Source organism: Arthrobacter sp. NicSoilB8 (assembly GCF_019977355.1).
GTDB lineage: Bacteria > Actinomycetota > Actinomycetes > Actinomycetales > Micrococcaceae > Arthrobacter.
This window is the reverse complement of sequence record NZ_AP024655.1, coordinates 3,149,862-3,263,560: the sequence shown is the minus strand read 5'-3', so window position 1 is coordinate 3,263,560 and position 113,699 is coordinate 3,149,862. Positions and strand designations below refer to the sequence as shown.

103 protein-coding genes, 4 tRNA genes and 1 pseudogene (2 of these 108 cut by a window edge) are annotated in these 113,699 nt (G+C 67.1%); 64 read left to right on the top strand and 44 right to left on the bottom strand.

The genetic code is table 11. The annotated features are described in order from the left end of the window. On the bottom strand, positions 1 to 573 hold the 5' portion of the coding sequence (locus LDO15_RS14710; protein WP_223987416.1) for a VTT domain-containing protein. The gene continues 195 nt to the left of window position 1, outside the view; only the first 573 of its 768 coding nucleotides appear in the window; it begins with the start codon at positions 571 to 573; its stop codon lies off the left edge, out of view. A gap of 179 nt (positions 574 to 752) precedes the next feature. Between LDO15_RS14710 and LDO15_RS14705 the strand changes: the two genes are divergently transcribed. Next, positions 753 to 1,778: an exonuclease domain-containing protein gene (locus tag LDO15_RS14705; RefSeq protein WP_223979755.1), complete on the top strand. Its 1,026-nt coding sequence runs from the start codon at positions 753 to 755 to the stop codon at positions 1,776 to 1,778. 126 nt (positions 1,779 to 1,904) lie between these two features. Next, the gene (locus LDO15_RS14700; protein WP_223979753.1) at positions 1,905 to 2,423 is read left to right on the top strand and encodes a DUF4395 domain-containing protein; all 519 of its coding nucleotides are present in this window, start codon (positions 1,905 to 1,907) and stop codon (positions 2,421 to 2,423) included. A 108-nt stretch (positions 2,424 to 2,531) separates the two neighbouring features. Here the strand turns inward: LDO15_RS14700 and LDO15_RS14695 are convergent, their stop codons facing one another. Beyond that, a complete protein-coding gene (locus tag LDO15_RS14695) occupies positions 2,532 to 3,701 on the bottom strand; it encodes an ADP-ribosylglycohydrolase family protein (protein ID WP_223979751.1) in 1,170 nt (389 codons plus the stop codon). A gap of 215 nt (positions 3,702 to 3,916) precedes the next feature. Between LDO15_RS14695 and LDO15_RS14690 the strand changes: the two genes are divergently transcribed. The 6 genes from LDO15_RS14690 to LDO15_RS14665 all read left to right on the top strand — a co-directional run bounded on the left by LDO15_RS14690 (position 3,917) and on the right by LDO15_RS14665 (position 11,924). Further along, on the top strand, positions 3,917 to 4,273 hold the full coding sequence (locus tag LDO15_RS14690) for a DUF202 domain-containing protein (RefSeq protein WP_223979750.1): 357 nt from the start codon (positions 3,917 to 3,919) through the stop codon (positions 4,271 to 4,273). Beyond that, positions 4,270 to 4,611: a DUF202 domain-containing protein gene (locus tag LDO15_RS14685; protein ID WP_223979748.1), complete on the top strand. Its 342-nt coding sequence runs from the start codon at positions 4,270 to 4,272 to the stop codon at positions 4,609 to 4,611. Before LDO15_RS14690 ends, LDO15_RS14685 begins: the two co-directional genes overlap by 4 nt. 276 nt (positions 4,612 to 4,887) lie before the next feature. Continuing rightward, positions 4,888 to 5,925, top strand: coding sequence for an aquaporin (locus LDO15_RS14680; RefSeq protein ID WP_223979746.1), 1,038 nt, complete (start codon positions 4,888 to 4,890; stop codon positions 5,923 to 5,925). Positions 5,926 to 5,987: 62 nt separating this feature from the next. Beyond that, on the top strand, positions 5,988 to 7,184 hold the full coding sequence (locus LDO15_RS14675) for an exonuclease SbcCD subunit D (protein ID WP_223979744.1): 1,197 nt from the start codon (positions 5,988 to 5,990) through the stop codon (positions 7,182 to 7,184). Continuing rightward, on the top strand, positions 7,181 to 10,282 hold the full coding sequence (locus LDO15_RS14670; protein WP_223979743.1) for an SMC family ATPase: 3,102 nt from the start codon (positions 7,181 to 7,183) through the stop codon (positions 10,280 to 10,282). Before LDO15_RS14675 ends, LDO15_RS14670 begins: the two co-directional genes overlap by 4 nt. A gap of 133 nt (positions 10,283 to 10,415) precedes the next feature. Further along, positions 10,416 to 11,924 carry an MFS transporter gene (locus tag LDO15_RS14665; protein WP_223979742.1) on the top strand — a complete coding sequence of 503 codons (1,509 nt, stop codon included), beginning with the start codon at positions 10,416 to 10,418 and terminating at the stop codon, positions 11,922 to 11,924. A gap of 110 nt (positions 11,925 to 12,034) precedes the next feature. On the opposite strand, the gene LDO15_RS14660 is transcribed toward LDO15_RS14665, so the two are convergent. Then, a complete protein-coding gene (locus LDO15_RS14660) occupies positions 12,035 to 12,751 on the bottom strand; it encodes an IclR family transcriptional regulator (protein WP_223979741.1) in 717 nt (238 codons plus the stop codon). A gap of 197 nt (positions 12,752 to 12,948) precedes the next feature. On the opposite strand from LDO15_RS14660, the gene LDO15_RS14655 reads away from it, so the two are divergent. The 3 genes from LDO15_RS14655 (at position 12,949) to LDO15_RS14645 (ending at position 16,507) form a co-directional block, all read left to right on the top strand. Further along, on the top strand, positions 12,949 to 13,482 hold the full coding sequence (locus LDO15_RS14655; protein ID WP_223979740.1) for a flavin reductase family protein: 534 nt from the start codon (positions 12,949 to 12,951) through the stop codon (positions 13,480 to 13,482). A gap of 75 nt (positions 13,483 to 13,557) precedes the next feature. Next, positions 13,558 to 15,012, top strand: coding sequence for a 4-hydroxyphenylacetate 3-monooxygenase, oxygenase component (gene hpaB / locus LDO15_RS14650; protein WP_223979739.1), 1,455 nt, complete (start codon positions 13,558 to 13,560; stop codon positions 15,010 to 15,012). 160 nt (positions 15,013 to 15,172) lie between these two features. Further along, positions 15,173 to 16,507, top strand: a complete 1,335-nt coding sequence (locus tag LDO15_RS14645; protein ID WP_223979738.1) for an MFS transporter — start codon at positions 15,173 to 15,175, stop codon at positions 16,505 to 16,507. Positions 16,508 to 16,598: 91 nt separating this feature from the next. Here the strand turns inward: LDO15_RS14645 and LDO15_RS14640 are convergent, their stop codons facing one another. From LDO15_RS14640 to LDO15_RS14620, 5 genes are all read right to left on the bottom strand, one after another. Next, entirely contained in the window at positions 16,599 to 17,426 is an 828-nt protein-coding gene (locus tag LDO15_RS14640) for an alpha/beta fold hydrolase (RefSeq protein ID WP_223979736.1), read from the bottom strand. Positions 17,427 to 17,430: 4 nt separating this feature from the next. Further along, positions 17,431 to 17,760 carry a biotin/lipoyl-containing protein gene (locus LDO15_RS14635; protein ID WP_223979734.1) on the bottom strand — a complete coding sequence of 110 codons (330 nt, stop codon included), beginning with the start codon at positions 17,758 to 17,760 and terminating at the stop codon, positions 17,431 to 17,433. Beyond that, entirely contained in the window at positions 17,753 to 18,808 is a 1,056-nt protein-coding gene (locus tag LDO15_RS14630; RefSeq protein WP_223979733.1) for an alpha-ketoacid dehydrogenase subunit beta, read from the bottom strand. The genes LDO15_RS14635 and LDO15_RS14630 overlap by 8 nt, the downstream gene beginning before the upstream one ends. Next, on the bottom strand, positions 18,801 to 19,838 hold the full coding sequence (locus LDO15_RS14625; protein ID WP_223979732.1) for a thiamine pyrophosphate-dependent enzyme: 1,038 nt from the start codon (positions 19,836 to 19,838) through the stop codon (positions 18,801 to 18,803). The genes LDO15_RS14630 and LDO15_RS14625 overlap by 8 nt, the downstream gene beginning before the upstream one ends. 198 nt (positions 19,839 to 20,036) lie before the next feature. Continuing rightward, positions 20,037 to 21,437 carry an amino acid permease gene (locus LDO15_RS14620; protein WP_223979731.1) on the bottom strand — a complete coding sequence of 467 codons (1,401 nt, stop codon included), beginning with the start codon at positions 21,435 to 21,437 and terminating at the stop codon, positions 20,037 to 20,039. Between the two features lie 187 nt (positions 21,438 to 21,624). Between LDO15_RS14620 and LDO15_RS14615 the strand changes: the two genes are divergently transcribed. Further along, the gene (locus tag LDO15_RS14615; protein ID WP_223979730.1) at positions 21,625 to 22,098 is read left to right on the top strand and encodes an Lrp/AsnC family transcriptional regulator; all 474 of its coding nucleotides are present in this window, start codon (positions 21,625 to 21,627) and stop codon (positions 22,096 to 22,098) included. Between the two features lie 38 nt (positions 22,099 to 22,136). On the opposite strand, the gene LDO15_RS14610 is transcribed toward LDO15_RS14615, so the two are convergent. Next, a complete protein-coding gene (locus LDO15_RS14610; protein ID WP_223979729.1) occupies positions 22,137 to 22,781 on the bottom strand; it encodes a maleylpyruvate isomerase N-terminal domain-containing protein in 645 nt (214 codons plus the stop codon). Positions 22,782 to 22,988: 207 nt separating this feature from the next. Here LDO15_RS14610 and LDO15_RS14605 point away from each other — a divergent pair, with 207 nt between their 5' ends. From LDO15_RS14605 to LDO15_RS14585, 5 genes are read left to right on the top strand one after another with little or no spacing between them, the layout of a single operon-like run. Further along, complete coding sequence (locus LDO15_RS14605; RefSeq protein WP_120954465.1) at positions 22,989 to 23,705, top strand: NUDIX domain-containing protein; 717 nt, start codon at positions 22,989 to 22,991, stop codon at positions 23,703 to 23,705. Then, positions 23,702 to 25,006 (top strand): quinolinate synthase NadA, encoded by a 1,305-nt coding sequence (gene nadA, locus LDO15_RS14600; protein ID WP_223979728.1) that lies wholly within the window; start codon positions 23,702 to 23,704, stop codon positions 25,004 to 25,006. Before LDO15_RS14605 ends, nadA begins: the two co-directional genes overlap by 4 nt. Then, the gene (locus tag LDO15_RS14595; RefSeq protein ID WP_223979727.1) at positions 25,003 to 26,925 is read left to right on the top strand and encodes an FAD-binding protein; all 1,923 of its coding nucleotides are present in this window, start codon (positions 25,003 to 25,005) and stop codon (positions 26,923 to 26,925) included. Before nadA ends, LDO15_RS14595 begins: the two co-directional genes overlap by 4 nt. Positions 26,926 to 26,927: 2 nt before the next feature. Next, positions 26,928 to 27,983 (top strand): carboxylating nicotinate-nucleotide diphosphorylase, encoded by a 1,056-nt coding sequence (gene nadC, locus LDO15_RS14590; protein WP_223979725.1) that lies wholly within the window; start codon positions 26,928 to 26,930, stop codon positions 27,981 to 27,983. A gap of 8 nt (positions 27,984 to 27,991) precedes the next feature. Continuing rightward, positions 27,992 to 29,209, top strand: coding sequence for a cysteine desulfurase family protein (locus tag LDO15_RS14585; RefSeq protein ID WP_223979723.1), 1,218 nt, complete (start codon positions 27,992 to 27,994; stop codon positions 29,207 to 29,209). Positions 29,210 to 29,291: 82 nt separating this feature from the next. Here LDO15_RS14585 and LDO15_RS14580 read toward each other — a convergent pair whose 3' ends face one another. Then, positions 29,292 to 29,777, bottom strand: coding sequence for a GtrA family protein (locus tag LDO15_RS14580; RefSeq protein WP_223979721.1), 486 nt, complete (start codon positions 29,775 to 29,777; stop codon positions 29,292 to 29,294). A gap of 4 nt (positions 29,778 to 29,781) precedes the next feature. After that, positions 29,782 to 30,456, bottom strand: coding sequence for a DUF1684 domain-containing protein (locus tag LDO15_RS14575; RefSeq protein WP_223979719.1), 675 nt, complete (start codon positions 30,454 to 30,456; stop codon positions 29,782 to 29,784). Between the two features lie 157 nt (positions 30,457 to 30,613). Here LDO15_RS14575 and LDO15_RS14570 point away from each other — a divergent pair, with 157 nt between their 5' ends. From LDO15_RS14570 to LDO15_RS14560, 3 genes are all read left to right on the top strand, one after another. Next, entirely contained in the window at positions 30,614 to 32,098 is a 1,485-nt protein-coding gene (locus LDO15_RS14570; protein WP_223979718.1) for a M20/M25/M40 family metallo-hydrolase, read from the top strand. Between the two features lie 30 nt (positions 32,099 to 32,128). After that, on the top strand, positions 32,129 to 33,013 hold the full coding sequence (locus LDO15_RS14565; RefSeq protein ID WP_223979717.1) for a hypothetical protein: 885 nt from the start codon (positions 32,129 to 32,131) through the stop codon (positions 33,011 to 33,013). Between the two features lie 72 nt (positions 33,014 to 33,085). After that, positions 33,086 to 33,889: a transglutaminase family protein gene (locus LDO15_RS14560; protein ID WP_223979716.1), complete on the top strand. Its 804-nt coding sequence runs from the start codon at positions 33,086 to 33,088 to the stop codon at positions 33,887 to 33,889. A 30-nt stretch (positions 33,890 to 33,919) separates the two neighbouring features. On the opposite strand, the gene LDO15_RS14555 is transcribed toward LDO15_RS14560, so the two are convergent. Beyond that, a complete protein-coding gene (locus tag LDO15_RS14555) occupies positions 33,920 to 34,381 on the bottom strand; it encodes a MarR family winged helix-turn-helix transcriptional regulator (protein WP_223987413.1) in 462 nt (153 codons plus the stop codon). Then, positions 34,381 to 35,505 carry an LLM class flavin-dependent oxidoreductase gene (locus LDO15_RS14550; RefSeq protein WP_223987410.1) on the bottom strand — a complete coding sequence of 375 codons (1,125 nt, stop codon included), beginning with the start codon at positions 35,503 to 35,505 and terminating at the stop codon, positions 34,381 to 34,383. Before LDO15_RS14550 ends, LDO15_RS14555 begins: the two co-directional genes overlap by 1 nt. Before the next feature lie 244 nt (positions 35,506 to 35,749). Here LDO15_RS14550 and LDO15_RS14545 point away from each other — a divergent pair, with 244 nt between their 5' ends. The 7 genes from LDO15_RS14545 (at position 35,750) to LDO15_RS14515 (ending at position 45,680) form a co-directional block, all read left to right on the top strand. Then, the gene (locus tag LDO15_RS14545; protein ID WP_223979715.1) at positions 35,750 to 36,085 is read left to right on the top strand and encodes a hypothetical protein; all 336 of its coding nucleotides are present in this window, start codon (positions 35,750 to 35,752) and stop codon (positions 36,083 to 36,085) included. A 5-nt stretch (positions 36,086 to 36,090) separates the two neighbouring features. Further along, a complete protein-coding gene (locus LDO15_RS14540; RefSeq protein WP_223979714.1) occupies positions 36,091 to 36,285 on the top strand; it encodes a hypothetical protein in 195 nt (64 codons plus the stop codon). 96 nt (positions 36,286 to 36,381) lie between these two features. Beyond that, positions 36,382 to 36,798, top strand: a complete 417-nt coding sequence (locus LDO15_RS14535) for a hypothetical protein (RefSeq protein ID WP_263428184.1) — start codon at positions 36,382 to 36,384, stop codon at positions 36,796 to 36,798. Between the two features lie 366 nt (positions 36,799 to 37,164). Continuing rightward, entirely contained in the window at positions 37,165 to 38,085 is a 921-nt protein-coding gene (locus tag LDO15_RS14530) for a M20/M25/M40 family metallo-hydrolase (RefSeq protein ID WP_223979713.1), read from the top strand. Between the two features lie 386 nt (positions 38,086 to 38,471). Next, complete coding sequence (ectB, locus tag LDO15_RS14525; protein ID WP_223979711.1) at positions 38,472 to 39,743, top strand: diaminobutyrate--2-oxoglutarate transaminase; 1,272 nt, start codon at positions 38,472 to 38,474, stop codon at positions 39,741 to 39,743. A gap of 84 nt (positions 39,744 to 39,827) precedes the next feature. Further along, positions 39,828 to 41,303 (top strand): aspartate kinase, encoded by a 1,476-nt coding sequence (locus LDO15_RS14520; protein WP_223979709.1) that lies wholly within the window; start codon positions 39,828 to 39,830, stop codon positions 41,301 to 41,303. Between the two features lie 15 nt (positions 41,304 to 41,318). Continuing rightward, entirely contained in the window at positions 41,319 to 45,680 is a 4,362-nt protein-coding gene (locus LDO15_RS14515) for a Pls/PosA family non-ribosomal peptide synthetase (protein WP_223979707.1), read from the top strand. Here the strand turns inward: LDO15_RS14515 and LDO15_RS14510 are convergent. The 6 genes from LDO15_RS14510 to bcp form a co-directional block, all read right to left on the bottom strand. Further along, the gene (locus LDO15_RS14510; protein WP_223979705.1) at positions 45,677 to 48,871 is read right to left on the bottom strand and encodes an efflux RND transporter permease subunit; all 3,195 of its coding nucleotides are present in this window, start codon (positions 48,869 to 48,871) and stop codon (positions 45,677 to 45,679) included. The genes LDO15_RS14515 and LDO15_RS14510 overlap by 4 nt on opposite strands. Positions 48,872 to 48,967: 96 nt before the next feature. Then, positions 48,968 to 50,470 carry a malate:quinone oxidoreductase gene (locus tag LDO15_RS14505; RefSeq protein ID WP_223979704.1) on the bottom strand — a complete coding sequence of 501 codons (1,503 nt, stop codon included), beginning with the start codon at positions 50,468 to 50,470 and terminating at the stop codon, positions 48,968 to 48,970. 78 nt (positions 50,471 to 50,548) lie between these two features. Further along, complete coding sequence (locus LDO15_RS14500) at positions 50,549 to 52,234, bottom strand: ABC transporter substrate-binding protein (protein WP_223979703.1); 1,686 nt, start codon at positions 52,232 to 52,234, stop codon at positions 50,549 to 50,551. A gap of 231 nt (positions 52,235 to 52,465) precedes the next feature. Beyond that, positions 52,466 to 53,140 (bottom strand): fasciclin domain-containing protein, encoded by a 675-nt coding sequence (locus LDO15_RS14495; RefSeq protein ID WP_223979702.1) that lies wholly within the window; start codon positions 53,138 to 53,140, stop codon positions 52,466 to 52,468. A gap of 228 nt (positions 53,141 to 53,368) precedes the next feature. Beyond that, positions 53,369 to 53,450: transfer RNA gene (locus LDO15_RS14490), tRNA-Leu, on the bottom strand. A 74-nt stretch (positions 53,451 to 53,524) separates the two neighbouring features. Then, positions 53,525 to 53,998: a thioredoxin-dependent thiol peroxidase gene (gene bcp, locus LDO15_RS14485; protein WP_223979701.1), complete on the bottom strand. Its 474-nt coding sequence runs from the start codon at positions 53,996 to 53,998 to the stop codon at positions 53,525 to 53,527. Positions 53,999 to 54,110: 112 nt separating this feature from the next. Between bcp and LDO15_RS14480 the strand changes: the two genes are divergently transcribed. Further along, complete coding sequence (locus LDO15_RS14480; protein ID WP_223979700.1) at positions 54,111 to 54,653, top strand: MarR family transcriptional regulator; 543 nt, start codon at positions 54,111 to 54,113, stop codon at positions 54,651 to 54,653. 20 nt (positions 54,654 to 54,673) lie between these two features. Here LDO15_RS14480 and LDO15_RS14475 read toward each other — a convergent pair whose 3' ends face one another. Then, a complete protein-coding gene (locus tag LDO15_RS14475) occupies positions 54,674 to 55,054 on the bottom strand; it encodes a hypothetical protein (protein WP_223979699.1) in 381 nt (126 codons plus the stop codon). A gap of 402 nt (positions 55,055 to 55,456) precedes the next feature. Here LDO15_RS14475 and LDO15_RS14470 point away from each other — a divergent pair, with 402 nt between their 5' ends. Further along, on the top strand, positions 55,457 to 55,906 hold the full coding sequence (locus LDO15_RS14470) for a universal stress protein (protein ID WP_223979697.1): 450 nt from the start codon (positions 55,457 to 55,459) through the stop codon (positions 55,904 to 55,906). Here LDO15_RS14470 and LDO15_RS14465 read toward each other — a convergent pair. Further along, the gene (locus tag LDO15_RS14465) at positions 55,903 to 56,532 is read right to left on the bottom strand and encodes a DUF2510 domain-containing protein (RefSeq protein WP_223979695.1); all 630 of its coding nucleotides are present in this window, start codon (positions 56,530 to 56,532) and stop codon (positions 55,903 to 55,905) included. The two genes, LDO15_RS14470 and LDO15_RS14465, sit on opposite strands and share 4 nt — an antisense overlap. Positions 56,533 to 56,687: 155 nt before the next feature. Here LDO15_RS14465 and LDO15_RS14460 point away from each other — a divergent pair, with 155 nt between their 5' ends. Next, positions 56,688 to 56,876 (top strand): hypothetical protein, encoded by a 189-nt coding sequence (locus LDO15_RS14460; protein WP_223979693.1) that lies wholly within the window; start codon positions 56,688 to 56,690, stop codon positions 56,874 to 56,876. 1,119 nt (positions 56,877 to 57,995) lie between these two features. Here the strand turns inward: LDO15_RS14460 and LDO15_RS14455 are convergent. The 7 genes and pseudogenes from LDO15_RS14455 to LDO15_RS14425 all read right to left on the bottom strand — a co-directional run bounded on the left by LDO15_RS14455 (position 57,996) and on the right by LDO15_RS14425 (position 62,606). Then, a pseudogene (locus LDO15_RS14455) lies at positions 57,996 to 58,634 on the bottom strand (ATP-dependent DNA ligase). A gap of 295 nt (positions 58,635 to 58,929) precedes the next feature. Continuing rightward, entirely contained in the window at positions 58,930 to 59,220 is a 291-nt protein-coding gene (locus LDO15_RS14450) for a hypothetical protein (RefSeq protein ID WP_223979691.1), read from the bottom strand. A gap of 69 nt (positions 59,221 to 59,289) precedes the next feature. Beyond that, positions 59,290 to 59,469: a hypothetical protein gene (locus LDO15_RS14445; protein ID WP_223979689.1), complete on the bottom strand. Its 180-nt coding sequence runs from the start codon at positions 59,467 to 59,469 to the stop codon at positions 59,290 to 59,292. Positions 59,470 to 59,512: 43 nt separating this feature from the next. After that, positions 59,513 to 60,082 (bottom strand): hypothetical protein, encoded by a 570-nt coding sequence (locus LDO15_RS14440; protein ID WP_223979687.1) that lies wholly within the window; start codon positions 60,080 to 60,082, stop codon positions 59,513 to 59,515. 2 nt (positions 60,083 to 60,084) lie between these two features. Further along, positions 60,085 to 60,741: a hypothetical protein gene (locus tag LDO15_RS14435; protein ID WP_223979685.1), complete on the bottom strand. Its 657-nt coding sequence runs from the start codon at positions 60,739 to 60,741 to the stop codon at positions 60,085 to 60,087. A 134-nt stretch (positions 60,742 to 60,875) separates the two neighbouring features. Further along, complete coding sequence (locus LDO15_RS14430) at positions 60,876 to 62,114, bottom strand: hypothetical protein (RefSeq protein ID WP_223979683.1); 1,239 nt, start codon at positions 62,112 to 62,114, stop codon at positions 60,876 to 60,878. A 267-nt stretch (positions 62,115 to 62,381) separates the two neighbouring features. Then, positions 62,382 to 62,606, bottom strand: coding sequence for a hypothetical protein (locus LDO15_RS14425; RefSeq protein ID WP_223979682.1), 225 nt, complete (start codon positions 62,604 to 62,606; stop codon positions 62,382 to 62,384). A 54-nt stretch (positions 62,607 to 62,660) separates the two neighbouring features. Here LDO15_RS14425 and LDO15_RS14420 point away from each other — a divergent pair, with 54 nt between their 5' ends. From LDO15_RS14420 to LDO15_RS14410, 3 genes are all read left to right on the top strand, one after another. After that, positions 62,661 to 62,903, top strand: a complete 243-nt coding sequence (locus tag LDO15_RS14420) for a hypothetical protein (RefSeq protein ID WP_223979681.1) — start codon at positions 62,661 to 62,663, stop codon at positions 62,901 to 62,903. A 288-nt stretch (positions 62,904 to 63,191) separates the two neighbouring features. Continuing rightward, positions 63,192 to 63,725: a hypothetical protein gene (locus tag LDO15_RS14415; protein ID WP_223979680.1), complete on the top strand. Its 534-nt coding sequence runs from the start codon at positions 63,192 to 63,194 to the stop codon at positions 63,723 to 63,725. After that, positions 63,725 to 64,243 carry a hypothetical protein gene (locus LDO15_RS14410; RefSeq protein ID WP_223979679.1) on the top strand — a complete coding sequence of 173 codons (519 nt, stop codon included), beginning with the start codon at positions 63,725 to 63,727 and terminating at the stop codon, positions 64,241 to 64,243. The genes LDO15_RS14415 and LDO15_RS14410 overlap by 1 nt, the downstream gene beginning before the upstream one ends. 125 nt (positions 64,244 to 64,368) lie before the next feature. Here the strand turns inward: LDO15_RS14410 and LDO15_RS14405 are convergent, their stop codons facing one another. The 4 genes from LDO15_RS14405 to LDO15_RS14390 form a co-directional block, all read right to left on the bottom strand. Then, on the bottom strand, positions 64,369 to 65,103 hold the full coding sequence (locus tag LDO15_RS14405; protein ID WP_223979678.1) for a hypothetical protein: 735 nt from the start codon (positions 65,101 to 65,103) through the stop codon (positions 64,369 to 64,371). A gap of 133 nt (positions 65,104 to 65,236) precedes the next feature. Then, a complete protein-coding gene (locus LDO15_RS14400; RefSeq protein ID WP_223979677.1) occupies positions 65,237 to 67,555 on the bottom strand; it encodes a PxKF domain-containing protein in 2,319 nt (772 codons plus the stop codon). A 187-nt stretch (positions 67,556 to 67,742) separates the two neighbouring features. Beyond that, positions 67,743 to 68,192, bottom strand: a complete 450-nt coding sequence (locus LDO15_RS14395) for a hypothetical protein (RefSeq protein WP_223979675.1) — start codon at positions 68,190 to 68,192, stop codon at positions 67,743 to 67,745. A gap of 476 nt (positions 68,193 to 68,668) precedes the next feature. Next, positions 68,669 to 68,944, bottom strand: a complete 276-nt coding sequence (locus LDO15_RS14390; RefSeq protein WP_223979673.1) for a hypothetical protein — start codon at positions 68,942 to 68,944, stop codon at positions 68,669 to 68,671. Between the two features lie 4 nt (positions 68,945 to 68,948). On the opposite strand from LDO15_RS14390, the gene LDO15_RS14385 reads away from it, so the two are divergent. Next, positions 68,949 to 69,677: a hypothetical protein gene (locus LDO15_RS14385; protein WP_223979671.1), complete on the top strand. Its 729-nt coding sequence runs from the start codon at positions 68,949 to 68,951 to the stop codon at positions 69,675 to 69,677. Positions 69,678 to 70,181: 504 nt separating this feature from the next. Here LDO15_RS14385 and LDO15_RS14380 read toward each other — a convergent pair. The 7 genes from LDO15_RS14380 to LDO15_RS14350 all read right to left on the bottom strand — a co-directional run bounded on the left by LDO15_RS14380 (position 70,182) and on the right by LDO15_RS14350 (position 74,818). After that, the gene (locus LDO15_RS14380) at positions 70,182 to 70,595 is read right to left on the bottom strand and encodes a hypothetical protein (protein ID WP_223979669.1); all 414 of its coding nucleotides are present in this window, start codon (positions 70,593 to 70,595) and stop codon (positions 70,182 to 70,184) included. A gap of 520 nt (positions 70,596 to 71,115) precedes the next feature. Further along, positions 71,116 to 71,517: a hypothetical protein gene (locus LDO15_RS14375; protein WP_223979667.1), complete on the bottom strand. Its 402-nt coding sequence runs from the start codon at positions 71,515 to 71,517 to the stop codon at positions 71,116 to 71,118. Continuing rightward, a complete protein-coding gene (locus tag LDO15_RS14370) occupies positions 71,514 to 71,795 on the bottom strand; it encodes a hypothetical protein (RefSeq protein WP_223979665.1) in 282 nt (93 codons plus the stop codon). The genes LDO15_RS14375 and LDO15_RS14370 overlap by 4 nt, the downstream gene beginning before the upstream one ends. Positions 71,796 to 71,811: 16 nt before the next feature. Then, a complete protein-coding gene (locus LDO15_RS14365) occupies positions 71,812 to 72,036 on the bottom strand; it encodes a helix-turn-helix transcriptional regulator (RefSeq protein ID WP_263428179.1) in 225 nt (74 codons plus the stop codon). Positions 72,037 to 72,410: 374 nt separating this feature from the next. Then, a tRNA-Lys gene (locus LDO15_RS14360) sits at positions 72,411 to 72,486 on the bottom strand. A gap of 115 nt (positions 72,487 to 72,601) precedes the next feature. Beyond that, positions 72,602 to 73,642 carry a PQQ-dependent sugar dehydrogenase gene (locus tag LDO15_RS14355; RefSeq protein WP_223979662.1) on the bottom strand — a complete coding sequence of 347 codons (1,041 nt, stop codon included), beginning with the start codon at positions 73,640 to 73,642 and terminating at the stop codon, positions 72,602 to 72,604. Positions 73,643 to 73,783: 141 nt separating this feature from the next. Beyond that, on the bottom strand, positions 73,784 to 74,818 hold the full coding sequence (locus tag LDO15_RS14350) for a hypothetical protein (protein ID WP_223979661.1): 1,035 nt from the start codon (positions 74,816 to 74,818) through the stop codon (positions 73,784 to 73,786). Between the two features lie 218 nt (positions 74,819 to 75,036). Here LDO15_RS14350 and LDO15_RS14345 point away from each other — a divergent pair, with 218 nt between their 5' ends. The 16 genes from LDO15_RS14345 to LDO15_RS14270 all read left to right on the top strand — a co-directional run bounded on the left by LDO15_RS14345 (position 75,037) and on the right by LDO15_RS14270 (position 96,124). Then, complete coding sequence (locus tag LDO15_RS14345; protein WP_223979660.1) at positions 75,037 to 75,975, top strand: LysR family transcriptional regulator; 939 nt, start codon at positions 75,037 to 75,039, stop codon at positions 75,973 to 75,975. A gap of 129 nt (positions 75,976 to 76,104) precedes the next feature. Further along, the gene (gene ilvD / locus LDO15_RS14340; protein ID WP_223979659.1) at positions 76,105 to 77,826 is read left to right on the top strand and encodes a dihydroxy-acid dehydratase; all 1,722 of its coding nucleotides are present in this window, start codon (positions 76,105 to 76,107) and stop codon (positions 77,824 to 77,826) included. A gap of 428 nt (positions 77,827 to 78,254) precedes the next feature. Then, positions 78,255 to 80,153 (top strand): acetolactate synthase large subunit, encoded by a 1,899-nt coding sequence (locus LDO15_RS14335; RefSeq protein WP_223979658.1) that lies wholly within the window; start codon positions 78,255 to 78,257, stop codon positions 80,151 to 80,153. Between the two features lie 2 nt (positions 80,154 to 80,155). Beyond that, positions 80,156 to 80,668, top strand: a complete 513-nt coding sequence (gene ilvN, locus LDO15_RS14330; RefSeq protein ID WP_223979657.1) for an acetolactate synthase small subunit — start codon at positions 80,156 to 80,158, stop codon at positions 80,666 to 80,668. Positions 80,669 to 80,733: 65 nt separating this feature from the next. Further along, positions 80,734 to 81,759, top strand: coding sequence for a ketol-acid reductoisomerase (gene ilvC / locus LDO15_RS14325; protein WP_223979656.1), 1,026 nt, complete (start codon positions 80,734 to 80,736; stop codon positions 81,757 to 81,759). 137 nt (positions 81,760 to 81,896) lie between these two features. Continuing rightward, positions 81,897 to 83,492, top strand: a complete 1,596-nt coding sequence (gene serA, locus LDO15_RS14320; protein ID WP_223979654.1) for a phosphoglycerate dehydrogenase — start codon at positions 81,897 to 81,899, stop codon at positions 83,490 to 83,492. Between the two features lie 205 nt (positions 83,493 to 83,697). Continuing rightward, positions 83,698 to 86,484 (top strand): FtsX-like permease family protein, encoded by a 2,787-nt coding sequence (locus LDO15_RS14315; protein WP_223979652.1) that lies wholly within the window; start codon positions 83,698 to 83,700, stop codon positions 86,482 to 86,484. A 38-nt stretch (positions 86,485 to 86,522) separates the two neighbouring features. After that, entirely contained in the window at positions 86,523 to 87,248 is a 726-nt protein-coding gene (locus tag LDO15_RS14310) for an ATP-binding cassette domain-containing protein (RefSeq protein ID WP_090581680.1), read from the top strand. 9 nt (positions 87,249 to 87,257) lie between these two features. Next, positions 87,258 to 88,817, top strand: a complete 1,560-nt coding sequence (metG, locus tag LDO15_RS14305; RefSeq protein WP_223979650.1) for a methionine--tRNA ligase — start codon at positions 87,258 to 87,260, stop codon at positions 88,815 to 88,817. A gap of 192 nt (positions 88,818 to 89,009) precedes the next feature. Further along, positions 89,010 to 90,062 (top strand): 3-isopropylmalate dehydrogenase, encoded by a 1,053-nt coding sequence (locus tag LDO15_RS14300; protein WP_223979648.1) that lies wholly within the window; start codon positions 89,010 to 89,012, stop codon positions 90,060 to 90,062. A 153-nt stretch (positions 90,063 to 90,215) separates the two neighbouring features. Continuing rightward, complete coding sequence (locus LDO15_RS14295) at positions 90,216 to 91,328, top strand: branched-chain amino acid aminotransferase (protein WP_223979646.1); 1,113 nt, start codon at positions 90,216 to 90,218, stop codon at positions 91,326 to 91,328. 208 nt (positions 91,329 to 91,536) lie between these two features. Beyond that, positions 91,537 to 91,911 (top strand): DUF1304 family protein, encoded by a 375-nt coding sequence (locus LDO15_RS14290; RefSeq protein WP_223979644.1) that lies wholly within the window; start codon positions 91,537 to 91,539, stop codon positions 91,909 to 91,911. A 65-nt stretch (positions 91,912 to 91,976) separates the two neighbouring features. Further along, a complete protein-coding gene (locus tag LDO15_RS14285; protein WP_223979643.1) occupies positions 91,977 to 92,771 on the top strand; it encodes an MBL fold metallo-hydrolase in 795 nt (264 codons plus the stop codon). Between the two features lie 139 nt (positions 92,772 to 92,910). Next, a complete protein-coding gene (locus tag LDO15_RS14280; RefSeq protein ID WP_223979642.1) occupies positions 92,911 to 93,687 on the top strand; it encodes a fumarylacetoacetate hydrolase family protein in 777 nt (258 codons plus the stop codon). 129 nt (positions 93,688 to 93,816) lie between these two features. Next, a complete protein-coding gene (gene gltX / locus LDO15_RS14275; protein ID WP_223979641.1) occupies positions 93,817 to 95,355 on the top strand; it encodes a glutamate--tRNA ligase in 1,539 nt (512 codons plus the stop codon). Positions 95,356 to 95,365: 10 nt separating this feature from the next. Continuing rightward, on the top strand, positions 95,366 to 96,124 hold the full coding sequence (locus LDO15_RS14270) for an HAD family hydrolase (protein WP_223979640.1): 759 nt from the start codon (positions 95,366 to 95,368) through the stop codon (positions 96,122 to 96,124). Positions 96,125 to 96,160: 36 nt separating this feature from the next. Here LDO15_RS14270 and LDO15_RS14265 read toward each other — a convergent pair whose 3' ends face one another. After that, positions 96,161 to 96,646 carry a hypothetical protein gene (locus tag LDO15_RS14265; protein WP_223979639.1) on the bottom strand — a complete coding sequence of 162 codons (486 nt, stop codon included), beginning with the start codon at positions 96,644 to 96,646 and terminating at the stop codon, positions 96,161 to 96,163. Positions 96,647 to 96,718: 72 nt separating this feature from the next. Next, positions 96,719 to 97,453, bottom strand: coding sequence for a hypothetical protein (locus LDO15_RS14260; RefSeq protein WP_223979638.1), 735 nt, complete (start codon positions 97,451 to 97,453; stop codon positions 96,719 to 96,721). Between the two features lie 347 nt (positions 97,454 to 97,800). On the opposite strand from LDO15_RS14260, the gene LDO15_RS14255 reads away from it, so the two are divergent. Both LDO15_RS14255 and LDO15_RS14250 read left to right on the top strand, forming a co-directional pair. Beyond that, positions 97,801 to 97,872, top strand: a tRNA-Gln gene (locus LDO15_RS14255). 130 nt (positions 97,873 to 98,002) lie between these two features. Further along, positions 98,003 to 98,075, top strand: a tRNA-Glu gene (locus LDO15_RS14250). A gap of 166 nt (positions 98,076 to 98,241) precedes the next feature. On the opposite strand, the gene LDO15_RS14245 is transcribed toward LDO15_RS14250, so the two are convergent. Next, positions 98,242 to 98,778: a DUF1697 domain-containing protein gene (locus LDO15_RS14245; protein ID WP_223979637.1), complete on the bottom strand. Its 537-nt coding sequence runs from the start codon at positions 98,776 to 98,778 to the stop codon at positions 98,242 to 98,244. 13 nt (positions 98,779 to 98,791) lie between these two features. After that, positions 98,792 to 99,511, bottom strand: coding sequence for an IclR family transcriptional regulator (locus LDO15_RS14240; protein WP_026266447.1), 720 nt, complete (start codon positions 99,509 to 99,511; stop codon positions 98,792 to 98,794). Positions 99,512 to 99,641: 130 nt separating this feature from the next. On the opposite strand from LDO15_RS14240, the gene leuC reads away from it, so the two are divergent. The 6 genes from leuC (at position 99,642) to LDO15_RS14210 (ending at position 106,366) form a co-directional block, all read left to right on the top strand. After that, positions 99,642 to 101,096, top strand: coding sequence for a 3-isopropylmalate dehydratase large subunit (gene leuC / locus LDO15_RS14235; protein ID WP_223979634.1), 1,455 nt, complete (start codon positions 99,642 to 99,644; stop codon positions 101,094 to 101,096). A gap of 93 nt (positions 101,097 to 101,189) precedes the next feature. After that, the gene (gene leuD, locus LDO15_RS14230) at positions 101,190 to 101,792 is read left to right on the top strand and encodes a 3-isopropylmalate dehydratase small subunit (protein ID WP_090953088.1); all 603 of its coding nucleotides are present in this window, start codon (positions 101,190 to 101,192) and stop codon (positions 101,790 to 101,792) included. Between the two features lie 264 nt (positions 101,793 to 102,056). Beyond that, positions 102,057 to 103,382 carry a UDP-N-acetylglucosamine 1-carboxyvinyltransferase gene (gene murA, locus LDO15_RS14225; RefSeq protein WP_223979632.1) on the top strand — a complete coding sequence of 442 codons (1,326 nt, stop codon included), beginning with the start codon at positions 102,057 to 102,059 and terminating at the stop codon, positions 103,380 to 103,382. 10 nt (positions 103,383 to 103,392) lie between these two features. After that, complete coding sequence (locus LDO15_RS14220) at positions 103,393 to 104,139, top strand: lysophospholipid acyltransferase family protein (protein WP_223979630.1); 747 nt, start codon at positions 103,393 to 103,395, stop codon at positions 104,137 to 104,139. After that, positions 104,136 to 105,218, top strand: coding sequence for an NAD(P)H-dependent glycerol-3-phosphate dehydrogenase (locus LDO15_RS14215; RefSeq protein ID WP_223979628.1), 1,083 nt, complete (start codon positions 104,136 to 104,138; stop codon positions 105,216 to 105,218). The genes LDO15_RS14220 and LDO15_RS14215 overlap by 4 nt, the downstream gene beginning before the upstream one ends. Before the next feature lie 17 nt (positions 105,219 to 105,235). Next, entirely contained in the window at positions 105,236 to 106,366 is a 1,131-nt protein-coding gene (locus LDO15_RS14210; protein WP_223979626.1) for a D-alanine--D-alanine ligase family protein, read from the top strand. Between the two features lie 6 nt (positions 106,367 to 106,372). Here LDO15_RS14210 and LDO15_RS14205 read toward each other — a convergent pair whose 3' ends face one another. Further along, a complete protein-coding gene (locus tag LDO15_RS14205) occupies positions 106,373 to 106,873 on the bottom strand; it encodes a DUF3515 family protein (RefSeq protein ID WP_223979625.1) in 501 nt (166 codons plus the stop codon). A 430-nt stretch (positions 106,874 to 107,303) separates the two neighbouring features. On the opposite strand from LDO15_RS14205, the gene LDO15_RS14200 reads away from it, so the two are divergent. From LDO15_RS14200 to LDO15_RS14175, 6 genes are all read left to right on the top strand, one after another. Then, positions 107,304 to 107,717, top strand: a complete 414-nt coding sequence (locus LDO15_RS14200) for a hypothetical protein (RefSeq protein ID WP_223979624.1) — start codon at positions 107,304 to 107,306, stop codon at positions 107,715 to 107,717. 5 nt (positions 107,718 to 107,722) lie between these two features. Then, entirely contained in the window at positions 107,723 to 108,982 is a 1,260-nt protein-coding gene (locus LDO15_RS14195; protein ID WP_223979623.1) for a glycosyltransferase family 4 protein, read from the top strand. Then, a complete protein-coding gene (locus LDO15_RS14190) occupies positions 108,979 to 110,718 on the top strand; it encodes a glycosyltransferase family 4 protein (RefSeq protein ID WP_223979622.1) in 1,740 nt (579 codons plus the stop codon). The genes LDO15_RS14195 and LDO15_RS14190 overlap by 4 nt, the downstream gene beginning before the upstream one ends. Before the next feature lie 71 nt (positions 110,719 to 110,789). Further along, positions 110,790 to 111,608 carry an ABC transporter permease gene (locus LDO15_RS14185; RefSeq protein WP_223979621.1) on the top strand — a complete coding sequence of 273 codons (819 nt, stop codon included), beginning with the start codon at positions 110,790 to 110,792 and terminating at the stop codon, positions 111,606 to 111,608. Then, positions 111,595 to 112,485: an ATP-binding cassette domain-containing protein gene (locus LDO15_RS14180; protein WP_223979620.1), complete on the top strand. Its 891-nt coding sequence runs from the start codon at positions 111,595 to 111,597 to the stop codon at positions 112,483 to 112,485. The genes LDO15_RS14185 and LDO15_RS14180 overlap by 14 nt, the downstream gene beginning before the upstream one ends. Before the next feature lie 3 nt (positions 112,486 to 112,488). Next, a protein-coding gene (locus LDO15_RS14175) for a glycosyltransferase (protein WP_223979619.1) crosses the window boundary here: on the top strand, positions 112,489 to 113,699 show its 5' portion. Its footprint extends 712 nt past the window's final position; only the first 1,211 of its 1,923 coding nucleotides appear in the window; its start codon is at positions 112,489 to 112,491; its stop codon lies off the right edge, out of view.

Sequence of the window (113,699 nt, the reverse complement as noted above, 5' to 3'; positions counted from 1 at the left end):
GAGCACGTAGCCGAGGAGGGTGACGCCGCCGCCCCACAGCACCGCGCCGATCACGTTGTAGGTGAAGAATTTGCGCTTGCTCATCTGCGCGACGCCCACGATCACCGGGACGAAGGTGCGGATGATCGGGACGAAACGGGCCAGGATCAGGGCCTTGCCACCGTGCTTTTCGAAGAAGGCGTGGGCGTTTTCCACGTTTTCACGCTTGAAGAGCTTCGAATTGGGCTTGTTGAACAGGGCAGGTCCCGCGGTGGACCCGATGAGGTACCCGACCTGGTTGCCGACAATCGCGGCGACGATGATCAGGGCGGTCAGGACCCAGATGTTGACCTGGATGGTGCCGGTGGCCACGAGCAGCCCGGCCGTGAACAGCATGGAATCGCCGGGCAGGAAGAAGCCGATCAGCAGCCCGGTCTCGGCGAAGATGATGCCGCAGACCAGCAGCACCACCCAGGGCGCGAAGGCCGGGTTCGCCAGGAAAACCTGCGGGTTGAGCCAGTCGGGCAGGAAGGAGGCCAGCTGCGGCTGCACGGGGCCGGCGCCGCCGAGGGCGGACACGGCGAGGTCGCTCATTGCTATTGGGTTCACCAGTTAAGGGTACTTGACAGCCGGCGGCCGCCCCCCGGCGGGGCTGCCGCTTTGCCGCAGCGGGGCGGCCGCGGTGGCCCCGTGTGCCCTCTGCGGTGACGCTGCGCGGCCGCCAGGCGACGCCGACGGCGGGACGTCCCGCCGTCGGGCGGTAAAGTTGAGCCGTGGGTTTGGACTTTACGGCGATCGACTTTGAGACCGCGAACGGCTTCCGCGGTTCACCGTGCGCCGTTGGCCTGAGCAAGGTCCGCGGCGGTGTCGTCGTCGAGGAGGCCTCCTGGCTGATGCGGCCGCCGGAAAACCATGACGCTTTCGATCACCACAACGTCCGGATCCACGGCATCCGCCCGGACCAGGTGGCAGGCCTGCCGCGCTTCGGGGAACTGTTCCCGGAGATCGGGGCGTTCATTGGCGGGGACGTGCTGGCGGCCCACAACGCGGCGTTCGATCTCGGCGTGATCCGCTCCGGCCTGGAAGTGTCCGGCCTGCCCGGACCCGCCTACGACTACGTCTGCACGGTGATGCTGTCCCGGCGCTGTTACTCGCTGGTGTCCAATTCTCTGCCCTACGCCGCCGAGGAAGCCGGCGTGCCGCTGGTCAACCACCACGATGCCGCCGAGGACGCGCGTGCCTGCGCCGGCATCCTGATCGACATCGCCGGCCGCAACGGGGCGGCGAGCATCGCGGAACTCCACCTGTCCCTGGGCCTGGCGTTGTCCCACCAGCCGGCCTTCGATCCCCGGCGCGACCCTTTGTCCAAGGCCACTCTGGCCGCCCTGGAGGCGCTCGCCGGCGGAAACGCCGGCGGAAATGTTGGCGCACCGGGCCGTTCCTTCCGGGCAGGATGGCCGGAGGAAGGCCCCAACCCTGTCCCCAATGCCGAGGCCAGCCCCGGCCACCCGCTGTTCGGCCAGACCGTGGTCTTCACCGGCGAACTGGCGATTCCCCGGCCCGAAGCCAAGATCCGCTCGGCCGAGCTCGGCGCCCGGCCCGAAAGCCGGGTCACGGCCCGCACCACCGTCCTGGTGGTGGGCGACGGCTTTGTGGCCGCGGACCTGCGCTCCGGCCGGCTCACCGGCAAGGCACGCCGCGTCCTGGAGCTGCACGAACGCGGGCAGCGGATCGAAGTCCTGTCGGAGGGAGAATTCCTCCAGATGGTCGGCGGCCACGTGGCCGCCACACCCGCCTGAAACACCCCCTTCTGAGCCTCCCCGGCCCTACCGGGCAGTCACATGGCGCAACAATCATTCCCGCCACGGCGCGCCCGCTCGTAGCCTTGACCGATGAGCAAACTGCCGGATGCACAGACTCCCGCCATGCCTTCAGCGTCAGTGGCGTCCAAGCGCGGCATTGACTGGCGCGCGGTGTTCGCTTTCCCGAACCCCGTGAACGAGTACGCCGCCCGCATCACCGCCGCGCTGGTCGTGGCGCTGTCCGCCGTGACCCTGCTGACCGGTTTCGGGTGGGGACTCGCCATCATCGCGGCCGGGTTCTGGCTGCGTGTGCTGTTCGGCCCGCGGATCTCGCCCCTGGCCCAGCTCTCGGTCAAGGTCCTGACGCCCCGGTTCGGACGGACCCGGCTTGTTCCCGGTCCGCCCAAGCGGTTTGCGCAGGGGATCGGCGCCGCCGTGTCCACCACTGCGGCGCTGCTGCTGGCGGCCGGCCTCGCGCCGGCGGCCTGGATCCTGCTTGCCGTGCTGATCGTGGCCGCGTCCCTGGAGGCGTTCGCCGGGTTCTGCCTCGGCTGCACCATCTTCGGCTTCCTGCAGCGCCGGGGGCTCATCCCCGAGGACGTCTGCGAAGCCTGCAACAACATCTCGCTCCGGCGCGCCTAGTACGCGCTCGCCTCTGACTCGCTCGCCTCTGACTCGCTCGCCTCAGACTGGCTCCGCGGCGTCACCGCGACCCGGTGCCGGTGCCCCCGGCGTCTATGAGCCGTGACTCTATGAGCCGGTGACGGCTGCCAGCCTCGACGCCATGCCCCGGATGACCTCCGGGGCCTCCAGCGCGGCCAGCCAGCCCGCCGGCAGGCACTGCTCGCCGTAGTATGCCCCCAGGATGTTCCCCGCGATCGACGCCGTCGAGTCGCTGTCCCCGCTGTGGTTCACCGCGACGGGGATCGCCGCGCGGAAGTGGGCCTCGCCGGCGCCTGCGCCTGCGGACGTGTCAGGTTCGGCTCCCGTTTCCGGAGCCGTCGCCAGCACGGCGTACAGCGCGACCGCGAGGGCTTCCTCGGCTACCCATCCCTCGCCGAGTTCGCTGACGAGGTTCTCCGGGCTCAGGATGCCGCCGGTGCCGGGCAGGTCTCCGGCGAGCCGCAGTGCCGCCTCCAGCCGTGCCACCACATCCGCATCAGGGTCCTCGCCCTTCCGCAGGACCCCGCCGTGCAGGTGCCCGAGGGCCGATTCCGCCGCTTCGCGGAGCCCCAGGCCGGCGGACAGGGCGTGGATGACCAGGCTGAAGACCCCGGCGCTCTGCCGTGCCGCAGGGTGGCCATGGGTCAGTGACGCGGCATCGGCACTGAACTTGTAGACCGTTTCGGGCTCGAGGTGGGGGATCAGGCCGAACGGTGCCGAGCGCATCACCGTGCCGCAGCCCTTCGAGCCGGGGTTGACCGGCCGCTGAACGGTTCCCATCTCGCCCGTGGCGAGTCCGCTCAGGCAGGCGTTGCCGGGTGCGCGGCGGTGCTTCAGGACCTCCTGGCCATCGATCCAGCGCGGCGGCTGGAAGGGGGCCGACGTCGGCACCGCGACGCCCTGGGTGCCCAGCCAGCGCAGGTACGCAAGCCACAGGCACGCGTTGAGGTCGGCCGCCACACCGTCGTTGGCCCATTCCAGCGCCTCGAGGAGGCCGTCCGCCGTGTACAGCGTCATTTGGGTGTCGTCCGAGAACGGGCTGCCGGCGTCGAGCGCGGAAAACTCCTGCAGGCCCGCGGGACCGAACCGGGCGCGGATCGCGGAAATGTCGTCGAATTCGACGGCGTAGCCGAGCGAATCGCCGAGTGCACCGCCCAGCAGGCAGCCGTGGATGCGCGAGCCGTGGGCGGGGGCCGCGGCGTCCGACGGGCCGGGTGCTGGGGCTGGGGCGGGCGTGGTCCCGGGCTCGATGCTCATACCTCAAATTTACCCGGCACGGCCCGTCACTACCGAATGCCGTCACTACCCCATGCCGCAGTAGGCAATCCCGCGGCACCCGCCGCTGGCGCCCATGCAGCGGGCAGCCGATGCGGAACGCCGGTAGGGTGCTGTTAGGGTCCGGCCGGCGGTCAGGTGAAGCAACCGCCGGCGGTGTCCCGGCCGGGCACAACAAGCCAAGTAAGAGGAATCGAATGCGTGAACCAGCGTGGCGGAAGACCGGAAACACGCCCGACTACAGGTTCTCCCTGGCCAACGAACGGACGTTCCTGGCCTGGATCCGCACGTCCCTGGCCCTGATTGCGGGGGCCCTGGCGATTGACCAGCTGGCCCCCGAGATTGCCCCCGGACCTGTCCGGATCGTGCTGTGCGTCATCCTCGCGTTCCTGGGCGCGGGCCTGGCCGTCCTGTCCTACCACCGGTGGGGACTCATGGAGGCCGCCATGCGGAACGACCGGGAGCTGCCGTTCTCCGCCGTGATGCTCGTGATGACGATCGGCGTCGCAGCCGCGGCGCTGGTGTTCGCAGTCCTGATCCTGGTGGCGCGGTGAGCCCCGAGGCGGCCCGGGATCCCGGGCTGCAGCCCGAACGGACCTCCCTGGCCTGGCGCCGGACCCTGCTGGCACTCGTCGTGGCGGACCTGCTGATCTGGCGCAGCTGGGCTCTCGCCGCTTCCCGGGGCGGCGCCCCGGGGCCCGTTGATTATCTTGGTGTCTGTGCGCTCGTCGCCGTGGCCGCGACCGTGGTCCTGGGCCTGTGCGTGCTCGTGCGCGGACACGAACTCCGGCGGTCCTCCGTCGCGCCGCCGGCAGCACTCCTGCGCTGGTCGGCCGCCGCCGTCGTCGGCCTTGCCTCCAGCGCCGTCGCTGCGGTGGCGCTGGGGCACTGAAATCGGGCACTGAAATGGGGCCCTGTGTGTGGGGCCTTGTGTGTGGGGCCCTGAATTGGGGCACTGCCCTGGAACTCCGTGCCGGTCCCGCAGCCGGGTGGCTATTCGCCAGCCGTGCAGCGGGAATCCAGCGAACATCCAGATTCCGCTGGCAGACTGCTGGCGAAGCTATTCTCCGGCGGGCCGATGCCGCCCCCGGACCACAACCCGGCGGCGGGCCGGCGCCGGCGCAACTGCACCCCGGGCGCGCCGCCTCCAGCAAAGGAACTTCTGACTATGACTCTGCTTGAGCCAGCCCCCGGGGCCATTGGCGTCCAGCCCGCCAGCGACGAAACAGTCCGGCCCGGACTCGTGGCCCGGCTGTCGGCCGAGGCATTCGGAACCCTGATCGTCGTGGTGGCAGGCCTGGGCGTGCCGCTGTTCACCATTCCGCAGTCGAACCCGCTGCCCGGCGCCCTGGCGGCTGGTCTGGCCCTGACGGCTGCAATGCTGGCCGTCGGCTACATCTCAGGCGGGCACTTCAACCCTGCCGTCACCCTGGGGAACGTCATTGCCGGACGGATCCGGCTGGCCGATGCAGCCGCGTACCTCGGCGCGCAGCTCGTGGGTGCCGTGCTCGGCGCCGTCGCCCTGTTCGGCGTCCTGCGCACCGTGCCGAAGATCGACGACTCCCAGGCCGCGTTCGCCACCGTGACGGCCGGGTTCGGAGAGCACTCGATCATCCAGGTGCCCATGGCCGGCGTCCTGCTCGTGGAGGTTCTCGGCACGGCACTGCTCGTGGCCGTCTTCCTCGCCACCACGGCCGCCAGGAACCCGGCGAGGGCGGCCGCCCCCTTCGCGGTCGGCCTGACGACGGCGATGCTCCTCCAGCTTGGGCAGGCGATCGGCAATGTTCCGTTCAACCCGGCCCGGGCAACGGCGTCGGCCATCTTCAGCGGCCCGGATGCGCTGGGGCAGCTGTGGCTGTTCTGGGTTGCACCCGTGGTGGGCGCGGCCATCGCCGGGCTGGTATTCCGCGGCTTCGCCCAGTCGACCGGGCGCACGGCTCCCGCGTCTGAGGCCCGGTCTGACGCCCGGTCCGGCGACCGGCGCGCGGGTGACACGGCAGCCGTCGCAGATCAGGACGACTCAGGCCTGGATGACGCAGAGTTGGCCGCGGAGGGCCTGGATGACGCAGTTCTGGACGACGCAGAGTTGGCCGCCGTCACTACCAACACCGACACCTACCTTGGCGCCGCCACCCGCAGGAGCGACGTCAAGGCCCCGGCCGAGGACGAGGCACGCAGTTTCTTCGACCGCAAGGGTGGCCAGTAACCGCCGTCACCCTTCCGGGGTGGTGGCGCAAGAGTGTCGGTGCCAGCCGATACCGTAGGAATATGCGGTTATTGCACACTTCCGACTGGCACCTGGGCCGTTCGTTCCACGGCGTTGGCATGCTGGACGCCCAGCGCGACTTCATTGACCAGCTCGTGACGTACGTCCGGGAAGAGGCCGTGGACGTCGTCCTCATCGCCGGAGACGTCTATGACCGCGCCCTGCCGGGAGTCGACGTCGTCCGCCTGCTGGACGACGCCCTGGTGCGCCTCACGGGCGCCGGTGCCCAAGTTGTCCTGACCAGCGGCAATCACGACTCCGCCATCAGGCTGGGGTTTGCCTCGCGGCTGCTCGAACGCGGGGGAGTGCACCTGCGCACGCGGCTCGACGAACTGGACCAGCCCGTGGTCCTTCCGCTCGGTGACAGCGCAGTGAACGAAACCGGCGTGGATGATACGGCGCCCGTGCTGGCCATTTACGGCATCCCCTGGCTGGAGCCCAGACTGGTCGCCGAGCAGTTGGGGGCCGGGGCCGCAAGCCACTTCGAGGTCACGCGCGCCGCCACCGAACGGATCCGGGCGGACGTGCGCCACCGGGGCGCAGCCCGGACCGTCCACTCAGTGGTCCTGGCGCACACGTTCGCCAGCGGAGGCATCAGCTCTGACAGCGAGCGGGACCTGAGCATCGGGGGCGTCGGCGCGGTCCCGCTGGATCTCTTCGACGGCTTTGGCTACACAGCCCTGGGTCACCTGCACGGCCGGCAGGAGCTCTCGCCGTCGGTGCGCTACTCGGGCTCGCCGCTGGCCTACTCGTTCTCCGAAGCAAAGCACCGGAAGGGCGGCTGGCTTGTGGAGGTCGACGCCGATGGCATCGGACAGGTGCGCGAGGTGCTGTGGGATGCGCCCCGGACGCTCGCCGTGCTGCGGGGGAAGCTGGAGCACCTCCTGGAATCGGAGGACTTTGCCTGGGCCGAGGGCGCCTATTGCCAGATCACGCTGACGGACGCCGCGCGCCCCGCCCAGGCCATGGACCGGCTGCGGGCACGATTCCCCGACACTTTGGTGCTCGGCTTCGATCCCGAGGGCGCCGGCGCGGCGCCGAAGGCCAGCTACAGCAGCCGGCTGGCCGAAGCTGATGACGACCTCTCCGTCTGCTGCGGCTTCCTGGAGCACGTCCGGGGCCGGCCCGCATCCGACGCCGAATCAGAGGTACTCGCCGAGGCCCTCGAAGCCGTGCGCCTGGCAGGGGTGTCACTGTGAGGATCCACCGCCTGGAGATTTCCGCCTTCGGCCCGTTCGCCGGCACGGAGCGGATCGACTTCGACCGGCTCAGCGCGCACGGATTGTTCCTGCTTAACGGCGCCACCGGTGCAGGCAAGACCAGCGTCCTGGACGCCATCTGTTTCGCCCTGTACGGGCAGGTTCCCGGGGCCAGGCAGGACGGCAAACGGCTCCGCAGCGACCACGCGGAAGCCGCCGCCGAGCCGCGCGTCACGTGCGAGTTCTCGGCCAAGGGCCGGCACTTCGAAGTCTCCCGCTCTCCCGCCTGGGACAAGCCGAGCGCCCGGGGCAAGAACGGCTTCACGCTCCAGCAGGCCAACACGCTGCTGCGCGAACGCATTGACGGTGTCTGGGTGGAAAAATCCGGCCGGAATGACGAGGCCGGAGCCGAAATTACCGATGTCCTGGGCATGAACCGGGAGCAGTTCACACGCGTGGTCATGCTGCCGCAGGGCGACTTCGCGGCGTTTCTGCGCTCCAAGGCATCCGACCGCCTGGAACTGCTGCAGAGTCTTTTCGGCACCCAGCGCTTTGAAGCAGTGGAACAGGAACTGACCCGGCAGGCCCAGGCCGCCAAGGCGGAGGTGGCAAGCCTGACCGCGAGGCTTGACCTGCTGCTGGCCCAGGCCGAGTCCGAAACCGCGGCGCTCGAACTCGACTCCGCGGATGCCCCCGGCAGGGACGCGCCCGATGCACTTCTGGCCTGGCTTAACGACGCCGCGGCAACCGCCGCAGCGGATCGCCGGGCCGCGGCCGCCGCAGCAGAGCGAGAGTCCGCTGAACAGGCCTCCCTGGTGGAGACCGCCAATGCGCGGGCAGGCCGCCACGCCAAACTTGCTGCCGCGGAACAGCGCCGGAACGCCGCCGACGCCGCCGTACCCGTCCTGACGGAAAAGGCCCTCACACTGGGACTTCACCGCAAAGCCGAAGTGCTCGGCGGCCAGTTGCGCGCCGTCGAAAGTGCCGCGGCAGCCGAGGCCCGGGCGCGAACGGCCCTGCTGGAGGCCGCGCGGCTCTTGCGGTCGGCCGCTGTCACGGACCCCGAGCTCGCCGGGCTGGAGCTCGCCGGGCTGGAGCTCGGCGGGTTGGAGCACGGCGGGTTGGAGCACGGCGGCGCCAGTGACGGCAGTGCCCCGTTCGACAGTGCAGCCCTCCGGAACGTCCTCGAGGAACTGCGGTCCCTACGCGCCGTGCTCACCGAACGCCTGCCCGACGAATCCCGGCTCACAGGGCTCACGGACCGGCGCCGCCGGCTGCGCCTCCAGTTGCAGGAGCTGGAAACCGGGCGGCAGGCGGGCGGTTCTGCGCTGGCTGCCCTGCGCTCTGAATCGGCGGCCCTGTCCGCCGGAACGGGCTCGCTTGAGGAGCTGGCCGCGGAAGTCCAGCTGCGCACCAAGGAGGCCACAGCGGCAGACGAACTCGTGGCCATCGTGGGCCGCTACCTCGCCGCCGCGGCCACGTGCTCGGCAGTCACCGAACGGCACGCCGCGGCCCGGTCCGAGCACCAGGACCTGAGGCAGCACTGGCTCGACCTCCGCGAACAACGGCTCACCAACGCCGCAGCCGAGCTCGCCGCCCAACTCCTCGCCGGAGTGCCATGCCCGGTCTGCGGCAGCCCGGACCACCCGGAGCCGGCCCCGGCCGCGGACTCCGCCCTGGCCGTCGCCGAGGCTGAGAAGGCCGCGCAGGAGGCCAGCGACACGGCGGAAGAGGCGCTCGCCGCCCTCGGCCGCGACCTCGCCGAGGCCCGGCAGAACGTTGCCGTCCTGGCCGCCCAGGGCGGCAGCACGCCTCCCGAAGAAGCCCGGGCCGATGCAGCCCTGGCCCGGGAGCGGGCGGACGATGCCAGCCGCGCGGCATCGGACCTTGCCGAACGCCGGGCCCGGCTGGCGGATCTCGAGACGGCGATCACCGCCGCCGACCGGGCCCAGGCCGAAGCCGCCTCGGGTATCGCCCAAACGCATTCGACCATCGCCGAAGTCGACGAACAGGCCGGGGCCCTCGAACACGCCCTGGACGCGCTGCGGGCCGGCCACTCGAGCCTGGATCAACGGATCGCGGCGATTGCCGGAACCACCGCGGTCGTGGAACGGGCCGACGCCGCCCAGTCGGCGCTGGAGCAGGCCGGCAGCCGCGCCGCGGAGGCGCACCGGCAGCTCGAACAGGCACTGCCCGCGGCCGGTTTCACCACAGAAGCCGCGGCCCGGGCAGCGCTGCTGCCGGGGACGGAGGCAGCCGGTCTTGAGGCAGCCGTCCGGGCCGGGCAGGACGAGGCCGCCAGGCTCCAGGAACTGTTCGCCGGAGAGGAGCTCTCTCTGGCAGCCGCCGAGCGGGCCGCCGGGGACCTCGTCAGCGATGCCGCCCTTGAACAGCTCCGCGCGGAGTCGGCCGCGGCGGAACGCCATGCCCGGGAAGCCGTGCTCGCGGCCGGGCTGGCCGAAAACACCGTCCGCACCCTCGGACGCCTCGCCGGTGATTACGCAGAACTCGCTGGGGCCGGCCGGGAACCGCGGGAACGGGCCGCGCTGCTCGCCGCCGTGGCCGACGCGGCCAAGGGCGGAGGCGACAACACCTACCGGATGAGCCTGAACAGCTATGTCCTCGCCGCCAGGCTTGAGCAGGTGGCCGTCGCCGCCTCGGAACGCCTGATCGGCATGAGCGACGGCCGGTACACCCTGCAGCACACCGACGCCAAGGCCGCGCGGGGCGCCAAATCCGGCCTCGGCCTGGAAGTGGTCGATGAGTGGACCGGCCAGCGCCGGGATACCGCCACCCTCTCCGGGGGCGAGTCCTTCATGGCCTCACTGGCCCTGGCCCTCGGCCTGGCCGACGTCGTGCAGCATGAGTCCGGCGGCGTGGACATCGAGACGCTCTTCGTGGACGAGGGGTTCGGGAGCCTCGACGAAGCGGCTCTGGAGCAGGTCATGGACGCCCTCGAGGGCCTCCGGGACGGCGGCAGGGTAGTGGGACTCGTGAGCCATGTTGCGGAGATGAAACAGCGCATCGGCACACAGCTCCAAGTCATTAAGGGCCGCAACGGCTCCACCCTGGACATCAGCGACGACACACCGGTCTGAGCCGGCTTTCAACCAGAGCCCGTCGGTCGCGGACCTGCGTCCGCCAGCCCGGCGTCCGCTATCATTGATCTGTTACCGGGTCGCGCGCATCGGGAGGAGGGACGATGCGCACTATTGAGCGAACCCGGAAACCATGAATCCTTCACCGTCTTCACTGGCGACTCCTCTTGACGTCCCAAATTCGGCCTCCGCGCCACCGCTGATCGCCGTTTCGGCCGTCGGCACCAGCCAGGCCGATGCCCGGCCCGTGCCGGCCCTTCAGGCGCCCGCACCCGCACCAACCCACACGGCAGCCCCCGCCGCACTGCCGGCACCGGCGCCCGGCAAGGGCGGCCGCTTCGCACGGTTGCCGCTGCTCGCCGGCCGCGGGTTCATCCCGCTGGGGCTCTTCGCCCGCCTGCCGCTGGCCATGCTCACCGTCGGCGCCCTGACGCTCGTCACCGCCGTCACCGGCTCCTATGCCATCGGCGGCGCCGCGGCGGGCGCCGTCGGCGTCGGCTCCGCGCTGGGTGCCCCCGTCCTGGGCATCCTCGCGGACCGGCTCGGCCAGCGCGGCGTGCTGCTGGTGTCCGCAATCGCCAATACCATCGCCATCGTTGCCCTGATCCTCACGGCGTACCTCATCGCCGGGGTGCAGGACCTGGCCGCCGCCGTCCCCGTACTCGCCGCCGCCTTCGTGGCCGGGGCCAGCTGCCCCCAGGTCGGCCCGCTGGCCCGGGTCCGTTGGATGGCGCTGACGTCCCGGGCCGCCGGGGCAGGACGGGGAGCCGGTGCTAACTCCGCGGACCTGGACACCGCCCTGTCCTACGAGAGCACGGCGGACGAACTGACCTTTGTGCTCGGCCCCGCACTCGTCGGTATCCTCGCGAGCCTGCTCGCGCCCTGGCTGCCGCTGGCCCTCGCCGCGGCACTGACGGTTGTCCTCGTGCCCGCCTTCGCGGTCCACCCCACGCACCACGCGGTGGTCCGCACGCCGCGGCGTCCGGCACCCGGATCGGCTGCCGGCCTGGCCGGCCACCCGACGGGGGAACGGCACTGCGGAACGGGCGCGTCGACGCGCGTCGGGACCCTGGCCGCCGTCGCCCTTCCCGTGCTGGCAATGGTGTGCATGGGAACGTTCTTCGGCTCCACCCAGACAGCGCTGAGTTCGTTCTCCGCCAGTTTCGCCACGTCCGAGGTCGCGGGCCTGCTCTACGCCGTCATGGGGCTGAGCTCGGCGGCCGCCGCCCTGTCGGTCGCGTACTGGCCCCGGCGCTTCCCGGTGAATGCCCGCTGGATTGCGTGCGCGGCACTCATGGCCGGCATGGCCCCGCTGTTGCTGCTGCCCTCAACGGCGCTGCCCATGATTCTCGTGCTGCTGGTCCTGGGCCTGCCCGTCGGGCCGCTTATGGTCACGGTTTTCGCGATCGGCGGCCTCGTGGCCCCGGCCGGAAAGCTTGGCACGGTCATGACGGCCCTGGCCAGCGGCATCGTCGCCGGCACCGCGCTCGGATCCTCCATTGCCGGACAGCTCGCCCAGAGCTTCGGGTATTCAACCGCATTCCTGGTCCCGGTGTGCGCCGCGACGGCGCTGTTCCTGCTGGGAACGGCAGCCGCCGTCGTGCTCCGGAAGCAAGGGCGGAAGACGGCACCGGCCGCCTAACCCCCAACTGACTCGCAGCAGGGGCCGTTTTGAGCCCTGAAAACGGCCCCTGCTGCTAGTTAGTTGGGCACACGAGGGGACAGCTGCGGCGCTCAGACCCGCGCAGGTGCTCAGCCCAGCTGCGCCTCGATGCGCCGTGCGGCCTCCCTGAGCGCGCCGGCGACCTCCTCCGGATCCTGTGCGGCGCGGATGTAGACGACCGCGAGGGCAGCGGGCCGGCCGCCCGGCACGCGCAGCGGAACCGCAATGGAGGACACCCCGGGGATGACCTCGTCATGGCTGGCGGCATAACCGCGGCGCCGGGCCTCGGCGGCTTCGGCCCGGTACGGGATACCCGGGGCCGCCGCCTGCCACTCGTGCTCCGGGAAGGCGGACTGGATGGCGATGCCCGGCGCCCCGGCGCTGATGGGATGACGGGACCCCGGGTGCTGCACCACGGCGGCGCCGCTGTGCCGCGGATCCACGGTCACCAGCGTCACACACTCCTCGCGGTCCCAGACCGCGACAAAAGCACTCATTGTCAGCGCGTTGGCCAGCTGGGTCAGCTCCGGCAGGGCCGCGGACTGCAGGTCGCGCGATACCCCGCGCGCCAGGACGGCCAGGCCCGGGCCGGGCTGGACCCGGCCGCCGTCGTCGCGCACCAGCAGCGAATGATCCTCGAGGGTGCGCAGGATCCGGTAGGCGACGGAGCGGTGCACGCCCATGGCGTCGGCGAGTTCGGCGATGGTGAGCGGCTGCTGCGCTTCGGCGAGGATTTCCAGCGCCCTGATGCCGCGCGAGAGCGTCTGTGACGGGGAGGCCTGGGCGGTGCCGGCGTTCGGGGTCATGAGGTCCATCCTAGGTGCGGGGTCGCTGGAAGCCGGTCGCACCGGACGGCTCTTGTGTTCCGGCCCACGGTCCGCTAGCGTTCTATATGGGAACTATAAGTTCGATTATAGAACACACCACCGAAGAGGCCTAGAGTCGGGCAGGCCTAGACTCACGTAGACCGAGAACCGCCGCCACTGAACGCAAGGGATCAAGGATGATTGCCAAGCCGCGGGACCACGCCGGAGACGTCCAGGGCCGGGCGGCTTCCCCGCGGGCGAGCCACTTCCGCGGCAGCCTTGGCAGGTTTGCCACCGGTGTCGCCATCGTGACCTTCGACGGGGTTACCAAGCGCCACGGCATCACGGTGAACTCCTTCACATCAGTCTCGATGGACCCGCCCCTGGTGCTCGTGAGCATCGCCCGCGCCGCCAGGGCCCACAATGAACTTGCCGGCCGGCCCTTCACCGTGAACATCCTCGGCGCCGAGCAGCAGCAGCTGGCCATGCACTTCGCCGGCCGCCCGGGCCCCGAGCCGCTGTGGGTGGAGGGGGACACTGCGCCACGGCTGTCCAACGTGCTCGCCTACTTCACGTGCCGGCCCTGGGCGGCGTACGACGGCGGCGACCACACCCTGTATATCGGCGAGGTAGTGGACTTCAACTACCGCAACGGCGATGCCCTGGCGTTCGCCAACGGCGCGTTCACCACCATCCCGGAAAGCCAGCTGGGCATGGAGGACCTGCTGTAGCCCCGCACCGCAACCATCCACAACAGTTCAGCTCAACATCAACGACCCATCAGCCTAGCGACTGGAGAAAGACCAATGGGCATCCGAACCGGACAGCAGTACCTGGACAAGCTCAACGCCATGTCCCCGCACGTGGTGATCGACGGCGAGGTGGTCAGCAAGAAGATCGCCGAACACCCCGCCTTCCGCAATGTGGCCCGCTCCTACGCCAGACTTTTCGACATGCAGCACGACCCGGAGTACCAGGAGGCGCTCACCTACACCTCGCCGAGCACCGGGGATCTTGTCAATGCGTCGTTCCTGGTGCCGAAGACCATCGAGGACCTCCAGCGCCGCCGCCGCGCCATCTCCACGTGGGCCGAGTCCTCCAACGGCTTCCTGGGACGCTCCGGCGACTACATGAACTCCTCGCTCACCGCGCTCAGCACGGCCGAGGAGTGGTTCTCGCAGGCGGATCCGAAGTTCGGCGAGAACATCCGCAACTACTACGAGTGGGCCAGGGAGAATGACGTCCTGGCCACGCACACCCTCATCCCGCCGCAGGTGAACCGCTCGGTCTCGGGTTCGGAGCAGCTCGGCGGCCAGCTCTCGGCCCGGATCGTGGAGGAGCGCGAGGACGGGATCGTCATTCAGGGCGCCCGGATGCTCGCCACCATCGCCCCGATCGCCGACGAGCTCCTCGTCTTCCCGTCCACTGTCCTCCGCGGCACCCCGGATGACGCGCCCTATTCCTACGCCTTCGCCATCCCCAACGACGCCCCGGGCCTGCGTTACCTCTGCCGCACCTCGCTCTACAACGGCGGCAGCACCCACGATGAGCCGCTGGCCTCCCGCTATGAGGAAATGGATGCCGTCGCGGTGTTCGACCACGTCTTCGTGCCTAACGAGCGCATCTTCATGCTCGGCCACCCGCAGCTGTGCAACAGCTTCTATTCCGAGACCGGTGCCGGGGCGCTCATGACCCACCAGGTGGTCACCCGCACCATCGCCAAGAGTGAGTTCTTCCTGGGCCTGGCGTCCGAACTCGCCGAATCGATCGGCATCGACGGCTTCCAGCACATCCAGGAGGACATCGCCGAGCTGATTATCGACGTCGAAATCGGCCGGGCGCTGGTCCGCGCCTCGGAGGCCGACGCCGAGCTCAACGACGCCGGAGTCATGCTGCCGAAGTGGTCCACGCTGAATGCTGCCCGCAACTGGTATCCGAAGATCGCGCAGCGTTTCCCGCAGATCATCCGCAAGTTCTCGGCGTCGGGCCTCATGGCGCTCCCGGGCGAGGCTGACCTCAACAGCGAGGCCCGGGCGGACATCGAGCTGTATCTGCAGGGCAAGACCCTGACCGGCCCCGAGCGGGTCCGGCTGTTCAAGCTGGCGTTCGATGCCTCGATTTCCGGGTTCTCCGGGCGCCAGTCGCTCTATGAGTACTTCTTCTTCGGGGATCCGGTCCGGATGGCCGGCGCCCTCGTCAACAGCTACGACCGCGGGCCGGTCCGGGCCAGGGTCCGCGAGCTGCTCAACCGCACGGACTGACAGCGGGAGACACTCCCCAAAAAATATGTGTGCCCTGTCACATGTTTCATAGTAGTATTCAGGATACTAACTGACCGTTCGATCAGTAATTCCAGAGGCATTCAGTTACCACTTCGCACCCACTTCGGGCAGTACCTCTGCCCCCAGCAACGGAGTTCCAATGACCGCAACTTCATCCGTAGATTCCCAGGCGGGTCCCAGCAGCAAGCACGAGGAACGCAAGGTCCTCGCCGGGACGTTAGTCGGCACCACGATCGAGTGGTACGACTTCTTTATTTTTGCCCAGCTGACAGCAACGCTGCTGTCGCCGCTGTTCCTCGCCCCGCTGAACGCGTCCAACCCGGGCCTGGCGCAGATCCTGTCCTTCGCCCTCATCGGCATCAGCTTCCTGTTCCGCCCGCTCGGCGCGATCGTTGCCGGCCACCTCGGCGACCGGCTCGGCCGCAAGGCCATGCTGGTCTTCACCCTGATCATGATGGGTGCCGCCACGGCGCTGATCGGCATGCTGCCCACCTACGCGCAGATCGGCGTCTGGGCCCCGATCCTGCTGATCCTGCTCCGTGTCATCCAGGGCTTCTCCGCCGGCGGTGAATGGGGCGGCGCGGCGCTGATGGCCGTTGAGCATGCTCCCCTGAAGCGGCGCGGCCTGTTCGGCGCCTACCCGCAGATCGGCGTTCCGGTCGGCATGATCCTCGCCACCGGCCTGCTGTACTTCCTCAACACCAGCATGTCCAAGGAAGACTTCGCTTCCTGGGGCTGGCGTGTGCCGTTCCTGCTCTCCATCGTGCTGATCGTCGTCGGCTACCTGATCCGCCGGGCGGTCGCCGAGAGCCCGGTCTTCAAGGAGATGCAAGAGCGCAAGGAAGAAAGCAAGGCGCCCCTGGGCGAACTGCTCCGCAAGCACAAGAAGGCGGTGCTGTACTCCACGATGATCTTCATCGGCAACAACGCCGCCGGCTACCTGCTGATCGCTTTCTTCATTTCCTACGCCACCAAGACGCTGAAAATGCCCACCCCGCAGATCCTGCTGGCCACCACGCTGGCTTCCTTCGGCTGGCTGATCTTCACGCTGGTCGGCGGCTGGCTCTCGGACAAGATCGGCCGCGTCAAGACCTTCCTGATCGGTTACGGCATTGTCTTCGCCTGGATGATCCCGATGTTCGCGCTTATCGACACCAAGGACATTGTGCTCTACGGCGTCGCCCTGTTCGTCCTGACGGTCGGCCTGGGCCTGTCCTACGGGCCCATGTCCGCCATGTACGCCGAGATGTTCCCGGCGAAGGTCCGCTACTCCGGCATCTCGATCGGTTACGCGTTCGGCGCCATCCTCGGCGGCGCGTTCGCGGCCACCATCGCGGAAGTCCTGCTGCAGGGAACCCACTGGACCGGCTCCATCGGCATCTACATCATGATCCTCTGCGTCATTTCCGCCGCGGGCGTCCTGCTGGCCGGGGAAACCAAGGGCCGCCCGCTGGGCGTCAGCGGCCACCACTAGCCCGCACCAAAGCAACGCGGGGTCACTTAGCGCCCATCCGGAGCCTCCGGACCGGCGCTAAGTGACCCCGCGTTGACCTTTTAAGCTGGGCCTAGACGGCCAGGAAGCTGATGGCCCCCTGCTTGAAGGCGCGGCTGGTGACGGCATTGTTGTGGTTCCGGCCGGGCAGGGTCAGCTGCTCCACCATCGCGCCGGCCTTGGTGCCGAGGGCGGCGAGGTCCGGCATGGAGGCGGCGCGGTCGTCGTTCTCCCCGGCCACCAACAGCATGGGCACGGTCGGGACGGCCTCGGCGGGATCGAAGGGTTCGCCCTTGATCGCCTCAACCAGAGAAAGCAGCGCGAAGATGTTGTTGCTGGGCAGCAGCATGGCCATCTTCAGCAGCCCGGCGGTCGATTCGTCCGCGATCGGCGTCCCGTCGGCCAGGTACCGCTGCGCGGCAACCAGGTCAAAGTCCGCCAGCGGATCTGCGGTGTTGGGCCCGCCCAGGACCAGCCGGTGCACGAGTTCATGCTGGGTGGCGCCGAACTCCCAGGCGAGCCGGGACCCCAGCGAATAGCCGATCACATCGAGACCGCTGGACGGGTCGCCGTCGCGCAGGGGGCGCGCGCCGGCGTCGAACGCTATCTGCAGCAGATCCGCCCGGATCCGGCTGGGGGAGTAGGAGTCCAGGTCCTCGGGGGCGCCGCTGCGGCCGTGGCCGGGCAGATCGACGGTGATGACGCGCCGGCCTGCGTCCAGGAGCGCGGTGAGCCAGCCGGTGTCCTCCCAGTTGAGCTTGGAGGAGGAGGAGAACCCATGCAGCAGCAGGACCGGACGGAGCCCGGCGTCGTTCTGGGGCTCATGCACCTCCACGTACAGTTGGGGGTCCGTGCCCTCCACGGTGTGGGAATGCTGTTCGCCGGTGTGTCTGCCGCTCATGGTGTCAGTCCTCATCAAGTACGGCGCTCAGGCGGACCCGGCGCTTCGGTGCCTCTTCCTTCGGGACCGTGCCCACGATGCCGGCGGTGTTGTCCGGCACCTCGAACACGATCAGGGGCTCGCCGACGTTGATTTTGTCACCGGGCCCGCCGTGGATACGCACTACCTTACCTGCCTGCGGGCTGGGCAATTCAACGGCCGACTTCGTGGTTTCGACCTCCACGAGCGGCTGGTTGCGCTCCACCTGCTCGCCCGGGGAAACCAGCCATTCCAGCACGGTCGCCTCGATGAGCCCTTCGCCCAGATCCGGGAGCGGGAAGGATATTTCAGCCACGTTTGTACTCCAATACTCGCTGGATCCCGAAGAGGATCCGGTCAATGTTCGGGATGTATTCGTCTTCCAGATCACCGGAGGGATACGGCACGTCGAAGCCGGTCACGCGCTCCACCGGCGCCCTGAGGATGTCAAAGCAGCTCTGCGTGATCAGCTGCGCCACCTCGGCGCCGAGACCGGAGGTCAGCGGGGCCTCGTGGACGACGACGGCGCGCCGCGTCTTGCGCACGGAGGCGGCCAGCGCCCCGGCGTCGATCGGCTTGAGCCAGCGCAGGTCCAGGACCTCGATCTCGATTCCATCCTCCGCGGCGAGTTCGGCCACCTGCAGGCAGCGCGAGACCATGGCTCCCCACGCGACGAGCGTGAGGTGGCGGCCCTCGCGCATGACCTTGGCGCCTTCGGGGGAGCCGCCGGCTGCGTCGCCCCGGGCGAGGTCGACCTCGCCCTTCTGCCAGTAGCGGGACTTCGGTTCCATGAAGATCACCGGGTCCGGTCGTGTGGCGGCGTACTTGAGCAGGTGGTAGGCCTCGTGCGGGTTCGACGGCGAGACCACCTTCAGGCCCGGCACGTGGGCGAACAGCGCCTCGAGGCTTTCGCCGTGGTGTTCGGGGGCGCGGATGCCGCCGAAGCTGGGCACGCGCAGGGTGATCGGCATGGGCACGGTGCCCCGGCTGCGGTAGTTCATCCGGGCGATCTGGCAGACGATCTGGTTGATGGCCGGGTAAGCGAAGCCGTCGAACTGGACCTCGGGGATGGGGTGGAACCCGGCCATTGCCAGCCCCACGGACATGCCGAGGATGCCGGATTCGGCCAGCGGGGTGTCGAAGACGCGCTGCGCGCCGTGCTTGGCCTGCAGCCCGTCGGTGATCCGGAAGACGCCGCCCAGCCGGCCGCAGTCCTCGCCGAAGATCAGGGTTTTCGGGTGTTCCGCGAGGACCTCGTCGAGGGCGCGGTTGAGGGCCTGCTGCATGGACATTACGGTGGTCGCAGCGGGGGTGCCTGCGCCCGTGCTTGCAGCGGCGTCGCTTTCGAGAATCGAGTTAGACATGTTCGGACTCCTCGCGCCAGTTGGCGGCCTGGGACTGCAGGGCAGGGGTGGTTTCCTGGAAGACCAGGTCAAACATTTCGGTACCGGGGCGCGGGCCGAGGGCCTGGATGCCGGTGCGGATCTGCTCCTCCTCGGCCTTGGCCGCGGCCAGGGCCCCCGCGAAGAATGACTCGTCGGCGATTCCTTCGGCGAGCAGCCGCTGCCGGAACCGTTCGAGCGGGTCGATGCCGGCGCCGTCGCGCTCCTCGTCGAGCGAGCGGTAGCGGCCCGGATCATCCGAGGTGGAGTGCGGGCCGCGGCGGTAGGTCATGGCCTCGATGAGCACGGGGCCGTTGCCGGTGCGGGCGTGGGCGAACGCCCGGCGGGTGGCCTCGACGACGGCGACGACGTCGTCGCCGTCGATCTGCAGCGCGGGCATGCCGTACCCGGCGGCGCGGGCGGCGACGGAGCCGCCGGCCACCTGGCGTTCGGTGGGGACCGAGATGGCCCAGCCGTTGTTCTGGACGAAGAACACCACGGGCGCCTTCATCACGGCGGCGAAGTTCATCGCCTCATGAACATCGCCCTGGGAGGAGGCGCCGTCGCCGAAATAGGTCAGGGCGACGCCGTCTTTCTTGTCCAGGGTCTGGCCGTGCGCCCAGCCGACGGCGTGCAGGACCGACCCGGCGACGACCGCCTGGATCGGGGCCAGCCGGGATTCCAACGGGTTGTACAGGCCGCCGTGCCACGTGGCTTTGTGGGTGGACATGTAGGCCACCATGTCCACACCCATGGTCCGGGCGACGCCCATTTCGCGGTAGGTGGGGAAGACGAAGTCGCGGGTAGTGTCCACGGCGTAACCGCTGCCCACCTGGGCCGCTTCCTGGCCGAATTCGGGCGCGTAGCCGGGGATGATGCCCTGCCGCTGCCAGGCGATCGCCGAGGTATCGAGGTGCCGGACGGCCACCATCAGCGAATACAGCTCGCGGAGTTCGTCGGCAGTGAGCGGCCCGGCAGCGCCGCCGGAAGCCGCGGGAAGAAGTGTGTCCATGCCTGTGACCCTAGTCACCGGCGGCGGGGTGGGCAATCAGCCTGGAAAAGGCTGCCCAGACTGCACAATGCTGCCAGCGGCTGCGGCTGCGGGCCTTGCAATTTGTCTAGCTCCGGTACGCGCGGCTACGGGTGAACCCACCCCAACTGACTCGCAGCAGGGGCCGTTATGAGCCCTCAAAACGGCCCCTGCTGCTAGCTAGTTGGGCTGGTGCGCGCGGTTGCGGGTGATCCGGGCGCCGATCCAGCACGCCGCGGCGATGCCGGCCACCAGGGCCAGGGTGCTGACCAGCTGCTTGCTGCTGTCCGGGCTGCTGAATCCGACGGCGAAGATCAGGGCCAGGAGCACCAGGCCGAAGACTGTCAGCCCGGGGAAACCCTTCATCCGCAGCGGCAGCGCCGTGCCGTCGCGGTCTGCCCGGCGGCGCAGGATCAGCTGGGACACGAGGGCCGAGCCCCAGACCACGAGGCAGGTGGAGCCCACGAGCTGGAACAGGGCCGGCAGGATCTGGTCCGGGAAGAGCAGTTCCAGCACGGCGGCCAGGAAACCGAAAGCCACGGAGACGCTGACGGCCAGCACCGGGACCCGCGCCGCGTTGAGCTTCGAGAGGAACCGCGGGGCTTCGCCGCGCTCAGAGAGCGAGTAGACCATGCGGGACGCCCCGTAGAGGTTGGCGTTCAGCGCGGAAAGCAGCGCGACGACGGCCACCAGGGTGATTGCGGCGCCGGCACCCGGGATGCGGGCGACGTCGAGCACGCCGGCGAAGGGGGACTTCAGGGCCGCAGAGGTTGAGGGAAGGACGGCGGCGATGACGAACACCGAGCCGATGTAGAACACCAGGATCCGCCAGACCACGGTGCGGATCGCCTGGCCGACGCTGTGCTCGGGGTTCTCCGTTTCGGCCGCGGCCACGCTGACAATCTCGGTGCCGCCAAAGGCGAAGATCACGACGAAGAGCGCGGTGGCGATGCCGCCCAGGCCCGCCGGGGCGAAGTCGGTGGTGAAGTTGCTCAGGCCCGGGGACGGGACGTCCGGCAGCCAGCCCAGCAGCAGGGCCGCGCCGATGGCCAGGAACATCAGGATGGCGGCCACCTTGAGGATGGCGAACCAGAATTCGAACTCGCCGAAGTTCTTCACGCCGGCGAGGTTGACCGCGGTGAAAAGGGCCATGAAGATCAGCGACAGCGCCCAGACGGGAATCACCGGCCAGACCGTGAACAGGAGTGCGGCCGCACCGAGGGCTTCGGCCGCGATGACCACCACGAGCTGCAGCCACCAGAGCCAGCCGACGGTCGCGCCGGCGGTCTTGCCCATGGCTTTTTGCGCGTAGACGGAGAAAGCCCCGCTGTTGGGGTTGGCGGCGGCCATCTCGCCAAGGGCCCACATGACCAGGATGATCAGGGTTCCGGCGACGAGGTAGGAGATCAGCACGGCCGGTCCCGCGGCCTGGATTCCGGCCCCTGAGCCGAGGAACAGGCCGGCGCCGATCGCGCTGCCCAGTCCCATCATGGTCAGCTGGCGCGGCTTCATGCTGTGCCCCAGCGTCGGGGCCGGGACCGGGCTTGTGGCGGGCATCTTCGCGGTGGACTTCGTTGTCATGCTTGCGAACCTTCGTGTGGTTATGGGTCTGTGCGTCCTTATGGGACCTTTTGAATTTACCGTCTTTGGGCGGGCCCTACCGGCCGCAGGGGCGCCGCGGCCGTGAGACCATGGTGGCAGTTTGCTAGCTGATGCGGGGAACCGGCGGCGGTTTGTCCGGTCGAGACCGCTAGGGAGGGAAAAATTCATGGACGTGGATTCGCTGGATGCAAAGATTGTCCGATTTTTCACGGATTCCCCACGGGCGTCGGTCCTGGAAGCCTCCCGGGTCCTGAAGGTTGCCCGCGCCACCGTGCAGTCACGGCTGGACCGGATGCAGAGCGGCGGCGTGATCGGCTCGTGGGTGCCGCAGCCGGACCCGGCTCACTTCGGCTTCCCGGTAGTGGCGTTCTGTTCCCTCACGATCAACCAGGATCTCGGGCACGACGCCGTCGTGGAGGCCCTCGCGCGGATTCCCGAATTGATAGAGATCCACACCGTCTCCGGCAGTTCGGACCTCATGGCCCGCATCGCCGCCCGCTCCAATTCGGACCTCCAGCGCGTCCTCGATGCCATGATCGCCACGCGGACGGTCCTGCGCTCCTCCTCGGTGATCGTCCTCAACACCCACTTCCAGGGGCGCACGTTGCCGCTGCTGGAAGCCGCCGCCGCCAACCGCTGAGCCGGGGCGCCGCCGGCCGGCGGTGAACGGATGGAGGGCTAAACGACGCTCAGGTTTTCAGGCAGGCCGGTCCGGCCGGTGATCAGGAGCAGCAGCTCACCGGCCGACGGCAGCCGGGCGCCGATGGCTCCGGCGAGTTTTAGGGACGCGGCCACCGCGGGGGCCAGGGAGGCGGGCGGCGGGAGCTCCAGGGCGCGCGCCAGGTCCAGGGTGTGCACGGCCAGCTCGAAGACGCGGGTCGGCAGGTAGTCAATGAGCGTCATCGCCCCGGCGGGGGTGGCCACCAAGGCATCGTCCGGTGTGTTCCTGAGAAGGGCCGTGACGCGTTGGACAATCTCCCGCACCGCTGCGGCCGGGTCCTCGCCCAGGGCGTCGCCGGTTTCCTTGCCGCGCTGCGCGATCGCCGAGGGCGAGGCCGCGCCCCGGACGGCCAGGAAGTATTCCACCGGACCCGCCACCCGCTTCCCGGCGGCCGGGGTGGCGAGGTAGGTCTCCACGGTTGTCAGGGCGCGGCTGGTGTGGCCGGTCAGTGCCCGGACATCCCATTCGCCCAGGGCCGGCCGTGACCAGTCGTGTTCGTGCACCTGCGCGGTCAGGTCCCGGAACGCCTGGGCCGCTCCCGCGTAACAGTCCCTGACTGCTTCTGCGTCCATACCCTCCGGGTCCATATCTTCTGCGTCCATAGCCTCGATTTATACCGGTGCCGGCTCCGGCGTACAAGCCTGGCCCCGCGCCCGGGCCCGCTCATGTGACCTGAAACATTTTGCGCCCGGACGGCACAGTCGTATCATTAGTTCTAGTCATTTTGACTATAACTAGTCCGGCGGTCAGGCCGGAGCCGTCCGGCCAGTCCCATCGCGGACCCCGGCCGGGGACCCAAGAAGGCGGGGATGACCGTTTACACCGCAGCAGCCAACGTCTCGGAGCGCCAGCTCGCGCCGCCATCGCTGGCCATCTCCACGGTGATCTTCGCGCTGCGTCCCAGCGAGCGTTCCGGCCGGCCCACGCTCTGGATCCCGCTGGTGCGCCGCATCCGCGAACCGTTCAAGGGGCTCTGGGCGCTGCCCGGGGGGCCGCTCACGCACGCCGAGTCCCTCCAGGACGCCGCGTCGCGGAACCTGCGCGAAACCACGGGCCTCGCCCCGAACTACCTCGAGCAGCTCTACGCCTTCGGCGGCCTGCACCGTTCACCCACCCAGCGCGTCGTCTCGATCGTCTACTGGGCGCTGGTCCAGCCCACGGAGGCCGCGCTCGCGGACGAATCGGAGAACGTGCGCTGGTTCCGCGCCGACCGGCTCGGCGAGCTCGCCTTCGACCACAACGCCATCATCGACTACGCCCTGTGGCGGCTGCGCAACAAGATGGCCTACGGGTCCATCGCCTACCACCTGCTGGGCGAGTACTTCACCCTCGCCCAGGTCCGGGAAGTCTACGAGGCCGTCCTGGACCGCGAACTGGATCCCGCCAACTTCCGCCGGCAGGTCAAGGCCACGCCGGAAATCGAAGAAACCGATCAATACCTGCAGGGCGGCAAACACCGCCCGCCCCGCCTCTACCGCTTTACCGGCCGCCCCGGCCTTGACCCAGACAACAGGAGCACACCATGAGCAGCGTCAACACGGCCATCCAGCTGATCACGCGCGAGCAGGCCGCCACCATGGCAAGCGCGGCAGCCAGCACCTGCAGCCCCGCCCTGGCCCGCGGGCCTTGGGACTTCGACCTCGCCGAGGCCCTCGCCGGAGTGCCCGCCTACGGCCCCGGCGCCTCCTCAGCCGACGTCGCCCCGGCGGCGACCCCTCGGCAGGGCCAGCTGCCGGAGGAGTACAAGCTGGCCAGCGACGCCGAACTCGACGCCCGGATCCGTGCCGCCAAAGCGGCGCTGGGGGACCGCGCCGTCGTGCTCGGGCACTTCTACCAGCGCGACGAAGTGATCGAATATGCCGACTTCGTGGGCGATTCCTTCCAGCTCGCCAATGCCGCGCTGACCCGGCCCGACGCCGAGGCCATCATCTTCTGCGGCGTGCACTTCATGGCCGAAACCGCTGACATCCTGTCCCGACCGGACCAGGCCGTGATCCTGCCCAACCTCGCAGCGGGCTGTTCCATGGCGGACATGGCGGACATCGACTCGGTCACCGAGTGCTGGGAGCAGCTGGAGGAGCTCTTCGGCACCGAGCCCGACGCCGACGGCCGGGTCCCCGTCATCCCGGTCACCTACATGAACTCCTCGGCCGCGCTCAAGGGCTTCTGCGGCGAGCACGGCGGCATCGTCTGCACGTCCTCGAACGCCGCCACGGTACTCGAATGGGCGTTCGAACGCGGCCAGCGTGTGCTGTTCTTCCCGGACCAGCACCTGGGCCGCAACACCGCGAAGGCCATGGGCGTGCCGCTGGAACAGATGCCCATGTGGAACCCGCGCAAGGACCTCGGCGGCAACAATGAGCAGGCGCTGCAGGACTCGCGCGTGATCCTCTGGCACGGTTTCTGCTCCGTCCACAAGCGCTTCAACGTCGGCCAGATCGAAAAGGCACGGGCCGAGTTCCCCGGCGTGCAGGTCATCGTGCACCCCGAATGCCCCATGGAGGTGGTCGACGCCGCAGACTCCGCCGGCTCCACCGACTTCATCCGCAAGGCCATCGCCGCCGCCACGGAGCCCACCACCTTCGCCGTCGGCACCGAGATCAACCTCGTCAACCGGCTGGCCGCGGAATACCCGCAGCACACCATCTTCTGCCTCGACCCGGTGATCTGCCCCTGCTCCACGATGTACCGCATCCACCCCGGCTACCTTGCCTGGGTCCTGGAAGCGCTCGTCCGGGGCGAAGTGGTCAACCGCATCACGGTGGATGAAGACGTCGCCGCACCGGCAAAGGTGGCACTCGAGCGCATGCTGGCGGCGCGGCCGTGACCAGGCGGCTCGTGATTGTCGGCAGCGGGATAGCCGGGCTCTACGCCGCGCTGCTCGCCTCCGACGCCGCCACCGACAGCGGCCGTGACATCGAGGTGGTCCTGCTCAGCAAGGGGACGCTGGAGCAGAGCAACACGTTCTACGCCCAGGGCGGCGTCTCCGCCGTCCTGGCGCCGAAGGATGCCGCCCCCGGGGACTCCGTGGCGGCCCACGTCGCCGACACCCTCGCTGCCGGCGCCGGGCTGAACGACGCCGAGGCCGTCCGGGTCCTGTGCACGGAGGCCGTCCGGGACATCGCCGGCCTGGCCCGCTACGGCGTGCACTTCGACGTGCGGCCCGACGGCGGACCGGCCCTGGGCCTCGAAGCCGCCCATTCCGCGCCGCGGATCCTCCACGCCGGCGGGGACGCGACCGGTGCCTGCATTGCCCGCGGCCTCGTCGCGGCCGTCCTGGAGCGCGCCGTCCTGGAACGCACGGTCCAGGGCCGGCTCCGGGTGGAGACCACCGCGTTCGTCACCGACCTCCTGACGGCACCCGAGGCAGGGCCCGAACCCGTTGCGCTGCCGGGCACCCTGTCACAGTCCGGCCTAACGCCGCCGACGCCGGCCCGGGTCACCGGTGTGGCGTATCTGGCCGGCGGCCGGCCCCAGGAGCTGGCTGCCGACGCCGTCCTCCTCGCCACCGGGGGTGCCGGCCGGCTTTTTGCCCGCACCAGCAATCCGGCCGTTGCCACCGCCGACGGCCTCGCCCTGGCCTGGCGCGCCGGCGCCGCGGTACGGGATCTCGAGTTCTTCCAGTTCCACCCCACCACCCTTGCCGCCGAGGAAATCCCGGGCGGCCCGCCTGCCCTGCTCATCTCCGAAGCTGTCCGCGGCGAGGGGGCGGTGCTCCTGGACTCCGCAGGCTACCGCTTCATGCCCGGCTACCACCCGGATGCCGAACTCGCCCCGCGCGACGTCGTCTCCCGCAGCATTGCCCTGCACCTGGCCGCCGCGGGGGCCGCACCGGACAGCCCGGTCTACCTGGATGCCCGGGGCATCGAGGCGGCCCGCGGCGCGGGCTTCCTTCTCCGGCGGTTCCCGACCATCACGGCGGCCACCCGGGCTGCCGGCTATGACTGGACCACCGAGCCGATCCCCGTGTCTCCGGCGGCCCACTACTGGATGGGCGGGGTGTGCACCGACCTGTGGGGCCGCACGTCCGTTCCGGGCCTGTATGCCGCCGGCGAGGTAGCCCGCACGGGCGCCCAGGGCGCCAACCGGCTGGCGAGCAACTCGCTGCTGGAGGGCCTCGTGTTCGGCCGTCGCGCCGTCGAGGACTTCCTGCACGCACCCGTACCGGACACGGCCTGGCTGACACCGGCTTGCGGGGACGTCCACCCGGGCAGCCTTGTCCTGCCCGTGGCAGTTTCTCCGGAAGCTGGCGCCGCGAGCGCACCGGGCGCACCCGGTGCATCGGCGGCGCCGTTCAGCCGAGCGGCCCTCGGCCGGCTCATGACCTCCGCGGCAGGAGTCACGCGCACCGGAACCGAGCTCGACGCCGCCGCGGCCCAGCTGGCGCAGTGGGCCACAGACCTTGAAACTGCAGACCTTGGAAACAGTGTCCGCGCCGGCCGCAGCGTCTGGCTCAGCCAGGATGCCCATGAGGACCGGAACCTGCTGCTGGCCGCTCGACTCCTCGTCACGGCGGCCCGGCAGCGCACGCAATCAGTCGGCGCCCACTACCGGGCAGATTCAGCCGTGATGGCCGGCACCGCCGGGCCTGCGGACACTGCCGTGTTGGCCGAGGCCGGTTATGCCGGCCCCGCCCATCCGAACCGCACGGCACAACCGGCCGGGACCGCAGGGCAGTCCGGTCCCGCATCATTGACCTCCGGCCGCCGGCATCCGGCCGCCGCCCGCTCCATGCAAAGGATCTAGCCATGACAGCAACCGCTGCCCCGGAAACCGCGACCTCCCGCACCGTGACCTCCCGCACCGTGACCTCCCGCACCGCGGCGCTCGACGGGAGCCTGCCCGAGGCCGCCGTCCTGGCCGTCCTGCGCGCGGCGCTGCAGGAGGACGCCCCGTACGGAGACATCACCTCGCAGACACTTATCCCCGCGAAGGCGCGCGCGACCGCGGTGCTGAACGCCCGCGTGCCCGGCGTGTTGAGCGGCGGGGAGGTGTTCGCCGCGGCGATGAAGCTGACCGACCCGGGCGCCGTCGTCGAACTGCTGGTCCGCGACGGCGAGACCTTTGTCGCCGGAACCGCCTTGGCCCGGGTGACCGGTAACGCCCGCGCGGTGCTGCTGGCCGAACGCGTCGGACTGAACCTGGTCCAGCGGATGAGTGCCATCGCCACCAGGACGGCCGAGTATGTGGCGCTCGTGGACGGCACCGCGGCACGGATCACGGACACGCGGAAGACGACGCCGGGACTGCGGGTCCTCGAACGCTACGCCGTGCGCTGCGGCGGGGGCGCCAACCACCGCTTCAGCCTCTCCGACGCCGTCCTGGCCAAGGACAACCACCTGGCCGTCCTCACCGGGGGCGACCCGGCGAAGCTGACCGCCGTGCTGCGCGGCGCGCGGGCGCAGCTCGGCCATACGACGCACTTCGAGGTGGAAGTGGACACCATGGAACAGATCGAGCCGGTGCTCGCCGCCGGAGTCGACACCATCATGCTGGACAACTTCTCCCTGGCCGAGCTGGCGGCCGGCGTCCGGCTGGTGGGCGGCCGGGCCCGCGTCGAAGCCAGCGGCAACGTCAATCTTGCCACCGTGGCGGACATCGCGGCCACGGGGGTGGATGTCATCTCGATCGGCGGCCTGACACACAGCGTGACGGCCCTGGACCTCGGGCTCGACATCGAACTGGCAGTTGAAACCGAAACCGGGCCCGATACCCTGCCGGACGACAGGCAGGGCGTCGAACCTGATGTTGAGGCCGGAGTTCCCGCCGACGGTCACCCCGGCGCCGATCCGGCGGCCGGCTGAGGCGCACCGTGATCTTCCTGGACGCCGCGGCCACCACCCCGGTCCGCCGCGAAGTGCTCGAGGCCATGTGGCCCTACCTCACGGGCGAGTTCGGCAACCCGTCCAGCCACCACTCCCTCGGGGACGCGGCCGCCACGGCGCTCGCCGGGGCCCGGGCAGCGACGGCCAAGGCCCTGGGCTGCCGGGCCGGGGAAATCGTCTTCACCTCCGGCGGCACCGAAGCGGACAACCTCGCCATCAAAGGCATCGCCCTGGCCAGGCGCGCCGCCGATCCTCGCCTGGACCGGGTGGCGATCAGCGCCGTCGAACATCCCGCGGTGGAGGAATCCGCCAGGTATCTCGAACGCGTCCATGGCTTCGCCGTCGATGTGATCCCGGTGGACCGCTTCGGTCAGGTCACGGAAGAGGCCCTGGCCGCCGTGCTGGGTCCCGGGACAGCGCTGGTCAGCGTCATGTACGCCAACAACGAGGTCGGCACGGTCCAGCCCATCGCCCGGCTCGCAGCACTGGCCCGCGCCCAAGGGATCCCTTTCCACACCGACGCCGTCCAGGCCGCCGGCTGGCTGCCGCTGGACACCGGCGCGCTCGGCGTGGACGCCCTGAGCATTTCCGGCCACAAGCTGGGCGCGCCCAAAGGCAGCGGCGCATTGTTCGTCCGCGGCCGGATCCGGATCGAACCGCTGGTTCACGGCGGCGGCCAGGAACGCGGCCGCCGCTCGGGCACGGAAAACGTCGCCGGGGCCGTGGCGCTGGCGACCGCGCTGACGCTGGCCCGGGAGACGGCATCACTCCCGGCATCAGTCCCGGCACCAGACCCGGCCTCTAACCCTGCACCGGACTCCGCACCGGACCCTGCACGGCGGGTCGCGGCCCTCCGTGACGGGTTCATTGCGGCCGTGCTGGCCGGTGTCCCCGGTGCGGTACTCACCGGCCACCCCACCGAGCGGCTGCCTTCGGTGGCTTCCTTCTGCTTCCCGGGCACCAGCGGCGAGTCCGTGCTGCTGGAACTCGAACGCCAGGGCGTGGTGTGCTCGAGCGGTTCCGCCTGCGCGGCGGGCTCGGATGCGCCCTCGCCCGTGCTGCTGGCCCTGGGCATCGAGCCCGAGGTCGCCCAGACGGCGGTGCGGTTCAGCTTCGACTCGACCATCACGGCAGCGGAGCTGCAGGAGGCGGCGGCCGCGGTCCGTACCGCCGTCGCCGGGGTCCGGGCGCTTCGGCCCAACTAACTGGCAGCAGGGGCCGTTTTGAGCCCCCAAAACGGCCCCTGCTGCCAGTCAGATGGGGAAGTGTGGCGGTTGGGCCGGCGAGTCAGCGGTGACGGGCGCGGCGGAAGATCCAGTGCCGCAGCATCGTGAAGCGTACTGCGGTGGCAGCAAAGCCGGAGAGGGTAGTGGTCCAGAGCTCGTCAGCCACTGTTGCCTCGGGCCGGAGCCAGTGCAGGATTGCCAGGCTGCCGCCGGTGATGAGCAGCGCCACGAGGATCACGATCAGGCCGTTGAGGTGGTCGCGCTTCATCCGGCGGCGTTCGGTGATCTTGAACGTCAGGCGCCGGTTGAGGGCGGTGTTCATGAAGGATGTCAGGATCAGGGCCGCGGCGTTGGCAGGCTGGGGCCCGAGCCACGGCCGGGACAGGGCGTACAGGGCCAGGGATGTCAGGGTGCAGACAATGCCCACGCCGGTGAACCGGATGAGCTGCCGTACCACGGGGTAGCGGAGGATTCCGCGGCGCCGCCGGAGGCTCGGCGTGCGGACGACGGCGGGGGCAGGGGCCTGCTGTGTGAGCTCGGACTCCATCCGCTCAGTACAGCTCGCCCACGGGGATGTCGACGGCCAGCCGGTTCGCCGGACCCGCAAGCGGACAGGCCCACGCTTCGTTGTAGGCGCAGGAGGGGTTGTAGGCGAAATTGAAGTCCAGGACGAATTCGGCGTTGGGCCCGGAGCCCCGCACACCGTGGAACGCCCCCTTGATCGTGTCCAGCAGGTAGCGACCCGCGCCGTAGCTGCCGCCGGGCTGGCCGGCGGTGGCGTCGCGGAACGGCACGAAAATGCCGCCGCCGTAGCCCCTGAGCTTCCAGACCGCGAGCTGCCCCATCTCGGGCAGGTCGAAGGTTCCCAGCCGGACGAACCGGACCAGACCGTCAGTGCCGGTCTCAACATTCATCTCGCGGCCGGCACCCTCGAGGGTCAGCGGCACGTAGAAGCGGTAGATCGGATCGTAGTCCGCGGTCTTCAGGCCGTCGAAGCTGGCCTTGGCCTCCGCGGTCAGCGCCGAGGCCGGGTGGGTGCCGAACATGCGGTCCCGCTCGTGGCGCCAATAGGAGTGGGCTTCCGCCGGGCTGTCGGCGGCAATCTTGCGCGTGGTGGCGTAGAGGGCAAAGGTCCGCAGCCGCCAGTCCGCGATATCGAGCGCCGACATGCCTGCCACGTCGCCCTGCTCCCCAAAATGCGATGCGTCAAAGTGCTGTTCGGCCATGCCCCCAGCGTATCCGCTTTCCAACGACCGATATTCTGCGCCGAATTTCTGCGGAGCCCGACGGCGGAGACCGCCGCCGGCTCCGGACCCGGGACGGTCAACCGGTCCCGGGACGGATAACGGGTCCTGCGCGCCGTCCGGCCTTAGACTTTCGCCCATGCGCAACCCCCTGCAGGACACCACCGCCGGCGCCGCCCATGACGAGACCCATCACGAGACCCACGACAAGACCGCCGACAACGCCACCGCCGGCGAGACCGCCACATCCGCCGCAGACGGCCCCGGCAGTGCGGGACGTGCGGCGGCCTCGCTGGCGGAGCTCGTGACGTATCGGACCGTGTCCTGCCGCCTGGAGAACGCCGGGGAGGGCGCGGGGCAGCAGAACGCGACGGAGCTGGCCGGGTTCGAGGCCTTCATCGCGGCACTGCCGAGGCTGTACCCGGCGGTCCATGAGGCACTGGACCTGGAGCGCGTCAACGGCCAGGCTCTGCTGTACCGCTGGCCCGGTACGGACCCGGGGGCCGGGGCGCGCGCGTCGGTACTGATGGCGCACTACGACGTCGTCCCGGCGGGAGACCCCGGGGAGTGGACGCACGAGCCGTTCTCCGGCCACAACGACGGCACCTTCCTTTGGGGCCGCGGGACGCTGGATGACAAGGGTCAGCTCGTGGCCATCCTGGAGGCCGCCGAGAGCCTGCTCCGGGCGGGCTACGCGCCGGCGCATGACCTCTACTTCTCCTTCGGTAACAACGAGGAGACGGCCGGCGACAGCGCGGCAGCCGCCGCGGACCTGCTGGGCGCGCGCGGCGTGACGCCCTGGCTCGTGCTGGATGAGGGAGGCGCAGTCGCCGGCGGCGCCTTTCCCGGGGTAAGCCGGCCGGCCGCCGTCGTCGGGGTGGCCGAAAAGGGGATCCTCGACGTCGAGCTGCTGACCCGGGACCCGGGCGGGCATGCCTCCACGCCGCCGCGGATGGGAGCCACGGCACGGCTGGCGCGCGCCATTACACGGATCGAGCGCAGCCCGTTCCCGCAGTCGCTGCCGGACGTGACCGCGGAGATGCTGCGCCGGTTCGGCCCGCATTCGCCGGCGCCGCTACGGGCCGCGTTCGCCAATGCGGCGCTGCTCCGGAGGCCGATCACCTGGTTGTTCGGCCGGCTCGGCAGCGAGACCAACGCCATGACCCGCACCACGGTCGCCATCACCACGCTCGAAGGCAGCGCCGGGGCGAACGTCCTCGCCGCCACGGCCAAGGCGAACGCCAACATCAGGATCGCGGTGGGGGAGAGCGTCGAGGGAACCGTGGCACGGCTGCGGAAGATCATCCGCGACCCGCAAGTGGAACTGCGGGTCGTGGAGGGCAACGACCCCTCGCCTGTGTCCCCGTCATCCGGAGCCCCGTGGGAACTGCTGGCGGACTGCATCGGCCAGGTCTTCCCCGAAGCGATCATCACCCCGTACATCATGATGGGCGGCACCGACTCCCGCCGCTTCACCGGGATCTGCGGCGCCGTGTACCGCTTCGCACCGTTTTTCATGGATGTCCCGGCGCGCGGCTCTATCCACGGCGTTGACGAGAAGATTGCGCTGGAGACGCTGGGCCACGGCGTCCGCTTCTACGAAACGCTGATGCGGGAGCTCTGAGCCGTGCGGCGCCACGGCTACGCTGGCACCATGACTGGGACGGCCACCACCAGCGGATCAGGCACCACCAGCGGTTCAGGTACTATCCGGATCCGTACAGCGAGGACCCGGGCAGCGTGGATTCGCGCCGCCGCGCTGCGCACCGGTGCCGCCCTCGTGGTCACGGCGGCAGCCCTGTCGGGCTGCAGCGGCGACGGCAAGGGGGCACCAGTTTGGACAGCGGGTAGCAGCACGGCGGGTAGCAGCACGGCGGGCAGCAGCACGGCGGAGAGTACGACGTCGGCCCCCGCCTCCGGCCCGACGCCCACCGTCAGCGCCTCCGCCCCGGGATCGAGCGCCGCCGACTGGAAAGTCTTCACCGATCCGGCGAAGACGGTCAGTTTCGAGGTGCCGCGGGACTGGATTGTCCAGTCCGTGGCCGTCGATCCGGGCGCGCTGCCGGGTGCACTGAAGATCGTTGTCAAAGACGCCAAGGGCGCGTACCTGGCCACCCTGCAGACGGGGCTCCCGCCGCAGCCGGCCGCGGCCTGCGCGGACGGCGACGCACGGGCCTACGTCGTGGTCAGCAGCGTCCCCGTGGACCTGCCGCACGCCGGCGGCGAGGGGACGATTGACCCGCACGTGGTGTTCCGGGTCATCCAGGGCTACAAGTATTTCGGCTCCTATGGCATCACCAACGTGGTGGGCGGCGCCGGCGGGAAGGCCTGCGCGCTGCAGAACGTGGTCCGTGGCCAGGAGGGCAAGGGCGATTATTCGTTTGGGGACCTGCCGGTGCTCAAACCTTTGGCTCCGGACCAGAAAGTTGCTCCCGCGAAGGCGTTCGACACCCTCGACCAGGCGGCCAAGTACGTCAACGAGGGATCCGAATTCGCCGACGTCCAGCGGATGCTAATGTCTCTGAAGATCAAAAACTAGTCCCGCCCACCCGCACATCCCCGGGCCGCTGACGGCGACTTTCCCTGCCACCACCTCACATCCCGGAGTTACATGGAACGCGCCGTAGCCGCCCGCCTGGCCTTCAAGACCGTTGCCGAGACCAAGGTGGCGCTCGCCGTGGCCGTGGCCCGGAACCCCGGTTACGGTTCACTGCAGGAGTCGCTCTCGGTGACGGCGGACGGCGGGGACGTGCCGCTGACCGAGCTCTCGGACCACCACGGAGGGCGCTTCCATTACATGGAATTCGCCGAACCCACCGAAGTGCTGGTGGAGTACTCCGCCAGCGTCAGCGGCTTGGCCCGGCCCGAGGAACCAGGGCTCATGGAACTCATCCGCTATGTGCGGCCCAGCCGCTACGCGGAGTCGGACCGGCTGCTGCCGACAGCCTATGCCGAATTCGGCGGGCTGCAGGGCGAGGAGCTGCTCCACGCCGTGCGCAACTGGGTCTTCAGCGAACTCCGCTACGTCAGCGGATCCTCACGGGGGACCGATGGAGCCGTCGAGACGCTGTTGCACCGCCGCGGGGTCTGCCGGGACTTCGCCCACCTTGCCATTGCCCTGCTGCGGTCCAAGAACGTCCCGGCCCGGCTGGCTGCCGTGTATGCCCCGGGCCTGGCCCCGATGGACTTCCACGCGGTGGCCGAAGCACACATCAACGGCGCCTGGCACGTCATCGACCCCACGGGGCTGGCACCGCGGGAGAGCATGCTGCGGATCACGGCCGGGCGTGATTCCTCGGACACCGCATTCCTGTCCACCGTGGGCGGCAGCCTGTCCCTGAAGGAAATCAGCGTCACCGCCGTTGTTGACGAACTGCCGGTGGAAGACCCGGCGAAGCTCGTCGCTATCCAGTAGGCAGGCTGCCGGGGCCGCCAGCCTGGAGCGTCAGCGTCCGGCCACCGCGGCGCGAAGCTTCTCGGTCAGCCGAAGCAGCTCCTGCTGTTCGGCGGCCGTGAGGGCCGGGCCCACGAGCGCGGCGATGTCGCGGACGTGTTCCCGGCCGATCTGCTTCTGCAGGTCCCTGCCGGTGTCGGTAAGCCGGATGAGGATCCCGCGGCCGTCCTCCGGGGCCGGTGTGCGCTCAACGAGCCCGCGCTTTTCGAGCCGCTCCACCAGCCGGCTCAGGCTCGACTGGCTGAGCAGGACGTTGTCGTTGAGCTCATTCAGGCGCAGCCACCCGGACGGGCAGCGTGAGAGCGTGAAGAGGACGTCGTACTCGTTCAGGGCAAGGGCTTTGAAGGCCGGCGCAGCCTGCAGCTTGCGCATCACCGCCACCTGGGCACGGAACAGTGACTCCCAGGTTTCCGCGGCCAGGCGCACCGGCGATTCTGTGGTCTTGGCCTGCATCATGAGCCCTGGCTGCTGGTCTCTGCCGCTGCGGCGTCACCGGTGCCGGCTGCCACTGCGGCGGCCACCCGGCCGGCATGCGTCGGCGGTTCGGGGACATGCGCGGGCTTGAGCGCGGCATATTCCTTGCGCAGCACCGGCAGCACCTCTTCGCCGAACAGGTCCAGCTGCTCCAGCACGGTCTTCAGCGGCAGGCCGGCATGGTCGATCAGGAACAGCTGGCGCTGGTAGTCACCGAAGTACTCGCGGAAGGTGAGGGTCTTTTCGATGACCTCCTGCGGGCTGCCCACCGTCAGGGGAGTCTGGGACGTGAAGTCCTCCAGCGACGGCCCGTGGCCGTACACCGGGGCGTTGTCGAAGTACGGGCGGAACTCCTTGACGGCGTCCTGCGAGTTCTTCCGCATGAAGAACTGACCGCCGAGGCCCACAATGGCCTGGTCTGCCTTGCCGTGGCCGTAGTGCTCGTAGCGCTCACGGTAGAGGCCGATCAGCTGCTGGTAGTGCTCCTTCGGCCAGAAGATGTTGTTGGCGAAGAATCCATCACCGTAGTACGCGGCCACTTCCGCGATCTGCGGCGTGCGGATGGAGCCATGCCACACGAAGGGGGCGACGCCGTCGAGCGGGCGGGGCGTGGACGTGAAGTTCTGCAGCGGGGTGCGGTGCTTGCCGGACCAGTTGACGGTGTCCTCATCCCAGAGGCGGCGCAGCAGGCTGTAGTTCTCGATCGCCAGCTCGATGCCGTCCTGGATGTTCTTGCCGAACCAGGGGTAGACGGGGGCGGTGTTGCCGCGGCCCAGCACCAGGTCCACGCGGCCGTCGGCCAGGTGCTGGAGCATCGCGAAGTCCTCGGCGATCTTCACCGGATCATTGGTGGTGATCAGCGTGGTGGCCGTGGAGAGGATGATGCGCTCCGTCTGGGCAGCAATGTAGGCCAGCGTGGTCGTGGGGGAGGAGGAGAAGAACGGCCGGTTGTGGTGCTCGCCGAGGGCATAGACATCCATGCCGATCTCTTCGACCTTCTTGGCGATCGCCACGGACGCCTTGATGCGCTCGTGCTCGGTGGGGGTGCGGCCCGTGGTGGGGTCGGTGGTGATGTCGCTGACGCTGAAGACGCCGATCTGCATGATGTGCCTTTCCATGGCCGGTCTGATCCGGGAACTGCTTCCACTATACGCGGTTTACATGCATTTGCATGTATCGACCGGTATAACACCCGCCACGGCCGAATATTCCCGGCCCTTCCTGTCCGATTTTCCCGCCCGGGTCTTCCGGCCCGGTCTTCCTGCCTGTGGCCGCCGCGCGGGCCTAGGATGCCGTCAGGTGCCCGCCCGCCCGGAAGGCCCCCATGCGACGTGTCGTAGCTTTTCTGTGTCTGGTCGAATTCACCAGCGGAGTCTTGCAGGGCTACTACATGCCCATCCTCGGCTGCCCGACGGCGCCGCCCGGACCCGGCGCGCGGCCGGCGTTCTCGTCGGGGCACTGGAGTTCGGTGTCATCGCCGGGGCGCTCGCCGCCGGTGCGTTGGTGGAGGCCTTCGCCGGGCAGCTGCAGATCGTGCTCCTGGTGCCGGCGCTGGCAGTGTCCGCATGCTGGTTCGCCATCCGGTTCGGCGTGCCGGAGTCCAGTGAGCGCAGTGGCAGACGCCTGGACACCGGCGGGTTCGCGCTGCTCGCCGTCGGGCTGTTGTTCATCACCTCCGGCTGACGTTCATGCGCCTCAACGGAGCCGCCGCGTGGTGGCCGTGGGCGCTCGTGGCGGCCGGGATCCTTGTGTTCGTTCCCTTCTCGCGGTTCGAACTGCGCCAGGCCGATCCTCTCGTGGACATCAGGATGCTGCGGGGCACATCAATGTGGCCGGTCCAGCTGACCGCCGGGCTCTTCGGAGTCTCGGTCCTGGGCGCGTAGGCCCCGCTGTCCACCTTCGCCCGGACCGATCCCGCGCTGCACGGCTACGGCCTCGGGCTGCGCGCCGGGCAGGTCTCCATCATCATCGGCGTCTACGTGCTGGCGCTGCTCGTGGGCGCGCTGCTGTACCCGGCGGTGACGCGCCGGCTCACCCCGCGCTGGACGCTCGTCGGCGCCGCGGTCCTCGTGGGCCTGGGGTATCTCTTGTTCCTGCCATTTCACGGAAGCCTCGCCGAGGCGCTGGCAAACATGGCGATCGCCGGGGTTGGCTCCGGGGCCCTGGTGGCGGCTCTGCCCTCGGCGGCGGCCGCTGCGGCACCCCTGGACCGCACCGCGATGGCCACCGGCCTGACCAACACCACGAAGACCATCGGCGGGGCCTTCGCGTCCGCGGTGTTCGGCATCGCCCTGCTCAGCCACGTCCTGACCGAAGCGGGGGGCGCCTGGGGATGCCGGTCGGGCCGCGGCGCCCCTCGCCGGGTACCTCACTGTGTGGACCAGCCTGCGGAGTGACCGGTCTGGCCGCAGCCGTCGCGCTTGTCCTGGTGCCGCGGCTGGCCTTCTCCGACCCGGCCCCGGCCGCCGCCGAGCCCCTTGGGGCTGGCTCGCTCTAGCCGACGTAGCCGGGTGCCAGCCCCAGTCCGGCAGGACAGGGCCGGCAGGACAGAGCGGGCAGGACAGGGCCGGGACGGAGCGGCGCATCGGCAGGGCCCGGGCCTTCCTCTGGAACACCCGACGAAGTATCTTCGTAGCGTGACGGGTGACCGATTGACCAGGCGGAGCAGGGCTGCGGCCGCGTCCGTGGCAGTCGTTGTCGCGGCAATCGTGGCGGCGATCAGCTTAGTCCTGTCCGGATGCACTGCCCCGCCGGTGGAGCCTGTGAGCACGGTGGATGCGCGCACGGTGCTGGCGGCTTTCAAGTCCCGGGGCATGGTGGATCATTTGAAGGCCCTGCAGCGTATTGCCGATGCCAACGGCGGGACCCGTGCCTCCGGCACGTCCGGGTATGAGGAGTCGGCCAGGTACGTCGAGGAGCAGCTGCGCGCGGCCGGGTACTCACCGGTCCGGCAGACCTTCTCCTTCAGGGGCGAGGGCCGGGGCAAGCCGAGGGTGGAGTCCTTCAACATCCTGGCCGATACCGGGGGCAGTCCCGGGCACACCGTGGTGGTCGGCGCGCACCTGGACTCCGTGAAGGAGGGCCCGGGCATCAACGACAACGGCAGCGGGGTCGCGGCGGTCCTGGAGACCGCGCGGTGGATGAAGGAGGCCGGGATCACCCCGGCCAACCGGGTCCGGTTCGCGTTCTGGGGCGGCGAGGAGGACGGCCTGTACGGCTCCCAGCACTACGTCGACGCGCTGAGCCAGGCCGAGATCGGCCAGACCGCGGCGAACCTGAACGTGGACATGGCGGCCTCGCCCAACGGGGTGCGGTCCGTCCACGACGGGGACGGCACGGATTTCGGCCACGCCGGACCGGCCGGGTCCAAGGCGATCGAGGACGTCCTCTTCCGCTTCTTCAAGGAGAACTCGCTCACGGCCGAGACCACGCCCTTTGACGGCGGCTCCGACTACGATGCCTTCCTCTCCGCGGGCATCCCCGGCGGCGGGCTGTTCACCGGGGATGAGAAGAAGAAGACCCAGGCCCAGGCCCAGTCCTTCGGCGGCGCGGCCGGAAAGGTCCTCGATCCCTGCTACCACGAGGCCTGCGACACCATCGCCAACACCAACGCGGAACTGCTCCAGGAAATGTCGGGCGCCCTGGCCTACGCCACCGTCGCCTACGCCATGGCCAAGGGCTAAGGCAATAGGCCATTCGCCGCAAAGTTGTAATCGGGGCAAACGCCGGCGTCGATTTCGAGTACACAAGCGGCGCCGGAGCCGCCGGACAGCCGCCAAGTCGGGTAGTGTAGCGGCCCCCTAAGTGAAAAAAACAGGTACCGGCTACTGAGGTGCTGTGAATTTCCTGAGACTACGATAAGAGCCGTCAGGTGGGGCAGGCATAGCTGTTCTGTCCAGTTCACGCATAGAAAACCTCTATAGGTGAAAAAAATACGGGCCTCGCGAGAGGAACGGCCAGCGCGCCACTGTTGCCACGCTGCGCTCCTTCTGTGCCCGTCATCCGGAATCCTGAGCTGTCTGAATGCTCGGGACATTTCACTCGTCTGAAGTACGGGGGACATCGACAGATGGATATCTTTGAAAGTTTGGAATCCGAGGTTCGTTCCTATTGCCGGGGCTGGGACACGGTGTTTGAGCGTGCCGCCGGCAGCACCCTCTGCAGCGAAGACGGCAGAGAATACTTGGACTTCTTCTCCGGCGCCGGTGCCTTGAACTACGGGCACAACAACCCGGTATTGCTGCGGCCGCTCGTCGACTACCTCCTCTCCGGTGCTATCGTCCATTCCCTGGACATGAAGACGGTTGCCAAGCGGCGCTTCCTCGAGACATTCCAGGAGTTGATCCTCAAACCACGGAAATTGGACTACAAGGTCATGTTCCCTGGGCCGACCGGAACAAACTCGGTGGAAGCGGCCCTGAAGCTGGCCCGTAAGGTCACCGGCCGGCAGCACATCATCAGCTTCACCAATGCCTTCCATGGAATGACCCTGGGCTCTTTGTCGGTCACGGGCAATTCAATGAAACGGCACGGGGCCGGGGTTCCGCTGACGAACGCATCGAGCATGCCCTATGACGGGTTCCTCGACGGCCAGACGCCTGACTTTCTCTGGTTCCGACGTGCCCTGGAAGACAGCGGCTCGGGGGTCGACAAGCCCGCCGCGGTGATCGTGGAGACTGTCCAGGGCGAGGGCGGGCTCCGGGCCGCCCGGGCATCCTGGCTACGTGAACTGTCGGACCTGTGCCGCCAGCACGACATCCTGCTCATCGTTGACGACGTACAGGCCGGATGTGGACGCACCGGGACGTTTTTCAGCTTTGAGGATGCGGGAATCAAGCCAGACATCGTCTGCCTTTCGAAGTCCATCTCAGGTTTCGGGTTGCCGTTGTCCCTGACGCTGTTCAAACCGGCGCTGGACATTTGGAAACCTGGAGAGCACAACGGAACGTTCCGCGGGCACAATCCGGCATTCGTCACGGGAACCGCAGCCTTGGAACACTACTGGCAGGACGGCAGGTTCGAACTGAAAGTCGCGGGGACTGTTTCGCAGCTGCACGAAGGGCTGGCCCGGATCGCGGCCGGCGTCGAAGGCGCTACTGTCCGTGGCAGGGGTCTGCTGGCGGGTGTCTACTACCCCAGTCCCGAGACGGCGGAGAAGATCGCGGCGGAATCATTCGCCCGCGGTCTGCTCGTGGAAACGTCCGGCCCGCAGGGTGAGGTTCTCAAGACGATGCCTGCGCTGACTATCAGTCCTGAAGATCTGCAGAGGGGACTCGATATTCTCGCCGAAGCCGCAGAGTTTGTGACCGGAGCACCGGTCCCCTTGGTGTCCACTGTTTGAGGATCCGCACGCAGAGGCCTGCTACCGACAGGCCCCTCGCGGAAACCTCCGCTCGCAAGAATAATGCAAATTTCGGGGAGAGAAATGGGTACCCGCAAAGCAACAGCGGCCAACGACCGTCATCTTGAGGAAACAGGCCAGGTGATTCCCCCGGGAAGTGTCATTGTGCAAAAGTTCGGTGGCTCGTCGCTGGCGGACGCCGCGGGCATCATCCGTGCGGCCGAGCGCATCGCCAAGACGCGGGCGAACGGATATCGGGTAGTGGCGGTGGTGTCCGCCATGGGGGACACCACCGACGAACTCTGCGACCTCGCCGCCGAGGTTTCCACCCGGCCGCTCCCGTCGGACCTCGATGCCCTCCTGAGCATCGGCGAACTTGTGTCCTCCGCACTGCTGGCGATCGCACTGGCAGATCTTGGCCAGGTGCCCCGCACCTTTACGGGCAGTGCGGCCGGCCTCATCACCGACAGCATTCACGGCAAAGCACACATTACCGATGTCAGGCCGGACCGGGTGCGCACCTGCCTGGCTCACGGCGAAATCCCGATCGTTGCCGGATTTCAGGGAAGGACCAAGAAACGGGGGAAGGTGACTACCCTCGGACGCGGCGGTTCAGATCTCACCGCGGTGGCGCTTGCCGCGGCACTTGGCGCCAGCGTCTGTGAAATATACACCGACGTCGACGGCGTCTACACGGCGGACCCCCGCGTGGTGCCGGCAGCGCGAAAGATCGATGTCCTCTCAAGTGAGGAAATGCTGGAGTTCGCGGCCTCCGGGAGCAAGGTACTGCATCTGCGGTGTGTTGAATATGCCCGCCGGTTCGGAATTCCGATCCACGTGAGATCCTCATTCGTGCCGGAGCCGGGGACGTTGATCCTGCCTGGCCTTGACCGCAGTTCACGCCGCCAGCCCGCACGGGAGCAAGCGCTGGTGACCGGAGTGGCCGGCGTCAACTCTTCTTCGAAAATCGTCGTACTTGGCATTCCGGACCAGCCGGACAGCATCGCGCGCATCTTTCATGTGCTGTCCCGTTCGGGGGCCAACGTCCAGACAATCGCCCAAAATGCGGCCGGCCCGGGCTCGAGTCGCTCCGACGTAGCCCTGATTCTGCCCGAAGGCCAGGCAGCTCCCGCACTTGCCGTGCTCAACGCGGCAAAAGGGACCATAGGTTTCCAGGGCTTGCAGCATCAAGGCCACGTGGGCCGGGTATCCATCACAGGCCTGGGCATGCGGTCCTCCCCGGAAATCTTCTGCACCTTCCTGAAGGCTCTTTCGGACGCCGACGTTGAACTGGATTTGGTCGACATTTCCGAGACGTGCATGGGGGCCGTCACCCACACCGACCGGCTCGCGGATGCCGAACGTGCTGTCCGCCGGGCATTCGGCGTGGCTCCGGCGGAAGAGGAAGCGAGGACGGGCCGCGTCGGCAACCTCACGGTCGCCGTAGGCGCCCCGGTCGGCACGTGGGCTGCGATTTCTGGCCACGAAACCGCGCATGTCCTGCGGGACGGCAGGCCGCATGTCCCGCAGGACAGCAGAACAGTGGCACGTCACTTCTAGCGAAGGAGCTAAAGGATGGGCAAGACCGCGAGGATCGGCAACAGCCTCACCACACCCCCTGAGTTGCGCGGAAAGATGTCCACGGTTGGCGGTTTGGAGGGGGGAACTGTCCTGACATCGGCCGCGCCGGATCAGGCCGCGCGCTGGCATCGGGGCGAGCGGCTGGACCAGCTTTTCGAGGACCGCTGTGATGACCTGCGGGACCAGGGGCTGGACGACCAGATTGCCGTGGATGCCGGGGACGTTGTCCTGACGTACAGGGAGCTGGACGAACGGGCGAATCAGCTGGCGCGTCATCTCCTGGTGTGCGGTGCCCGGCCGGGCGACCGCGTCGCGCTGCTGTTTGACCAGCCGTGGCGGTCGTACGTGGCGATGCTTGCCGTCTTGAAGATCCACGCGGCCTATGTTCCGCTGGATCCGGGATTCCCTCCGGACCGCCTCCAGTACATCGTTGAAGACGCCAATGTGGCCATGATCCTGTCACTGTCCCATCTGAAGGACCTGCTGCCTGAAGTGGCCGCCGTTACGGTGTGTGTTGATGATGTGCAGGCGCAGATCGAGGCGAAGGACCCGGCCCGCCTGAGCGGTGCGGACCATGGCGGGACGAAGGATGAACTGGCATACATCATCTACACCTCCGGTTCGACGGGCCGGCCAAAGGGCGTGGCGGTGGAACAGGCCAGTATCTGCAATTTCATCCGGGTGGCCTCCGACATTTACGGAATCGAGCCCACGGACCGCGTGTACCAAGGCATGACGATCGCCTTTGATTTTTCGGTGGAAGAAATCTGGGTCGCCTGGATGGTCGGGGCCACCCTGGTGCCTAAGCCCGGACGATCCAGCATGCTGGGCGCCGAGCTCGCGGAGTACCTGCAGGAGAAACGGATCACGGCTCTTTGCTGTGTTCCAACGCTGCTGGCGACGCTCGACGATGATCTGCCCGATTTGCGGTTCCTGCTGGTTTCCGGGGAGGCCTGCCCCAAGGATCTCGTCCTGCGCTGGCACCGCCCCGGGCGCCGCTTCCTGAATGTCTACGGCCCGACCGAAGCGACGGTAACTGCCACGTGGTCGGTCCTCGACCCGGACGTGCCCGTGTCCCTCGGCGTGCCCCTGCCCACGTACTCGGCGGTCATCCTTGACCCCGAGCAGAGCCGGGCGCTGCCCCGGGGTGAATCCGGTGAGATAGGCCTCGCCGGCGTGGGACTGGCGCGGGGATACGTGAACCGCCAGGACCTGACGGACCGGGCGTTCGTGCCGGACTTCCTGGGGATCGGGAACAATCCCTCCGGCCGGATCTATCGCACCGGGGATCTGGGCCGGGTCAACGACGACGGGGAACTCGAATACTTCGGCCGGATCGATACTCAGGTCAAGATTCGCGGCTACCGCATCGAGCTGAGCGAGATCGAATCCGTCCTCCTCCAGCTCCCCGGAATTGCCCAGGCGGTCGTCCAGACGTTTGAACCGGAACCCGGAACCGTGGAACTGGCCGCCTACTACACCATTCGCCAGGATGTCGCGGGCGTTGATGCCCATGACCTCCACCGGATGCTGCGCACCAGGCTTCCCGGGTACATGGTTCCTGCCTATTTTGAACAGCTGGACGCCATTCCCATGATGGCCAGCGACAAAGTGGACAGGAAACGGTTACCCCGTCCAGAGCACAGAATCAGCCAGGCGGCCGCCGGGTCGTTTACCGCCCCAACGACCGCCGCCGAAGAGGCCCTGGCGGCGCAGCTCGGCGCCGTGTTGAGCCTTGACAAGGTGTCAACCGATGCCCATTTCTTCAACGACCTGGGCGCGGATTCCTTGCTGATGGCCCGCTTCTGCGCCCGCATCAGAAAAGAAACCGCCCTGCCACCGGCCGCAATGCAGGACATCTACGAGAACCCGACGGTGCGGCAGCTTGCCGTATGCCTCGAGGCACGGCACAGTGAATCCGTTGACAGCGCCGCCGTGCCGGAGCCCGGCGCCGTACTCCCGGCACCGGTGCCTCCCGTGAGCTCGTTCCAGTACGCTCTTTGCGGTGTCGTCCAATTGCTGTTTTTCCTGGGTTACACCATGTACGCCGCATGGCTGCTGGTCTTTGGCTACGAATGGACGTTGGGGGGAACCACCCTCCTTGACATGTGGCTTCGCGCCGTCGGTTTCGGCGCCGCCATGTTCGTGGTCCTGTCCGTGACCCCGATCATCCTCAAATGGGTCCTCGTCGGGCGGTGGAAGCCGGGCACCATCAGAATTTGGAGTCTGGCTTATCTGCGATTTTGGGTGGTCAAGACGCTGATGCGGGCAAACCCGCTCGCTCTCTTCGTCGGCTCTCCGCTCTATGTGCTGTACTTGCGGCTCTTGGGCGCCAAGATTGGCAAGGGGGTGGCGATCTTCTCCCGGAAGCTGCCCGCCTGCCCGGACCTGCTCACCGTCGGCGACAACTCCGTGATCAATAAAGATTCATCGTTCGTTTGCTACCGGGCACATTCGGGACTCATCGAGATGGGCCCGGTGACGCTGGGAAGCAATGTCCTTGTCTCGGAGCGGACCACCCTCGACATCGGAACGACGATGGGCAACGACACCCAGCTTGGACATGCGTCATCGCTGCAGACCTCGCAGGTCGTGCCCGAGGGACAGGTGTGGCACGGTTCCCCCGCGGCGCGTGCCAGCGCCAACTACCGGCGAGTCCCGGCCGTGCCCTGCACCACCCGGCGGAGGGTCATCTTCAGCCTCCTCCAGTTGTTCAACCGGCTGGTCCTGGTCGTTCCGGCGGGCGTGCTCGGCCTGGCCGCGCTCCTGCCTCCCTACCTGGACACCGGGCACCTGCAGCTGGGCGCCTACACGTTCTTTGTTGATGTGGCGGTGATGACACTGGTCGTGTTCATTGGCGGCCTGATAGTCGGTCTGGTGGTTGTCCTCTGTGTTCCGCGGTTGCTGAACCATTTCCTCAAGCCCGATGTCGTCTATCCGCTTTACGGCTGGCATTATTCGATCCATCGGCTGATTGCCCGCACCTCCAACGCCAGGCTCTACAAGGACATCTTCGGCGACAGCTCCTACATCGTGCACTACCTGCGGGCGCTGGGCTGGGACCTGGGCAAGGTGCAGCAAACAGGGTCGAACTTCGGCCCCACGCTGGGCCACGAGTCGCCGTTCCTCAACTCCGTCGGGACAGGGACCATGGTTTCGGACGGTCTGAACATGATGAACGCCGACTACACCGGCTCGTCCTTCCGGCTCTCACGGGTCCGGATCGCCGGCCACAACTTCCTGGGAAACAACATCACGTTTCCGATTGGAGCCCGCGTCGGGGAGAACTGTCTCCTGGCCTCGAAAGTGATGATTCCGATTGACGGCCCGGTCCGGAGGGATGTGGGGCTGCTGGGATCACCCGCATTCGAGATTCCGCGGTCCGTTCAGCGTGACGCCGAGTTCGACGAGCTCAAGATCGCGGACGCCATGAACAGGCTTCTCCCGTCCAAGAACCGGCACAACATCGTGAGCATGGTGCTGTTCCTGGCCGTGCGCTGGGTCCTGTTGTTTGTTGCCACACTCGCCGGCGCCGTTGCCGTATCCGCGCACAGTTTCCTCGGTGCGCTGGCCGTCGCCGGGGCAATGCTCGGCCTGGTGGTGTTCCGCATTCTGTTTATGGCATTGGTGGAGCGTTCGGTTATGGGCTTCCGCCGCCTGAAGCCGCAGTACTGCTCGATCTACGACCGGTACTTCTGGCAGCACGAACGGCTCTGGAAGCTGCTGGCCGGGGCGCCGTTCAACGGAACCCCGTTCAAGCCCCTGACCTGGAGGCTGCTGGGGGTCAAGGTGGGCAAGCGGCTCTACGACGCCGGCCTGAACATGCCGGAAAAGACCCTCGTGACGATCGGGGATGACTGCACGTTCAACGAGGGAGTGCACGTTCAGGGCCACTCCATGGAAGACGGCGCCTTCAAATCTGACTACATCGCGATCGGCAACCGCTGCTCCCTGGGCGTGGATTCCTGGGTCAACTACGGGGTGACGATGCGCGATGGTTCGACTCTCGGGGCCGACGCCTTTCTGATGAAAGGCGAGGACGTCCCGGAAAATGCAATATATTCCGGCAACCCGGCGCGCGAGGTGATGAGCCCGGCGGCACCCAAAGCGCTCGCGGCCGTGTTTTCCGCCAGCCCCCGCCACGGCGGCCCCCGTCACAGGGAGGTAGCCGCTGCGCCCGGTGGGCTCCTCAGGCTCTCGAAGGGACCCTACGGAACCCACGCAACCCATGCGGCCCACGGAACCCACAAGGCGGCGAAGGCAACCCAGGTCCAGGCCAAGTCGAGCGTCGAGGCCAAGGCGAAGGCCAATGGCAATGCCAAGACCGACGCCGAGCTCCCGGGGTCCCGTTCCTAGTGCGACCCCGTCGGCACGGAAGCGTCTTCGGAGAAGTCATCGGGAAATTCCTCGGGGAAGTCCCCAGCCGCGGCCGGCCCGGAATGGCGTCCGCGGGGCAGGGACTTCTGTAGGGCCTTGCGCTCCCGGCGTCCTTCCACGAGCCGGTACAGGACCGGAACCAGGACGAGCGTGAGGGCGGTGGAGGAGATCAGCCCGCCGATCACCACGATCGCCAGGGGCTGGGAGATGAAGCCCCCGCCCCCGGTCAGTCCCAATGCCATGGGCGTCAGGGCGAAGACCGTGGCGAGGGCCGTCATGAGGATGGGGCGCAGACGCTGGCGGGCGCCGTGCGTGATGGCGTCCGCCACCGCCATCCCGGGTTCGCCGTTGCGCGGCTGGCGGTACTGGTTGATGAGGTCGATCAACACAATCGCATTGGTCACCACAATGCCCACAAGCATCAGCATGCCGATCAGCGACGGCAGGCCCAGCGGCACGCCTGTCACCACCAGCAGGGCGATGGCACCCGTCGCCGCGAACGGGATGGAGACCAGCAGGATCAGCGGCTGCACCAGGGACTTGAACGCAGCCACCATGATCACGTAGACGATCGCGACGGCGGCCAGCAGCGCGAGCCCCAGCTGGCGGAACGAATCGGCCTGCTGGGTCGTGGCGCCGCCGATCGTGGCGGTGACTCCCGGTGGCAGCTGGACTGCCTTGAGGCGGTTCTGCACTTCGGTGCTCACCGCGCCGAGGTTGGCCCCCGACGGCGTCACGGAGACCCGAGCGGTGCGCTGGCCGTTGCTGGCGGTAATGGAGACGGGGACGTCCACCTGCTCGACGGCGGCGATGCTGCCCAGCGGCACGGCGCCGGCCGGCGTCGGGAGCGGGATGTCCCGAACGGCGTCGATGCTTGTGAAGCGGGTGCCCTCACCGATCCGGACGGGGAAGTCGTTGGTCTCGATCCGCACCGTTCCGGCCGGAATCGGACTGATCGTTGCCGCCAGGACCCCGGCCACGCGCTCCTCGTTCAGGCCGGCCGCGACGGCCTTGGCCCGGTCCACCTTGACTTGGACCACAGGCTGGCTGGCGGCCAGGTTCGTTGCCACCTCGCTGCTGCCGGGTACGCCGTCCATGGCTTTGACCATCGAGTCACTGGCGGCCCGGAGATCGGCGGTACTGGCCGCTTTGAGGGTAATGTCCACCGTCGATGAGGTGCCGAAGCCGCCCTGCTGGGAACCGACAGTGATCTTGCCGGCGTCGCCGAGCTTGGCGAGCTCGTTGCGGACGGTGTCCTGCAGCTTCCCCTGGTTGGCTTTTTCGTCCGTGACCACCGTGAAGGTCGAATTCGACGCGCCGCTGGAGAGCAGGGCCGAGAACCCGGTCTGGGCGTTGCCTGTGGTGGACTGCACGTCCTTGATTCCGTCGATGCCGCGCAGGACGCCCTCGACCCGGATGGCTGACGCGCTGGCCTCGTCAAGGCTGGTTCCGGCCGGCAGGGCCTGCTTGACGGTCATGCTGTTCTCGCCGGAGCGGCCCAGCAGATCGGTGGCGAGCAGCGGGGACATCGCCACGGTGCCGCCGAGCACCAGGGCCGCGGCGATCAGGGTGAGGACGGGATGCCGCTGGGTGCCGGCAAGGACGGGCAGGTAGCCGCGCTGCAACAGCGTATGCTGCTCGGCCTCATGTGCCTTAGCGGCAATGCCGGCGGCAGAACCAGCAGGGGAGCCGGCGACGGCCGGCGTGCGCAGGAACCAGTACGCCAGCACGGGCACGATGGTCAGCGAGACCAGCAGCGAGGAGAGCAGGGCGATGGTCACGGTGAGGGCGAACGGCCGGAACAGTTCGCCGGCCAGGTCGCCGACGAACGCGATCGGCAGGAAGACGGCCACTGTCGTCAGTGTCGAGGCCGTGATGGCACCGGCGACTTCGCGGATGGCGGTCACAATGGCGGTGATCTTGTCCTCGCCATAGCTGAGGTGGCGCTTGATGTTCTCGATGACCACGATCGAGTCGTCCACCACGCGGCCGATCGCGATGGTGAGGGCGCCGAGGGTCAGGATGTTCAGGGAGTAGCCGGTGGCCGAAAGCCCGATGAACGTGATCAGCAGCGACAACGGGATGGACACGGCCGTCACCAGGGTGGCGCGCACGGACATCAGGAACACCAGGATCACCACGACGGCGAAGCCCAGGCCCAGCAGGCCCTCGGTGGTGAGGTCCTTGATCGACTTCTCGATGAACGGTGCCTGGTCGAAGACCGGGGTGAACTTGGCGTTGGAGCCCAGCTCAGCCTCGAGCTGCGGGATGGCGTCCTTCACCGCATGCGAAATCGCGACAGTGTCGCCTTCGGGCTTCTTGGTCACGGACAGGGCCAGGGTTTCCTTGCCGTTCGTGCGCGTGATGGACGTACGGGCGTCCTCGACCAGGCTGACGTCCGCCACACTGCCGATCGTGGCGGCATTGCGGGCCGCGCCCAGGGGGAGGGCCTTGATGGCGTCGAGGGAATCGACCGGGCTGCCGATCTGGAGCGAGAGGGTTTTGCCCTGCTCCTCCACCGTGCCGGCCGGAACCAGTGATCCGTTGTTCTTCAGGGCATCGCTGATGGACTGGATGCTCGCGCCAGACTCCGCCAGGTCCCCCGGCCGCGGCAGGATCTGGATGTGCTGGGTGGCGCCGCCGGTCACATCGGCGCCCCTGACGCCGTCGAGCTTCTGCAGCCGGGGGACACTGAGCCGGGCGAGATCGGCGTTGAGTTCGCTGAGCGGCTTGTCCGAGGACACGGCCAGGAACACGATCGGGAAGTCGCTGATGCTCCCGGCGATGGCCTGCGGCTGGACGTCCTTTGGCAGGGCCTGCCTGGCGTTGGAGATGGCACGGTCGATCTGGTTCCGGGCCCGGTCCAGGTTGGAGCCGTAGGTGAGCGCCAGCGTGATCTGCGAGACGCCGTTCCGGGAGGTCGACGACGTCGACTCCAGCCCCTCGACGCTGTTCAGCGCCGTTTCCAGCGGGGCGCTGATCTGCTTGTCCACGACTTCCGGCGACGCGCCGGGCATCGAGGTGATCACGGTGATCTGCGGGAACTCGATGGACGGGATGAGCTCCTGCTTCAGCGAGGACATCGTGATCACGCCAAAGACCGACGCGAACACCGTGATCAGCGCGATCAGGGCCCGGTTGGCGAGGGACAGCTTTGCGAGCCGGAACATCTCATGGTCTCCTGGCGGGTCGGGGACGTAGTGCACACGAGGACAGCCACTGCCCCCAAACCAGCAGTGTAGGCCAGCCGCGGCGCGTTCCGGGGATCAGTTGCGGGCGTCGACCTGTTCGAGCTGCAGCGTCTTGGCCGTCTCGGCCTCGAGCTGCGCGGCGAGCTCAGGGTTTTCGTTGAGTTTGACGCCGTAGCCGGGCATCATGTCCTTGAGCTTGGACTGCCAGCCCTTGAAGTTCTTGGGGAACGACTTCTGGAGCAGCTCGATCATGATCGGCACGGCCGTGGACGCGCCAGGGGAGGCACCGAGCAGTGCGCCGATGGTGCCATCGCGTCCGGCGATGACCTCGGTGCCGAACTGGAGCACGCCGCCCTTCTTCGGGTCCTTCTTGATGATCTGGACGCGCTGGCCGGCGGTGATGAGTTCCCAGTCGCCGCCCTTGGCCTCGGGGTAGTACTCCCGCAGGGCCTCGACCTTGTCATCGTGGCGCTTGGCGACTTCCTTGATCAGGTAGGCCGTGAGGTCCATGTTGTCCTTGGCCACGGCCAGCATCGGGATGATGTTGGAGGGGCGGATGGACAGCGGCAGGTCCAGGTAGGAGCCGTGCTTGAGGAAGTTCGTGGAGAAGCCGGCGTACGGGCCGAACAGCAGGGAGCGCTTGCCGTTGACGTAGCGCGTGTCCAGGTGCGGCACGGACATGGGCGGGGCGCCCACCGACGCCTGGCCGTAGACCTTGGCGCTGTGCTGGGCCGCGAGGCTCTCGTCGGTGCAGCGGAAGAACTGGCCGGAGACCGGGAAACCGCCAAATCCCTTGCTTTCCGGGATGCCGGAGGCCTGCAGCAGGTGCAGGGCACCCCCGCCCGCGCCGACGAACACGAATTTCGCACGGATCGAGCCGTGCTCGCCGCTCCTGGGGTGCTTCAGCGAGAGGTCCCAGCCGCCGTCGGACGCGCGCTTGATGTCGCTGACGTTGTGGCCGTAGTTGATCTCCACGCCGTTGTTCCCCAGGTACGCGGTCAGCTCCCGGGTCAGGGCGCCGAAGTCGACGTCGGTGCCCTCGGCGGCGCGGGTTGCCGCGACACGCTGCTTCGGGTCGCGGCCCTTGATGATCAGCGGGGCCCACTTGGCGATCTCGGCGTGGTCCTCGGAATACTGCATCGAGCGGAACAGCGGGTTCGGCTTGAGTGCCTCGTAGCGGGTGCGGAGGAATTTGGCGTGGTCCTCGCCGATCACGAAGCTCATGTGCGGAACGGTGTTGATGAAGCCCTTGGGGGAGCCGATCAGGGAGTTCGAGACGAGGTGGGACCAGAACTGTCGGGACAGCTGGAACTGTTCGTTGATGTTCAGGGCCTTGCCGGGGTCCACCGAGCCGTCTTTGGCTGCGGGGGAGTAATTAAGCTCACACAGCGCGGCGTGTCCGGTGCCGGCGTTGTTCCAGGGGCCGGAGCTTTCCAGTCCCGGCTCGTCGAGCCGCTCGAACATCGAGATGGTCCAGTTCGGCTCGAGCTGCTTGATGAATGCACCGAGCGTGGCGCTCATGATGCCGCCGCCGATCAGGACGACGTCGGCATGTTGGGTCTTGGAAATGAAAGTCACAATCAGTCTCCGATAGCAGCGGCTCTGGCTGTCACAGAATATCCCGCACCGCCCACTAACTGAAATTGGCCCCGGGCGTCAAGGCTTTAGCTCGACCTTTGTGAAAACTTCATTGAGCACCGGCGATGCCGGGTATTTCAGGACCCGGTCCGAAAGAGCCAGCGCCGAGATCGGGAAGGCAATGGGAACGGCGGGCACTGTGGCGGCAATCTGCGCGTTGATGGTCTGGTACTGCGCCGTGCGGTCCTTGCCGTCCGGCAATCCCCGGGCCCGGGCGATCTTGGAGAAGACCTGGGGATCCTGGTAGCCGAATTCGCCGGTGTTTTCCCCGAAGAGCGGACCCACGAAGTTGTCCGGGTCGGAGTACGAGCCGTTCCAGCCAAGCAGGTGCAGGGCATGGTCGCCCGGGGAAGTGACCTTCTGCAGGTAGCCGTCGGCCCAGTCCACAGGCACGGGTTTGATGTTGAGCCCGACGGCGGTCAGCTGCCGGCTGATCTCGGCGTACACCTTTTCCGGCGTCGGCAGGTAGGGCCGGGTGACGTTGAGCGGATAGTAGAACTTCAGTTCCTCGCCCTTGTAGCCGGCGTCGGCCAGGAGCTCCTTGGCCTTGTCCGGGTTGTACCCCAGCGCCGGGGCGTTGTTGTTGAACCCGCTAAGTTTCGGCGGGACGAACTGGGACGCCTGGGCGGTGTTGTCGATGAAGAACCGGCGGATCAGGGTGTCCTTGTCCAGCGCCATTTCAATCGCCTGGCGCACCTTGAGGTTCTGCAGGATGGGGACGTCCTGGTTCATGCCCAGGTACATGACGGAGAACGGGTCCCGCTGGATGATCTGCTTGCCGCTCTTGACCAGCTGATCGAAGTTGCCGACGGTGACGGCGTCGTAGGCGTCGATCTTGCCGTCCAGGAGGGCCTGCATCCGGGTCTGCGGGTGATCGTAGGTCACGAACTTGATCGTGCCGATCTGCCCCTTGTCCCCCCAGTAGTACTTGTTGCTGTTCAGGGTGACGCTGCCGGCGTCCCAGGAACCGAAGACATAGGGTCCGGTGCCCACGGGATGGAGCCCGTAAGCGGACATCGGCTGGCCGCCGCGGTTCTGGTCCAGGACGTCCGCGTGTTCGGCGGCGAGGGCCTGCGGGGAGGAGATCGCAAAAGCCGGGAGGGTGAGGGCCTGGAGGAAACCGGTGAAGGGCTGGGTGAGGTCGATCCGGACGTTGTCCGGCGCCACGGCGGTGCAACTCTTGTAGATCGACAGCGGCGCCTGGTCCGCGTGGGCTTTGAACACGCCCTTGAAGGTGGTGCCCGTAGCCTGCTGGCGGAGCGCAGCGGGGAAGTTGAACCAGCGGTTGAAGTTGGTGCAGACGGCTGCGGCGTTGAACGGGGTCCCGTCCTGGAACGTGACCTTCTCGCGCAGCTTGAAGGTATAGGCCCGCCCATCATCGCTCTGCGACCATTCGGTGGCCAGCAGCGGAGTGGGCTGGCCGGTGGTCTGGTCGACGCCCACGAGGCCTTCCAGCACCTGCCGGGTGATGCGGTAGGACTCGACGTCGGAGACCAAGGCCGGATCGAGCCCGAGCGGCTCCGAGCCGGTGCCGAAGGTGAAGAGCGCGGTGGGTGCCGCGCTGGCGGTGGAGGATCCCGTAGTCGAGCTAGGTGCCGGGCCAACGGTACCGGTGCAGGATGCGATCGGCAGCAGGAGCAGAGCGGCTCCGATGCTGGCGGCAATACGCCGCACTATCCTGCTGGGCAGTGTACTGCTGGGCACTGAAGGGATCACCTCTGGGAACTGGATGGTCCGCCGGCTGCGGAACAGCCCCAGTCTAGTTGACGGCGGAGTCCGCCATCTTGCGTGCCGCACCGCGGCCGGCCCCCGGCCGTAGGGGCCCGTGAGCCGAAAAAGCGAAGGCCCGCACCTCAGGGAGGGTGCAGGCCTTCGCTTCTCCTAGTGGCCCAGGGAGTCAGGCTGGAGCCGGCGCAGGAGTGCTTTTAGTGCTGCCTACTTGGGCATCAGGACCGAATCGACCATGTAGACAGTGGCATTGGCGGTCTGGACGCCGCCGCAGACCACGTTGGCGTCGTCTGCCTTCAGAGCGTCCTTGGTGCCGGTGACCGTGATGGAACCGCCCTCAACCGTCTTGTGCGTGCCGACGATCTGGTCCGGGGTGATCTTGCCGGGAACTACGTGGTAGGTCAGGATCTTGCTGAGCGTGGCATCGTCCGTCTTCAGTGCTTCAATCGTGGCCGGGTCGATCTTCTTGAAGGCGTCATCGGTCGGGGCGAAGACGGTGAATTCGCTGCCGTTGAGGGTGTCCACCAGGTTGACCTTGGAATTGAGCTTGCCGGAAACGGCGGCGGTCAGGGTGGTGAGGACGGGGTTGTTGGACGCCGCGGTGGCTACCGGGTCAAGCGCCATGCCGGAGACAGAGCCGGCACCGCTCGGAACCTGGGCGGCGTAGGCCGCGCAGCCGGGGCCGACAAGGTTGGCGGCCGGATCCATGGCTGCGGCGGAGGAGCTCATGGACGGGGACGGTGCCATGCTGGATGCCGACGGTGCGGAGCTGGCGGGGGCCGAGGAAGCAGTGGTGCTGGATCCGCCGCAGGCAGTGAGGCTGAGCATGGCGGCAGCTGCGATTCCTGCAACGGCGAACGTGGTGCGCTTGATGGTCTGCATTTCGGTTTCTCCTTTGTTGTGCCGATGGTTGCCTGCGGCGAACATTGCCGCTGTGGCCCTTTCCCGACTGTTGGGCACCGACCCTTGGTTGGTGTCTCAATGGGTATTCGGCTGCTCGGAGGAAACGGATGGGTGGGGGATTGAAATTCTTTTTAGCTCCCGGGATTCCCGGGGAATCCGCCGGAAACGCGGGAGAACCCCGGTCCGAAGACCGGGGTTCTCCCAGTGTGCGCAAGGGGGGACTTGAACCCCCACGCCCGAAGGCACAGGAACCTAAATCCTGCGTGTCTGCCAATTTCACCACTCGCGCGCGGCGCCGTCGTCGTCCGGGGAAGAACCCCGGCGGCGGACGCCAGGCTCCATTGTACCCACTGCCGCCCGGAACTACTGCCCGATTTCAAGGTCCCTGCGGAGTTTGGCGACATGCCCGGTGGCCCGGACGTTGTACTGCGCGACGGCGACCTTGCCTTCGGGATCGACGACGATTGTCGAGCGGATGAGCCCCTGGTAGGTCTTGCCGTAATTCTTCTTCTCGCCCCAGGCCGCATATGCCTCTGCGACAGCATGGTCTTCGTCGGAGAGCAGCGGGAAGGTCAGCCCCTCGGCGGCCGCGAACCTGGCAAGCTTCCCGACCGGATCGGGGGAGATTCCCACCACGTCATAACCTGCGTGCTGCAGGGAGGACAGGGAGTCCCGGAAATCGCAGGCCTGCTTGGTGCACCCGGGAGTGGAGGCCGCAGGGTAGAAATAGATGACGGTGTTCCGGCCCCGGAAATCGCGCAGGCTGACGTCTTGTCCTTCGGCATTCTTGAGGGTGAAATCCGGTGCCGTGGCACCGGCGGTGAGTCGTTCAGGCACGGTTAGCTCCTTGGTGAGGTCTGCGGCAAAGGGTGTCGCGAAACCGGGTGATCATCCAGCGTAATGAGCCCGGCGGCCCCCGACCAATCCGCTGCTCGCTATACTCTTGGGTATGCCTGATATGGATCGCTGGCCCACGGGCCGCCTATTGTCCACGGCAGCACGTCTTGTAGAACATTCCTGGAACGAAAAATTGGGGGCCATTGGCCTGACCCATGCCGGGGTGATCGCCATGGAGGTGCTCTCGGCGAATGGGCCAATGACACAAGCCCAACTGGCCCAGCTGGTAAGGGTCCAGGCCCAGACCATGGGCAAAACGCTGAGCCGTCTGGAGGCGCACGGGCACATTTCGCGGCAACGCAGCGATTCGGACCGGCGCAGCCACGTGGTGTCGCTGACTGATCAGGGCCGTGAGGCCGTCACCGCGGCCGCGGACATGGAACGCTCGGTGCTTGCCGCGACTCCGATTGACCCGGACGTGCTGCGCCAGGAACTCCAGGCTGTGGTCCGGGTGCTGGCCACCAGGACCTCGTCCGCGGAGGTCAAGGCGATCGTTACTGCCGCTGAGCCTGGACTTGCCGGCGGGACCGGCCTTGCCCCAGCAGCCCCTGCCGCCGAGCAGGGACTCGCGGCAAAGGCCACCCCGCTGAATTAGCCCCGTCAAGCGCCGCCCGGTCACCAGTGGTGGTGTTTGACGTTCTCGTGCCGGTGCCCGTTGTGGTCCCAGAATCCGTCTTTGTCGTGCCGGCATCCGTCCCGGCCCGTCCACCAGCCGTTGTGGTCGTTGTCGTCCCGCCAATTGCCGTGGTCGTCGCGCCATCCCCACCCGTCGGCGTTGTCATGCCACCTGCTCTCTCCGTCCCACCAGCCGTGCTGGGCATCATGCCGGTTGCCGTCCCGCAGGTGGTGCCGGTGCTCGAAGGGCGGTTGGTTCCAGGAGCTGCCGGAGGCAGTACCGGAAGTAGTAAGGGCGGCGCTGGCAGGCAGGGCCCCGGCGCCCAGGCCCAATGCCGCCGTCACGGCAGTTATTCCGATAATACGAATAGCCTTGTTCATGAACGTGATCCTTTGAGGGGGTCGACGTCCCCCACTCCTTCCGCCGATGCAAGGCGGTGCAGTCCGGCCCTGGTGACGGCGGAATCCCGCATTCCCGGACACGATTTCCGGACCGGACCCCTCAACAGGAGCCCGGGCAGGGTGGTGGGAAGCCGACCTGATAATCAGTGGAGTTGTCCGTCCGGGATCTTGTCCGGCGGTCATCGGTCCGGTCTACAGGACCGGCATTGTTCCGGGACGGTTGCCCGGGGCATCTTTCCAGTCAACGCCCGTGCCCGGTCTCGGGACAGGGACTAAAGCCCCGGGGTTCCTGCGGCATCATGCCGTTCGGGGGATGTCCGGGTGCTGCCCGCCGGAGGATGATGGGCCGCATACCGAGTCTCAACCGGTCGGAGGAGTGGCATGGCTAAGAGCAGCCCGTTCGTGATCGTGGTCGGCGTCGACGGCTCCCCGGAGTCACAGGCGGCCCTTGACTGGGGCGTGCAGGAGGCGAAGCTGAGGAATGGCCAAGTGGTTGTTCTCGCGTCGTGGCAGTATCCGTACGTTACCGATGCCGCCGGCCAGGCCTGGGACTACGCGGGGTTCGAGCGGGACGCGCAGCTGATCCTCGACGACGAACTGAAGCGTGTGGCCGACCAGGGGGTTCCCGTCACCGGACGCCTTGAGGAGGGAAATGCGGCGGCCGCACTGGTGGAGGCATCGCGCGAAGCGGACCTGCTGATTGTTGGTTCCCGTGGCCTGGGTGGATTTACGGGGATGTTGCTCGGTTCCGTGTCCTCCCAGCTTGCCCACCACGCCCGGTGCCCGCTCCTGATCATCCGCGCTGGGGCTGAAGGCCAGACGAGCCCCTAGATTGATGCGGCCTGGTTCGCCAAGGTGGCCACAAGAGAGGACATCTTGAAGCCGACAAGCACCACCGCGAGGATGGTGACGCCGATCGTGGCCCACACCGGGGCGAGTCCGCGCCGCGGGGCCACCTCGTGCACAATCACGGAGCGGCCAATGACGTAGACCTCCCGGCTGAGGAACACCCATGCCCAGTGAAAAGGCCGGACGACGCCGTCCTTGCGGAGCTTGTCCCAGTCCAAGTAGGCCAGGAGCGCGGAGACTCCGTAGACCAGGAAACCGCTGGCCACCAGGAGGAAGTACGGCACCGTGAAGATCGACGCCGGATCGATTGTCTGGACCTGCCGCGCCCCGACCGTCCGCACCCGGAGCACCGGGTTCCAGAGCATCAGCAGAATGAGCGGCACGAGCGGCAGCGCCACAATCGTCCAGACATACGCGTTATAGACCGGCGTCCGGTCGCTGATGCGCCTGCGGGGTTCCACCGGTCGCGGAGACGGCGGCGTCTGGAGCTGAGGGGCGCTGAACTGCCCGGTCCATGCCGTACCGTTCCACCACTGAAGCCGGCCCGAGCCGGCAGGGTCTGGATACCAGCCAGGGCCGGGGGCTGAAGTGCTGGGCGGGACGGTCATGGCTGTTCATCCTTTGCGGGGTTGGCCGATTGTTCAACGCGGTCAGAAGCTTCTGAGACAGAGCGTACATGGGGGCGGCTGCGGTAGCGAGAGTATCGACGCGGCAAGAGATCGGGGGGACCATTAAAGGGCAATCACCATGAAGGAGGTCAGTGATGTGCTATTCGAACTACAAGGATTTCGGGCGTGACACCAGGAAGGATGCCGCGCGGGAATCAGAGGAACGCCGGGAGCCCCGGGCGGAGGCAAAGGACTTCAAGTTCTGGGCCTTCCCCCGCCGCACCAAGGAGTTCACGGTCGAGGAGCCGGAGAAAGTCGCAGACCGGTCCCGCGAGAAGGTCTAAGTAGAAGGTCTAAGGACACGATATGACTCCAGCGGCCGCCGGATAACCACCGCTCACCGTGGTGGTTCGGCGGCCGTTTCACGGCCGGGCCGGCCGGCTAAGGCCAATCGCTGCGGAGAGGCCCAGGAGGACGCCACTAAGGGCCAGCAGGGACCCGCCGGCGAGGCTGCTGTGCCCGTCAGGCCCTGAAAAGTCCGGGCCGGTCCCGGCGCTGAGCGGCTCCCCGGTTGAAGCATCCCCGCCCTGGCCGGCATCCGGCGGTTGGGGCCCGGACGTGTCGGTTGGCTCCGGCCCGACTCCCGTGGCCGGTTGATCGTCGCCGCCTTGGCCCGCAGGCGAACCGGGGCCGGGCGCCGGGGCTGCCTGCATCTGGGCGGGCTGGGTGGTTTGCCCTTGTGCGGGTGACTGCGGCGGCGCTTGGGACGTCGTCGGTGACGGCGCAGCGCCTGGTGGCGGCGGTGCGGGGCTGCCGGGTGCCGGGTTAACCGGTGCGGGGGTGCCGGGCGTTGGCGATGCGGACGGCGGGCCCGGCGCCGGCGAGGCGGGGCAGATCTTCACCGGGACGAGTCCGGTCGGCGCGCAAGGGGCAGCGGCGGCGGGCAATGCCAGGACGAGCGGCGAGGCCGCCAGCACTAGAGCCGCGGCGGATGTGTAACAGGCCTTCCGGGTGGAGTTCATCCTCCCCATCGTATGGTTCAGCGGTCTGCCGACCGGGAATTCCGGCCCGGCGGGGCCCGGATTTCAAACCAAAAAAAGAAACCCCGTCCCGCTGGCTGCTAGGCCTGCAGGACGGGGTTTCCGTGGTGGTGCACCCCCCGGGACTCGAACCCGGAACCCATTGAAACGCTACCGCTTCTGCTCCTTGAGCCACTGAAAGTCGGCTACCCCGCCAGCTTCTTTTTGCAGGTTCGCGATGACCATATCCCAACCAGCCGAACCACATCCCCCGTGGTGCGGATCGTTCCCCTCGACGTGGCCGAGTGACGGAATGGAACCAAGAGAAATTGATCGGATGCCAGCGGACGAGTTGGGCGGCACATGCACGCCGCCTGCCCGTAAGGTTCATTGAGAGGATGGTAGCTCCAGGCGAGCACTCCTGCTGACGCTGATCCCATGGATCTAATTACGTTTGAGATCCCGGCGACCGATGACCGCGGCGCACACAACGTCGAGGTTGTCCCGGTGCTTGACCTTCAGCCATTGCCGGACCCCTCCCTCGTAGCGTTGGCCGGCGCCCTTGACGACAAGCCCTTCGATGCCGGTGGCCGGAAAGTCCTCGAACCATTCCCGGGCGGTGCCGTAATCGGCCGTGACGGGGGTGAGGTTCAGCGGCGGGGACCAGCCGGCCGCCAGCTCCTCAAGCAGCACTCGGCGGTCCTTCAGCGCCAGGTCCCGGGTGTCGTGGCCGGCGACTGCGAGGACGTCGAACGCCGCGAACGAAGCGGGCCGCTCCGGGATCAAAGCGGGCAGCAACTTCCTGCCGGTGACCATCCGCTGCTGGAGGGAGTTGAAGTCGAGACGGTCACCCGTCTAGATGAGCGCCTCGCCGTCAATGACACAGCCGGACGGGACCTGATCGGCCAGCGCGGCGACCAGATCCGGGAACCACCGGGTCAGGTCCTTGCCCTGCCGGGACCAGAGCGTCACACCGGTTTCGGTGACCGTGGCTGAGATCCTAAAACCGTCCCATTTGGGCTCGTACCAAGAGCCACCGGGCAGCACGTCCGGTCCGGGGACCCGGGAGACGGGCTTGGCCATCGCCAGGGACGGCGCGCGGAGGACCGCCGGCGGGATTTCGGACACGGTGTCACGATACCCGCGGCGGGCTGAGGATCAGAACGGGCTCGAGAAGACCGGTGCCTGCGCTGCGGCCAGCGAAGCATTGAGATCGCGCACAGCTGTGGCCTTCACTGCGTCGGGGTCCGAGAACACTACACGGAGGGATTCAGGTGATGCGGTTTGAGGCGGTTGGGCTTCGGTCGAGATTGTCATAGCCATCATTTGTACGGCATGGGTATGTAAGCGTGCCAGCCGACGCGCCAGTCGTGTGCTTCTATGTCCGTGGCGGGAGGGTGAAGAACGATTTCGGGTCATCCGAACCGAGCAGGTCACGGTGAAAAGCGATGGCATCAACCGGGGAGGAATTCACGAACAGCACGGCGACCGCGGTGGAATGCACCACTGTGTACCGGGCCGCCCCTTCAAGCCACGACAGGAGGCCGGTATAGTCCTCCACGACGAGCCCGCCGCCCAGGAGGCCACGCTTCGCAAGGAGATCTTCGACTGCAGCCCAGGACCAGTCCATGAGCTCATTGATCGCTGCTTCCACCGTTGGAATGCTCATAATCCGATGGTGGCACCAGCCCCTGACAATCCACTGGAAAGCGGCGCGCGTGTCTCGAAGCCTGGCATCCTACCGGTCGATCTTCTTCAGAATCAGGTCATTGACCTGCTTTAATTCATGGTCCACGACGGTCTTGTCGTAGCCCGTGATGTTGCCCAAGCCCATGTTGTGGTGGCCGGCCTTGACGATGTCCGCCTGGTAGCCATTCAGTTCCGTCACCGTCTTGCTCTCCAGTTCGGCGGAGGACATGTTGAGGACCTTCTCGAACGTCGCGCGCTTCTCTGCTTGGTCGTTACGCGACGCTGTAGTGGTAGCGCCAATCACAGCAACCAGCGCGGCTGCGGCAACAATGATGATGATGGCGATAATGATGTCGCGGTTTCGGCTGGTCGCACGGGCGGTTGTAATGGTCGTTTCGGTGCTCACGGTTTGTGCCTTTCGGTGATGGGGTTGGTTTGGGCCTTCTGGCGTGACGCCGGTCTTCGCGGGCGACACGGCGTGCCACCGGGGCGACCACGTTCACCGCAGGGATGACGTCCAGCCCGGCTTTGTACCGTCGGATTGCACGCCGGTGGGATTCGATGCGGATCTCGGCGATCTTCGGGGACACGGGGTCCAGTGCAGTCTCGCCGCGCTGGCGCTTCTCGATGGCCGCGATCGCCTGCGCATGGCGTGCCACGACGTCCGGTCCCCGATCCTTCGCAGCCCGCTTGCGGCGGGCCAGGTCCGATGCGCCGTCGTCTTCAAGCTTGTACATGCGAGCCCGGACGGCGACCTGTGGGAACCGGTCGGCAAGGCTCTCGCCGGGTGCGATGCGGATGCCGAAGTAATCTTCCGGTCCGGGAGGAGGGTTTTCGGTCATGGTCAGAAGCTCCCGGTGTCGCCGCCGCCGAAACTTCCCGAGTTGAAGCTGGGGGCGTCGTAGCTGGGCGCCGGGTCGGGGGCAGAGTACGAGATCGGCTCCGGCGCGGTATATGCGGGCTCAGGCGCCGAATAGGAAGCAGTCTCGATCTCCGAGGGTGCCTCGGCCGGCTCGTGCGCCTGGTCCTGGGACTCGTAGCGCTCCTCCGGACGTTCCTCGCTGTAGCCCCCATGGTGGTCATTGTCGATGCTGTTCAACGCCTGCTGCATCAGGAGGAGGTTGACCAGATCACCTGCGCCGGAATCGGGGGCTACGGGCTGCTGACCCGTGCGGGCGTCGCAACGGGAGCTGGCTGCCTGCGCGCGCAAATTCCTGGCAGCCGCTTTGAGGTCGCGGCACTGCTGGTTGCAGATGTGGTCATTACGGTGCGGCTCCCCGGTGGCCGGGTCGATCCACGCTCGGTGGTATGCCGTTGCCAGCTCTAGCGCCTCGGCCTCGGACACCGCACGGTGCTCTGCTTGTCGGGCAGCTACCCTGAGCGCCGTCGCCTCGGCTTCACGGCGGCGGTACACATTCGCGGCGAAGATGGCGCCGGCGGCGACGGCTGCGCAAGTGACGACGACCAGGATGATCGGGAGGATCAGGTATGTCGGGTTCATGGGTGGCTTTCTGTGGATCGACGCGGACGTATTGCCGCCAGCCACCATGTGTGGGGCGCCCGGGCAAACCCTCCCCGGGCATGGAAAAGGCCCGCCCACCGTGATGGTGGACGGGCCTTGGCGCCAAGTGGCGGTTAGTCGCCGGCTTTGGTCTCGCCTTCGGGTGCCGGAGGCTCATCCCACTCCGGCAATACGTTCATGCTGGGCTCTTGGATGGCGGATGCGCGGGCGGCTTCAGCGGTGGCAAGCTCGGCAATGGCTGTGTAAGCCTGTTGCTGGATCAGGTTGCGTGCCACGCTGTGAGTAACAGTCTCGCTGGACTGCACTTGGCTGACGTGTTCCAGTAGGCGCAGCAACGGGGAACGTGGCGGCACGACGCCGACTTTGCCGTTTAGGATGAACAACCCGCCGCCGTCATTGGCGGCCCCGCCTATGAGGATGCCGGGGCTTGCCATCAGGGTCTGATGGGCCGCCCACGTTTCAATAAGCAGGGTTGCGGTGCGTTCTTGGGGATCAATGGCTGTGACGGTAATTCTGACGCCTGCATCATGCACTAGTGTTGGCGCGCTGCTGACATCTCCTTGGGAATAAGCTTCGCCAGCCCTCAACCCCGATATGAGGTAGGAGTGGCCATTGTAGAAGTCATGAACCAGGACTAAAGGTTGGGGTAGGCCGGCGTCCCATCCTTCGTCCATACGGAACTCGACGAATAGATCGCCCACCTTGGCGCAAAGAAAGCCGGGGAGATCTCTGCGATGCAGAGGACGCAGCTGGACTGTGTTGTGCCGGGATGACCCAGAGGACCCAGAGGACCACACGCGCGTATTGTCTAACCAGGACATCGCCGACATTGTTGCTGCGTTCAGACCGGGGCCGATCCGGAAGATTGGCCTTCGGCCAACAGCTTCGGTGAAGACAGGGTGCGGCGCCATATATGCGTTAGCCGTGCTCATGATGTCCGATTGGTCCTTTTTGTCTTCTTGGCACCCCTCAGACCGCGAGTATTCCAGGCCGTAGGCGCGACTCATATCTCGCGCTAGGAAACTCGGGGAAAGCCTTGTCATTCCGTTACTGGAGTAACGGTAGTCGCCTGTAAAGACGCCCAAGCTGCAGCCGAACAAATCTGCTGGTGGATCAGCCACGACCACGATGTTGAAGAAGGCCTTGAGGTCGTCGCCGGCCGCAGCGGCGGCCTTACGGGCCCAGATCTCGAGTGCCGCTCGTCCGACAAGGTAGTCACCAACGACGGTGTTGACGCCCTTGTAATCGGATCGGGGGTGCGGGAGCGTGTACCAGCCTCCGTTGGGCGGGAAGACCTTCGAACCGTTCAGATCCAGGGATCCGTGGGACATATCGCGAAAGAAGTCAACCATGTTGAATTTCCCGGCGCCTGCGCTGGTGAAAATTTCTTAAAAGCGTGAGCGCGGATACGGTTCAGGTCCGGCGTCTGAGAACCTGCAGAGCAGAATTGCCCAAGGAGTAGCAGTCATTTTATCGCCCCGTTATTAGAAGCCAAATACTTTGCCGCCAGCCAGCAGATGCCGCAGGTATGACGCCCAGATGGGAACTGAAGACTCCTCCTCGGCCAATTTCCTGTCAAGGACGCGCCCCACGCTGTCCCGCAAGTCCTCCAGGGGTGGTCATGAAGCTGCTTTCAGGGTCTCGGCCTCCGCGGCTTCGCGGGGCTGGTGGAGCGGGCACGGCGATACGGTCATGCAGACCCCGCAGTGCCGCTTGTAGCGGCGGCCGAACGTCACGGGGACGTCGCGGTGCAGCGGTTCGCGGTGCGCTGTCCGGGCTGCGGAGGACATCAGGGAAATGATGAACGCCAGGGGAGGGGCCTCGGGCATCTGCTGCCTGACCACCTCAGTAAGTAGAGTCGTTACCGCCCGGTTCTCGCCGCTGATGGTCCTGGCAGTATGTACCTGCAGGACCCGGTCATCCCAAACACCACGCGCCGCAGCCGGCGGCGGCCGGCGCCGGTCCTCGCAGCCGGGTTCGCGGTTCTGGCCATCCTCCTCTGCCTGGCGGACGGGGCCTTCGTGGGCTACACCCCTGACATCGCGGTCCCCGCCCTGGCCGCCACCCTGATCCCGGCACTGGCTGTGTTGGTCGTGATCGGGGCCGGGCTCGCCCGGCAAAAGATCGGAACGCTTCGTTGAGGGCTGGCCGTGCGGCCGTCGCTGCCGTTTCTGCGCATGGTTCAGGGCGGTGCTGTCCAGAAACATGGTCGGCGCATTCGATCAACGAAAAGGACCACGATGCACTTCATCAAGACTGCGCAGAGAAAGAGGACCCCTCACTGAATGCGGGTGCGGGGTCCTCTTCGGAGTGGTTAGGTGTTGGCGTCTGCCGGCACAACCCCAACCGGCGTCGCCCTGCCGGCGCACACCGGTGGCAGCCCTTAGACTTCAGAAAACGTCCAGCACTCACAGGAGCCGACCAGCCTCATGGACAATTATGCGGAGTTCCTGCAGCGGCTCAGTAATGCCGAGGCCAGTCTCAAGGAGCGCAAGGGTGCCCTCGGCCATGTGCGGTCGATCGTCTCTTCTGCGCTGGAGGACAACAATTTTGGCCATGTCCAGTGGGCTGAGCGCCGCGCCCGGCTGGAAGGTCTCCTCGGCAGCCAGGAGGTGGCGGGCCGTTCCGGCCTCAGGGAACTCCACGCGGTCGCCATCAACATGGAGTCAGTCTTCCGGGCCCGCAGCGAACGCGTGGGAGCAAGACTGGCCGCCGTCCAGAACCGGATCGATGAGATCGACGGGCCACTTCATGATCTCCAGATCAGCAAGGAGCGGCTGACCTCGTCCCGTAAGGTGGCCGAGGAGCGGGAGAAACTCAGCAGGGCCGTGCTGGGCGTTGTCGGAACCACGGAAGGTGTCGCCACGGCAATTCCTGACATGGGGCTCCGCGATGATCTGTTGGCCGCGCGTGAGGCCGTCGTCCTGGCCGAGGCGCTTCTCGAACTGAAGGGAGGCCAGTGATGCCCGCAAAGCCCAAGCCGCACTATGTCGCCGGTTTTGGCGCCCACCAATGGACAGGACAACCCGGCAAGGGCGCCGGGCCCCTCTTCATCGGCGCCGGCTTCATGACCTTCATCGCCTGCCTGGTCCTGATGATCTTCATCGAACCGCTGCGGAACGTCTTTGTCGTCATCGCTGTGTGCACCACTGTTGCGACCATCTGGACGGTGGCTGACGTCGTCTCCAAGGTGAAGGCCGAGAAGTCTTTCCTGGCCGGGCTGACAGCACGTGTAAACGGCTCGATCCTTGAACTGACCGGTGACCCCAACGCGCAAATCTCTGCCTGGAGATTGCAGCAACTGATCCAGTCCAACGGAAAGCTGCCGCTGCAGATCAACGGTGTGCCAGGGCTCGAGCTCAGCGTGGTGCCCGGCGCGGCAAACGAGGCGACACGTGTCGTCGCGTGGATAACCCCGCCGGACTACGGCCTTGCGAGCTTTGACCTGCTGCTGAACGCCGAAACACAACGGAAGCCTTAGCCACCTGGCTTAGTAGAGTCGGATGTTCGATTCCCGGTAGCCGCGTGGGGCGAAGCTGCCCGCCGTGGATTCGGCGGAGGTCTTGCCTCGGCCTGCGGCCGCCGTCGCCTTGGCCATCCGGTCCATCATCTTCCGCTGTGCCCGCCAGAGTTCCTGCTGGAGGTCGGAGAGCTCCCTGCGGGTGACGCGGTGGCCTTTCGAGTCGGCGTACTCCTCGCAGTGGGACGGCTCCTGGGCGGCGCCGAGGGGTCCGTAGGCCGTGGTGACGTATTCGCCCCGTCGGCTTCCTCGTTGCTGATCTCGTTGTCGCCTCGGAAAACACCACCGGTGCCGCGGGTCCATTTCACGGTCTTGATCCGGTTGAACAGCGCCTCCCCGGCGACCGAGCTGCGGGCCTTTTCGATGACGTCGCGGTACTGGCCGGTTTCCCAGCGGACAGTGTTCCGCTCCTTGTCGAAGGTCACCGAGCCTTCGCCGGCCTGAAATTCGGTCGTCCGGTTGGTCGGGAACGGAAGATCGGATTTGAGGACACGGGCCGGTTTGGCGCCGCGGGGGTGTGAGAGCCGCCAGTCGACGTCGGAGATGATTTCTTCCGCGTGCGGGGTGACGCTGCGGTGCCCCCAGCTCCGCAAAGCGCTCTCGGTCAGGCGCCGGCGTTCAGCGATGTGCCTCGTCTTGGCCGCCCGGTAGGCTTCCGGGTCGGTCTGCTCTTTGCGGGTCAGCCCTTTCCAGAACGACTGGGTCTCCTCGAAGACCGTTGCCTGGTGATCGTGCGTGGCTTTCTGCGCGGCCTGGCAAACGGCGGCGAATTCGGCGGAGGAGAGGATGATGTCCCCGTGCTCGGTTTCCCAGTGGCCCATGCCGGTTCCTTTCAGCGGTTTCACCATGACTGTATGCGGCGTTGACCGGGCGTAGCGGCAGCCGGGATGGGCCCACAAAGGAGGCGCCCCGGACCATGAGAGGCCCGGGGCGCTTCCTGCATTCGGCGCAGGGTCAGCTGCGGAACTTGAACAGCGCGCCGTGCGTGCTGCCGTCGTCCAGTTTCAGCTGGAACGTCCGGCAGGTCCCGGCCCAGGCCCTATCGGTCTTCCAGACGTAGGTGTAGGTGCCGTCGCCTGCGCTGTAGGAGAGGCTGCTGGCGCCCGCCGTTGTGGTGGTCTCGACGTCACTGAGGGCCGCTCCGGTGTCGCACGTGACCTGCGCCGACGTCGGGGAGCCTGCAGGGAGGATGCCGAGTCCGTGGTCGCCGCCGAGGCTGAACTTCATGGGCACTGCACGGCCGGCCTGCATGACGTTCACGGCCGGTGCAGGATCGACCGGGGCCATGAAGCCGGTGAACGGGTAGCCGCTCTTGGCTGGCAGGGTCACAGTGGCAGAGTCGCCCATCCCGCCGTCCTTGGTGAACCCGACGACGCCGATTTCGACGTCCTTGTCCCGGTGGACGTCGGTCATGGACACGGTCCTGGTGGCCGCGTCGACGATGCCGGCCGGCACGCCGTCCACGGTCAGGCCCCACCGGTAGACCAGCGGGTCGGAGGACTCCCAGTTCACCTTCACGGTACTGATCCCGCCCGATTCCGCGGTGGGGACCGCGGTGACGTTCAGGGGGGCGACCGGGAGGCCGTCCCTCGGGCCCTTGCCGATGTGGACGGCGGCCGAGGCGTTGGAGACCAGCCCGTTCGCATCCGTCATCCGCACCTGCATGACACCATCAGAGTTTGCCGTGTAGGCGTGGTGCGCGATGGGCGCTGCGCCAGTATCCTCGTACGTTCCGTCGCCGTTGTAGTCCCAGTCGTACTTCACGATCGAGGAAGCGGGGGAGTAGGAGGCTGAGGCATCGAAGGTGATTTCCTGGCCCGGCATGGCGTAGTAGTCCGGGTGCTGGAGGAGGGCGACGGGGCGTTCCTGCAGCCGGGTCAGCGCAGTGGTCAGAGCCGCTTTCGTGTCGCCGCCGTCGACGATGACCTGACCTGTTGTGGCTTGGGCCAGCGCGGTGTAGAAGCTGCTGAAGTAGGACGGGACGACCGGGTAGACGTTCACCGGGTCGATCTCCAGGGCGCGTTTGGCCACCGAAGTGAGCGTGCTTCCGTCCACCAGGTCAGGATCGTGATAATCGGCGTCGGTGAGGATCACGGCCGCCTTGGTGGCGCCGTTGCGCCACTGGAGCCCGTTGAAGGCTGTCATGAGGGCGTGCAGGGCCGCCTCCGGCCGGTCCCCGCCGCCACTGGCGGTGATGGTGGAGAGCTTGGTGCTGAACTCCGTGGTGTCTTCCTGGAAGCCGCTGAGGACCTGCGCTGTGACCGAGTCCCCGGCGTCCTTGTATTCGACGAGAGCGACTCGGCCCCTGTTGGCCTTGATGGTCCCGGCCATGTCCGCTGCGAAAGCCTTCGTCGCCTCGATCCGCCCGTACATGGAGCCCGTCGAGTCGATCAGGAAGACGACGTCCAGGCCGGAGGTTCCTGCGCCCGGGAGAGTGACAGCGTCATCGACTCCGCCGTCTGGAAATGCCGTCTTGAGGCGCTTGGCGATTTCCACAGCTGCGCGGTCGATGCTGTGGCCGTCCAGGCCATAGGTGCCGTGGCCGTCGGTGTCCCAAAAGTAGGGGCTGGAACCGCACACGAAGTCGTGGGTGGCGCACGAGAGGCCCGTTGTCGTGGTGAAGCCGTCGGGCAGGTACGGGACTCGGGAGCGCAGCGATCCGTGGCTGGTCCCGCAATCGGGAACGTCGAAGCGCCACACGGAGTCCGCTGCGATACCAAGGCACGAGGCCGGGACGATGCCGCCCACGACTTCGCCCTCGGGCAGCCACAGCTTCGGGTCGCCGAACAGCGCCTGGTAGACCACACGTCCCCGCAAGCTGTCGCTGAGCTTTTCGTTGTACGCCTCGCCGACGACCTGCGCGCCCTGGGAGTATCCGCCCAGCACGAATTTGGCGTCTGGGCAGGAAGCGGCGCGCTTGGTGAGGTACGCCGTGACTTCGTCGACGCCGGCGTTGACGCTCTCCCCGTAGGCGAAGCCGCCGCCGCCGGTGACGCCTCCTCCGACGGTGTTCCAGAAAGCGTCCCAGCTTTCTTTTCCGACGGGAACGGCCGGGTACTGGTGTCCGTCGATGCTTGCCGACCCCACCTCGTATGGGTTGACCGTCAGCGGGCTGGAGATCCTGGTCTTCACCTGCTGCACGAATCGCTGCTCTTCTGCAGCGTTTGTTGGTTGACCCGAGCCGCGGGCGAAGACGGTTTCGACGTTGGCGCAGGGTGCTGCGAACGGATCTACTGCAACGGCGGGTAAAGCGGTGATAGTGAGGCCGGTCATGGCCGTGATGATGACGGCCGCGGTGATGCCTAACGGAGTTTTTTGGCGCACAGAAGTCCCCCCAAGAGATTACTGAACTGAAAATGCCGCCTGATGCGGCGGCCCAGGACGGCGGACCCGTCCGGTGAATCTCACAGTAGCGACACGTTTATCAAATGACTATAGAAAAGGTGGTTCCATTTTTTCGTTACGGAACGGGCCGGACCTCAAGAGTGAATATGTCCGGTTCGCTCTGGGACGCGCTCACTATCCCGACGATGTAGTTGTAGTCCCCGTCAGTCCCTGTCCCGGTGCATACGGGGATGGTGCCGCTCTCATTGGGCTTCCGCTGACACGTTCCGTCGATCTTCAGTGTGAGGCCGGCGGGCGCCACAACCGCTTGGAGGTCGGCAGTGGCCAATTTCGCTCCGGAGTCCCATTGCCGTGCGATGCTGGGACACGGGTTTGTGTCCAGGCAAAGGAACTGTTCACCCCGGACGATGTCCACCGTTTTCTTCCAATCTGACGGAATCGCCAGGCGGTCGGCACGCGACAACATGTCGGCTGTGACCCTGTCCTCGGCGGCGCGGACTAGAAAGAAAGCGGCTGCCGCGACCAACGCCACAACTCCAATGATGATCCCGGTGCGTCGTTTCACTGTGTTCCCCCAAAACTTCAGTGCAGGCACCGTCTCTTCCGGCGGGCGCTGAGTGCATCGTATCTGCATGCGGGCCGATTGTCTGCGGAGGGAAACGCACGTGCCGTGGACCGCCATGAAGAGATTCCAGGTCCATCTCGTGACCAGCATCGATACCGGAGCAGACGGTGTGCATGGTAAACCTCGGGGGCTGCGGCGTGGGCTGCGCCGCCGATTGCGGTGGTCAGGACGGCCGCGGACATAGCCCCGGCGGTGACGGCGGCGCTGAGGCGCCGGACGGTAGTGCGCATTGAAAGATCCTCAAACATGGTGATCCCCGCGGCCGCTCCTCGCGGAGTCAACCCCGGGAGTGGATTGGAAGACCATCCGCGTTAGCGGTGGGCGGTGGAGACCCGTGGGCGGCACGAAAGCCGGCGCCAGGGCAACCCAAGCTATGTGTGCGGAGACCGTTCCATCCGTCACCGCTCCGCGGCTGTCTAGTTAGTGCACATCACCACGGCGTATGGCCCGGTCGAGGTATTCACCGGCCCGGCATTGTCGTCGATCTTGATCTGGCAGCTGATCGTCGTGGCGCCCTCGCCAGCCTGCGCCGAGACGCTGAAGGAGTGGGACTTACGCATGAACATCTCCTGCGTGTAGGTGTACTCCTTGACGAACGGGGACAAGACGTCGCTAGCCTGTTCGGTGTTCATGCGGCCGCCGACCGAATTCCCAAACGTGGTGCTGGAGATGGGGCCGTCCGCAGTGATCACGTAGGTGACCTTCCTGGCTGGCGGCTCTGTCGGGGGCCACGTAAGGACGCACCACCAGGCGCACCTCATCGCCGGGGCCGACTTCGCGGTCCGGCTCCAGCCGAACAAAACTCCAGGCGTCTTCCTTCGGCGGACTGGCGGCGGCAAGTCCAGCCAAGCCAGCCTCTACGCTGCCGCCCTGTGCCTTCACGACGTCTATCAAGGCGGACTGATCTATGGCACGGCCGACTTGGTCGGAAACCGTCTCGAAGCCGAAGCCGCGTTAATGCTGGTTGTACCGCTGATACTGGGCCCTCTTAAGGACGCATTTGGATACTGGCCCGCCGTGGGAATCGGCGTCGCTTTGGGGCTTGCATTAACGGTGATCCTCAGCCTGCCCGTCATCCCAGTGAAGAGGCGGCGCGTGGCACGTGACGCGGAGCAAGGTGTCTTCGAGTGTTCCCATAGGGAGAAGGGCTCAGCGCTGAAGAGCAGATGGGCCCAGGGGTACGCAAAAGCTGAGCCCGGCAGGCTGCTCTTTCAATTCAAAACCGGTCTGACCGGCCCTCTGACCGGCCCCATCGAAATCTATTCCTCGCCAGCTCCTGTTGGCGAGCCGATGAAGGCACCATGGTTTGCCTTCCCAAGGGGGATGGTCCTGACCCTGGAAACCGACAAGGGCACCGTCGAGATTGCCGCATCGCCCGCAAGTCTGGATATGTTGGTCAACCGTTGCTCAGGGAGGGATTCGTAAGCTTGGGGGTGTTGCGAGCCGGTCGGGCCTGCGGATGTGGGTGGCGAGGTTTCCCCTGGCCCGGTTCTGAGTACCGCCACCCGCCGGAATCAAGAGTCTCCTTGAGTGATGGGCTCGCCGCCTGCGCATGGACAACGGGAAGAACAGGCCGATCTCCGGTGGGAGGTAGTCGTCCCGGCACCGGGGCGACTGCTCGACCTCCCTGGTTCCTTACTCGATCCTGCCGCCGCGTTCGGGTGTGAACGACCAGGTTTTGGTTTCGTCGGTAACGTCCAGGTCCTGTGGCTGACCACGACCTCGGCTGACTGCCGGGCACCGCCGTCGGTGTCCACCTGGTCCACGGTGGCGCCCAGCCTGCGCTGCATGTGAGAGTTCCGCACGGCGGTCAGAACCGACAGCAGGGCCTCAAAGGATTCATCCACGGCCAAGTCGTCCTATACGTGGGGATCATTGAGCAGTCTTCCAGGTTCTCGGCGGCCATGCCACTAAGCAGGCCTGGCCCGTTCATATTCGAGCTTCCGGGATGCCGAATCGCCTCCCAATGAGGATGCGGACGGCCGCTTCTAAGGGCTGATCTTCCAGCTCAACGCCCTCGCCCCCGTAACGAATTCCCGTTTCGTCGCCCACCGCTTCGATGTCAAAAAGGTTGAGGACCTCCGCCACGCGCACCTGATACTCGGTGCCGGTCATTTGGCGAGACGCACGAACTGGAATTGTGCTGAGTGTGCGCGCGACTTCAGCATCGGATTCAATCATGGGCGCACTCTTGCATGACGGTCGCCCTTGCACAAGGGCTCCGATCAGGTCGACGTTCAGGCGATGACCGTAATCCGGCTCGCGATTATCAATCGGCCCCTCCCCGCCTGTTGCAGGATCGGTGACTAGCCGTCTGCGCTTCATCTCGGCGCCGATGAACATTGCGCGCATTCCGGTCACCGCCCCGCCGTCGATCGGTTGAGCAAATAGGAAGCACTAGAGCTGTATGACAAGGCGCTGGCCATCTTCGGGTCCACTTTGGGCCCGGAACACCCGAACACCATGGTCTGTGAAGCGAATCGCCTGCACGTTCTCGGCCCGGTTAGACAATCCAGACTCCGGTAGCCCGCTGAAGTCTCACGCCCGATGAGTCAGGTGCAGCGGTGTCCCACCGCCATGCTCGGCATCGCAGCCGGCGGCCGACGGGTGATCGAAGGATCTCGCTTCGCCGCGTGCAGTGGCTACGGCCCGGACGCTGCACAATGATATGACCAGCAGTGCGCGCTCACCGGAGGACTGCAGTGCGCGCCACTATTCGGGTGGTGGCTAGAACCGGCGATTGAGTCAAAACCCTGGGCCCCGACGGTTTCGATGAACACGCCGGCATCAGGCGGTTTCCAGCTTTGCCAAGCGTTCAGCGATCCGGTTCCCGTTCCGCCGGGCCTGATGTCCCCGTCTGCTTTTAATCGGGACCGATGTTCAACAGCCAGGCCTTGTCATTCCATCTAAGCGAAAATTGAACCTCCGCAGGGCTCCCGGACGGGTCGGTGGTGCTTACGCGCACGGCAACGATGTCCGGGGAGAATTCGGACGAATAGACAGTGCTGTATCCGGAGTCCTTAACTCCGCCCCACTGTGAAAGCAGCAACTGGGCGTAAGAGTCCGCGGTTTGCGGGCCGGGCTGTGCAAGCTTGACCAACTGGTTTTTGTCGTGGACATTCAGCGCCCGCATGACCGATGAGACCGCCGCGTCGCGTTCCCCGAGATCAGGTACCGGTCCGCCCGTGCAGGCGCTAAGTGATAAAGCCGAGAAGAGCAGGACAACGCATGCCATAAGGGTCGAGGCCAGCAAACGGATCTTCATTTCCCGATCCTATAGCGCGCCATCGACCCCTCGCTTCTGTAGCCGGAACGGCCAACGGGCAACCTGCCTTCCACCAGGATCCAAGTGATGACCTGTTCCATGCGGGCAAGATCCTTGACTGAGGGGTGCGGGACGGGTGCGGCCCCGGCCGCGGCCTGGTGCTCGGCCTCGAGCCCCGGATCCTGGTGGCGGGCGATCACCAGGTGGTACCCGACGGCGGCCGGCTCGGCGCGCACGAGGGCAGCAATGCGCTGCCGGCCCAGTCCGAGCCGGTCCATTAGCACCCATTCCGTGTCAGGAGCGCGCCGCAAACGGCCTTCCGGTGTCCAGACTCTTTCTATGGACCTCTACCTCTTCGGCCTCGGCGAGCCCCGTGATGTCGGTCAGGTTGAGCTTCAAGGCGGCGGCCATGACGCGGGCATGCGAAAGGTCGGGGGATTTGTGGTCGTTGAGGATCTTGGAAAGAGTCGACCTCGGGATCTGCGTCAGTCGGGACACGTCGGTAATGTCGTACCCCACCTCCCTCATCCTTTCCCAGATAGGGGCGGTGAAGACACCGATGAAGGCGGTGGGCGGGTTCCTGGTTCCTCAGGGCATGCTCCAGGCTATGCCGTGACCGGGTCAGTCACTGACGCAGGCAACAGTTCTGCGGGGTGGACGGCGGCCAGTCCAGACGTTACTGGCAGGGCGTCCCTAACACCCCGACCTAAGTCTATGCAGCCCGGGACCTGAGGAGGACGTGCGCCTCCGGCAAGACAGCCTTTGCTCTGGTGCCATGCAAGGACGCGGCCGATGCGGAATAAATAGCCCATAAGTAGCCCCACTCGGGCTTTGCGGGCAAAACAAAACCCCGCCTTCATGGCTTTCAGCCAGTGAAGACGGGGTTTCCGTGGTGGTGCACCCCCCGGGACTCGAACCCGGAACCCATTGATTAAGAGTCAATTGCTCTGCCAGTTGAGCTAGAGGTGCATCTGTTGTTCTCGTTCACCGGGGCTTTTTCTTTCCCCGTTGTTCTCCGCAACGACATGAAACTCTACACGAGATTGACCGTGGTGTGAAATCGAGGGAACCGGGAGGCGCCAAGTCAGCCGGGAAGGTCCAAAATCAGCGCGAAATCGGGGTTTTGGCCGTTGCTAAGGAGCCACAGGCGGCCGTCAGGAGCGAGTGAAACGTTCCGAATCCGCCCATACTTCCCTGTGAAATAGCTCACAGGATCGCCGGCATATTCGCCGGTGAGAGGAACCACCCACAGCCTTTGGCCGCGCAGGGCGCCCAGGTATGCGGTGTTGCCGACAATTTCGAGTCCGCTGGGTGAGGATTCCGCCGTCGACGGCCACACCACCTTGGCGTCAAGGAAGCCGGCCCGATGCGGGGCGCCGGTCACGTCCGGCCAGCCGTAGTTGCCGCCGGGCACAATCAGGTTGAGCTCGTCGTTGACGTCAGGGCCGAATTCACTGGCCCATAGCCGCCCCGCACTGTCCCAGGCAAGCCCTTGGACGTTCCGGTGGCCCAGGCTGTAGACCGGGTTCTTGCCGAAGGGGTTTCCCGGCGCCGGCCGGCCGTCGGCCGTGAGGCGCAGGATCTTTCCGCCGAGGGCCGTGCTGTCCTGCGGCTGATCGCGGCGCTGCGAGTCGCCCGTCCCCACGTAGAGGAAGCCGTCGGGTCCGAACCGGATCCGTCCGCCGTTGTGCGTGCCGGCCTTGGGGATGCCGGTGAAAACCGGTTCCGGCGCGCCGAGCTCGAGCCGGCCGCCGCGTTCATCGAGCCGCATGCGGGCGATTCTGTTGTCCTCCGCCGCGGTGAAGTAGGCGTACAGGTAGCGGTCCGCCGCAAAGCCGGGGGACAGGGCAAGGCCCAGCAGGCCGCCCTCACCGCCGGGCACGACGCCGGGCACCTTGCCAAGCGTCCCCAGCTGGCCGGCCTTGATGGTCCTCAGCAGCGCCGTGTCGCGTTCGGAAATGACTGCGGTGCCGTCGGGCAGGTAGACGGCGGACCAGGGCACCTGCAGCCCGTCAATCCGGCCCGCAACAGTGGGCTGACCCGGAGCCCCCGGTGCGTCCGGCGCGGGGCTGCCGCCCGGCTGACCTGTCGGAGGGGCGGTTCCGCCGCCGGTGCAGGCGGACATGAGCAGCAGGGCAACGGCGAGGACGGTCGCCCGGGCCGTTGCCCTGAAGAGAAAGCGCCTGTCAGAGGAAGGCCTGAACGAGGAGCGCCTGTCCGGCGAAGCGGGGAGCATCAGGGACGGGACGCCGGCCCGGGCCGGCTGCTACTGGCGGGTCCGGCGCGGTGGCCGGAAGCCGGCGGCTTCGGCGTGCGCCGCGGAGATAAACCACACTTCTGCCCGGGTTTCTTCGTAGGCCGGGCTGGTCTCGTCGTGGTAGATCATCGACGACGCGTTGCCTTTGACGGTGAAGCCTGCCGGCCCGCTGCCGTCCGCCGCAGGTGCCGCCGATCCTTCGCCGTAGGGCTGGTCGGTGGCCAGATGACCGGCGGGTTCGGCCGTGTGGCTCGTAAGGGCCTCCGAGGCGGCGGAGGAGGCCGCCGCCTGCATGGTTTCTGCGTCCGCGAGGGGCGCGGCCTGCGTCACGGCGGCATTTGCTGCCGCCCCGGGCATCGCGTCGCTGGCGGCGGCGCGCGCGCTTGCCTCTTCGTCGGTTTCTGCGGCGGCCGATTCCGCCCCGGGCAGAGTCGGCGCGTGGGGCTCGGTGTATTCGGGGTGGTGGACCGGAAGACCGGTCGTAGCGGCCGGCGCGGATCGTTCGGCAACTGCGCCGGATTCGGCCGGGGTCGCAGCGTGGGCGCCATGGGCTGGTTCGTGGTGTGCCGCGGCGGCATGCGTGTCCGCCGGCGCGGTCTCGGACCACTGGGTTTCCCACTCGGCGTTGTCCGCGGCGACAGCACCCGCGGTACCTGTTGCTGCCGGCGTGGTTTCCGGGGTTTCCGTAGCTGCCGGTGGGGCGGCCTCCATGGCGGGTTCGTTCGCGGGCGCTGCTGCGGACGCCGGGGTTGCGGCGGGTTCGGAGGCCTCGGGGGAGGCAGCACTCTCCCGGGGCGGAGCAGCAGGCTCAGGCGCCTGCGCTGCATCGGGGACGGCCATGGCCGCTGCCGCACCGGCTGCCCCGGCATCCGCCGTCGTCGAGCCGGCCGACGGCGTCGCACCGGCCGCGGTCACGGTCGTGCTGCCAGTCCCGGTTGCCGGGGGCGTGGAATCGGCGCCAGTGCGGCTCTTGTTGCGGTTGAGCAGCGCCCAGACCACGGCGACCACGACGATGATGACGACGAGCCAGACGATCCAGTCCATAGCAGAGCCTTTCAGTCCATGTTCAGTCCGTGTTCAGTCCGTGTCCAGTTCGTGATCAGTCCATGAGGCACGGTTGCCGATGCTTGACGTTACGTCCGGGCCAAGGCGGCTGTCCAGCCTCCCGGCGGCCGCGATGGGACCGTTCCCCGGGGCGCGGAGGGCCCGTTGAGCAGGGCGGAAACCGAAAACAGGCCGGGCCCGCCGTGTAGCCTCGGCTCATGGATTTCAAGCGACTGCGGATTCTGCGCGAACTCGCCGACCGCGGCACGGTGGGTGCCACGGCGGAGGCCATGAACGTCACGCCATCGGCGGTGTCGCAGCAGCTCAAAACCCTGCAGGAAGAACTGGGCGTGGTCCTGGTGGAAAAGTCCGGCAGGGGAGTGCGGCTGACCGAGGCCGGGCTCGCCATGGCTGGCGCGGCCGCCGAGGTTTCGACGGCCATGGCGCGGGCTGAAGCGACCATCGACACCTACCGGCGCGGCTGGCAGACGCGGGTGGTCGCGGCGTTCTTCCCCAGCGCCGCGGAGATGTTCCTGCCGGGCCTGCTCCACCGGGTCAAGGCCATCGAGGGGCTCCACTTCGAGGCGCACTTCGAGGATCCCGGCGTTGCCGGCTTCGCCGGGCTGACCGCGGACTACGACATCGTCCTGGCGCACAGCGTGGACGGTCCGGAAGTCTTCGGCGGCCAAGGCCTGACGGTGGTGCCGCTGCTGGACGAGCCGCTGGACGTGGCCCTGCCCGCCGGGCACGCGCTCGCCGCCAGGCACACGCTGGGCGCCGAGGACGTCGTCGGCTTCCCCTGGATGGGCGTCCCCGAGGGGTTCCCCTTCGACACCGTGCTGCGCCAGATTGAGGTGCGGGCCGACGCCCCGGCCGTCCGCGCCCAGCAGTTCCCCGACCTGCGGGTGCTGGAAGCCCTGGTCAGCGCCGGCCACGGCCTCAGCCTGCTGCCGCGGTATACGGCGGTGGGAAACCAGGGGCGGGGGTTTGTCCTGCGCCCGCTGGAGGGCGTGAAGGCGAGCCGGAGCATCGTCGCGCTGGCCCGTCCCGACGTCGCGGCCCGGACCACCATCCGGCAGGTCCTGGAGATGCTCCAAGCCGAAGCCCGGGGAGTCGCGGAAGCCCCGGAACTCCGTGACGCGGCTCACCACGCCTGAGGCAAACCGGCCGTGGATTTCATGATGTGAGACGAGAGTCCACTATTTGATCGAAATATTCCCGGTTTTCCGCTTAACGCGCCCATATGGGGTCGTTGGCGTCCGCGGAGGAGCCCTAGACTTTGAGCCATGAGTCAGGACACCCAAACAGCAACAGACACCAAGCCGGACATCAAGCCCCGCAGCCGGGTCGTTACCGATGGAATCCACGCCGCGCCCGCGCGCGGCATGTTCCGGGCGGTCGGCATGGGCGATGACGACTTCGCGAAGCCGCAGATCGGCGTGGCGAGCTCGTGGAACGAGATCACCCCCTGCAACCTTTCGCTGAACCGGCTGGCCCAGGGCGCCAAGGAAGGCGTCCACGCCGGCGGCGGGTTCCCCATGCAGTTCGGCACCATCTCCGTCTCGGACGGCATCTCCATGGGACACGAGGGCATGCACTTCTCCCTGGTCTCACGCGAGGTCATCGCCGACTCGGTCGAGACGGTCATGCAGGCAGAGCGGATCGACGGCTCGGTGCTGCTGGCCGGGTGCGACAAGTCCCTGCCGGGCATGCTGATGGCCGCGGCCCGCCTGGACCTGGCCGCCGTGTTCCTGTACGCGGGCTCGATCATGCCCGGCTGGGTCAAGCTCGAGGACGGCTCCGAGAAGGAAGTCACCCTCATCGACGCTTTCGAGGCCGTCGGCGCGTGCGCAGCGGGCAAGATGAGCCGCGAGGACCTGGACCGCATCGAAAAGGCCATCTGCCCGGGCGAGGGCGCCTGCGGCGGCATGTACACCGCGAACACCATGGCCTGCATTGGCGAGGCCCTGGGCATGTCCCTGCCCGGCTCCGCCGCGCCGCCCTCGGCTGACCGGCGCCGCGACGCCTTCGCGCACAAGTCCGGCGAGGCCGTGGTCAACCTCCTGCGCCTGGGCATCACCGCCCGGGACATCATGACCCGCAAGGCCTTCGAGAACGCGATCGCCGTCACCATGGCCTTCGGCGGTTCCACCAACGCCGTGCTGCACCTGCTCGCGATCGCCCGCGAGGCCGAGGTCGAGCTGACCCTGGAGGACTTCAACCGGATCGGTGACAAGATCCCGCACCTGGGCGACCTGAAGCCCTTCGGCCGGTACGTCATGACCGACGTCGACAAGATCGGCGGCGTGCCGGTGATCATGAAGGCCCTGCTCGACGCCGGCCTGCTGCACGGCGACTGCCTCACCGTGACCGGCAAGACCGTCGCGGAGAACCTCGCCGCGATCAACCCGCCGGACCTGGACGGCAAGATCCTGCGCGCCCTGGACAACCCGATCCACAAGACCGGCGGCATCACCATCCTGCACGGCTCGATGGCCCCCGAGGGCGCCGTGGTCAAGAGCGCCGGCTTCGACGCCGACGTCTTCGAAGGCACCGCCCGCGTGTTCGAACGCGAGCAGGGCGCCCTGGACGCCCTGGACCAGGGCGGGATCCACAAGGGCGACGTCGTCGTGATCCGCTACGAGGGACCCAAGGGCGGCCCGGGCATGCGCGAGATGCTCGCCATCACCGGCGCCATCAAGGGCGCGGGCCTGGGCAAGGACGTCCTGCTCCTGACCGACGGACGGTTCTCCGGCGGCACCACCGGCCTGTGCATCGGCCACGTCGCGCCCGAAGCCGTCGACGGCGGCCCGATCGCGTTCGTCAAGGACGGCGACCGGATCCGCGTGGACATCGCGGCCCGCACCTTCGACCTCCTGGTCGACGAAGCCGAGCTCGAGTCCCGCAAGACCGGCTGGGAACCCCTCCCGGCCAAGTTCACCAAGGGCGTCCTGGCCAAGTACGCCAAGCTCGTCCACAGCGCCTCCACCGGCGCATACTGCGGCTAGCGCACGGCTGAACACCTGAACCCAACTAGCTCGCACTTGTGGCCGTTATGAGCGGTCATAACGGCCATTAGCTGCGAGCTAGTTGGGATGACGTTCAACCAGTGGACAGCGTTGTCCAAATAGTGAGACAGGTGCCGGGTGCGTTGACACTTGTCCCACTCAGAGGGAAAACTGAACGCATGATCGAGATCGTTACCGCCGGTGTATCCGTCGTCGTACTTGCCAAGCGCGTGGCTCAATAGCCTCCACGGTAACGATCCGTCACGCGCAACCCCTCGAAGAGCCCTCCGGCTGAGGGGTTTTTTTATTTCCCGCATGACCAGCAGCACGCATTACCAGCAGCCGCGTTACCAGCACTGCGCATGACCAGCAACATGAAGTATCTAAGAAGTTCCACGATCACCGAAGATCCACAAAGGAAGAGTCCGATGAGCAAAGGATCGCCGATCAGCCCCTCGCTGATGGCCACAAAGTCCACTGGAGCCCACAAGGCTCCGGATCGCGTCGAACGTCCGGCTGACGCCGGCGTCGACACTGCTGCCGTCTCTCCTGTCCTCGGACCGAACAACGTCGTACCCCCGACGGTCATGACCGGTTCGCAAGCAATCGTCCGCTCGCTCGAAGAACTCGGCGTCCAGGACATATTCGGTTTGCCCGGTGGCGCGATCCTGCCCACCTATGACCCCTTGATGGCCTCCAAAATGAACCACGTTCTGGTCCGTCACGAACAGGGAGCCGGCCACGCCGCGCAAGGCTACGCCATGGTCACCGGACGGGTTGGCGTCTGCATCGCCACCTCGGGTCCGGGTGCCACCAACCTCGTTACCGCCATCATGGATGCCCACATGGACTCCGTGCCGATCGTGGCCATCACCGGCCAGGTCTCCAGCGGGGTGATCGGCACCGACGCGTTCCAGGAAGCGGACATCGTCGGGATCACCATGCCGATCACGAAGCACTCCTTCCTGGTCACCGACCCCAACGACATCCCGCACGTGATGGCCGAGGCCTTCCACCTTGCGTCCACCGGACGTCCCGGACCGGTCCTCGTGGACGTCGCCAAGGACGCCCAGCAGGGCCAGATGACGTTCTCCTGGCCGCCGAAGATCGACCTGCCCGGCTACCGGCCGGTGCTGCGCGGCCACAGCAAGCAGGTCCGCGAGGCCGCCAGGCTCATTTCCGCCGCCAGCAAGCCCGTGCTCTATGTCGGCGGCGGCGTGGTCAAGGCCCATGCCTCGGCCGAACTGCGCGAACTGGCCGAGCTGACCGGCGCTCCCGTGGTGACCACGCTGATGGCCCGGGGCGTGTTCCCGGACTCACACCCGCAGCACGTGGGCATGCCGGGCATGCACGGCACCGTTTCCGCCGTAACCGCCCTGCAGCAGTCCGACCTGCTGATCACGCTCGGTGCCCGGTTCGATGACCGCGTGACCGGCATCCTGAAGTCCTTTGCCCCGAACGCCAAGGTCATCCACGCCGACATCGATCCGGCGGAAATCTCCAAGAACCGCACGGCTGACGTCCCGATCGTCGGCTCCGTCAAGGAGATCATCCCGGAGCTCAGTGAGGCCCTGCGCGTGCAGTTTGAGGCCTTCGGCACCCCGGATCTGACCAACTGGTGGACCTTCCTGAACAACCTCAAGGAAACTTACCCGCTCGGCTGGACCGAACCCGAGGACGGCCTCAGCGCCCCGCAGCGCGTGATCGAACGCATCGGCGCCCTGACCGGACCCGAGGGCGTCTTCGTCGCCGGCGTCGGACAGCACCAGATGTGGGCCTCCCAGTTCATCAAGTACGAGCGCCCGCACGCCTGGCTCAACTCCGGCGGCGCCGGCACCATGGGTTACGCCGTGCCGGCGGCCATGGGCGCCAAAGTGGGCGAGCCGGACCGCGTGGTCTGGGCGATCGACGGCGACGGCTGCTTCCAGATGACCAACCAGGAACTGGCCACCTGCGCGATCAACAAGATCCCCATCAAGGTTGCCATCATCAACAACTCCTCGCTGGGCATGGTCCGGCAGTGGCAGACCCTGTTCTACGAGGGCCGTTACTCCAACACCGACCTCAACACCGGCCACGACACCGTCCGCATCCCGGACTTCGTCAAGCTGGCCGACGCCTACGGCTGTGCCGCCTTCCGGTGCGAACGCGACGAGGACATCGACGCCACCATCCAGAAGGCACTGGAGATCAATGACCGTCCCGTGGTCATCGATTTCGTCGTGAGCCCGAACTCGATGGTGTGGCCGATGGTCCCCGCCGGGGTCAGCAACGACCAGATCCAGGTTGCCCGCAACATGACCCCGGAATGGGAAGAGGAGGACTGAACATGACCCGCCACACATTGTCCGTTCTGGTCGAAGACAAGCCCGGCGTGCTGACCCGCGTCGCCAGCCTCTTCGCCCGCCGGGCCTTCAACATCAATTCCCTGGCCGTCGGCCCCACCGAGGTCCCGGGCATGTCCCGGATGACCGTCGTGGTCGACGCCGATGGCGAGCTGATCGAACAGGTCACCAAGCAGCTGAACAAGCTGATCAACGTGATCAAGATCGTCGAGCTCACCTCCGAATCTTCCGTACAGCGTGACCACATCCTGGTCAAGGTACGTGCGGATGCCGCAACACGCCTGCAGGTCACCCAGGCTGCAGACCTGTTCCGCGCTTCAGTGGTCGACGTCTCCACAGAGTCGGTGGTCATTGAGGCAACGGGCCACCCCGAGAAGCTCACGGCGCTGTTGTCAGTGCTTGAGCCCTTCGGCATCCGCGAAATCGTGCAGTCCGGCACCTTGGCCGTCGGGCGGGGATCCCGCTCCATGAGTGACAGGGCCCTGCGCAGCGCCTAGCCGCGTTGCGCACCACCGCAGCACCCAAGACAACATCGAAAAACCACTCAAGAGGAGTTACGCAAGTGACTGAAATGTTCTACGACGACGACGCCGACCTGTCGATCATCCAGGGTCGCAAGGTTGCCATTGTCGGCTACGGCTCCCAGGGCCACGCCCACGCGCTGAATCTGCGCGATTCCGGCGTCGAGGTTGCCATCGCGCTCAAAGAAGGCTCGAAGTCGATCGCCAAGGCCGAGGACGCAGGCTTCACGGTCAAGAACGTCGCCGACGCCGCCGAATGGGCCGACGTCATCATGATCCTGGCGCCGGACCAGTACCAGCGCTCGATCTACAACGACTCCATCAAGGACAAGCTGACCCCCGGCAAGGCCCTGGCCTTCGCCCACGGCTTCAACATCCGCTTCGGCTACATCAAGGCTCCGGAGGGCGTTGACGTCATCCTGATCGCCCCGAAGGCTCCCGGCCACACCGTGCGCCGCGAGTTCGAAGCCGGCCGCGGCATCCCGGACATCATCGCCGTCGAGCAGGACGCAACCGGTTCCGCCTGGGACCTTGCCAAGTCCTACGCGAAGGCCATCGGCGGCACCCGCGCCGGCGTCATCAAGACCACCTTCACCGAAGAGACCGAAACGGACCTCTTCGGCGAGCAGGCTGTCCTGTGCGGCGGCGTCTCCCAGCTGGTCCAGTACGGCTTCGAAACCCTGACCGAAGCCGGCTACCAGCCGCAGATCGCCTACTTCGAGGTCCTCCACGAGCTCAAGCTGATCGTTGACCTCATGTGGGAAGGCGGCATCGCCAAGCAGCGCTGGAGCGTCTCGGACACCGCAGAGTACGGCGACTACGTCTCCGGCCCGCGCGTCATCACCCCCGAGGTGAAGGAGAACATGAAGGCCGTCCTGAAGGACATCCAGGACGGCGCCTTCGCCAAGCGCTTCATCGACGACCAGGATGCCGGCGCCCCGGAGTTCAAGGCCCTGCGCGCCAAGGCGGAGCAGCACCCGATCGAGGCCGTCGGCCGCGAGCTGCGTTCGCTGTTCGCCTGGCAGCAGCAGGACGCCGACTACGTCGAAGGTTCCGCAGCCCGCTAGGGTTTGGCCCGGCAGGGGAGCCGGACACCATTTTCTGGGGTCCGGCTTCCCTGCTGTCCAGCACCATCCGTCTCACCAGCACCACCTGATTCACCAAAATCCCCACCAGATACACAAGAGAGCTAAAGAGGTCACCGGTGACAAGCACCAAACCTGTCGTACTCCTCGCTGAGGAACTTTCGCCCGCCACAGTCGAGGCCCTCGGCCCGGACTTTGAAATCCGCCAGACTGACGGCTCCGACCGTTCCCAGCTGCTCTCCGCGATCGCCGATGTCGACGCGATCCTGGTCCGCTCCGCCACCCAGGTGGACGCCGAGGCCATCGCCGCCGCCAAGAACCTCAAGGTGATCGCCCGCGCCGGCGTCGGGCTGGACAATGTGGACATCAAGGCGGCCACCCAGGCCGGCGTCATGGTGGTCAACGCGCCGACCTCTAACATCGTCTCCGCCGCCGAACTGACGGTCGGTCACATCCTGAGCCTCGCCCGCCACATCCCGCAGGCCAGCTCCGCCCTCAAGGACGGGGAATGGAAGCGCTCCAAGTACACCGGCATCGAGCTCTTCGAAAAGAAGATCGGCATCATCGGCCTCGGCCGGATCGGCGCCCTGGTCGCGGCCCGCCTCAAGGGATTCGACACCAAGATCCTGGCGTACGACCCCTACATCACCTCCGCCCGGGCTGCCCAGCTCGGCGTCCAGCTGGTGACCCTCGACGAGCTCCTGGCCCAGTCGGACTTCATCACCATCCACATGCCCAAGACCCCGGAAACCGTCGGCATGCTCGGCGCCGACGCCTTCAAGAAGATGAAGAGCACGGCCTATGTGGTCAACGTCGCCCGCGGCGGCCTGGTGGACGAGGAAGCCCTCTACACCGCGCTGCAGGCCGGTGACATTGCCGGCGCCGGCGTCGATGTCTTCTCCAAGGAGCCCAGCACCGACCTGCCGTTCTTCAAGCTGGACAACGTCGTGGTGACCCCGCACCTGGGCGCCTCCACCGATGAGGCCCAGGAAAAGGCCGGCGTCTCCGTCGCCAAGTCCGTCCGCCTCGCACTCGCCGGTGAACTGGTCCCCGACGCGGTCAACGTCGCCGGCGGCGTCATCGCCCCCGACGTCCGCCCCGGCATCCCGCTGATGGAAAAGCTCGGCCGCATCTTCACCGCGCTGACCCACGCCTCCCTCACCCAGTTCGACGTCGAGGTGGCCGGCGAGATCTCCTCCCTCGATGTCAAGGTCCTCGAGCTCGCGGCACTCAAGGGGATTTTCGCCGACGTCGTGACCGAGCAGGTCTCCTACGTCAACGCCCCGGTAATCGCCGAACAGCGCGGCATCAACGTCCGGCTCATCACGACGCCGGACACCGAGTCCTACCGCAACGTCCTGACCCTGCGCGGCGCCCTTAGCGACGGCAGCCAGATCTCGGTCGCTGGAACCCTCACCGGACCGAAGCAGATCCAAAAGCTCGTGGGCGTCAACGGCTACGAGGTGGAGATCCCGATCAGCGAGCACCTCGTCGTGGTGGCCTACTCCGACCGCCCCGGCGTGATCGGCACGATCGGCCACATCCTGGGCATGAACAACATCAACATCGCCGGCATGCAGGTGGCACGCCAGACAGAGGGCGGCCAGGTGCTGGCCCTGCTGACCATCGACAGCTCCGTTCCCCAGCAGGTCCTTGACGCGATCAAGGCCGGGATCGGCGCTGACATGGTCCGCGAGGTTGATCTCGAGGACTGAAATCCTCCCCGCAGGGCGCCGGCGGCGGCATCTCCGCCGCCGGCGGCCACGAGCGGCCGGCTGGTCTGCGTACAATGGCTAGGACCGAATTACGGGTCTTGGCCGGCAGACCGGCCTTTACTTTTGCACGCCCGGCACGGGACGCCTTCACTTCCTCAGGAAATGAACTGCGGCGTGCGCACGCAATCCAGCTTTCAGGAGCCCAATGAACGCCGTCCAGAGGTTCATCAGAAGCAGAGTGCTTTTGCTGACCGCGTCCATTTTGATCGTGGCCATGTGCCTGTCAGTCCTCGTCCAGGGTCAGTCCCAGGCGGCACTGAGCAGGACCGTGGACCAAAACTCCCGGGGGCTCTACGACGTCCTGGTCCAGGCCAAGGCGGACGATAACGGCGGCCTCATGCAGCCGGACATCGCCACCGGCCAGGGCGGCATCAGCTTCGAGCAGCTGGACGCGATCCGCAAGCTCTCAGGCACCTCGGTGGCCGCGCCGATCAGCCTGGTCTCCCGCGTCACCCAGAACCTTGAATCGCCGCGCCTGGATGCCACCGACTACCTGGGCTTCAACGCCGGCCTCGCGGGTACCTCCGGGGACCCGACCGCCACGGACCCGAGCAAGTGGCCGGCCGCGGAATCGGTCCTGAGTGACACGCCGAAGAAATACCGGCTCACCGCCAGCGCCGTCAGCTCCGACGGCCACACCGACCAGACCCTCTTCAAGACCACGGCCGAAGGCTCGCTCGGCAAGGCAAAGCTCGTCGAAGAGCAGGTTGCCGGCGGCAAGAACGTCCGCATCCAGGGCCCCGCCGGCGAGACCGGCATCAAGTTTCCCACCCCGGCGGGCGGCTCCGAGCACAACCTCTTCAACCTCTCCGTCTCCCTGCCCATGGCGCCGCAGGTGACCGAGTCCGTCGTCGCCGTCGACCCCGTTTCCGAACGCGCGCTGCTCGGCACGGCCGGTGACTTCCTGGCCCCGCTGGAGAAGGCGCCGCCCGCGGACGCCCGCAACGCCGGCGCGATCGGCCGCCACTTCGAGAGCCTCTTCACTAACGGCATCAGCATGGACGAACTCAAGGAAGGCCCGGACTTCCTCGGCGTTAAGCTCAAGTACTGGGCACCCCTGATGACCCAGTACCAGCAGGCCAAACGGGACGGCCAGCTCACTGCCGACTCGCAGGCCATTCCGCTGATCGTGCGCTCGGGCACCGCGCTGGACCTGAAGTACTCGGTCAAGATCGAGGAAATCGACGACTCCGGCAACGTCACCAAGGACGTCGGCACCGTGACCCGCTCGCTGGACAAGGACTACCTGCCGTTCGTCTCCAAGTCCCCGTTCGCCCTGGCCTGGCCGGGGTCCAAGGACCTCACGCAGCTCATGGGCGACACCGGGTCCTTCAGCCAGGGCCTCTACAACCCCGCGACCTGGACCACCAACTTCGCCGCGGCCCCCAAGTACAAGGACGGCGACACCGCCGCCAACGGCGCCGTGGACAAGAGCGCGACGCCGGGCGACTGGGTCACCGTGAACCGTCTGCCGGACAAGGCCGCCAACGGCGCCGCCGTCGACCAGACCCAGCGCAACCCGGTAGACGAGCGCTCCTACCGCGAAAACCTCGAAACCGGCAAGAAGCTCGCCACCCCGCTGGCCATGGTCTACGGCACGTTCGACCCCGCGACCGTCAAGGACGCCGCCGGTGACGTCAACCGGCTGCCCCTGGGCGGCTACGACCCCGCGCCGTTCACGCTGTCCAAGGACGCGGCCGGCACGGAGGTCAACACCGAACTCAAGCCGTCATTGAGCGCCACGGGCCTGGTCAGCCAGTCCGCCGGCGCCATCACCGACTTCTACGGGCTCGCGGCCGCCCGCGGCTACGAGCAGAACGCCTCCGTGATCGACGCCGTCCGGGTCCGGGCCAAGGTCCCGGGCAGCTGGAAGCAGGCGCAGCCCGAGGTCGAAAAGCTCGCCAACGAGATCCGCGACATGGGCCTGCAGGCCACGGTGGTGGCCGGTTCCGCCCGCGAGGACGCCAAGATCGCCGTTCCCGGATACTCCAAGGACGACGCCGGCAAGGAGTCGCCGCTGGGCACCGTGCAGCAGTCGTGGGTCCGGCAGGACGCCGCGGACGCCGTGTCCAGCTCCCTGACTGCCACCAACCTGACACTGCTGTTCCTCACCCTCTGCGGCGCGGCCCTGCTGACCGGAGCCTCGACCGTCAGCTACGTCCGCAAACGGCGCAGCGAGGCCGGCACCCTGCGTGCCATGGGCTGGACCCAGCGCAGGATCCGCTCCTGGGTACTGGCCGAATTCGGCGTCGGCGCGGCGCTGCTGGCCGTCGTCGGCATCGCCCTGAGCCTGATCACCTGGAGCGCGGCGACGGCGATCGTCTCGGCGTCGGTCCTGGTGCTGTACGCAGGCGCGGCGTTCTTCGCGGCGCAGCAGCTGCGCCACCGCGATGAAGTCGACCAGGAGCCGCAGCATGACGAACGGCTCATCGCGGTCGATTCGCCGCTGACGTTTGCCAACCGGCAGCTGAGCACCAACAAGTTCAACACGATCTCCCTGGCTGTCGCCGTCGGCGTCTTCGCCGCGGCCGTCGGCGGACTGGTCGCCCTGCTGATCGACATTCCCCGGGCTGCCGGTGCCAGCGCGCTCAGCGGCCTGGCCGCGGCGAGCATCGCGCTGCCAAGCATCATCCTGGGTGTGTCCGGAGTGGCCGTCGGCCTGATCCTGACCATGGTCACCGGGAGGTTCGAGCTGCAGGCCAAGCGCCAGTACCTCGGCACGCTGCGGGCCATGGGCTGGAACCCGGACATGCTGGGCCAGGTCCGCTTCTTTGAAAACGCCATGGTGGGAACCGTCGCGCTGCCGCTGGGTGTTGTGGGCGCCCTCGGCATCGGCCTCCTCCTGGCCCCCTATGCCGCGCTGTGGGCCGCAATTGCCGGTCTTGTGGCTGTACTTTGCTGGATTCCGATTGCAACGAAAGTGGTCCAATGACTAACGAGCTGAACCTTGACCGGGAGGCACACGACCGGATGACCGCCAGCACCCGGCGCGGTGCGCACAAGACCCGCGCCAACACGATCGTGAAGGCCACGGACCACGCCACGCCGCTGGAACTGAGCAACATCACCATCCATTACGGCGGCGGCAAGGGCGGTGCCGAGCCCGTCAACGTGGTGGACGACTTCAACATGACGCTGCACGCGGGCGAAATGCACTGCGTCGCCGGCCGCTCCGGCTCCGGCAAGACCAGCATCCTGACCGTCGGCGCGGGCCTGACCCTGCCGACGTCGGGCCGGGTCTTCTGGGAGGGCGACTCGCTCGAGACCATGGGCGACGACGAAATCGCCGACCGCCGCCGGGCGCTGATCGGCTACGTCGACCAGGGCGGCGCCCTGATCGACGGTATGAGCGCGCTTGAGAACGTCCTGCTGCCGGCCGTGCCCGACGGCGAGGTCGAGAAGCGCCGGGACATGGCCAAGGACCTCCTGGACCTCGTGGGCCTGGGCCGGCGCATGCGCCACCGCCCGGCCCAGCTCTCCGGCGGTGAGCGCCAGCGCGTGGCGATCGCCCGCGCCCTCATCCTCGGCACCCGCGTCCTGGTGGTCGACGAGCCCACGGCCAGCCTGGACCGCGCCGCGGCCAACCGCATCATCAGCATCCTCAAGGACACCACCTCGGACGGCATTGCGGTGCTGGTGGCTTCACATGACCACGAACTCGTCCGCCAGAGCGATACCCTGACCGAACTGATCTAGATTTAGACCGTGACTTCAACAGAAAAAACCCCGTTCTACATCACCACGGCCATCACGTACCCGAACGGCGTGCCGCACATCGGCCACGCCTACGAGTACATCGCCACCGACGCGATGGCCCGCTTCAAGCGCCTGGACGGGTACGACGTCTTCTTCCTGACCGGAACCGACGAGCACGGCATGAAGATCGCCCAGGCCGCCGAGAAGGAAGGCGTCACGCCCAAGGAGCTGGTGGACCGGAACGCCGAGATCTACAAGGCGGCGCACGCTGCCCTGGGGATCTCCTATGACCGCTTCATCCGCACCACCGACGCCGACCACTATGCGGCATCGCAGGCGATCTGGAAGAAGATGGAGGCCAACGGGGACATCTACCTCTCCAAGTACGAGGGCTGGTACTCGGTCCGCGACGAGGCTTACTACGCCGAGGACGAAACCGTCCTCAAGGACGACGGCGTGCGCTACTCACGCGATACGGACACCGAGGTCACCTGGACGGCCGAGGAGAGCTACTTCTTCCGGCTGTCCGCGTACCAGGACAAGCTGCTGGCGCTGTACGAGGCGCACCCGGAATTCGGTGCACCCCAGTCACGGTTCAATGAGGTCATCAGCTTCGTCAAGCGCGGCCTGGAGGACTTGTCCATCAGCCGCACCACGTTCGACTGGGGCGTCCCGGTGCCCGGCAACGACAACCACGTCATGTACGTGTGGGTCGACGCGCTCACCAACTACCTCACGGGCGTCGGCTACCCGGACCTTGAAGCGGAATCCTTCAAGAAGTACTGGCCGGCTGATGTCCACGTGATCGGCAAGGACATTTCCCGGTTCCATGCCATCTACTGGCCGGCGTTCCTCATGAGCGCCGGTCTTGAACTGCCGAAGCGGATCATGATCCACGGCTTCCTGCACAACAACGGCGTGAAGATGTCCAAGTCCCTGGGCAACGTGGTGGCACCCGCGGACTTCGTGGCGCAGTACGGGCTGGACCAGGTGCGGTTCTTCTTCCTGCGGGAGGTGCCGTTCGGCGCGGACGGCAACTACAACCACGAGGCAATCGTGGGCCGGATGAACTCCGACCTCGCCAACAACTTCGGCAACCTGGCCCAGCGGTCGCTGTCCATGGTGGCCAAGAACTGCGAGGGCCGCGTGCCGGAGCCGGGCGCGTTCACCGCCGAGGACACCGCACTGCTCGGCCAGGCCAACGGACTGCTGGAAGTCGTCCGGGCCGCGTTTGAGAAGCAGGAGTTCAGCCGGGCGCTGGAGGCCATCTGGGCCGTCCTGGGCGACACCAACGCCTACTTCGCCGAGCAGGCCCCGTGGGTGCTGCGCAAGACCGACGTCGAACGCATGAACACGGTGCTCTACGTGACCCTGGAGGTGCTGCGGATCGTGGCGATCCTGGCGCAGCCGGTCATGCCGACGGCGACGGCCGCCATCCTGGCCACGCTCGGCCAGCCAGAGGGCCAGGCGCGCCAGTTCGCGGCCCTCGGCACACCGATCGCGGCCGGCACGGAACTGCCTGCCCCGTCCCCGGTGTTCCCGAAGTACGAGGAACCCGCCGAAGCCTGAGCCCGCGCCTGAGCCGGCACCCCGCCGTCGAGGCGGCACTTCGCGGCAGTGTCTTTCCGGAACACTGCCGCGAAGTGCCGCCTCGACGCCATTAAGAGCACGACGCAATTAAGAGACCGTGTCGCCCGCCCGGGATGTTTGAATAGTGAGACGACTTGACCAGAATGTGGATCACTTGGCTACCCTGAAAAGATGAGCGCATCCACGATTGATCTGGCAGTCATCCCGGGCGACGGCATTGGCCCGGAGGTCACCGCCGAAGCCCTGAAGGTCCTCGAGAAGGCTGCGGCCGCCGAGGGGATCGTGCTCCAGCAGACCCACTACAAGCTGGGCGCGGAGCACTGGCTCGAGACGGGGGAGACCCTGCCCGCGGCCACCCTCGCCGACCTCCGCACCCGCGACGCCATCCTGTTCGGAGCCGTCGGCGCGGCACCCGGCGATACCCGGATTCCCTCCGGCATCATCGAGCGCGAGCTCCTGCTGAAGCTGCGCTTCAGCCTGGACCACTTCGTCAACCTGCGGCCGTCCCGCCTGTATGCCACGGTTGGCAGCCCGCTCGCCAACCCTGGCGAGATCGATTTCATCGTGGTCCGCGAAGGCACCGAAGGGCCCTACGTGGGCAACGGCGGCACACTGCGCGCCGGCACCCCCCATGAGGTCGCCACGGAGGTGTCGCTGAACACGGCCCACGGCGTGGAGCGCGTGGTCCGCGATGCCTTCCGCCGGGCCAACGAGCGCCCCCGCAAGAAGCTCACCCTCGTGCACAAGCACAACGTCCTGGTCTTCGCCGGCCAGCTCTGGAAGCGCACGGTCGAGGCCGTGGCCGAGGAGTTCCCCGAGGTCACCCACGATTACCTCCACGTCGACGCCGCCACGATCTTCATGGTCACCGATCCCGCCCGCTTCGACGTCATCGTTACCGACAACCTGTTCGGCGACATCATTACCGACCTCGCGGCAGCCGTGACCGGCGGGATCGGCCTTGCGGCCTCCGGCAACATCAACATGGACCGCACCGCGCCGTCCATGTTCGAGCCCGTTCACGGTTCCGCCCCGGACATTGCCGGCCAGCAGAAGGCCGACCCCACCGCCGCGATCCTCTCCGCGGCGCTCCTGCTGGACCACCTCGGCTTCGCCTCCGCCGCCCGGAAGATCGAAGCAGCGGTCACGGCCGACGTCGAGGCCCGCGACGGCTCCTTCCGCACCACCAGCGCGGTGGGCGACGCCATCGCGGCGGCGCTGTAGGCGCTGCCGTGGAGGTTGCCCTGCGGCTTGCCCCGCAGGGGCCGCCAAACCGCCACTGCCAACGGGCGTAAGCTAGTTTCGAATCACCAATATGCTGCCGTGGTCCGAAGGTGAACCACGTTCCCACACCAGGCAGCCGATCGTGGAGGAACCATGACTCAGACTGCCCATGGCGTCGAATTCACCCAGCACCTGTCGGAGAACCCGAAGTCTGCTGAAGAGCGTGCAGCCATCCTGGCGAACCCGGGATTTGGCGACTATTTCACCGACCACACCGCGATTGTCGACTACAGCGTCGACGCCGAGGGCAACGGCGGCTGGCACGATGCGCGCGTTGAGCCGTACGGGCCGATTTCCCTGGACCCCTCCGCCGCGGTGCTGCACTACGGCCAGGAGATCTTCGAGGGGCTCAAGGCCTACCGCCACGCCGACGGCTCGATCTGGACGTTCCGCCCGGAGGCCAACGCAGCCCGACTGAACAAGTCCGCCCGACGGCTCGCCCTGCCCGAACTTCCGGAAGAGTACTTCCTCGGCGCCATCCGTGAACTCGTGGCGGCGGACAAGGAATGGGTGCCCTCCGGCGACGGCGAAGCCCTGTACCTGCGGCCCTTCATGATCGCCACCGAGGCCTTCCTGGGCGTCCGGGCAGCGCGCGAGGTCTCCTTCCGCGTGATCGCTTCCCCGGCCGGCAACTACTTCGGCGGCGAGCTCAAGCCCGTCTCCATCTGGATCTCGCGGGAATACGCCCGCGCCGGCCGCGGCGGAACGGGCGCCGCCAAGTGCGGCGGCAACTACGCCGCCTCGCTGATCGCCCAGCAGGAGGCCGAGGCCCACGGCTGCAAGCAGGTCCTGTTCCTGGACCAGTTCAACGACAACGCCGTCGAGGAACTCGGCGGCATGAACGTCTTCTTCGTCATGAAGGACGGCTCGCTGGTCACTCCCGCACTCTCCGGCACCATCCTCGAGGGCGTGACGCGCTCCTCCGTGATGCAGGTGGCCCGGGACATGGGCCGGGAAGTCACCGAACGCAAGATCACCCTGGATGAGTGGCGCGAGGGCGTCGCCTCCGGCGACATCGCCGAGGTCTTCGCCTGCGGCACCGCCGCCGTGATCACCCCCATCGGCGTGCTCAAGGACGCCACCGAGTTCATCGGCTCCGAAGACGCCACGGCGGGGGAGACCACCATGGCCATCCGCGCCCAGCTGCTGGGGATCCAGACGGGCACCGTCGCGGACACCCACGGCTGGCTGACCCGCCTCGCCTAGGCGCTGACTGCCAGGCACAGCATGTAAGGCACAGCATGTAAGGCACAGCACGTAAGGCACAGCATGTGACGCACGACGGCGGTCCCCACCATCCGGTGGCGGGCCGCCGTCGGCGTCTCGGACGTCGTTGAAGATGTGCCCCGAAGCGCGGCGTAATCTGTCCGCTCGGCCCTGTTCGGCACTGCAAGCGGGGGTGCACAATGGGCAGATGACCGGGCTGATCCAGATTCTAGGCGTGGTCTTCGGGACCCTGCTGATAGTCGTGGGTATTGCCGAGTCGTTCTTCATCCGTGACCAGCGTCTGCACCGGCTGTTCCTGGTCGACCCGGACGACGTCGAGACCGTACGGCTCTGGACGTTCAACCTGGGGTTCTACAACGTGATCTGGGGGATAGGCGCCATTGTTGGAGCCCTCATGCTCGCCGGCCCGGAGTCCGCCGAGGGACGCACGCTCCTGCTCTTCACCTCTGTGGCGCACGTGATCCTGGGGATCACCCTGTTCATTTCCGAGCGGCGGCTGTGGGGAAGTGCCCTCGCTGAGGCCGTACTGCCGCTTATCATCACTGTTCTTCTGCTCGTCTAAGCGTGCCTCTCATAAGCGTGCCTCTCCGGGGCCGGCTCCGGAGGATTCAGTGCAAGGATGGGACGGTGACCTCCGAGACATCCCGCGGCATTGTCCGCAGCAGCGAGCTGACCCGGTTCCGCCTGGCACCGAACCCGGGTCCCATGAGCCTGGCCGGCACCAACTCCTACATCATCGGCGCCCCGGGAGCGGCGGGCAGCGTCGTCGTCGACCCCGGGCCCCTCGACGAACCGCACCTGCAGGCACTGGCCGGCGCCGGTCCGGTCGAACTGATCCTGATCACGCACCGGCACGCGGACCACACCGCGGCCGCCGCGAGGTTCTCGGTTTTGACGGGTGCGCCCGTGCGGGCCGCGGACCCCGCCCACTGCCACGGCGCGCCGCCGCTGAACGACAGTGAAACGATCCACGCAGCCGGAGCGAAGATCCGGGTCCTGGCGACCCCGGGCCACACCTCGGATTCAGTGTGCTTCCACCTGCCGCAGGACGGCCCGCACGGCTCGGTGCTGACCGGGGACACGATTTTAGGTTCCGGAACCACCGTGCTGGACTACCCCGACGGGACCCTCAGGGCCTACCTCGAGTCGCTGGACCGGCTCGAACGGCTGGGACCCGCCACGGTGCTGCCGGCCCACGGCCCGGTGCTGCCGGCACTCGACGCCGTCGCCCGCGCCTACCGGGATCACCGGCAGGGCAGGCTCGCGCAGGTCCGCGCCGCCCTCGAGTCCCTGGGCGCGGACGCCGGCGTCGAGGCCGTCACGGACGCCGTGTACGCCGACGTCGATCCCTCCGTCCGCCGCGCCGCGGAACTCTCGGTCGCGGCGCAGCTGGACTACCTGCGCAGCGCCCCACCCAACTAACTCGCAGCAGGGGCCGTTTTCAGCGCTCAAAACGGCCCCTGCTGCTAGTCAGTGGGGCGGGCGGGAGCGGGCAGGGGCGCGCGCCGCCCGGTCCGCCCGGGAGCCTGGCGCGCCCGCTGGGGACGGTAGGCTAGGAACCATGCGTATCGCCCGGTTTGTAGTTGATTCTGATCCCCTCTACGGCATCGTGGAAGGTGAGCCCGGCAGTGAGGAAGTCACTGTCATCAAGGGCGACCCCTTCTTCCATGGCGTGGAACGAACCCCCATGAAGCACAAGCTGGAGGACGTCCGCCTGCTGGCGCCGATCATTCCCCGCAGCAAGGTCATCGGCGTCGGCCGGAACTTCGCGGAGCATGCCCGGGAGCTGGGCAACGAGGTCCCGCAGCAGCCCTTGCTGTTCCTCAAGCCCAATACCTCCGTGATCGGGCCGAATGATCCCATTGTCCTGCCGGAGTTCTCCGAGGACGTCTCCTTCGAGGCCGAGCTGTGTGTCGTCATTGGCCGGATCTGCAAAGACGTGCCCGAAGCCCGCGTGGACGACGTGATCTTCGGCTACACCTGCGGCAACGACCTCACCGCCCGCGACGTCCAGAAGACGGACCTGCAGTGGGCCCGGGCCAAGGGCTTCGACACCTCGGCCCCGCTCGGGCCGTGGATCGAGACCGAGCTCGACACCGAAGACCTCCGGATCCAGGGCCGGCTCAACGGCGAACTGCGCCAGGACGGCAGCACGAGCCAGATGATCCGCGGCGTGCGCGAACTCGTCTCCCTCGTCTCGCAGGCCTTCACCCTGCTGCCCGGCGACGTCATCATGACCGGTACCCCCGCCGGCGTCGGCGCGGTGCAGGCAGGCGACCGCTATGAGGTCGAGATCGAGGGCATCGGACGGCTCTCCAACCCGGTAGTGCGCCGCTAGCTGCTCCGCGCGCAGGAAGCTGCGCCGATTTCAGACAGCCGCCCGTGGGATCCACGGTGCGGCTGTCCGTTTTCGCAGCGGTATTCCGGGCAGGGGGCGCGGGCAGGGATTGGTAATGTTGGTACCACTATGACTACTGCCTCCGCGTCCGACGCCGTCTCCAGCTCAGCCCCGCTTGCCGCCCCTGCCGGTGAAGTCACCACCGACACCCCCGTCCGTGTCCGGTTCTGCCCGTCCCCCACGGGCACCCCGCACGTCGGACTGATCCGCACCGCCCTCTTCAACTGGGCCCACGCCCGGCACACCAAGGGCACCTTTGTGTTCCGGATCGAGGACACCGACGCGGCGCGCGACTCGGAGGAGAGCTACCAGCAGCTGCTGGAGGCTCTCAAATGGCTCGGCATCACCTGGGAAGAGGGCGTTGAGGTCGGCGGCCCGCACGAGCCCTACCGCCAGTCGCAGCGGCTGGACCTCTACAAGGACGTCGTCGCCAAGCTGATCGACGCCGGCTACGCCTACGAGTGCTACTCCTCGCCCGAGGAAGTCGAGGCCCGCCACCGTGCCGCCGGCCGCGACCCCAAGCTGGGCTACGACAACTTTGACCGCGAGCTCTCCGAGGATCAGCTCGCTGCGTTCAAGGCCGAGGGCCGCCAGCCCGTGCTGCGCGTCCGCATGCCCGATGAAGACGTCACGTTCACCGACATGGTGCGCGGCGAGATCACGTTCAAGGCCGGCAGCATCCCGGACTACGTCATCGTCCGTGCCGACGGCTCCCCGCTGTACACCCTGGTCAACCCGGTGGACGACGCCCTCATGGGGATCACGCACGTGCTCCGCGGCGAGGACCTGCTCTCCTCCACGCCCCGCCAGGTGGTGCTGATCCGCGCCCTCATGGACATCGGCGTCGCCAGCTACATGCCGGTGTTCGGCCACCTGCCGTACGTCATGGGCGAGGGCAACAAGAAGCTCTCCAAGCGCGACCCCCAGTCCAACCTGTTCCTGCTCCGGGACCGCGGCTTCATCCCCGAAGGCCTGCTGAACTACCTGTCCCTGCTCGGCTGGAGCCTCTCCGCCGACGAGGATATTTTCACCGTGGAGCAGCTGATCGAACACTTCGACGTCAACGATGTCCTGGCCAACCCGGCCCGATTCGACATCAAGAAGGCCGAAGCCATCAACGGCACACACATCCGCATGCTGGACGCCGAGGACTTCCGCGGCCGCCTGGTGCCGTACCTGCAGGCCGCCGGATTCGTGGGGGAGAACCTCACCGCCCGCGAGGAAGAGATCCTGGCCGAGGCCGCGCCGCTGATCCAGGAGCGCATCTCGCTGCTCGGCGAGGCGCCGGAAATGCTCGCGTTCCTGTTCAAGGCCGACGACGCGATCGACGTCGCCGACGACGCCCGCAAGGGCCTCCCGGAGAACCTCACCGAGGTCCTCGACGCCGCGCTGTCCGCGCTGGAGCCCGTCGCCGACTGGACGGCCGAGAACATCCAGGCTGCCCTGAAGGAAGCCCTCGTGGAGGGCCTCGGCGTCAAGCCGCGCCTGGCCTTCGGCCCCGTCCGCACGGCCGTTTCGGGACGCCGGATCTCCCCGCCTTTGTTCGAATCCATGGTCATCCTGGGCAAGGACTCGTCCCTGGCGCGCCTGCGCGCCTTCCGCGGCTGACGGCCGGCTGATGGACACCGCGACCGGCGCCGGGAACACGTCCGGCAACATCACACTGGGAGCAGGCACCGGCGTTGTCCGCGGGGTCCTGTTCGACATCGATGACACCCTGGTGGACCTCGAATTCTCCATGACGTCGGCCCTTCGCGACGTCAGCGAGCACCTCCTGCCCGGCCTGGACGAGGCCGGGTGGGAGAAGTTCGGGCGGATCTTCACCCACGAGACCACCCATTTCTACGACCGCTACCTGGCAGGCGAGATCACCTTCAACGAGCAGCGGCTGCTCCGGGGCCGGGCGGCGCTGGGGTACTTCGGCGTCGAACTCGCAGACGGCGAGCAGGCCCACCACTGGGTGAGTTCCTACGCGAGCCGCCAACACGGCTACATCCGGGCATTCGACGACGTCGGCCCGCTGCTCGATGCCCTGGACGCGGCCGGCATTCCGTACGGGGCCGTGAGCAACAACGTCCACGACTACCAGCGTGTGAAGCTGGACGCGGCCGGACTGGACCGGATTGCCGTTCTCGTGGGCACCGACACCGTGGGTGTCGCGAAACCCGACCCGGCCATCTACCTTGAGGGTGTCCGGCGGATCGGCACCGGCCCCGGCCAGACGCTGTACGTCGGGGATAACCGGCTGCTCGACGCGGAAGGCTCGACGGCGGCAGGCCTCCTGGGTGTGTGGCTGAACCGCGGCGGGGAGCCGGCCCCGGACTTCCGCGGACGCGAGGTCGGCTCCCTGCTGGAACTGCTGGAACTGCTGGCGTAGCCAGAGAGCGGCAGGAACCGGCTCCGGGTCCTGCCGCTAGCTGGCCTGCCTCTTCCGCAGCGCCAGGAAGGCACCCACGGAACCAAGGCCCAGCACCCCGACCAGCCCCAGCGCCGTGGCGGTATCGGACTGCCGGAGCATGCTGGTCGGTGACACCGCGGCCGCTCCGGCATACAGGGTGCCGGTCCCGTCAGCGATCCGGGCATTGCCGTCGGCGAGTTTGTCCGCGCCCGTGGCCAGCTGCGAGGAGCCCGACGCCAGCTTGGTGTTGCCGGCCGAAAGCTCGGAGGCACCGGAGGCCAGGGCCTGGGAACCGCTGAGGAGGCCGGGGTTCGCCGGGTCTCCGGGGTTGCCCTTGATGCCGGCGTTCAGGGCCACGGTTCCGTCGGCCAGCCGGGAGCTGCCTGCGGTCATCCGGGCGGCGGCCTTGAGCAGGCCCGGGTGCTCGGGGTCTCCGGGGACGCCGTCCATTCCGACCCGGATCTTGGACGTGCCGTCGGCCAGGAGCCGCGTGCCCAGCACGCCCGGCGCGGCGGGGTCCTCGCTGTTGAGCTTTCCGGCCAGCGTGGCGAAACCGGCCGTGAGCTTGCCTGTTCACGCATGCAGCTGGCCTGCGCCGTCCTGGAGCCGCTGAGCACCGGCCTGCAACTGGCTGGCTCCGGCGTCCAGTTTGTGCGCGCCCGCGGTGATCTTGGCGATCTTGTCCTTCACCACCGAGAGCGGCACCAGACCCTGGACCGGATCATTCGCCGCGGCCTGCAGCAGTTCCATGGCCTGGGCCAGGGCCGCCGTCCCGGTCCCGGCCTCCGGGTTGCCGCCGGCGCCGCGGTAGCCCTTGAGCTGGTCGGTGCCGGCGGCCAATGCCACGGTACCTCCGGCCAGCTGGGTTGCGCCGCCGTCAAGCTGGGTGGCGCCGTCAGCGAGGTTGTTTTCGGCGTTGCCGGCCGGCGTCGGGGTCAGCGCGGCGGAAAGCTGCACGGCCCCCGCCGCGAGCTTCTGCGCGCCGTCGTCGACTCTGTAGACGCCCGGGGCAAGTTTGCTGTTCACATCGGTTTCGATCTTGACGGCGCCCTGGGCCAGTTCGCCGGCGCCGGCCTGGAGCTTGTCCGCTCCGGGAGCCAGCCTGGTGCTGATCCCCGAGTAGATCTTCTCCGCCCCCACGGAAAGTTTGCCGGCCCCGTCTTTGAGCTTGGCAGTGCCGTCTGTGATCCGGCCCGTGACAAGCGTGTAGAAGCCCAGCAGGGCGATGAGCAGCAGTGCCAGGATGGCGATGGCGGATTGCTGCGCACGGGTCCGGGTCTTGATGACGGCGGCACGACTCTGTGACACAGATGATTCCTCTCGACGGTCTCGCCGGCAGCGGCTCTGCTGCCGCCCACCCCGGCCGGTGTGATGCAGCTAACACCGGAACGTGATCGCAAAACTGCCAGCATGGGCGTGGGGGAGGGGTGGTTACTCGTTGGTAACTTACCGAGCGTAAACTTGTAAGCCTCGGATTGGCAAGGGCTGGCGGGGATTTTGCAGCCGCCGGCCCGGGAATGAGTCCGTCCGGGACATTGAGCCCCGCGCCGGCGTTCCCGATTTGTGCAAGTGAAAACTCTCGGGTAAAGTAATTACTCGTGCTGAGGCGCCGGGAGCAAGGGTTTAGGCCCAAACATCCGGTCCGAAAGTGTCATTGGGATATGGTGTAATTGGCAACACTACGGTTTCTGGTACCGTCATTCTAGGTTCGAGTCCTGGTATCCCAGCTCTGAAAATCCGCGGATTTCCGCGGAAGATCGGACGTTTTGAAGCGGCTTGTCCGATTTGAAACTGTGGCCAAATGTGTGAAACAATCATTTGGCTTGAATGGCAGAAATGCTGTTCTGGAAAGTACGCGGCCCCATCGTATAGCGGCCTAGTACGCTGCCCTCTCACGGCGGTAACGCGGGTTCGAATCCCGCTGGGGTCACAACGGAAACGGTCCCGGGCATCAGCCCGGGGCCGTTTTGCATTCCCCGGAGTCCGCCGGCTGCGCGAGGCCGCGCCTGCGCGAGGCCGCGCCTGCGCGAGGCCGCGCCTGCGCGAGGCCGCGCCATCGCGAGGCGGCCGCAGGCTGCAGGCAGCCAGAAGCCCGCCTAAATCCCCGCGGCGGCGTCGCGGACCTTGACCATGGTGCGAAGGTTGCGGGTGGTGGTGGCTGCCTTGTACTTGGCCTTCGCGGAGAGTTTGCTGAAGGGGCTTTCCAGGGTGCCGCCGGTGGGGGCAAGCCAGGCGATGGCTTCCGGTCCCAGCAAAGTGAGCTCGACGCCGTCCAGGGCGCTGCCGGATTCGTAGAGTTCCGAGAGCGCGGCCTCATCTGAGGCGAGGGTCAGGTAGGTGTGGGTCGAGGCGTCGTCAGGCGGGTAGGGGCAGGCGTCCACGAGTGCCGACACGCGGCCCGCGGTCAGGACCACCACCCACGCGTCATAGCCGAACGCTTCACGAAGGCACGCCTCAAACTCCTGTTTGACCCCGGCAGTGTCCAACTCGCTGGCCAGCACGACGTTGCCGCTGGCGAGCAGGGTCAACACGTTCGAAAAGGGCCGCGACTTCAGCGCGTCCTTCAGATCGGCCATCTTGATGTTGATGCCGCCCACATTGATGCCCCGCAGGAATACCGCATAGCTGTTCATGGGCACAGCATACTTAGTCGTTGGTCTTGCGCAGCGCCTCAGTCAGGACACGGCCGGCATTACAGACCACCTCGGCGTGCAGCCTCCCCGGCTGACGGGTCAGGCGCTCGATCGGGCCGGAAATGGAGACGGCGGCAATCACGCGGCCGGACGGACCGCGGACCGGTGCCGAAACGGAGGCGACACCAGGCTCGCGTTCGCCGAGGCTCTGACCCCAGCCGCGGCGTCGAACTCCCGCCAGGACGGTGGGGGTGAAGCGGGCGGACTGGAGGCCCTCCAGCAGGCGGTCGTGGTCTTCCCATGCCAGCAGCACCTGGGCGGCGGAGCCGGCCTTCATGGACAGCTGGGTACCGACGGGGATGGTGTCGCGCAGGCCGATGGGTCGTTCGGCCGAGGCCACGCAGACGCGCCAGTCGCCCTGCCGGCGGAAAATCTGGGCGCTTTCGCCGGTGGCGTCGCGCAGCTGCATCAGCACCGGTCCGGCGGAGGCGATGAGCCGGTCCTCGCCTGCTGCGGAGGCAAGCTCCACGAGGCGGCTGCCAAGCACAAAGCGGCCCTGGATGTCACGGCTGACCAGCCGGTGATGGACCAGCGCCAGTGCCAGCCGGTGCACGGTGGGCCGTGCCAGTCCCGTGGCGGCAACGAGCTGCGCCAGGGTGGTTGGGCCGGCCTCAAGTGCGTCAAGCACATGGGCCGCTTTATCGATGACACCGACTCCACTAGAATTGTCCATGTAATGATATTGACGTCTCATTATCTGAGATGCAAGTCAACGCGCTGGCGTATTACTTGGCTGTGCTGGTTCAGTGGAAGCAACAGCCGATTAGAACGCACAATAATTACCGCAGTGAAGGGAGAAGGCCGTGGCAAAGACACTGGCCGAGAAGGTCTGGGACGCGCACGTGGTGCGCAAGGGGGACGGCGAAGGAGCCAACGCCCAGCCGGACCTCCTCTTCATTGACCTCCACCTGGTGCACGAGGTCACGTCGCCGCAGGCATTTGAAGGCCTGCGCCTCGCCGGCCGCAAGCTGCGCCGGCCGGACCTCACTATCGCCACCGAGGACCACAACACTCCCACGCTGGACATCGACAAGCCAATCGCCGATCTCACCAGCCGGACCCAGATCCAGACGCTCCGCAACAACTGCCAGGAATTCGGCGTCCGCCTGCACTCACTCGGCGACGCCGAGCAAGGGATCGTCCACGTGGTGGGACCGCAGCTGGGCCTCACGCAGCCGGGCATGACGGTGGTCTGCGGCGACTCGCACACCTCGACGCACGGCGCCTTCGGGGCACTCGCCATGGGCATCGGCACCTCCGAGGTGGAGCACGTCATGGCCACCCAGACGCTGTCCCTGAAGCCGTTCAAGACCATGGCCATCAACGTGGAGGGCACGCTGCGCCCCGGCGTGAGCGCCAAGGACATCATCCTGGCCGTCATCGCCAAGATCGGCACCGGCGGCGGGCAGGGCTACGTGCTGGAGTACCGCGGCTCCGCCATCCGGGCGCTGTCCATGGAAGCCCGGATGACCATCTGCAACATGTCCATCGAGGCCGGCGCCCGTGCCGGGCTGGTGGCCCCGGACCAGACCACCTACGACTACATGTACGGCCGCCCGCATGCGCCCGAGGGCGCCGAGTGGGACGCCGCCGTCGAATACTGGGACACGCTGAGCACCGACGACGGCGCGGTGTTCGACGTCGAGGTGGACCTCGACGCCGACACCCTGGAGCCGTTCGTCACGTGGGGAACCAACCCGGGCCAGGGTGTGTCCCTGTCCGCGAAGGTGCCGTCGCCGAATGACTTCGGCGACGAAAACGCCAAGGCCGCCGCCGAACGCGCCCTGCAGTACATGGGTCTCGAAGCCGGCACTCCGATGAAGGACATCCGGGTGGACACTGTGTTCCTGGGCTCCTGCACTAACTCACGGATGGAGGACCTCCGCGCCGCCGCGGACATCATCCGGGGCCGCACCAAGGATCCCAACATCCGGATGCTCGTGGTTCCTGGCTCGGCCCGGGTGCGCCTGGAGGCTGAAGCAGAGGGGCTGGACAAGGTCTTCAAAGACTTCGGAGCCGAATGGCGGTTCGCCGGCTGCTCAATGTGCCTGGGCATGAACCCGGACCAGCTGGAAGTGGGGGAGCGCTGCGCCTCCACGTCAAACCGCAACTTCGAAGGACGCCAGGGCAAGGGCGGCCGCACCCACCTGGTCTCGCCGGTTGTCGCCGCGGCGACGGCGGTACGCGGCACGCTGAGCTCGCCGTCGGATCTGGACCCCGCGCCGGAGTCCGTGGCGCTCAGCACCGACGCCGCGTAGTCCCCGACCCGATCTGAAGCCCGGATCAGCAGGCCCGCTCCCTGCCGCCTCGATCCACTTAGCCCCGATCCACACAGCCTCGAAGGATCCGCCATGGAAAAGTTCACCACCCACACCGGAATTGGTGTCCCGCTGCGCCAGAGCAACGTCGACACCGACCAGATCATCCCCGCCGTGTACCTCAAGCGCATCACCCGCACCGGCTTTGAGGACGCTCTCTTCGCCGCGTGGCGCAAGGACCCGTCCTTCATCCTGAACCAGGCGCCGTTCAACGCAGGATCCGTCCTGGTAGCCGGGCCCGACTTCGGCACCGGCTCGTCCCGCGAACACGCCGTCTGGGCGCTGAAGGACTACGGCTTCAAGACCGTGCTGTCCTCCCGCTTCGCCGATATCTTCCGCGGCAACTCCGGCAAGCAGGGCCTGCTCGCCGCAGAAGTCGCCCAGGATGACATCGAGCTCATCTGGAAGGAGCTCGAGAACGCCCCCGGCACCGAGGTCACGGTGGACCTTGTCTCCAAGACCGTGCAGTGCGGGAACATTGTGGCGCCGTTCGAGATCGACGACTACACACGCTGGCGCCTCCTGGAAGGCCTCGACGACATCGGCCTGACTCTCCAGCACGAAGAAGACATCACTGCGTACGAGGCTACCCGGCCCTCCTTCAAGCCCAAGACGCTGCCTGCCCGGTTGTCCTGAGGCTACCCGGGGCCCGGGGGTCCGGAGGCTCGTACAGCAACGCGGGGTCACTTACGGCCCATCCTGAGACGTGGGATGGGCCGTAAGTGACCCCGCGTTGCTGTCTTGTGCGGCGGCGGCCGAAGCGGCGGCCAGGGCGGTGCCCGAAGCAGGAACCGCAGCAGCCGGCGGCATGCCGTATTTCAGATCGGTAACGGATGCTCCTATGCTTAGCTGGAGCCTTTGTAAGGATTTGGGGGCGAGTAGTCGTGAGGAAACCGGTATATGAGTAGTGTTCTGACAATCCGCGGAGGCGTCCCGCTAACTGGCCGTGTCACCGTTCGCGGGGCCAAGAATCTTGTCCCCAAGGCCATGGTTGCCGCCCTTCTGGGCAATGAACCCTCGGTGTTGCGCAACGTGCCTGAAATCAAGGACGTCGAGGTTGTCACGAGCCTGCTTCAACTCCACGGCGTCCGGGTAGACAAGGATCCCGTGACCGGTGATCTGACCCTTGACCCGAAGGATGCCAAGACCGCCTCCAGCACCGCCATCGACGCCCACGCCGGCGATTCGCGCATCCCGATCCTGCTGTGCGGACCCCTGATCCACGCCATCGGCGAGGCCTTCATCCCGGACCTGGGCGGCTGCAAGATCGGTGACCGTCCGATCGACTACCACTTGAATGTCCTGCGCCAGTTCGGTGCCGTTGTCGAAAAACGCCCCGGCGGCATCCACATCTCCGCGCCCAACGGGCTCAAAGGCGCCAAGATTGCGCTGCCCTACCCGTCCGTCGGCGCCACCGAGCAGGTCCTGCTGAGCGCCACGCGCGCCGAAGGCATCACCGAACTCTCCGGCGCGGCCACCGAACCGGAAATCGTGGACCTCATCGCGGTGCTGCAGAAGATGGGTGCGATCATCAGCGTCCAGACTGACCGCACCATCCGGATCGAAGGCGTCCGGGACCTCGGCGGGTACAACCACCGGGCCCTCTCTGACCGTAATGAATCGGCCTCCTGGGCTTCCGCGGCCCTCGTCACCCGCGGCGACATCTACGTTGAAGGTGCCACGCAGCGGGACATGATGACGTTCCTGAACACCTACCGCAAGGTCGGCGGCGGAATGGACATCGGCGACGACGGCATCCGTTTCTACCACCGCGGCGGCAAGCTCAACCCGCTGGTCCTCGAAACGGACGTTCACCCAGGCTTCATGACGGACTGGCAGCAGCCCCTCATCGTCGCCCTGACCCAGGCCGAGGGCGTCTCGATCGTCCACGAGACCGTGTACGAGAACCGGTTCGGCTTCACCGATGCGCTGATCCGCATGGGCGCCAATATCCAGGTCCACCGCGAGTGCCTCGGCAGCGTGCCGTGCCGCTTCGGCCAGCGCAACTTCCTGCACTCGGCCGTGATCTCCGGACCGGCGCAGCTCAAGGGCACCGACATCGACGTCCCGGACCTGCGCGGCGGGTTCAGCCACCTGATCGCCGCCCTGGCGGCGACGGGCACGTCCCGCGTCACAGGAATCGACATCATCAACCGCGGCTACGAGCGCTTCACCGAGAAGCTCGCGGGCCTCGGCGCCGATTTCGACATCACGTCGGCCAAGTAGCGGGGGCCTTGTGAAGGAATCGGCCAAGAGCCACGCCACGTTTGTGGCGGTCGCCGGCATCGTCCGGCCCGTGATGAACCTGCTGATGAACAAGAAGTGGGAAGGCCTCGAGAAGCTCCCTGCCGGGGGCTTCATCGCCGCACCCAACCACTGCACGGAGATCGACCCCCTGGTGGTGGGGCACATGCTCTACAACCAGAAGCGCATGCCGCACTTCCTGGCCAAAGCCGGCCTCTTCAAGGTCCCGGTGCTCGGTGCCGTGCTGCGTTCCACCAAGCAGATCCCGGTGGAACGCTCGACGGCGGGAGCGAACCGCTCGCTACAGCTCGCCAAGGAAGTCGTGAACGAGGGCGGCGCGATCATCATCTACCCCGAGGGGACCCTGACCCGGGACCCGGCCCTTTGGCCCATGAAGGGGCACACCGGCGCCGCACGCATGGCGCTGGAGAGCGGCATCCCTGTGGTGCCGATCGCCCATTGGGGCGCCCAAGAAGTCCTGCCGCGCTACGCCAAGCGATTGCACGTCTTCCCGCGCAAGACCTCCCGCCTGGTGGTCGGGGATCCCGTAGATCTGAGCGCGTTCGCAGGCCGCCCGCTGGACCGGGCAACATTGACTGAAGCCACAAACGTCATCATGGACGCCATTACCGGACTCCTGGCAGGATTGCGCGGCGAGCAGCCGCCTGCGCAGCGCTGGGACCCGGCGGCGCACAACCAGCCCACGCACGGCCGCATTGACCCGGACGGTACCGCATGACCCCGGAGTCAGTGACGGCGGATCACGGGACTCCGACCTTCCGCGGATCTGATTCCGCCACCACCGTGGCCGTCCTGGGAGCGGGCTCCTGGGGTACGACATTCGCCAAGGTCGTCGCCGACGCGGCCACGGCCTCCGGCGTCGAACGAAACATCCGCCTCTGGGGCCGTCGTCCGGAAGTCGTGGACCAGATCAATACCCAGCATCGCAATGAGCAGTACCTGAAGGGCATCACGCTGCCGTCCGGCATTACCGCATCCAAGGACGTCGCCGAGGTCCTGTCCGGCGCGGAGCTGGTCATCCTGGCTGTTCCGGCGCAGACCCTGCGGCCGCAACTGCAGGCCTGGAAGGAGCACCTGGCGCCGGACGCTGTCGTGGTTTCCCTGATGAAGGGCCTCGAGCTCCACACCGATGCCCGCATGAGCGAGGTCATCTGCGCGGAGCTGGACCTGCCCGCCAACCGGGTAGCCGTGGTGTCCGGACCGAACCTCGCCATGGAGATCGCGCGGGAAGAGCCCACGGCATCCGTCGTGGCCTGCACGGATCCGGTCACGGCAGGCTGGATCGCCCGGAGCTGCACCGCGCCGTACTTCCGCCCGTACACCACCACGGACGTGATCGGGGTCGAAATCGGCGGGATCGTCAAGAACGTCATCGCCCTGGCTGTGGGCATCTGCGAGGGCAAACAGATGGGGGACAACACCAAGGCCTCGGTGATCACCCGCGGCCTGGCGGAGACCTCCCGGCTGACGCTCGCCCTGGGCGGCGAGGCCCGCACCATGGCGGGGCTCGCCGGCCTGGGCGACCTTGTGGCCACGTGCTCCTCTCCGCTGTCCCGAAACCACACCGCCGGCAGGCTGCTCGGCAAGGGACTGACCCTTGATCAGGTCACCGCCGAAATGAAACAAACGGCTGAAGGCATCAAGTCCAGCCAGGCGGTCCACGAACTTGCCGGGAAGCTCGGCGTCGACATGCCGATCACGGCGGCCGTCGTTGCCGTCCTGGCCGGAAAACTGTCCGTAGACGAACTGGGCCCGCTGCTGCTGTCCCGGGACCTGAAACCCGAAGGCGATTACTGAGAGTGTCAGAGAACAACATGACCACAGAAGACCGTACGGGCCCGTCCAAACCCCGCGTGGCGGTGCTGTTCGGCGGCCGCTCCAGCGAGCACGCCGTCAGCTGCGTGACAGCCGCCGGCGTCCTGGGCGCAATCGACAAAGACAAATACGACGTCATCCCGATCGGGATCGCCAAGACCGGACAATGGGTTTTGGCCTCCGGCGACACCAACGAGTGGTCGCTCTCCGCGTCGTCGCTGCCCGAAGTCGCGCCCTCGGCGCAGACCGTGGCCCTGGCTGAGATCGGCGGCGAGCACCAGCTGATCGTCGCCTCCCCGAACGCTGTCCCGCAGGAGCTTGGCGCCGTGGACGTCGTCTTCCCGCTCCTGCACGGGCCCTTCGGCGAGGACGGGACCGTTCAGGGCCTCCTGGAACTGTCGGACACCCGTTACGTGGGCGCCGGCGTGCTGGCGTCCGCCGTCGGCATGGACAAGCACTTCATGAAGGTGGTCTTTGAATCGGCCGGGCTCCACGTGGGACCGTACATCGCCGTGACCGACCGGCAGTGGCTCACTGACCCCGAGACCGTCCGCAAGCGCGTGGACCAGCTCGGCTTCCCCGTGTTCGTCAAGCCGGCCCGGGCCGGCTCCTCCATGGGCATCTCCAAAGTGGACTCGCTCGAGGGCCTGGATGCCGCAATCGAGGCAGCCCGCGAGCACGACCCCAAGCTGGTTATCGAGGCCGGCATCACGGGCCGCGAGATTGAATGCGCCGTGTTGGAAGGCCGGGGGACCGATGCCCCGCGGACGTCCATGCCGGGCGAGATTTCCGTGGCGGGCGGCGGGCACGAGTTCTACGACTTCAACGCGAAATACGTTGACGACGCCGCCGCGCTCAGCTGCCCGGCCGACCTCCCCGAAGAGGCGATCACCCGGGTCCGGGAACTGGCCGCCGTCGCCTTCGACGCCGTCGGAGCCGAGGGACTGAGCCGGGTTGACTTCTTCTACACGCCCGAGGGCGAACTGATCATCAACGAGATCAACACCATGCCGGGGTTTACGCCCAAGAGCATGTACCCGCAGATGTGGAAAGCCTCGGGCCTGGCCTACGCCGAACTGATCGACGAGCTGATCCACCTGGCGCTGCACCGCAAGACCGGCCTGCGCTAACTCGCCCTACTTGCTGGTCGGCAGGTTCTGCAGGTCCTCCTGGCCCACGCATTTCCGGGTCGCCGTGATCTTCTGGGCCGCGGCGGAGAGGTCTGCCAGCACGGTGGCCGAACTGATCTTGTCCGGATCCATGAGGATCTCCGTGGCCGGTTCGCGGCCGAACGTGGTCAGCGTCCAGACCGGGTTTCCTTCCTTGATGACCCAGTCGACGCCGTTGACGCTCACGCAGCGATCGGTCGTGGGGCCGGGAACGTTGACTCCGCAGCGCAGGATCACCAGGGACGGATCTCCCCAGGCCGCCGTGGCCTGGGCATTGGTCTTGCGCAGCTTGGCGTCGCCGATTGCGTCGGGAAGGGCCAGCATCATCGGCGCACAGGCGGCGTTCGCGGCGTCCTTGGCGGGCGTGACGTCGACAACGGGGGCGCAGGATGTCAAGGCAGCGCCGGCCGCGGCGGCGGCCAGGGTCAGGGCAAGGCGCGCGGAAACAGGGCGGCTGAAACGGAGCATTTATCCAGCTTAGCCGCGCCCGCGTGGCGCTATCGCCACAGGTTCGGACCTGCGGGTAGCATCACTTTGAACAGGCTGGCTCTTACCTTCGAGTAGACTGGGACCTCGTGCATCAGTGGGGCTCTGCCGACAATGACGTTAGTGTTGGCCGCATAACGCATACTTGATTCAATCTCGCACTGTGGGGGAGGGACTGTCGATGACGTCGTGCAGCCGAAGAAAATCCATACGCACCGGGCTGGGAGCTTTGCTCCTGGCAGCCTCGGTCATGGGCACGGCGACAGCCGCCAGCGCCGATGACTTGGTGATCCCTAGCCCCTTGGAAACGGCGATTTCGCCCTCTCCAACGCCTGCTGACCCGGGACCGACACCGCCTTCGCCGGATCCGACACCGACTGCGCCGACCGAACCCGTTATCGTTCCGCCGCCGGTGGAAACCCCGCCCGTTGTGCAACCGGCGCCGGTCGAAACCGTCCCCGCGCCGGTCGTTCCACCCGTAGCGCCGCCGGCGCCGCCGGTCGAGACGCCCGCACCCGTCATCGAAACGCCGCCCGCCGTAGCGCCCGTAGCCCCGGCTCCCGTGGAAGAAACCGCCGTGGAGACGCCGACTCCCTCGCCCACGCCGACGCCGGTGCCGTCCACGGCCCCGGCCGTCATTGCAACGCCCACCGAACCTCCGGTGATGGTGAAGTCCGAGGTCCAGGCCGCAGTGGCCGTTGCTACCGGCAGCCCCCTGGCCGTCCAGGCCATCACCGTCCTGGTCCTTCTGGGCCTGGGCTTCGCCTACTTCCGGTTCATCGGCTCCAAGAAAGTCACCGGCCTTCCCCGCACAGGTAAGTCCTAACACCCATGCAGGATGAAGACCTGGTGGCGTCGACTGGGCCCAAGGCCAAGGGTGACGGCCTGCAGATCACGCTGATCACGCACTCCTACTGGCCCGAACAGAGTCCGCCACAGCGGCGCTGGACGGCCATGATCAAGGAGTTCTCCCACTCGGGCTGGGATGTCGACGTCGTGACGCCCGTGGCGCACTACCCCTTCGGCCGGCGGGCCCTCCCGCGCTGGATGGCCGGACGGCCGTTCCGGCTGCGCCACGGCCAGTTCAGCGAAAAGATCCTCCACGTCCCCTACCTGCGGCACGGAAACTCCCGCGCCGCACGGCTCCTGGACCAGTGTTATTCGGCCTTGTTGTCAGTCCCCGCCGGCATGATGGTCCGCAAGCCCGACGTCGTCATTGTCACCGCCCCCGGCCTGCCGTCGCTTGCTGCCGGCTACGCCCTGGCCAAAATGCGCCGCGTCCCGCTGATCGTGGAAATGCGCGACGCCTGGCCGGACCTGGCCCGAGACGCCCGCCTGGTCCAGGGCAGCGTCAAGAGCGTTGTGGAACATGTGGTGGACTTCGTCCAGCACCGTGCCGACCTCGTGGTCACGGTGACGGAGGGGTTCGCAGCCACGCTGCGATCACGCGGGGTCCGCAACGTGGCCACCGTCAGCAACGGCGTGCACCTGGACGCCATCCCCGTCGTGGGACCGCCTGAACCGGAGCGTGACGTCTTCGAGGCCCTGTACCTGGGAAACCACGGTGAGAGCCAGAAGCTCGACGTCGCCATCCGCGCGAGTGCCCTCGTGGGGGACTCGATGCACCTGCACATGGTGGGCCACGGGACCCAGAGGCCTGCGCTGGAGAAGCTGGCACGTGAGTTGGAGGCCCCTGTCACGTTCCACCCGCCCATGACCGGGGACGCCATGCTGGAACGATACTCGTCGGCGGACACCTGCATTGTTTCCTTGCGGGATGACTGGAAGTCCTTCGAGACCACCGTCCCGTCGAAGACCTACGAGGTTCTGGCGATCGGCCGGCACATCACCGCGGTGGTGCGAGGCGAGGCGGCGCGAATCGTCTCTGACGCCGAGGCCGGCGACATCGTGGCAAGCGACCCGGAACAGCTCGCCGCATTGTGGCGCGAACTGGCCGCCGACCGCGGCCGGCTGGTCCGCAATGGCGACAGCCGCCAGTGGGTCAAAGCGAACGCCGAGTACGAGCAACTCGCGGGACGCTACATGGAACTCATCACCGAGTTGCTCGCGGAAACCCGCTCCGGCCGATGATGCAACTCGTCAATAACGTTCGGCTGGCCCAGGGCGTTGTGCGCCAGCACCTGACCGACGATCCCGTCATCCTCTTTCTCCAGCTTTCGCGCAGGCTGCCCTCGGCCGTTCTCCCGCTGGCCAAGCGCCTGTGTCAACTGGCTCCGAAGAACTCCACCTCCGCGGCCGTGCTGTTCGCGGCACTCGCCGCCGGGGACGACGCCGACGTCGAACGCCGGCTGCGCATCGCGGCCGACGGAACCGTCGACGGCGAACGGGCGCGGCGCCTGGCCGACGTCGCCCTCGCAGCAAACCTCCCGGCGGTCTCGGACGTCTTCCTCGCCAAGGCCGGCACGGCCCGGCACCTATTGCAGGCCCGGGCACGGCGCCTCTGGTACGACGGCCACGTCAGCGACGCCGTTGCGGCGCTCGACGGATCGGAGGCCGCGGGACTGCGGCAACGGGCGCGCCTGGCCGCTGAGGCCGCAATCCTGACCGATGCTTCGCCGTCGCTCGAGCGCCAGACTTACCCGCCGGTTCCCGGCCGGATCCTGCATCTGCTGACAAACTCCCTGCCCCACACCGCCAGCGGCTACGCCCAGCGGTCCCACTCCACCCTGCTGGCGCAGCAGGCGGCCGGCTGGGACGTGCTGGCGGTCACCAGGATGGGCTATCCCGTGCAGGTGGGAAAGCTGTTCGCCAAGCCCACAGACACCGTGGACGGGATCCGTTACCACCGGCTCCTGCCCGCCACGATGGCCCAGACCATTGACACCCGGCTGCAGCAGCAGGCGGAACAACTGCTCGCCGTGGCCCTGGAATTCAAGCCCAGCGTGCTGCAGACCACCACGCACTATGTCAACGGACTCGTGGTGCGGGCCGTGGCCGAGGCCCTCGGGATTCCCTGGGTCTACGAGGTCCGCGGCCAACTGGCCGACACCTGGGCCTCCACCCGCGGTCCCGAGGCCCGGAACAGCGAGAGGTACCGGCTGTTCCAGGACCGGGAAGCTGAAGTCATGCGGGACGCGGACCTCGTACTGACTCTCGGGAAGGCCATGAAGGCCAACATCGTCGCCGCCGGCGTCCCCGCCAGCAAGGTCATCATTGCCCCCAATGCAGTCGGCGGAACGTTTCTCGACGAGCCGCTGGACAAAGCCAGCGCACGTCGCGAACTCGGCCTCCCGGAAGACGGGCAATTTATCGGGACCGTGAGCAGCTTGGTACCCTATGAAGGGATCGAGGACCTTCTGGCCGCATTCATGCGGCTCGCGGCGGACATCCCTCAGCTCCGTCTCCTGATCGTGGGTGACGGCTCCTCGATGCCATCGCTGCAGATTCAGGCGCAGCGGAGCGGATTCGCCAGCCGCATTGTCTTCACGGGCCGCGTGCCCCGGAGCCAGGCGGCCCTGTACCATCAAGCGCTGGATGTGTTCGTTGTGCCGCGCAAGGACCTGGAGGTGACCCGTTCCGTGACACCGCTCAAGCCCGTGGAGGCCATGGCGTGCGCCCGGCCCGTAGTGGCCAGCGACTTGCCTGCCTTGGCGGAACTGGTCGAGGACCGCGTGACCGGCCTCCTGGCCGGGGCCGGGGACCCTGCCTCTCTAGCCGGCGCGATCCGGGAACTGCTGACCGATCCGCAGCTCGCAGCCGAACTCGGAACTGCCGGCAGGGAACGGGTATTGCAGGAGAGAACTTGGGCCGCCAACGCGGTTGCCCTGGCAAGAGAGTTGGAAATGCTGGGAGTAACTATCAGATGAGCATCCAGGAAAAAACGGAAGCAGAACAGACGAAGGCGCCAACCGTCTCCGTGCCCGTGAACCTTGTCCGTTTGAGCAAGGTTGGGCAGCGGCCAGACTTCCTGGACTATTTGGTCCAGCTGTGGGACCGCCGCAGTTTCATCCTCTTCGACGCCCGCTCACGCGTCCAGAGCGGCAACGACAAAACCCACCTGGGATCCGCCTGGCTCGTCCTGACCCCGGTCCTGAGCGGCCTCAGTTTCTACCTGATCTTTGGCGTGTTCCTGGGCACCAGCAAGGGCATCGACAACTTCATCGGCTACCTGATCATCGGAGTGTTTACGTTTTCGATGACCACCCGGTCCATCCTGGGCGGAGCCAAGTCTTTGACCAGCAACACGTCGATGATCCGCGCCTTCCAGTTTCCCCGGGCGGCCCTGCCCATTGCCCTGAACGTGCGGGAACTCCTCTCCAACATTCCCGTCACGATCGTCATGCTGCTCTTCGTGATCTTCACGGCACCGGCCGAGGAGATCACCTGGCGTTGGCTGCTGATTGTTCCTGCGATCCTGCTGCAATTCCTGTTCAATCTAGGGATCGGCATGCTCCTGGCTCCGCTGATTCTGAAGATCCCGGACCTCAGCCACCTGTTCACTTTTCTCATGCGGTTCCTGATGTATGTCTCGGCGGTCTTCTTTGCCGAGAGCCGCTTCGGAAAGTACCCCGTTATGCGCACCATCATGGATTACAACCCGATTTTCCAGGTCATCAAAATCATTCGCGATTCGGTCCTTTACGACACCACACCGGCCTGGCGGGCCTGGGCGGTCCTGGCTTTGTGGGCTCTGGGATCAGTTGCCGCCGGGCTGTTCGTCTTCTGGCGCGGGGAGGAAAGCTATGGACGTGTCTGATCTTTCGGGAGGCCCCCACCACGATCCAACGGTGGTGGTGGACGACATCTCGGTGGTCTACCGGACCAAGAACAGGACGCCCGGGCGGACCAATTCCCGGACCTCCATCGTGAAGAGCCTGAGGAGCCGCCGCCTCGGTGACACGGCAGTCAAGACCAAGGCGCTGAACAAGATCTCCTTCGTGGCCAACCAGGGCGATTCCATCGGCATCATCGGCCGCAACGGCTCCGGCAAGAGCACCCTGATGAAGGTCCTTGCCGGGCTGATCATCCCTGATACCGGCAGTGTCTATGCCTCAAGCAACCCCATCCTGCTGGGCGTCAACGCAGCGCTGATCAGCTCCATTTCGGGTGCCCAGAATATTCGGCTCGGCTGCCTGGCCATGGGGATGAGCCACGCCCAGATCGATGCCAAGTTCGATGACATTGTGGAGATGTCCGGACTGGAGCACGAGGTCTACCACCCGATGAACTCCTATTCTTCGGGCATGGGCGCGCGCCTCCGCTTTGCCATCGCCGCAGCCGTGGACCCCGAGATCCTGCTCATCGACGAAGCGCTCAACACCGGTGACGCCCAGTTCAAAGACCGCTCCAAGGCGCGGATGGAGAAGGTCACCAACCAGGCCGGAACCGTGTTTGTGGTCAGCCACAGCCTCGGGACCATCACGGGCATGTGCAATCGCGCCTTCTGGATCGACAAGGGCGATTTCATCATGGATGGAACCCCCGACGAGGTCGCCAAGGAATACCGGAACTTCATTTGGCGCATGAACGAGGGCAACGCGGACTACGGCCGCAAGATCCGCGCCGAGCTGATGGCGAGCCTGCCCGAAATGCGGACCACGCTGCTCCCCAACGGCTGGAAGCGGTCCAGGTAGACGATGAGTTTTCGAGATAGGACGGCGTACTGGCGCCGCGCGCTGTGGCACGCCCGCCAGGGCGGCATGGGACAGGTCAAGAGCTACCTGCACCGCAGCACGGCCGAGCGTGATGAGGCCAGCCTCGCCGGCGTCCGCGGCGCGGAAGGCGCCTGGCGCGGCCTGGGGCCCGGCCGGCACCTGATCTTCAGGGAAGCGGCCGTTGACGTTGCGCGGCCGCGGAATCCGGAGCTGCGGGTGGGCATCATCATGGACGACTTCTCGGCGGCGGCGTTCTCCGCCGAGTGGACCGTTGTGGCGCTCAGGCCGGACGGCTGGGAACAGCAGCTGCGCGACGAGGCGCTGGACTTCGTCGTCGTCGAATCCGCCTGGGCAGGCAACGCCGGCCTGTGGCGCGGCAAGATCACCGGCCCGGCAGGTCCGTCGGCCGTCTTCCAGGATTTGGTGGCAGGATGCCGGGCGGCCGGACTCCCGGCCGTCTTCTGGAACAAGGAGGACCCGCCGCACTACGAGGACTTCCTCCCCGCCGCGAAACTGTTCGACTACGTCTTCACCACCGACGCCAACATGCTTCCCCGCTACCGGCAGGACCTGGGCCACAACAGTATTTCCGTGCTGCCCTTTGCCGCGCAGCCCCGCATCCACAACCCGGCCCGTCCCCGGCACGGCTGGCATGCCCGCGAGATCGCCTTCGCCGGAATGTATTTTGCGCACAAGTATGAGGACCGCCGCCGGCAGATGGAGTACCTGCTCGGAGCGGCCGTGGACGCGACTGCAGGCAAGCGCCCCGGATTCGAAATCTTTTCGCGCCAGCTGGGCCGGCAGCCGCAGTACCAGTTCCCCGGGATCCTCAAGAAGCACGTCGTGGGGTCGCTGTCCTACAAGCAGATGCTGACCGCCTACAAGGCGTACAAAGTCTTCCTCAACGTCAACTCCGTCACGGACTCGCCGTCGATGTGCGCCCGGCGGATATTCGAGATCACTGCGGCCGGCTCCTGCGTTGTCTCGACCCCCAGCCTGGCCATCACGGAATTCTTCCCGGACAGGGAAATCCCCACGGCAGACACGCGGGAGGACGCCGCGCACCTGTTGAAGGCACTGACCGCCAACCCGGACTACGCACAGCGCCTCGTCCACAAGGCCCAGCGCCGGATCTGGGCGGAGCACACGTTCAGCCACCGGGCACGGTCCATCGCGGCGGCAGCGCGGCCTGC

Excerpts from the sequence above, each read along its gene's own strand:
- LDO15_RS14495 (WP_223979702.1), bottom strand. The coding sequence starts at position 53,140 with ATGCAGACCATCAAGCGCACCACGTTCGCCGTTGCAGGAATCGCAGCT.
- leuD (WP_090953088.1), top strand. The coding sequence starts at position 101,190 with ATGGAAAAGTTCACCACCCACACCGGAATTGGTGTCCCGCTGCGCCAG.
- LDO15_RS14665 (WP_223979742.1), top strand. The coding sequence starts at position 10,416 with ATGAATCCTTCACCGTCTTCACTGGCGACTCCTCTTGACGTCCCAAAT.
- LDO15_RS14630 (WP_223979733.1), bottom strand. The coding sequence starts at position 18,808 with ATGTCTAACTCGATTCTCGAAAGCGACGCCGCTGCAAGCACGGGCGCA.
- LDO15_RS14445 (WP_223979689.1), bottom strand. The coding sequence starts at position 59,469 with ATGTCCTCCGCCGAACTGGAGAGCAAGACGGTGACGGAACTGAATGGC.
- LDO15_RS14315 (WP_223979652.1), top strand. The coding sequence starts at position 83,698 with ATGAACGCCGTCCAGAGGTTCATCAGAAGCAGAGTGCTTTTGCTGACC.
- LDO15_RS14345 (WP_223979660.1), top strand. The coding sequence starts at position 75,037 with ATGGATTTCAAGCGACTGCGGATTCTGCGCGAACTCGCCGACCGCGGC.
- LDO15_RS14625 (WP_223979732.1), bottom strand. The coding sequence starts at position 19,838 with ATGGACACACTTCTTCCCGCGGCTTCCGGCGGCGCTGCCGGGCCGCTC.
- LDO15_RS14640 (WP_223979736.1), bottom strand. The coding sequence starts at position 17,426 with ATGAGCGGCAGACACACCGGCGAACAGCATTCCCACACCGTGGAGGGC.
- LDO15_RS14300 (WP_223979648.1), top strand. The coding sequence starts at position 89,010 with ATGAGCGCATCCACGATTGATCTGGCAGTCATCCCGGGCGACGGCATT.
- LDO15_RS14475 (WP_223979699.1), bottom strand. The coding sequence starts at position 55,054 with ATGAACAAGGCTATTCGTATTATCGGAATAACTGCCGTGACGGCGGCA.
- ectB (WP_223979711.1), top strand. The coding sequence starts at position 38,472 with ATGGATATCTTTGAAAGTTTGGAATCCGAGGTTCGTTCCTATTGCCGG.
- LDO15_RS14280 (WP_223979642.1), top strand. The coding sequence starts at position 92,911 with ATGCGTATCGCCCGGTTTGTAGTTGATTCTGATCCCCTCTACGGCATC.
- LDO15_RS14205 (WP_223979625.1), bottom strand. The coding sequence starts at position 106,873 with ATGCTCCGTTTCAGCCGCCCTGTTTCCGCGCGCCTTGCCCTGACCCTG.
- LDO15_RS14690 (WP_223979750.1), top strand. The coding sequence starts at position 3,917 with ATGCGTGAACCAGCGTGGCGGAAGACCGGAAACACGCCCGACTACAGG.
- LDO15_RS14410 (WP_223979679.1), top strand. The coding sequence starts at position 63,725 with ATGCCCGCAAAGCCCAAGCCGCACTATGTCGCCGGTTTTGGCGCCCAC.
- LDO15_RS14375 (WP_223979667.1), bottom strand. The coding sequence starts at position 71,517 with ATGAAGATCCGTTTGCTGGCCTCGACCCTTATGGCATGCGTTGTCCTG.
- LDO15_RS14435 (WP_223979685.1), bottom strand. The coding sequence starts at position 60,741 with ATGAACCCGACATACCTGATCCTCCCGATCATCCTGGTCGTCGTCACT.
- gltX (WP_223979641.1), top strand. The coding sequence starts at position 93,817 with ATGACTACTGCCTCCGCGTCCGACGCCGTCTCCAGCTCAGCCCCGCTT.
- LDO15_RS14415 (WP_223979680.1), top strand. The coding sequence starts at position 63,192 with ATGGACAATTATGCGGAGTTCCTGCAGCGGCTCAGTAATGCCGAGGCC.
- nadC (WP_223979725.1), top strand. The coding sequence starts at position 26,928 with ATGACAGCAACCGCTGCCCCGGAAACCGCGACCTCCCGCACCGTGACC.
- LDO15_RS14570 (WP_223979718.1), top strand. The coding sequence starts at position 30,614 with ATGCGCAACCCCCTGCAGGACACCACCGCCGGCGCCGCCCATGACGAG.
- murA (WP_223979632.1), top strand. The coding sequence starts at position 102,057 with ATGAGTAGTGTTCTGACAATCCGCGGAGGCGTCCCGCTAACTGGCCGT.
- LDO15_RS14245 (WP_223979637.1), bottom strand. The coding sequence starts at position 98,778 with ATGAACAGCTATGCGGTATTCCTGCGGGGCATCAATGTGGGCGGCATC.
- LDO15_RS14420 (WP_223979681.1), top strand. The coding sequence starts at position 62,661 with ATGTACCTGCAGGACCCGGTCATCCCAAACACCACGCGCCGCAGCCGG.
- LDO15_RS14515 (WP_223979707.1), top strand. The coding sequence starts at position 41,319 with ATGGGCAAGACCGCGAGGATCGGCAACAGCCTCACCACACCCCCTGAG.
- hpaB (WP_223979739.1), top strand. The coding sequence starts at position 13,558 with ATGGGCATCCGAACCGGACAGCAGTACCTGGACAAGCTCAACGCCATG.
- LDO15_RS14700 (WP_223979753.1), top strand. The coding sequence starts at position 1,905 with ATGCCTTCAGCGTCAGTGGCGTCCAAGCGCGGCATTGACTGGCGCGCG.
- LDO15_RS14560 (WP_223979716.1), top strand. The coding sequence starts at position 33,086 with ATGGAACGCGCCGTAGCCGCCCGCCTGGCCTTCAAGACCGTTGCCGAG.
- nadA (WP_223979728.1), top strand. The coding sequence starts at position 23,702 with ATGAGCAGCGTCAACACGGCCATCCAGCTGATCACGCGCGAGCAGGCC.
- LDO15_RS14355 (WP_223979662.1), bottom strand. The coding sequence starts at position 73,642 with ATGTCCGCCTGCACCGGCGGCGGAACCGCCCCTCCGACAGGTCAGCCG.
- LDO15_RS14675 (WP_223979744.1), top strand. The coding sequence starts at position 5,988 with ATGCGGTTATTGCACACTTCCGACTGGCACCTGGGCCGTTCGTTCCAC.
- LDO15_RS14335 (WP_223979658.1), top strand. The coding sequence starts at position 78,255 with ATGAGCAAAGGATCGCCGATCAGCCCCTCGCTGATGGCCACAAAGTCC.
- LDO15_RS14680 (WP_223979746.1), top strand. The coding sequence starts at position 4,888 with ATGACTCTGCTTGAGCCAGCCCCCGGGGCCATTGGCGTCCAGCCCGCC.
- LDO15_RS14580 (WP_223979721.1), bottom strand. The coding sequence starts at position 29,777 with ATGGAGTCCGAGCTCACACAGCAGGCCCCTGCCCCCGCCGTCGTCCGC.
- LDO15_RS14660 (WP_223979741.1), bottom strand. The coding sequence starts at position 12,751 with ATGACCCCGAACGCCGGCACCGCCCAGGCCTCCCCGTCACAGACGCTC.
- LDO15_RS14350 (WP_223979661.1), bottom strand. The coding sequence starts at position 74,818 with ATGGACTGGATCGTCTGGCTCGTCGTCATCATCGTCGTGGTCGCCGTG.
- LDO15_RS14430 (WP_223979683.1), bottom strand. The coding sequence starts at position 62,114 with ATGGTTGACTTCTTTCGCGATATGTCCCACGGATCCCTGGATCTGAAC.
- LDO15_RS14655 (WP_223979740.1), top strand. The coding sequence starts at position 12,949 with ATGATTGCCAAGCCGCGGGACCACGCCGGAGACGTCCAGGGCCGGGCG.
- ilvD (WP_223979659.1), top strand. The coding sequence starts at position 76,105 with ATGAGTCAGGACACCCAAACAGCAACAGACACCAAGCCGGACATCAAG.
- LDO15_RS14290 (WP_223979644.1), top strand. The coding sequence starts at position 91,537 with ATGACCGGGCTGATCCAGATTCTAGGCGTGGTCTTCGGGACCCTGCTG.
- LDO15_RS14575 (WP_223979719.1), bottom strand. The coding sequence starts at position 30,456 with ATGGCCGAACAGCACTTTGACGCATCGCATTTTGGGGAGCAGGGCGAC.
- LDO15_RS14195 (WP_223979623.1), top strand. The coding sequence starts at position 107,723 with ATGCAGGATGAAGACCTGGTGGCGTCGACTGGGCCCAAGGCCAAGGGT.
- LDO15_RS14215 (WP_223979628.1), top strand. The coding sequence starts at position 104,136 with ATGACCCCGGAGTCAGTGACGGCGGATCACGGGACTCCGACCTTCCGC.
- ilvN (WP_223979657.1), top strand. The coding sequence starts at position 80,156 with ATGACCCGCCACACATTGTCCGTTCTGGTCGAAGACAAGCCCGGCGTG.
- LDO15_RS14480 (WP_223979700.1), top strand. The coding sequence starts at position 54,111 with ATGCCTGATATGGATCGCTGGCCCACGGGCCGCCTATTGTCCACGGCA.
- LDO15_RS14605 (WP_120954465.1), top strand. The coding sequence starts at position 22,989 with ATGACCGTTTACACCGCAGCAGCCAACGTCTCGGAGCGCCAGCTCGCG.
- LDO15_RS14615 (WP_223979730.1), top strand. The coding sequence starts at position 21,625 with ATGGACGTGGATTCGCTGGATGCAAAGATTGTCCGATTTTTCACGGAT.
- LDO15_RS14380 (WP_223979669.1), bottom strand. The coding sequence starts at position 70,595 with ATGTTCATCGGCGCCGAGATGAAGCGCAGACGGCTAGTCACCGATCCT.
- LDO15_RS14550 (WP_223987410.1), bottom strand. The coding sequence starts at position 35,505 with ATGCAGATCGGCGTCTTCAGCGTCAGCGACATCACCACCGACCCCACC.
- LDO15_RS14610 (WP_223979729.1), bottom strand. The coding sequence starts at position 22,781 with ATGGACGCAGAAGATATGGACCCGGAGGGTATGGACGCAGAAGCAGTC.
- LDO15_RS14565 (WP_223979717.1), top strand. The coding sequence starts at position 32,129 with ATGACTGGGACGGCCACCACCAGCGGATCAGGCACCACCAGCGGTTCA.
- LDO15_RS14210 (WP_223979626.1), top strand. The coding sequence starts at position 105,236 with ATGACCACAGAAGACCGTACGGGCCCGTCCAAACCCCGCGTGGCGGTG.
- LDO15_RS14310 (WP_090581680.1), top strand. The coding sequence starts at position 86,523 with ATGACCGCCAGCACCCGGCGCGGTGCGCACAAGACCCGCGCCAACACG.
- LDO15_RS14440 (WP_223979687.1), bottom strand. The coding sequence starts at position 60,082 with ATGACCGAAAACCCTCCTCCCGGACCGGAAGATTACTTCGGCATCCGC.
- LDO15_RS14520 (WP_223979709.1), top strand. The coding sequence starts at position 39,828 with ATGGGTACCCGCAAAGCAACAGCGGCCAACGACCGTCATCTTGAGGAA.
- LDO15_RS14465 (WP_223979695.1), bottom strand. The coding sequence starts at position 56,532 with ATGACCGTCCCGCCCAGCACTTCAGCCCCCGGCCCTGGCTGGTATCCA.
- LDO15_RS14295 (WP_223979646.1), top strand. The coding sequence starts at position 90,216 with ATGACTCAGACTGCCCATGGCGTCGAATTCACCCAGCACCTGTCGGAG.
- LDO15_RS14695 (WP_223979751.1), bottom strand. The coding sequence starts at position 3,701 with ATGAGCATCGAGCCCGGGACCACGCCCGCCCCAGCCCCAGCACCCGGC.
- LDO15_RS14450 (WP_223979691.1), bottom strand. The coding sequence starts at position 59,220 with ATGAGCATTCCAACGGTGGAAGCAGCGATCAATGAGCTCATGGACTGG.
- LDO15_RS14645 (WP_223979738.1), top strand. The coding sequence starts at position 15,173 with ATGACCGCAACTTCATCCGTAGATTCCCAGGCGGGTCCCAGCAGCAAG.
- LDO15_RS14470 (WP_223979697.1), top strand. The coding sequence starts at position 55,457 with ATGGCTAAGAGCAGCCCGTTCGTGATCGTGGTCGGCGTCGACGGCTCC.
- LDO15_RS14190 (WP_223979622.1), top strand. The coding sequence starts at position 108,979 with ATGATGCAACTCGTCAATAACGTTCGGCTGGCCCAGGGCGTTGTGCGC.
- LDO15_RS14510 (WP_223979705.1), bottom strand. The coding sequence starts at position 48,871 with ATGTTCCGGCTCGCAAAGCTGTCCCTCGCCAACCGGGCCCTGATCGCG.
- LDO15_RS14540 (WP_223979714.1), top strand. The coding sequence starts at position 36,091 with ATGCGCCTCAACGGAGCCGCCGCGTGGTGGCCGTGGGCGCTCGTGGCG.
- LDO15_RS14460 (WP_223979693.1), top strand. The coding sequence starts at position 56,688 with ATGTGCTATTCGAACTACAAGGATTTCGGGCGTGACACCAGGAAGGAT.
- LDO15_RS14370 (WP_223979665.1), bottom strand. The coding sequence starts at position 71,795 with ATGGACCGGCTCGGACTGGGCCGGCAGCGCATTGCTGCCCTCGTGCGC.
- LDO15_RS14240 (WP_026266447.1), bottom strand. The coding sequence starts at position 99,511 with ATGGACAATTCTAGTGGAGTCGGTGTCATCGATAAAGCGGCCCATGTG.
- LDO15_RS14555 (WP_223987413.1), bottom strand. The coding sequence starts at position 34,381 with ATGCAGGCCAAGACCACAGAATCGCCGGTGCGCCTGGCCGCGGAAACC.
- LDO15_RS14620 (WP_223979731.1), bottom strand. The coding sequence starts at position 21,437 with ATGACAACGAAGTCCACCGCGAAGATGCCCGCCACAAGCCCGGTCCCG.
- LDO15_RS14180 (WP_223979620.1), top strand. The coding sequence starts at position 111,595 with ATGGACGTGTCTGATCTTTCGGGAGGCCCCCACCACGATCCAACGGTG.
- LDO15_RS14400 (WP_223979677.1), bottom strand. The coding sequence starts at position 67,555 with ATGACCGGCCTCACTATCACCGCTTTACCCGCCGTTGCAGTAGATCCG.
- LDO15_RS14270 (WP_223979640.1), top strand. The coding sequence starts at position 95,366 with ATGGACACCGCGACCGGCGCCGGGAACACGTCCGGCAACATCACACTG.
- LDO15_RS14405 (WP_223979678.1), bottom strand. The coding sequence starts at position 65,103 with ATGGGCCACTGGGAAACCGAGCACGGGGACATCATCCTCTCCTCCGCC.